The following is a 115343-nucleotide window of genomic DNA, read 5'->3' as shown; positions in this document are numbered from 1 at the left end:
GAGCAGCCATGGACACGCTTTCCGTCGCTGATGTTTTCTGCCGACAACACAACCTTGCGGTCGCCAGTTGGTGCGCGATGCTCCTTCTTGTAGAACGATGAGATATCGCGACCCACCATCATGGAGACCAGCCGCTCCGCCGACAACTCGTCACGGGTCAAAGTGCCGACGAAGGCACTGTCGCGCAACACGCTGACACGGTCGGAAAGCTGATAGATTTCTTCCATGCGGTGGCTGATATAGACGATGGCGATGCCTTGGGCCTTCAACGTCGCAATCACATCGAACAGCTTGTCCGTCTCGCGTGTGGTCAGCGATGTCGTAGGCTCGTCCATGACGATGATGCGGGCATTGGTGGTCATTGCGCGGGCAATTTCCACCATCTGCCGCTCGCCGAGTGACAGCGTGGCGACGGTTGTTGTCGCCGAGAACGGCACTCCCAGACGGTCGAGAATCGGCTGTGCCTTGCGCTCGTTGGCGCGACGATCCACGATGCCGAAGCGCGACGGTTCAGCACCCAGAAACATGTTTTGCGCGACCGTCAGGTTGGGCGCAAGCGCCAGTTCCTGATAGATGACAGCAATGCCGCTGGCCTTGGATTTGATCGGGTCGCCTGTGGGCATGGGCTTGCCGTCGATGAGGATTTCGCCGCCGGGATCGGCGGTGTAAGCACCTGACAGCACCTTCATCAGCGTGGATTTGCCGGCCCCGTTCTCGCCCATCAGAGCGTGAACTTCGCCGGGACGGACCTGAAAGGACACGCCGGACAGCGCCTTGGTAGACCCGAAAGTCTTGCTGATATTGCGCATTTCCAGCACGGGTGCCGTGTCTGGAGACAATGCGGTCGCCGCGTTCAAGCTCATGATGCGCTCCGTGCGATAGCCATTGGTGTTTCTGTTTCCTTTTGTCGCTCAACGTGCCGCGCAGCCTCTACTTGGGCGCGCCACTGGCGTCGATACGCGTCGAGCCCGGATATGGTGCTTGGGGCAACTGGTGCACAGGTATTTTTGAAAGGACGAAGGCCATATGCTTCAAATGCAAGTGCGGCTGCGCCCGATGCACTGCCCTCCACATTATCGCTGGTGAGGAACCTCTGACCGGGGCGAAGCTGTGCCAGCATTCCCGGATAAAGCCCGGCTTTGGCCAGCCCACCGTCGATAATCACATCATTGTCTGAGGCAATCAGGTCCAGTGACAGGTCCGTCATCAGCATCACGTAGAGCAGGGCTGCGGCTGCGCGCTCTTCGCCTTCGGGCATAGTCCCGACGAACCGCCCTTTCAGGTCCGGCACCGGGCCGCCCGCGGCGAAAGAAGGCAGGGCAAAGATGCTTTTGGCGATGACAGAGGCAATGGAATCAGCCGAAATCGGCGCATTCCAGCCGCCGCTTGCCACATCGAACTCGCGTCCGCCCATGAAGCGGATGGTCGCGGCAGGCTGGTGATCGACGGTGACATTGGCCAGCATGTCGCGTGTTTCATCCAGACGGTCGAGCGGGCAGGCGGAGTTGAAGATCACCACCCACGTGCCTGTGGAAATCAGCGTGAAATTGTCCAGACCGGCGGAGCGATAGAGATAGAGCGAGGCGTTGCTGTCGTGCACACCATTGTGGATCGCCACGGCTTTTTGCGAGCTGTCGTTCAACACAACCTCGTAAGATCCGGCGATGGCACCGGCGCGGGCCAGTTCCGGCATCTTGCTGCGCCAGCCCTCGGCGTCCACAAGTGAACTGAAATCGTCGTGCAGAGGCGCCCAGAGATAGGAGTGGCAGCCGAGATAGGACACCTCCGATAGCGCTTGGCGTGAAAACCGCCATGTCCAGTACTGGGAGTAGGACAGAATTGCATCGGCGCGCGCAAAGGCTTGGGGCTGGCGCTCCTGAACCCACAGCATATGGCGCGCTACGTTGAAGCCGAGCGGCAGCAACGGGGTAAAGGTCTCGGCAAAGGATGGCAGCTTGGGATCGATCCGCGCTGCGATCTCGCGGGGTACTTCTTGCTCGTAATCGAGAATCGGATGGGTCAGGCCATCGGCATTCACGAGCGCGAAGGTGCAGCCGTGACCGGAAAACATGACATGGCCCACGTCATGCGTTTGCACGGCCTGGCGCAGTGCGCCTTCCATCCACTGGAACAGCGTGGCCTCATCCAGCACACGCAAATCGCCATCCATCCTCCAGACAGGCTTCGTCCTGCTCTCATCGACGATGCGGCCATCGGCGGCGAAGACGAACAGCTTCGTGTTCGTCTTGCCAAAATCAAAGACAGCCAGTGCGTTGGATGGTTGCGTCAATTCAGTCCTCCCGAGACCGGTGCCGACGTTTGTGCAATGTGCAGTGCTATGCCCGCATCCTCCAGCATGCGTGCTGCGCCCTCCGATATTCCCTCATCGGTCACCAAGGCGTCAATCCTGCCCAAAGGTAGCACGACATTGCGCGGGCGGATGGAAAATTTTCGACTATCGGCCAGAACAATAATTTCGTTTGTGCATTCGGCCAGCTCTCTCACGGTCTTGCTCAGCAACGGGTGAGATTCCATGATACCACCGGGGCCAATGCCCTGCGCGCCGACAAAAAACTTCGAGGCCATAAAGGCGGGTGCTGTCCCACTCAAATCGTGAATAATGCCGGGCTCGCGGTGGAACTCACCACCCGATACCGTAACCTGACATGTGCCGTAATCGCCGAGATGGGCCGTCAGTGGAATGGAATTGGTGAAAATCGAAAGGCTTCGACTCGCCAGCCGGACACCGAGCTGAAAGCAGGTGCTGCCTGCATGGACAATGATGGCGTCGCCATCATGCACCAGTGTTTCCGCCTTGGCAGCAATGGCGCGCTTTGCATCGACGGCAATGCCACGATTCTCATTGAACGGACGCGCGGACGACTCATGGGCAATGCTTGCCTCGCTGACCGACACGCCGCCATAGACCTTGCGGGCCTCACCAGCCTCATGCAGGCGGTCGATATCGCGCCGCACCGTTGCCGCCGATACGCCCAGCATATCCTGCAATTCGCGCACAGACGCAAATGGGCGCTCTCGCAACAGATCGACGATAATTTTATGGCGATGCATATCGCTCATAAAGATGCTCCTCCCAAAGCTCCTCATGCTTTGATGATTGAAGCTAATCATATCTTATCGCAACTGGCAAGGAATATGATGAAAGATTGTCATTGTTGACGGAAATGTTTCAAAAGCCTAGTTTGTTGCGTGGGAGGTGCTGCATCGCAGCACGGATTTGTGGAGGACACGCACCAATGCCGCCGGTACAAAATGCACAATTTACAGAGCTTCTGACGCTGTCCGCAGCGCTTGGCAAAGACATGCGCCGCACGCAGGGGGCAGGCGGCAATACGTCAATCAAGATCGACGGTACTCTTTGGGTCAAGGCATCCGGCACATGGCTTGCCCACGCGCTGGACAAGGACATCATGGTTCCGGTGGAAATCACCCCGCTGGTCGCAGCCCTGCATGCGGGCGATCCACGGGCGGAAAAGGCCACGGATTTCGTGCTCAACGATTTGAATGCTAGTGGTCTGCGGCCCTCCATTGAAACCAGTGTCCACGCGGTCATTCCTCAGGCCGTTGTCGCCCATTTTCATTGCGTCAATACCATTGCTCTGTCCGTGCTCGAGCAAGGCGAAGCCATCATTGCCGAGCGCATGGCAAAGGATGCGCCGGGTTTGACCTGGGCGATGATACCCTATCGCCGCCCCGGTACGCCATTGGCCAACGCCATTGCCGAGGTTGTGGACAAAAGGCCGGATGTGTTGGTGCTGCGCAACCACGGCATCGTCATTATGGGCGATACCGTGAGCCAGGTTGCCGAGCGCATCGAAACCGTAACCGCCGCTCTGTCCCTGCCGCAGCGTGAGCCGATGCCGGTTGATGCCGCATGGCTGGAGACGGTGTCATCCGGCACTGCATTTGCCCCGGCGAAGGATCGGGAAACCCACGCGACCGCTTTGGATCGCGCCTCGCTCGGCATTGCCCTGTCCGGTTCGCTCTACCCTGACCATGTTATTTTTCTCGGCACGACCATCGGCCAGTTGAAAAACGATGATACCGTCGCGGGCTATCTCGCCGAAGCATCGATCAGCGGTCGCCCGGCGCCCAAAATGATCGTCGTTGCGGGCAAGGGCGTGCTCTTGTCGAGCGAATTGACGGCAGGGGGCGAGGCCATGGCACGCTGCTTGGCCGAAGTCGTGACCCGCGTACCCGAAGGCGAAGACATCGACTATCTCACCAGCGCGCAGGAGTATGAACTCAGCAATTGGGAAGCCGAACAGTACCGTCAGGCGCTGGACCGCAAGGGTACAGCCGGATAACCATTCTGCTCTTGACGAATGTAATAACATCACATAGATCAGAGGTCATGGACGACAATCCATGACCGGAGAGCCGATGACTGCTTGCCTTACCTTTCAGGATTTGACCCTTGGCTATAACGGTCATGCTGCTGTGCATCACCTGAATGGCACGGTGCCTGTCGGTTCGTTGACAGCGGTTGTCGGTGCCAACGGGTCCGGCAAATCCACCTTGATGAAGGGTATTTCCGGCCTGTTGAAGCCCATCAGCGGGCGTGTGACCGTCTCTGCCGATACGCGCATTGCCTATCTGCCGCAGATGTCGGAACTCGACCGCTCGTTTCCGGCTCGGGTGATCGATCTCGTGTCCCTTGGCCTTTGGCCCCGTCGGGGCTTGCTGGGGCGGCATACGGCGCAGGACCGCGATGTTCTGCTTCAGGCCCTGTCGGCGGTGGGGCTGGAAGGGTTTGAGAAGCGCGCCATCGATACGTTGTCTGGCGGGCAGTTGCAGCGGGCGCTGTTTGCCCGTGTGCTGGTGCAGGATGCCAATCTCATTCTTCTGGACGAGCCCTTCAACGCCGTCGATATGAAAACCGTCACCGATCTGGTCGCGCTGGTGAAACATTGGCAGGGCGAAAACCGCACCGTTCTGGCTGTCCTGCATGACTATGATCTGGTGCGGGCGCATTTTCCCACGGCGCTGTTGCTGGCGCGCGAGGCCATTGCGTGGGGCGATACGATGGACACGCTGAAGCCTGAAAATCTTCTGCGTGCCCGCCGTTTTCACGAGGGCTGGGATGAGGACGCGCCGTGGTGCGCGGCAAATTCAGCACCGGGCCACGACCATGCGCACAGCAAGGTGGCTTGATGTACGCGTTTTTTCTTGCTCCCTTTGTAGAGTTCAGCTTCATGCAGCGGGCTGCGCTGGGCGCAATCATGTTGTCGATCGGCGCATGTCCGGTCGGGGTGTTTCTGATGTTGCGCCGCATGAGCCTGACGGGCGATGCGATGGCGCACGCCATCCTGCCCGGTGCCGCCGTTGGCTTTCTGATCTACGGGCTGGAAATCGTGCCGATGACGATTGGCGGGCTGGTGATCGGTATGATCGTGGCGCTCGGCGCTGGCGCGGTCTCACGCTTTACGGTGCAGAAGGAGGATGCGTCGCTGGCAGCGTTCTACCTAATTTCGCTGGCCTTTGGTGTGCTGCTGGTGTCCTGGCGCGGTTCCAGCGTGGATCTTATGCATGTGCTGTTTGGCACGGTTCTGGCGCTCAACAATGATGCTTTGATCCTGATTGCGATGATCTTCGTCATCACGCTCGTGTCCATGGCTGTGTTCTGGCGCGCTCTGGTGGCCGAATGCCTGGATCCGCTATTCCTACGGTCCGTCAGCGGGCTTGGCTCGGTCGTGCATTTCGTGTTTCTGGGCCTGGTGGTGCTTAATCTCGTTGGTGGGTTTCAGGCGCTCGGCACTTTGTTGTCCGTCGGGCTGATGATGCTGCCCGCCGCCGCCGCCCGCTTCTGGTGTCATCGTGTCTGGCCGATGTGCTGTCTGGCTGTGGCCATTGGCATTGCGTCAAGCCTATCCGGGCTGCTGTTTTCCTATCACGCATCGCTGCCCTCCGGGCCTGCGATCATCCTGTCGGCCGGCGTCGCGTATCTCGTGTCGCTTGTGTTTGGAAGTCGCGGCATCATTGCCACGCAAATCTCGACCCGCCGCCACCGTGCGGCCTGAATCAAAATACTGGATTGGAGAGACCATGCTCAACGCATTCAAGAATGCAACCATTGCGGGTGCTATTCTACTTGCTCCCGCTTTGGCGAAGGCTGAGAACCTGAAAGTCGTCACCAGTTTTTCCATTATCGAAGATTTTGCCCGGCAGGTGGGCGGGGACCGGGTGGCCATCACCAATCTGGTGGGGCCGGACGGTGACGCCCACGTCTATGAGCCAAAGCCCGCCGATGCGAGCGCGCTGAAATCCGCCGATGTCATCCTCATCAACGGCTTGACGTTCGAAGGCTTCATGCCGCGTCTGGTCGAGGCCAGCGCCACGAAAGCACCGCTGATTGAGCTGACCAAAGGCGTAAGGCCGCTCAAATTTAGCGAGGAAGAAGCCGGTCATGGGCACGGTCATGGGCACGGGCACGCGGGTGAAAAAGAGGAAGCCAAGCATGACGAAGGCCATGATGACGGCCATGACGATGGGCACGCGCATGACCACGGCCCGCTTGACCCGCATGCATGGCAATCGGTGGACAATGCCAAGCTCTATGTTGCCAACATTGCCGATGCCTTTTGCCAGAGCGACGCCAGCGGATGCGACAGCTACAAAGCCAATGCCAAGGCCTACATTGACAAACTTGATGCCCTGAATGCGGACATCAAAACAGCAGTGGCGACAATCCCGGAGGAAAAGCGCGTGATTATCACGTCGCATGATGCATTCGGCTATTTCGAACACGCCTATGGCATCGAATTTCTGGCACCCGAAGGCGTGTCCACTGAAGCCGAGGCGTCCGCTGCCGATGTGGCGGCGCTGATCCGGCAGGTGCGTGAAGACAAGGCCTCTGCCATCTTCGTTGAAAACATCACCAACACACGGTTGATCGAGCAGATTGCCAGCGAAACAAACCTGAAAGTCGGCGGCACACTCTACTCGGACTCGCTCTCAAAGGCCGACGGTCCGGCAGCCACCTATATCGATATGATGCGAAACAACATCAAAACCATCAAGGATGCGGTTCTGGCAAACGGATAATGCCTTGTGCCGGAGGACTTCGGGCTTTATCAAGCCCGGAGTCTTTTCAATAAAGGTGGTATGATGCGGCTTGCAAACGGCACTGAAATCAAGGCAGGCGCGTTCCTGTTCGATATGGACGGAACGATTGTCGATTCCAGTGCCGTCGTTAATTATGTCTGGGGCAAATGGGCCGAACGCATGTCGCTGGACCCGGTAGAAGTGGTCCGCGCCGCGCAAGGCCGCCGCGCGCTGGATACAATCACGCTGTTCTGCCAGCCCGGATTTGATGTGCTGGAAGAAACCCGCATGGTGCAGCAGCAGGAAACCGATATGCTGGATGGTATCGTCGCCATTCCCGGCAGTATCGAGATGATCCGCGCTCTTCCGAGGGATCGCTGGGCGGTTGTGACCTCGGCGGAACGACCTTTGGCGCTGGCGCGCCTGAGCGCCGCCGGTCTTCCCATTCCGGATGTGCTGATCACCAGCGAAGATGTGGCGAAGGGCAAACCAGACCCTCAGGGGTATCTGATGGGCGCAAGCGCGCTCGGCATCGCGCCGGAGCGCTGCATCGTGTTTGAGGATGCACCGGCCGGGATCATGGCTGGCATCAACGCAAAATCACGCGTTGTCGCCATTGCCCATGATAAATATTCCGTTCTAGAAGACAATCAGGACTGGATCGACGACTACACCGATTACACGTTCGTCATCGACTGATGGTTAGAGCTTTCCCTGACGCTTCAACTGCTGTTCGCGGAAGAAGATGAACAGGCCGGAGGCGACGATGAAGACCGCGCCGATCAGCATGCTGGCGCGTGGCACGTCGCCAAAGGCAATCCAGCCAAACACAACCGCCCAGAACAGCAGCGTATATTGCAGCGGTGCAACGGCGGACGCATCGGCCAGTTTCAGGGCGCGGTTGATCAGCATATGTGCGCTCATGGAAACGACGCCCAGCAACCCCAGCAGGAGCAGATTTTCAAGGCTCACCGGCTTCCAGTCCATGGGGGACAACACCAGCGAAACCACACCCGCACCCATGATCTGCCAGAACACCAGCGTCTTGTCCGGTGTTCCCCGCAACATGCGTCCAAGCAGCATCATGAAGCCAAAGGCCATGCTGCCGATGATGGAGATAAGAGCCGGTATGGAAAAACTGGCCGAGGACGGTTCCAGCGCGATGATAACGCCAACAAAGCCGATGAAAATCGCCGTCCAGCGTCGCCAACCGACCGTTTCGCCCAACAGAAACGGCGAAATGGCAGCCACATAGATCGGCGCTGCCAACCAGTAGGTCATCACATCGGCCAGCGGCAGGTAGGATACGGCGATGTAGAACAGGAAAACCTCAAGCGTTGAAAACAGCACCCGCAACACCTGCAAACGCGGCTTTTCCACCTGCACCAGCGTCTTGGCCCCGGATTGCATCAAAAATGGCATGAGAACGAGCAGAGCCGCCAGACTGCGGATCAGCATGACCTGACCCACGGAATAGGTCGCCAGCATCCATTTTCCCAAGGTATCGTTGAGTGCAAACATCATCATGCCCAGCAGCATGAGACAGACGCCAAGGCGCGTGTTGGAACTTGTCTCGGTCTCTGACTGGGTTTTGGGCACGGATGAGGAGGCGGACATGGCGGGCTTTCGATTTGGCGGAAAATGCGTTAATTCTAACGCTTTTTGGGACATACTTGAACCTTTGCGCTCATAGCAGGTGGCATTGCCCCTGTCTATTTGTCGCAATCGAGCATTTGGCGGGCGTATGAGTGGTTGCGAAATTGCCCTTTCCCGGGCATCCTGTTGGCAGGGAGAGCGTTATGACAAGTGATATATTCATCGGCAAAAAGTCGACAGCCGCCGGCGGCTGGGGCGCACTGAAAAGCTGCGGCAAGAAGCTTCTGGAAAGCGGCGCGCCGCTGACCGGTGCCCGCGCCCTGCTGAAGGCCAACCAGCCCGACGGGTTCGATTGTCCCGGCTGCGCATGGGGTGATCCCGAACACGGGTCTTCCTTCGAGTTTTGCGAAAATGGTGTGAAGGCCGTGTCCTGGGAGGCAACTGACAAGCGCACCACGCCCGACTTCTTCCTGACGCATACGGTGAGCGAACTGCGCGGCTGGAGCGATTATGCGCTGGAACAGCAGGGCCGACTGACCACGCCGCTGCGCTATGATGCGGCCAGCGACCGGTATCTGGCAACCTCCTGGGATGAGGCTTTTACCGAAATCGCGGCCGTTCTGAACGCGCTCGACAGCCCCGACCGTGCGGAATTCTACACGTCGGGCCGCGCCAGCAACGAGGCGGCCTTTCTCTACCAGTTGTTTGTGCGGCTCTACGGAACCAATAATTTTCCCGATTGCTCCAACATGTGCCACGAGGCGAGCGGCGTGGCGCTGCGTCAGTCCATTGGCGTGGGCAAGGGCACGGTGCTTCTGGAGGATTTTGAAAAGGCCGATGCCATTTTCGTCATCGGTCAGAACCCCGGCACCAATCACCCACGCATGCTGGGTGATCTGCGCCGCGCGGCCCAGCGCGGGGCGGAGATCGTGGTGTTCAACCCTATCCGTGAAAAAGGGCTGGAGCGCTTCTCTGACCCGCAGGACAAGCTGGAAATGCTGCGCGGCGGGTCGACCGCGATAGCAACCCATTATTTTCAGCCACGCTTGGGCGGTGACATGGCCGCTGTGCGTGGCATGAGCAAAGCGGTGTTTGCCGCCGATGATGCCGCGCTGGCGGCAGGCTTGCCTTCGGTTCTGGATCGTCATTTTCTGGAGGCGCACACCACCGGCCACGCCGAATACAGAGCTGCGGTGGAGGCCACAAGCTGGGAGGAGATCACTGACCAGTCCGGCCTGTCACGCGGTGAGATCGAACATGCAGCTTCCATCTACCTTCGGTCGAAAAGCGTAATCTGCACATGGGCCATGGGCATTACGCAGCATCGCCATTCGGTTGATACCATCCGCGAAATCACCAATTTCATGCTGCTGCGCGGCAATATAGGGCGGCCCGGCGCGGGGCTTTGCCCGGTGCGTGGCCACTCCAACGTGCAAGGGGACCGCACCGTCGGCATCAACGAAAAGCCGCCCGTCGATCTGCTCGATGCGCTGGAGCGCGAATTCGGCTTTTCACCACCGCGCAAAAACGGCCACAACGTGCTGGCCGCCATTGGCGCCATGCTTGATGGATCGGCGCAGGCCTTCATTGCGCTTGGCGGCAATTTTGCCCGCGCAACGCCCGATAGCGCGCTGATTGCCAAGGCATTGTCCGGGCAACGCCTGACCGTGAATGTCGCCACCAAGCTCAATCATTCTCATCTTTTACCGGGGCAGACGAGTTTCATTCTGCCCTGCCTCGGTCGCACGGAAATCGACAGGAACTCCAAGGGAGTCTCCCAGATTGTCACCGTGGAGGACTCCATGAGCATGGTGCACGGGTCCGGCGGCATCAACAAGCCGGCCTCGCCGCTGTTGCGCTCGGAAGTGGCCATCGTCGCCGGTATTGCAGCCGCCACGGTCGGCTCGGCCAAGGTCAACTGGGCTGCCTTCTCCGATGATTACGACCTGATCCGCGATTGCATGGCGCGGGTGCTGCCGGGGTTTGAAGACTATAACACCCGCGTGCGTGTGCCGCGGGGGTTTCATCTGCGCAACACCGCTGCCCACCGTGAGTGGAACACGCCCGCCAAACGCGCTACATTTTCCGCCTGCAGTCTGCCTGATGCGACCGAGCACCAGCAGGCGCGCGGCATGGAGGGTGCTTTCGTCCTGCAAACCTTTCGCTCGCACGATCAGTACAACACGACAATCTACGGCATGGATGACCGGTATCGCGGCGTTTACGGAGAGCGGCAGGTCGTGTTTATCAACCCTGCCGATCTCACCGAGATGGGCCGCAAATCCGGCGACCGAGTCGATGTTATCGGCCTGTTTGGCGATGGCGTGGACCGGGTCGCGCGCGATTTCCGGCTCGTGCCGTATGACATTCCACGCGGCTGCGTTGCCGGCTACTATCCGGAACTGAACGTACTGGTGCCACTTGGCAGTGCGGGTGAGGGCAGTGATACCCCGACCTCGAAATCCGTGCTGGTCGCGTTTCGTTCATCAGGGCCATGACGATCGTCCCGGATACGCAACAGTTGATGCGGCTCGCAGAGCGTATGACGAGGAAAGGGCTTTCCGGCCTTGGTGCGGGTATTGTGGCGGCGGCGCATCTGGATATCGCCAGCGACAGCCGCAGTTTTTCGCGGTTGCTCGGCATTGCCCACGCGCTTGTTCTGCGGGAACTGACAGGCTTAAGTGCAGAGGACGGGCCACTCCTGATCACGGCGCGCGACGAACGGACTCAGCGCACCCGCTACGCACTGACTCCGGCGGGTGAGGAAATGGTTCGGTTTGCACGCGCTGAGCTTGACGGAACGCACGCCCAAGCATAGGTAAGGAATGCCTTCTTTGTTGGGGGCTAAACTATGGTGCCGGGCCCCTCTGGCGAGAGTTTTACGGCGCTCTCGCGATGTCGGTACCGCCAGCAAAACAGCCGGCGGATTGAATACGATGAAAATTGTTTATCCCGGAACGGAGTGGGCGACCGTGCCCACATCTTCAAAATCAACCTTCTGCTCCTTCCTGATGATGGGAGGTTGCGTCCATGAATAAGACAGGCGGCAAAACCACACTCAGCTACCTGACCTGGGCTATTGTTTCCACAGTCATCGGCCTTGCCCTTGGTGCGTGGCTTGGCTGGCAGTCCACCGGCACGATTTCCGGCATGGCGACTGTGTTCTTCATCTGCGCGGTGCTTGCGGTTCTGGAAATCTCGCTGTCCTTCGATAATGCCATCGTCAATGCCAACAAGCTGAAAGACATGACGCCGCTCTGGCAGAAGCGCTTTCTGACCTGGGGTATTCTGATTGCCGTGTTCGGCATGCGTATCATCTTCCCGCTGCTGATCGTTGTGATTGCTGCCAAGATCGGCCCGATTGAAGCGGTCAAGCTTGCTGCCAGCAACCCGGAAGAATATGCCCGCATCATGAACGATGCACATCTTCCTATCGCTGCTTTTGGCGGTACATTCCTGATGATGGTGGGTCTGACCTACTTCTTCAACGCTGAGAAGGATGTGCACTGGATCGCGTTTATCGAAAAGCGTCTGGCGCGGTTCGCCACGATCAAGGGTGTGGAAATTGCCTTCGTTCTGGCGTTGATCCTGCTGTTCTCCTCCTTCCTTGAAGGGGATGCGGCCACCCAGTTCGTGTATTCGGCAATCTACGGCTTGCTGACGTTCCTGGCTGTGGAAGTGGTCGGTGGTCTTCTGGATGCCTCGCAGAAAACCATGAGTGCGGCGGCCCAGGGCGGTCTTGGCGCGTTCATCTATCTGGAAGTGCTGGATGCCAGCTTCTCCTTCGATGGGGTGATCGGTGCTTTCGCATTGACACAGAACCTGTTCATCATCGCTATCGGCCTTGGTATCGGTGCCATGTATGTGCGCTCCATGACCATCATGCTGGTGGAGAAGGGCACACTTGCAGAATACCGCTATCTGGAACACGGTGCATTCTGGGCCATCCTGATCCTCTCGGTCATCATGTATGTGCAGACCCTGGCGCATATTCCGGAGGTTATCACCGGCCTTGGGGGCGCAACGCTGATCGGTATCTCCCTCTGGTCATCGATCCGCTACAATAGGGCAAACGCCCATCACCATCCGGCGGAATAGTGAATGATAAAGCGCTCCTTCGGGGGCGCTTTTTTTGGATCAGGCATGAGTTACAATTCGCGAACAATCTGTCGCCATTGTGCGCTATTGAGTGACCTAGGCTTTCTGATAGTAAAAAGCTCAGTTTCAACGCAACGGAGCAATCAATGTCATCGCAGCAGAGCACCATCGTCCTGATCGGGCGTGTCCTTCTTTCCATCATTTTCATTATCGCCGGCTTCGGCAAACTCACAGGTTTTGCTGGCACGGTCGCCTATTTCGGCAGCATCGGTCTGCCGGTTCCCACGCTGGTAGCGGCGCTGGTGGTTGTGGTTGAGCTTCTGGGAGGCATTGCCATTCTGGTGGGTGCTTTCACGCGTCCGGTTGCCTATGTTTTGGCTGCTTTCTGCATTGCAACAGCCTTCATTGCGCATTTCAATTTTGCCGATCAGGGCCAGATGAACAACTTTATGAAAAACTTTGCCATGGCCGGTGGCTTCCTCGTTCTGGCTGCTTTTGGCCCCGGCGCATTGTCGGTAGACGCACGCCGCCGCGTTTAAGCTGCCAAGACTTTGAGTTACAGAAAGCCCATCTGATTTCAGGTGGGCTTTCTGTTTTATCGGCATTGTTTTTGTCCTCGACTTGATGCTAGAGCACTTTCGGCGAACACGGGTTCGCCGAAATTGCTCTAGAGCTTTTATTCTGACGCATTGTCCAGACGTAAAAGTGTTTCCACTTTTACTGGAAATGCTCTAGGGAAGCGCGGTTTACAAAGTTTTCCGGAGTGCCGATCATGCAGGACATCACCATCCGCAGACCTGATGACTGGCACCTGCATTTGCGTGATGGCGATATGCTGAAAGGCGTGATTGGTGATACCAGCCGCCACTTCGCCCGCGCCATCGTCATGCCCAATCTCGTGCCACCCGTCGTTACCACGGCAGACGCGAAAGCTTACCGCGAGCGCATCCTCGCCGCCTTGCCGCAGGGGCACAGCTTCGAGCCTCTGATGACGCTGTATCTGACGGAAACAACGGACCCGGACGATGTGCAGCGCGGATTTGAGAGCGGCCTGATCCGCGCGGTCAAACTCTATCCCGCAGGCGCGACGACCAATTCGCAGAGCGGCGTGCGCAACTTTGAAAATGCCATGCCGGTGCTGGAACGTATGGCCGAGATCGGCATGACGCTATGTATGCACGGCGAGGTGACGGCATCCGATGTCGATATCTTCGACCGGGAGGCGGTCTTCATCGAAACCGTGCTCGACCCACTGCGCGCCCGCGTGCCGGAGCTGCGCATCACCATGGAACATGTGACCACAAGCGATGCGGTGGAGTATGTCAAGGCATCGACCAAAAACCTCGCGGCGTCGATCACCACCCATCACCTGATCATCAATCGCAACGCCATTCTGGTGGGCGGTGTGCGCCCGCACTATTACTGCCTTCCGGTTGCCAAGCGGGAAAAACACCGGCTGGCGCTGCGGGCGGCAGCAATCTCCGGCGATGGCCGCTTTTTTCTGGGCACCGACTCCGCGCCCCATGTGGATGCCGCCAAGGAGTGCGGCTGTGGATGCGCGGGCATTTACACCTCCATCAACACAATAAGTTGCCTCGCGCATGTGTTCGAGCAGGAGAACGCGCTGGACCGGCTGGAAGCGTTCACCTCGTTGAACGGCCCGGCCTGGTACGGCTTGCCAGCCAATGAGGCGCGTGTGACGCTGCGCAAGCATGCCGAGCCACTGGTCTTTCCAGCCAAAATTGAGACGGGAGCCGGCCCCGTGACTGTCTTCGATCCGATGTTCCCGCTGCACTGGGATGTCGTGGGCAGCATCGCATAATCACAGGAGAGAGACATGTTTGCCAATAGTTTTCCCGATCGCGCTGTGATGGCCGAACTGCTGGCCGGTATGCTGTGGGACATCAAGGCGGTGCATTTCCGCGCTGACGAGCCCTATCGGCTGGCTTCGGGACTGGCGAGCCCTGTTTATATCGATTGCCGCAAGCTCTTGTCCTATCCGCGCATTCGCTCCGGCGTCATCGACTTTGCCGCAGCAACGGTGTTGCGCAATGTCGGTTTTGAGTCCTTCGACGTCATTGCCGGGGGCGAGACGGCGGGCATTCCCTTTGCGGCCCTATTGGCGGATCGTCTGGGTTTGCCGATGATCTACGTGCGCAAAAAGCCCAAAGGTCACGGTCGCGGTGCGCAGATCGAGGGTGTTTTGCCGGAAGGCGCGCGGGTTCTGGTCATCGAGGACCTGACCACTGCGGGCGTCAGCATGTTCACCTTCATAGATGCGATCCGGGCTGCGGGTGGCGTTGTCGATCACGGCATGGCGCTGTTCTTCTACGATATCTTTCCGCAGGCCCGCGCCGATATGGCAGCACAGGGCATAACACTGCACAATATTGCAACCTGGCGGGACGCGCTGGCAGTGGCGCGAGAGCGCGCCTTGTTTGATCGCGATACACTCAGCGAAGTCGAGTCATTCCTCAACAATCCGCTGGAATGGTCGGCGAAACACGGCGGTGTCAGCGCGCTCGCGCCACGTTCATAAAATTCAACAGGTGGAGTTTGGATCGATGATTGTATGCTGCGGGGAAGCCCTGATTGACATGTTGCCGCGCCAGACTGCGGCAGGCGAAAGTGCCTTTGCCCCGCATGCCGGTGGCGCGATTTTCAACACCGCCATTGCGCTTGGGCGGCTTGGCATTTCCACCGGGTTTTTCACCGGGCTGTCCAGCGATATGTTCGGCGATATTCTGCGTGATACGTTGAAAGCCAGCAATGTGGATTTTGGCCCCTGCGCAACGCTGGACCGGCCCACCACGCTGGCCTTCGTGAAACTCGTCAATGGCCACGCGACCTATGCGTTCTTTGATGAAAATACGGCAGGCCGCATGCTAAACGAGGAGCATATGCCGGCTCTCGGAGATTTCTGCGAAGCGCTGCATTTCGGCGCCATCAGCCTGATCCCCGACCCGTGCGGCCATACCTACGAAACACTGATGACGCGGGAACATGAGACACGTGTGATTTCGTTTGATCCCAACATTCGCCCCGGCTTCATCACCGACAAAGACGCGCATCTTGGCCGCATGAACCGGATGGCAGCCATGTCCGATATCATCAAGTTTTCGGATGAGGATCTGGAATGGTTCGGCATGGACGGTTCGCATGACGATCTGGCTGCCGAATGGTTGAAGCGCGGCCCCAAGCTGGTGCTGATCACCAAGGGCGGCGACGGCGCCGTTGGCTACACCGCCAGCCATAAGGTGGACGTATCCAGCGAGCGCGTGGCCGTTGTCGATACGGTCGGCGCGGGCGATACGTTCGATGCGGGCGTTCTGGCATCTTTGAAAATGCAGGATTTGCTGACGAAGGCGCAAGTGGCAGACTTGAGCGAAGACGCTATCCGCAATGCGTTGACGCTCGGGGCGAAGGCTGCGGCGGTGACGGTATCGCGTGCCGGAGCAAACCCGCCTTGGAAAACGGAAATCGGCCTGTAAAAATTACTAGAGCATTTCTGGCGAACACGTGTTCGACAGAAATGCTCTAACCTTTTGTTTTAGCGCATTGTCCAGGCGTAAAAGCGATTCCGCTTTTACTGGAAATGCTCTATCAAAAAAGCGCCCCAGACATGAGGCGCTTTTTTGATGTTCCTGTGACCTGTTACTTCGCAGCGCTCAACAGAGCGGCGACGAGACCCTGGGTAGAGGAGTCGTGCCCCTCCGCCGATTCTTTGCCTTCAACCACGGGCAGCAGACCGGTGGCGAGTTCCTTGCCGAGTTCAACGCCCCACTGATCAAACGAGTTGATGTTGAACAGCACACCTTCGACAAACACACGGTGCTCGTAGAGCGCAATCAGACGACCCAGCGCAAACGGCGACATCTTGTCATAGACGAAGGTGATTGACGGGCGATTGCCGGTGAACACGCGGTGCGGTGCGATCTCGTTGGCCTTGGCTTCGTCCGTCCCCTTGGAGGTCAGCTGTGCCTTGGCTTCCTCCAATGTGCGGCCTTTCATCAAGGCTTCGGATTGGGCAAGGCAATTGGCGATCAGCAATTCATGCTGGTGGCGCAAGTCCGGCTCGTTGCCGTTGGCAGCAATCATGAACTCTGCCGGTATCACGTTCGTGCCCTGATGGATGAGCTGATAGAACGCATGCTGTCCGTTGGTGCCGGGCTCGCCCCACACGACCGGGCCGGAATTGTATTCCACCGGCGAACCATCAAGCTGCACACTCTTGCCGTTTGATTCCATATCAAGCTGCTGCAGATAGGCCGGGAAGCGCGACAGGCGCTGATCGTAGGGCAGAATGGCGCGGGTGCTGTAGCCAAGCACGTTGCGGTGGTAATAGCCGAGGAGCCCAAGAAGCAACGGAATATTTTTTTCTGTCGGTGCGGTGCGGAAATGCGTATCCATGGCATGGGCACCGTCGAGAAAAAGCCCGAAATTCTCCTTGCCGATGGCAATCATCAGGGGCAGGCCAATGGCCGACCAAATGGAGTAGCGGCCGCCGACCCAATCCCAGAAACCGAAAATCCGGTCGCTTTCAATGCCGAAAGCAGCAACCTTGTCCAGCGCGGTTGATACGGCGCAGAAGTGGTGCTTGACCGCATCTTCGCCCAAGGCATTGGCGATGAATGCGCGGGCAGTCTGCGCATTGGTCATCGTTTCAATCGTGGTGAACGTCTTGGAAGCAACGATAAACAGCGTGGTTTCTGCGTCCAACAATTTCAGCGTATCGGCAATATGCGCGCCGTCAATGTTGGATACGAAGTGCAGGCGGGGTCCATCATGCTCCGGCGCCAGCGCCAGGGTTGCCATGACGGGGCCAAGATCGGAGCCACCGATGCCGATATTGACGACATCGGTGATCTTCTTGCCCGTGGCACCGTTCAGCGTACCATAGCGAATACCATCGGAAAACGCGCCCATGGCCTCCAGCACGGCGTTGACGTCCGGCATCACATCCTTGCCGCCGACCAGAACCGGCGTGTTGGAGCGGTTGCGCAGCGCCGTATGCAGCACGGCACGACCTTCGGTGATGTTGATTTCAGCACCTGAAAACATCGCATCGCGCTTGCCCTCCACATCGCTGTCCGCGGCCAGTGCGAACAGGCCTTTCAGCACCGCGTCATTCACAGCGGTTTTGGAATAGTCGAACAAAAGGTCGTCGAATGTGACGCTGAAGCGCGAAAACCGCCCGCTATCGGCTGCAAACGCGGCACGAATATCGGTCGCGTTGGTGTCTTTGACGGTGGCTTTCAGCTGGTCGATATGGGCGCTCATTCCGGGCTCCTTAGAGAATTTAATCGATTTAGATATTTCTCAATATCCTCAGCAAATCAAGCCCACGCGCCTTTGAGCGACAGAAAACCTGTGATGTTCGATCAGGTTTCACGCAGGTCCTTGCGCAAGATTTTGCCGACATTGGATTTGGGCAGTTCGTCGCGAAATTCAATCAGGCGAGGCCGTTTATAATTGGTCAGGTGCTCGGCACAGTGCGCCCTGATGTCAGCTTCCGTCAGGTTGGGGTCCTTGCGCACCACAAACAATTTAACCAGTTCGCCGGACTGCTCGTTGCTTACCCCCACCGCCGCGCATTCCAGCACGCCGGGGTGGGACATGGCAACCTCTTCGATTTCATTGGGATACACGTTGAAGCCGGAGACGAGAATCATGTCCTTCTTGCGGTCAACGATTTTGATGTAACCCTTGGTATCCATGAAGCCGATATCGCCGGACCGGAAGAACCCATCCGCGGTCATGGCATTGGCGGTGTCCTCCGGCTTTTGCCAGTACCCGGCCATAACCTGCGGTCCTCGAATGCAAATTTCGCCGCTTTCACCTAGTCCCAGGCTGTTGCCAGCCTCGTCGCGAATATCAATATCGGTCGAGGGCAGCGGCAGACCGATGGTGCCGGTAAAGTCTTCCGAATCCACCCGGTTGGCGGTTGCCACGGGCGAGGTTTCCGACAAGCCATAGCCTTCGCAGATATTCGAGCCGGTGATCTGTTTCCAGCGGTCAGCCACCGGCTTTTGTACCGCCATGCCACCGCCAAGCGTCAGCAACAGCGTAGACAAATCAAGTTTTGCAAAGCCCGGATTGTTCATGAGCGCATTGAAAAGCGTATTGAGCCCGGGGAATATATGGGGCCTGATCTTCGAAAGCTCCTTGACGAAAGCGGGAATATCGCGCGGATTGGCAATGAGTATGTTGTGCCCCCCTGTCGATAACCCGATCATCGCGTTCACCGTCAGCGCGAAGATATGATACAGCGGCAGGGCGCAGATCAAAACCATCTGTTCCGGTCGTTGTTTTGTCAGGAAGGCGGCTTCCAGCCATTGTTCGATCTGCACCATATTGGCCAGCAGATTGGCGTGGGTCAGCACTGCGCCCTTGGAAATGCCAGTGGTGCCGCCGGTATATTGTAAAAAAGCCGTGTCTGCCGGGTTGACCGATGGCGGATTGAGCGTTTGTGAGGCTCCCTGTTTCAGCACCGTCAGAAACGGTACATGCCCCGGCAGCGACCATTGCGGCACCAGTTTTTTAACACGCCGCACCACCAGATTGACGACCACGCCCTTCAAACCAAGCATATCGCCCATGGCGGAAACGATGATGTGCTTGAGGCTGGTTCTGGGTGCCACCTGCTGCACCGTACGGGCAAAGTTCTCCAGCACGAAAATGGCTTTGGCACCGGAATCGTTTAACTGATGCTCCAGCTCACGCGGCGTGTAGAGCGGATTGACGTTGACGACGATCAGACCTGCACGAAGAATGGCGAAAATGGAAATTGGGTTTTGCAGAACGTTCGGCATCATCACGGCAACACGGTCGCCCTTGGTCAGCCCCTGGGCTTGCAGCCAGGCGGCAATATGCGCTGTGTGGCGCTCGATCTCGCCATATCCCAGCGTTTTGCCGAAGGATGTGTAGGCGGCACGCGTGGCAAAGCGCGCGCAGGACGCTTCGAACAATGCGCCGATGGATGAATAGGGTGATGCGGGAATGGTCGGCGAAATGCCCGGTGGATAGGACTGCAACCATGGCTTCGGATGTGCAACGGCATCGTGCAAGAATGGTTCTGGCATGGCCTCTCTCCCTATCGTCAATCGTACAACCAACAGCAGCGCAAGGCATAGGTCCGATTGCTAAATCAGCTATAGGCCAATTCAGCCGCCGGTGCAAAAGCACATCTCTCCTGTGTTTTGCGGCCTTAACGGCTTGTAGTTCTCCTCACTCATAGTGGTAGTCATGATTGACGTACACGTCAATCCAGCTCTCAACCGAAGCGCGGATCAGCCCATGAAAACGTCTCGGTCAATCACCGATTTTAAATGTTTGTCGCAATTTGTCTTGATATCTCCATACAGGTCGCGTTCAAGAGAGGCACGCTTGGCACCGGTGTTATCGGTCAAGGCAACCGGGAGAGGCATTTGAGTACGATTGAGAAGACCCCCGTGCCGCAGGAGCCGCGATTGTTCGGTCCTGCCACGTCATCCAAATCTGCGCTAGTGCTGCCTATTTCCGCCGCGCGTTGGCTTCTCGTGTTCATTCTTCTGGCCGGTGCCTACTTCTTCAAGGGCTTTCTCGTGCCCGTGCTGGCCGCATTGGTCATCGGCTTTGCCAGTTGGCCGCTTTACCGCCGCTTGCTGCGGCTGGTCGGCGGAAACCGCACCATAGGCGCGACCATCGCTCTTCTGCTCATTCTGTCGTTTCTGGTGGTGCCCATTTCCATTGCCGTGTCTTATGCCATCGATGAAAGCCGCAGCTGGCTTGCCTGGGCACTGGAAACCAATGCCAATGGTGCACCCGTGCCCCTGTGGGTTGCCGCACTTCCCGGTGTTGGGCAATGGATGTCCTTGCAGTGGACACGCTACATCGGCCACCCCGGCGCATTGGGGGAACTGGTGCAACTGGTCAGCGGGTCCAATATCGGCAGCATCTACCGGGGCGCGCTGGCGGCAGGAACGCAGGCTTTCTCCTTCTTTCTGACCATGCTGTTCATGATGATTTCGCTGTTCTTCGTCTATCGCGATGGCGAATCCTTTGCCGGACAGGTGGATAATCTCGGTGAGCGTATTCTGCCCATGCGGTGGGAGCGGGTGTCACGCATCGTTCCGCTGACTATCAGTTCCACCGTCACCGGCATGGGCCTGATCGCCATCGGCGAGGGCATCGTGCTTGGCATCGCTTACTGGCTGGCGGGGGTTCCATCGCCGGTCACGCTTGGCATTATCACCGGGTTCATGGCCCTGATCCCCGGCGGTGCACCGCTCTCCTTTACACTGGTGTCCATTTATCTGGCGGCCAGCGGCTCTGTATTTGCCGGTGTCGCACTGTTCCTTTGGGGCACGGTCGAGCTGTTTATCGTCGACAAGACCTTGAGGCCGCGCCTTGTGGGCGGGCCTATCAAGCTGCCGTTTCTACCCACGTTCTTCGGCCTGGTGGGCGGCGTCAAGACCATGGGCTTTCTGGGCCTGTTTGTCGGGCCGGTTCTGATGGCCCTGCTGGTGGCGATCTGGCGCGAATGGGTGCACGAAGTCCGCAACTGATGTCGCAACATCGGCAAACATTGCAGGATGTTAATTGGGCCTTGATGGCAAGCACGTGGTATAGGCCGGTTTCGTTCCAACATCGGTATGTTCTGCAATGGCCTCACACGACAATCAAACCCCATCGGATTCGTCTCGCGCATCCGATCTTGCGGCAATTCTGGGCGCGTCCGGTAAGGGTACGTCCCGTCGCCGCAAGGTTTTGCGGTGGGTTCTTGGCTGTCTGGTTGTTCTGTTGCTCGCCGGTTCGGGTGTCTGGATGTTCTCCGGCTCCAAGACCCAGGTGACGTATCGCAGCCAGACAATCGAACGCGGGGATTTGTCCGTGGTCGTCACCGCAACCGGCTCGGTGCAGCCGACGGAATCGGTGGATGTGTCCAGCGAATTGTCTGGTACCATCCGCAAGGTCAACATTGATTACAACAGCCCGGTCAAAAAGGGCGAGATTCTCGCCGAACTCGACAAGAATACGCTGGAAGCCAATCTGCAAAGCGCCGAAGCCAAGCTGACGGCGGCAGAAGCCAATGTTGCCAAGGCGCAATCGACAGCCGATTCCACCAATGCGATTTTCAAGCGTAAAACGGAACTGGTGGGGCGCAATATCTCCTCGACACAGGAACTGGACGACGCGCGGTTCAACTACCTGTCCGCCGTTGCGGCGCGCAAAAGCGCGCAAGCCGAGGTGCTGGTTGCCCAGGCGGATTTGCGTCAGGCGCAGGTCAATCTGTCCCGCGCCGATATCCTTTCCCCCATCGATGGTGTGGTGCTCACCCGCAGTGTGGACCCCGGTGCAACCGTGGCCGCCTCGCTTTCCGCACCTGTGCTGTTCACGCTGGCGGGCGACCTGAAGCGAATGGAGTTGCAGGTGGATGTGGATGAGGCGGATGTGGGACAGGTGGCTGTCGGACAAATGGCGTCTTTTACGGTCGATGCCTATCCCGGACAGACCTTTCCAGCCGTCATCCAGAGCATTCGCTTTGCCTCCGAGACCGTGCTGAATGTCGTGACCTACAAGGCCGTGCTGTCGGTGGATAACGACAAGGGCCTGCTGCGCCCCGGCATGACCGCGACCGCCGATATTACCGTGCAGGCGATTAAAGATGCGCTTTTGATACCCAATGCCGCGCTGCGGTTTACCCCGCCTGACACGGCTCAGCAAAGCCGCAGTCTGCTGTCGCTGTTTCGTCCGCCGCGCATGGGGCCGCGCAACCGGCCAGCCAAGGATAAGGCTGCCGGCGCCGCCATATGGCTGCTTCGCAACGGCACACCTGTTCAGGTCACGATGCAGCCGGGCGCATCCGATGGTCAGTTTACCGCTGTCACCTCTGGAGACGTGAAGGAGGGCGACGACGTGATTACCGATGCGACGGCGCGCGCAAGGTAGCCTGACATGGAAACACCCATACTGGAGTTTCGCAACGTTCAGAAGGTTTACGGGCAGGGTGAAGCCGCGATCCATGCGCTGGCAGGCGTCAGCCTGTCGATAGCGCCTCGGGAGTTCGTGGCGATCATGGGGCCATCCGGCTCGGGCAAATCGACGGCCATGAACATCATCGGTTGCCTCGATGTGCCCACCGATGGCGACTATCTGTTTGATGGTTTGTCGACCACCGGATTCAACCGCACACAACATACATTGCTGCGTCGGCATATGCTGGGCTTCGTGTTTCAAGGTTTCAACCTTCTGGCCCGCACCTCGGCGGTGGAAAATGTGGAGCTTCCGCTGGTCTATCGCGGTATGGATGGCGCAGAGCGACGGCGGCGCGCCATGCACGCACTGGCGCGTGTGGGGTTGCGCGGGCGCGAACATCACTCGTCCGCAGAACTGTCCGGCGGGCAGCAGCAGCGCGTGGCCATTGCCCGCGCCATCGTCACCGATCCCGCCGTTCTGCTGGCCGATGAGCCGACCGGCAATCTCGACACCAAAACCTCCTACGAAATCATGGACCTGATGACGGCGCTGAACCGGGATCAGGGTATCACGATCATCATGGTGACGCATGAGCCGGATATTGCCCGCTATGCGAGGCGTACGATCCGGTTTCTGGATGGGCATATCGAATCGGATGGTGCGGGAGACGCACATGCTGTTTGAGGCGATCAAGCTTGCCCTGCGCGCCGTGCGGCGCAACGCACTTCGCTCTTTCCTCACCGTCCTTGGTGTGGTGATTGGCGTGGCAGCGGTCATCGGCATGGTAACCATTGGCAATGGCACCACCGCGCAGGTCTCGGCGGACCTGTCGAAGCTTGGCGCCAATATTCTGTTCGTTCGGCCCGGCCAGTTCGGGCCGGGACGGGCGAGTTCGGAGGCGCGGACGTTCACGACCCGCGATCTGGAGGCCATTCGCGGTCAGGTCTCCGATATTCGCGCCGTTTCGCCGGAAAACCGTGGTTCGGCCACCGTGATCTATGGTGGGCAAAACCATGCGACCAGCGTGGTGGGCACCGATAACGGCTTTTTCACCGTGCGCGACTGGGATTTGTCGAGCGGGCGGATGTTTCTACCGTCCGAGGAGCGCGGCGGCCGTACGGCCTGTATTCTGGGCGAGACGGTACGTCAAAAACTGTTCGGCGCCGCAGCACCCGAAGGCTTGCAGATGCGCGTGGGCAAAATTTCCTGCATGGTTGTGGGCGTGCTGGAAAAAAAGGGACAGACCGGCATGGGCAACGATCAGGACGATACAATTATCGTGCCGCTTCGTGTTTTCCAGCGCCGTATCGGTGGCAGTACAGGCATTTCCAACATTGTATTGTCCGGTGAGGAGGGTGCGTTTACGGCCAAGATCCAATCGGATATCGAAGGGTTGATGCGCGAGCGCCGCAAGATAGCACCGGGGCGTGACGATGATTTTTCCGTCAACGATATGACGCAGATGGCTGCCGCCATGACCGGCACCACAAACCTTTTGACCGGGCTTCTGGGTTCGGTCGCCGCTGTCAGCCTGCTGGTCGGCGGCATCGGCATTATGAACATCATGCTGGTGTCTGTGACCGAGCGCACCCGAGAGATCGGCATTCGTCTGTCCATCGGCGCGCTCGAAAATCAGGTGCTCATGCAGTTTCTGGTGGAGGCGGTGACGCTGTCCATTCTCGGTGGTGTTATCGGCATTCTGCTGGGCTTAAGCATCGCCTTTGGCGCGGTAACGGTGCTGGGCGTTCCCTTCGTGCCGAGCCTTGGGTTAATTCTCGTGGCCTTCGTTTTTTCGGCGATGATCGGGGTGGTCTTCGGATACTTCCCGGCGCGCCGGGCGGCTCACCTCAACCCGATCGAGGCACTGCGACACGAGTGATACCTAATTAATTTGACTGGATCTCTCAAGTTTCCTATCAGCATTCGGATTGAACATTTCCGGATTTGAAACATGTCGATATTGTTGTGCCAGTCTGTTCTGGTCCTGCCCACATTGGAGAACTACCTGCCTGCCCTTGTTGACCGGCTGGAAAGCTTTCATACCAAAGGCTTGCCCGAAGGGCAGGATCTGGTCTTCACCTTTCCCTTTGGTCGCGCCATCGTGCGGCCTGACCCGGAGCGGTTTGTGATGCGGGCAGAAGCAGCTGATGCTGAACGCTTGCGCCGGATCAAGGAAATTCTGGCCGTTGCGGTGCAGCTTTATGCGCGGGCAGACAAGCCGGATATCACCTGGGCAGGCGACCTCGCAGACGATACGACCTTATCCAACTTCCGTCTCATGCATGTGGATTATGCACAGCAAATAACCCCGCATATGCGTCGGGTGCGGCTTGTGGGTGCCGATCTCAAGCGGTTCGGTGAGTTCGGCGGCCTGCACATCCGCATGTTTTTCCCGACGGTGGCCGTGCGAGAGCCGGTGTGGCCGATTGCGGGTGCAAACGGACTGCCGTTCTGGCCGGACGAGGCGCGAAAGCCACCGGCGCGGGTGTATACCATTCGCCAGTTGGACGCTGGGGCCGGGACCATGGATGTGGATTTCGTGGTTCACGGGCCAAGCGGCGGCGAAGACGCGCCGGATCAGTGCATCGGTTCCAACTGGGCACTTTCTGCACAGCAGGGTGACGCCGTCGGCATTCTGGGGCCGCTCGGGCGTCCCATTGCCAATGCCAAAACATATATCATGGGCTGCGACGAGACCGGCTTGCCGGCCTTGAGCCGCATACTGGAACGTCTTCCTACGGACGCTGTGGGCACGGCGACGATAGAGGTGGCGGAGCGCAGCGACGAACAGGTTCTGGTGGCCCCCAAAGGAATTGCGGTCAACTGGATACACCGCAATGGCGTGGCGGCGGGGGATCACGCTGCTCTGGCCGAAACGCTGTGTGCAACACCATGGCCGAGTGGCGGGGAATGCTATGGCTGGTTTGCGGCTGAGGCAGAAGCCGCAAAACGTGTGCGAGATCATTGGCGCGGCACGCTCCAACTGGGGCGCGATGAGACGCTTGCCGCAGGATACTGGAAGCGCGGCAGTGCCGCGACGATGGCTGCCTAGAGCATTTCCAGTGAAAACGGAGTCGTTTTCACGTCTGGACAATGCGAGAATATAAATGGTCTAGGACAAAAGGTGAGGCCCGCTTTCGCGGGCCTCAATCGTCTTACTCGGCTGGCTGTAGAGCCGGTTCCGGCAACAGGGGCTGGGCATTGCCAGCCATGGCATCGGCCAGCTTTTCCGTATCCAGCTCGTTTTCCCAGCGGGCAACGACGATGGTTGCGACGGCATTGCCAACAAGGTTGGTGAGTGCACGGCACTCGGACATGAACCGGTCAATACCGAGAATGAGCGCCATGCCTGCAACGGGAACGGCTGGAACAACCGAAAGCGTCGCTGCCAGCGTAATGAAGCCAGCACCGGTGATACCAGCCGCACCCTTGGAACTCAGCATCGCCACCAGCAGCAACAGAACCTGATCCCACAGCGACAGGTCAATGCCGGTCGCCTGCGCGATGAACAGGGCCGCGAGCGTCATGTAGATATTGGTGCCGTCAAGGTTGAAGGAATAGCCCGTTGGGATCACCAGACCGACCACCGATTTGCGGCAACCGGCGCGTTCCATCTTTTCCATCAGGGTTGGCAAAGCCGCTTCTGACGAGGATGTGCCGAGCACCAGAAGAAGCTCTTCCTTGATGTAGCGCAGCAGGGCGAAGATGGAAAAGCCGTTATAGCGGGCAACGGCACCAAGGATAACGATCACAAAAAGCAGAGACGTAACGTAGAACGTACCGATGAGCATCGCCAGATTGGCAACCGACGAAATGCCGTATTTGCCGATGGTAAACGCCATTGCGCCAAACGCGCCGATGGGTGCAGCCTTCATCAGCAATGCCACCAATTTAAAGATCGGGGCCGAGAGCGCCATCAGGAAATTGGTGACAGGCGCGGCTTTTTCACCAACCATTGCTAGTGACAGGCCGAACAGAACGGAGAAGAACAGCACCTGAAGAATGTCGCCGGAAGCAAAAGCGCCGACAATGGTCACAGGAATAATATTGGTAAGAAATCCGGTAATGGATTGCTCATGGGCCTTCTGCGTATAGTTTGCAACGGCAGCAGGGTCGAGCGAGGCGGGATCGATATTCATGCCCGCGCCCGGTTGTACGACATTGGCGACAATCAGCCCCACAATGAGAGCCAATGTCGAGAAGGTCAGGAAGTAGAGCATCGCCTTACCGGCGACACGCCCGACTTTCTTCATATCGCTCATGCCAGCAATGCCGGTTGCGACAGTGAGAAAAATGACAGGCGCAATGATCATCTTGACGAGGCGAATGAAAGCATCGCCAAGCGGCTTCATCTGCTCGCCCAATTGTGGGTAGAAATGCCCCAGCAAAATACCCAGCGTAATCGCAGCGAGAACCTGCACATAGAGATGCTGGTAAAATTTCGTCTTGCCCTGCCGTTCGACAGGGTGGTGTGTTGGTACAGAGATCATGTTTCCTCCTCTGCGACCCCTCCGGAAAACCGGGCTCCTGGGCCGTGGTCTTTAACTGATCCATAATTTGCAAACGCTGTGCCAAACTTTGGTCTAAATCTAAATAGTTGAAATAAATAATAAATTTCTCCGAGTGCGGAGAACCGGATGATTTTCGTGCGGAATTTCGCACGGGCCTCTTGCGTTGCGTGCGGAAAATTGCACATCTTCCCAAATGGCTTCGATGGATTCTGATACTCTGGTACAACGACAGCGGCAGGACCGCTTGGTCTGGATCGCGTTCGCGTTGTTGTGCGTTGTGGTGCTGGCACTGGGGCTGGTATTTGCAGATCGGCATGGCCGAACCAGCGCTTATGGTACGTTGGTGAGCGATGCACGGGCACAGGCGGAGCGCAATGCCGTGCTGCTTCGCTCTGTGCTGGAAAAACAACGCGCCGTGCCATTTGTTCTGTCACAGGACAGCGAAGTGCGGCTGGCGCTGGAAAACCCGAATGCCGAGACGCTCAAGCCACTCAATCAAAAACTGGAGGAACTCGCGGTCGGTACGCGGGCTTCGGTCATTTATCTCGTAGATATCAAAGGGCTTGCAATTGCCGCCAGCAACTGGCGGGACGACAAAAGCTTTGTTGGCAATGTCTACAGTTTTCGCGAATACTTCACCGGCGCGCTCGCGCGCGGCTCGGCGGAGCACTATGCGCTCGGCACGGTCAGCCTCAGGCCCGGCCTGTACATGTCGCGCCGTATCGATGGTCGCCATGGGCCGCTGGGCGTTGTCGTTGTCAAGGTTGAGTTCGAGGACGTGGAGCAGGATTGGGCGCGCACCGGCAACCAGACCTATGCTATCGACCAGCGCGGCATTTTGCTGGTCACCAGCCTGCCGGAGTGGCGGTTCTGGTCAACACGGGCCTTGCCGGACACGGAAGCGCAGACCATTCGGGAAAGCCTGCAATTTGGCGACGCTCCGCTGAAAGAGCTGCCGGTTACGACCGTAGAGGAACTGACGCCGCAGGCGTCCATCGTGTCGGCCACGCTTCCGAACGAAACAAAGCCTGCCCGGTTCATGCGCTTCGAAGTTCCGGTTGAGAGCGTAACATGGACATTGCATGCTATGGTGCCGCTCACGCCCGCTGTGCAGGCAGCCATACAGGAAAGCCGTATGCGCACGCTGATCGTTTCGGTGCCGCTCCTGTCATTGCTAGCCTTGTTTCTGCGCCGTCGCCAGCGGGCTGCCATGCGTATCGCGGCCAATGAAGCCGCGCGCCGGGAACTGGAAAGCCGCGTGGAACTGCGCACACAGGACCTGAGCCGCGCGCGTGATCGGCTGGAAGAGGAAATCAAGGAGCATCACAACACCGCACAGAACCTGCAAAGTGTGCAACATGAGCTGGTGCAGGCCAACCGACTGGCAATTCTAGGCCAAGTCGCCGCAGGCGTTGCCCATGAAATCAACCAGCCGGTCGCAACGATCCGTGCTTATGCGGACAACGCCCGCACCTTTCTGGAGCGTGGGCAGGCGGAGCGGGCCGTGGATAACCTCAGCTTCATCGCCGGGTTGACGGAGCGTATTGGCGGCATCACTGATGAGTTGCGAACATTTTCACGCAAGGGCAGGGGCGTGGCGGAACCGACCGCCTTGCGCGATGTGATCGAAGGAGCGCTGCTGCTGCTGGCCAGCCGCCTGCGCTATGGGCGTGAGCAACTGCGCATCGCCATGCCGCCGGACCGGCTGATGGTGCATGGCAACCGGGTGCGATTGGAACAGGTTCTGATCAACCTGTTGCAAAACGCTCTGGAAGCCGTGGAAGGGACTGCCGACGGCCGTGTGCGCGTGGACTGGGCAGAAACGGCTAATACCGTCACGCTGACGGTGTCCGACACTGGCCCAGGCATTCGCCCGGATATTCGCGCTGCGCTGTTCACGCCCTTCAACACATCGAAAGAGGGTGGCCTGGGCTTGGGATTGATTATTTCCAAGGACATCGTGGCCGATTACGGCGGCCGTCTCGATGTCGACAGTGACAGCGGCGGTACACGCTTCACCATTGAATTGAAAAAGGGCTGATCCATGGATAGCACGCATCTGGTCGCGTTGATCGACGATGATCGCGATATGCGCATGGCAACCCGGCAGACGCTGGAACTGGCAGGCTTTACGGTGCAGGCCTATGAGGGTGCGGAAGCTGCGCTTGATGATCTCGATGACAGATTCGAAGGCATTGTCGTGACCGATATCCGCATGCCGCATATCGATGGCATTCAATTGTTTCATATGCTGCGCGAGCGCGATGCGGATTTACCAGTTATTCTGATCACTGGCCATGGTGATATTGCGATGGCTGTGCAGGCGATGCAGGACGGTGCCTATGACTTTATTGCAAAGCCTTTTGCCGCCGACCGCTTGGTGATGAGTGTGCGCCGTGCAGGCGAAAAGCGCAGGCTCGTGCTGGAAAACCGCGCCTTGCGGCGCGCGGGTGCAAATGCCGAGGATGACCTGCCGCTCATTGGCCAGACGCCGGCGATGGACTATCTCCGCCGCACACTGCGCCAGATTGCCGATGCTGACGTCGACGTGTTGGTTGCGGGCGAAACCGGCAGCGGCAAGGAGGTTGTGGCCAGCCTTCTGCATCAGTGGAGCCGTCGCAAAACTGGCCAGTTTGTGGCATTGAACTGCGGTGCATTGCCGGAAAGCGTGATCGAGAGTGAGTTGTTCGGGCATGAGCCGGGTGCCTTCACCGGCGCTCAGAGGAAGCGGATCGGGCGTATTGAATATTCCAGCGGTGGTACGCTGTTTCTGGATGAAATCGAAAGCATGCCGCTCGCAGCACAAGCCAAATTGCTGCGTGTTCTGGAGATGCGGGAAATCACGCCGCTGGGCTCCAACGATGTGCGCCCGCTGGACCTGCGCGTTGTCGCGGCGGCCAAAGTGGATCTTGGCGACCCACGCCAGCGGGGCGATTTCCGCGAGGACCTCTACTATCGTCTGAATGTGATTACGGTCAGCATCCCACCGCTGCGCGATCGGCGCGATGACATACCATTGTTGTTTTCACATTTTCTAACTCGCGCTGCATCCCGGTTTCGCCGCGATGTACCGACGCTGACCGCGTCGATCCGCCATCATCTGATGCAGCATGATTGGCCGGGAAATGTGCGCGAACTCGCGCATTTTGCCGAGCGGGTTGCCTTGGGATTGGCACCTGACGAAACGACAAAGCCGCTTCAAAACATGGCTGCGCGGGGCACGCTGCCCGAAAAGATCGAGCGCTATGAGCGGGACCTGATCCGCGAAACCCTTGCAGCCCATGACGGTGATGTGCGGCAGACAATCGATGCGCTGGGCATACCCCGCAAGACGTTCTACGACAAACTGCAGCGGCACGGCATTAACCGCACTGATTATGTCGTGGAGAAGACTTTGGATTAGCCTTGCATTTTACGCATTGCTGCAATGCGATAATATGCCTTTTTTTTGAGCGGCGTTCCTGTAAAACACAATCATCGAAACGACGCACTCCTCCTCCCAGCGTCGTTAGATGTCGATCAGCAGCACTCCTCCTCCCAGTTGCTGATCAAGTTTGAAAGCCCGACGCACCTCCTCCCGCGTCGGGCTTTTGCTTTTCCGGCTCCTGTTCATAGTAGCTATGCGTTTTTGCATGCCTAAGGTGCTGGCCGTTCAGTCAAATCTACCCGCTCATTTGAGTCCAAGTGCCAGCGTTGAGGTAAATTCAACGCTTCGTGAGAAGGTCTGCGGTTGTTGTCTGGAGGGCTTCGGCAAATTTGGCAACGACAGTTATCGTGGGATTTCTAACGCGTCTCTCAATACCGGAGACATATGTCCGATCAATTTCGGCGCGCGCAGCAAGCTCTTCTTGAGAGAGATGCATCCTCTTACGAGCTTCCTTCAAATTGTAAGCCAGTATCTCTAAAACATTTTCCATACCTCGATAAACAAAAATTGTGGATGATAGTTCCACGGACTATGAGTCTCATTTCCTGTTTTTAAAATGATTTGTAGATTATATGCTACAATTTTTGTGAGGAGATATTGAGGTGTGGGATACCGTTTATAGGGTCGTTCTAGGAGTTGTGTTTGTGTATGTCTTCATCCAACTCCTTTGTTTTATCGGGCTGGTAGTTTTCGGCGTATGGAATGGCATGGTCGAACCACGACTCATATCAGACGAGCACATCAACGCCGTTGGTGCCGAACTCATCAGACTCTATCCTGATCCCAACTTGGAAGCGTTTGCCCGTCAGGAGAAGGCTTGGTATAACGGCGACGGTGCCGAACAAGGCTATTGGTATCGTGTTCGCAAGGCGGTTTGGGTGTTAACGTGAAATTGAATGGTGCCGCTTAGAGGACTCGAACCTCTGACCCCATCATTACGAATGATGTGCTCTACCACCTGAGCTAAAGCGGCACGTTGTGCTTACGGCCTGCGCAAGCAACGTGAAGGGGCTGATAACCCTAACTGTCGCGTATTTCAAGCCGTGTCTTGCGCCTCCTATGAAAAAATCATGGGTCTAGATCACTTCCGGCGAACACGTGTTCGCCGGAAGTGATCTAACATTTTGTTTTGTCGCATTGTCCGGACGCGAAAGTGATTCCACTTTCGCTGGAAATGCTCTAAAGCGAAGCCAGTTTCGTTTTTGCTGCAAGAAATTCGCTTTCAAGCCGTGCAACCAGCGTCTCAACCGATGCCACATCCTTGATCGCGCCAATGCCTTGACCGCTACCCCAAAGATCTTTCCACGCCTTGGCGCCGGTTGTAAGCGCGCTGAAATCCATCTTTGTCGGGGTGGGCAGGTTGGTAAGGTCCAGCCCGGCGGCGGTAAGGGAGGGCGCGAGGTAGTTTCCCGGTATTCCTGTCACGCTATCGGTGTAGACGATATCGGCGGCGGTGCTGCCCACAATCATCTCTTTGTAAGCGTCACTGGCGCGCGCCTCGTGAGTCGCGATGAAGGGAGAGCCGATATAGGCCATGTCTGCGCCCATCGCTTGCGCTGCAAGAATAGCCTTGCCGGTGGCGATCGCGCCGGACAATAGCAGAGGACCATCAAACCATTCGCGAATCTCCTGCACCAGTGCAAAGGGCGATAGCGTGCCTGCGTGTCCGCCCGCGCCAGCTGCAACGGCAATCAGCCCGTCAGCACCCTTGTTGATGGCGGAATGGGCGTGGCGATTGTTGATGACATCGTGAAGGACGATGCCACCATAGGAATGCACCGCGTCATTGACCTCCGGCACTGCGCCAAGCGAGGAGATGACAATGGGTACCCTGTACTTAACGCAGAGTCGCAAATCGTGCTCAAGCCGCCGGTTGGATGTGTGCACGATCTGATTGACGGCGAAAGGAGCGGCCGGCCGCTCAGGATTTGCGGCGGTGTGGGCCGCAAGCCCTTCGGTCAGTTCAGCCAGCCATTCGTCCAGTTGTGCTTCCGGCCGGGCGTTCAGGGCAGGGAAGGAACCGATAATACCGGTTTTGCACTGCGCCATCACCAGTTCGGGATGAGAGATGATGAAGAGAGGGGCTGCAACCACCGGCAGCCGCAGTGTATGGGTCAGAATGGCTGGCAGCGTCATGATTCCTCCTCAGACTGACGTGTGCGTAAACGTCAATATATCGAAGTCTTGCTGTTTGGGAAGCCGCGTCTCTTCTGGCTTATCCCTGTGCTTTTTCGGTCACCCGCTTGCAGATTTTGCGTTCAACAGTTACCGAATTGTTAACTGTTGAACTGCGGCCTCTATGTCTCCTGGTGGGCACCAAGAGAAACGCCCGCCTGAAGGGGACTGACAGACGTGAGCGGACTGGAAACGGCAATCAGAAACGCGCTTGATAAATCCGAGCGCAGCAATCCCGAAACCCGGGCCCGCATCTATCAGTCGGCGCGCAGCGCGCTGGAGGCGGGTCTACGCAAACAGAACATTACCGATCAACGCGTCATTACCGAACAGCGCCATCGGCTGGAATCAACCATCCGCGATATCGAGGAGCAGGAACGCGCAGCTCTGGGTGTCATAGATCCGGAAATCCGCCTGACGGACGAGGACGACCAAAGCGTCGACGGTGGTCTGGACAGTGTCGTGGCCGAGCGTGCCGACGAACCGGCTGCCTACGCAGCGCCAGCGGCGGAGACCCGCGGTAACGTGCACACTGTGGAAGCAGTGCGGGCGGTCAAGCCTGCGCGCAAAAAGCGCCGTCCGTTCTTTTCCTTGCTTCTGGTGGTTGCAACGCTGCTTGCGGCCTTCGGCGCGGCGGCATGGTGGGTGCAGTCCAGCGGACTGCTGAAATCGGCTGCCGAGCGCGATACGGGCGTTGCCAACCCGCCGACCCAATTGCAGCCCGACAGTTTCGATGGGAATGCCGGTCCCAAACCCTTGGCCGGGCAGGCTGGATTTACCGGGGATTGGGTGCCCGCCTATACGCCCGGCGATGCAGGCAGCGTGGAAACACGCGGCGGCGCACGGGTGGAAATGGTCAATGACGATACGGGCCAGGCAGCCCGCATCACGTCCACCACAGCCGACCAGAATGGCGAGGTGCAGATTCCGATTCCAGCGGCTGTTCTGGGCCAGATGGCAGGCAAGACCTCAACCCTTGCGTTGACGGTCAAATCCGCCAACGGAAAGCCGACCCAGTTCTACGTCGAGTGTGAGTTTTCCACGCTCGGAAGCTGCGAGCGGCACCGCTTCAACGCCGCCGATGAGCGGGTCGATATGCTGTTTCAGGTGAGTTTCAGCGAAACAACCGCACCCACGACGCCGGGACATCTGGTGATCAACAGTGATGTCTCCGGCAGCGGCAATGCGCTGGATCTGTTCAGCGTTCGAGTTCTGCCCGGCTCCTGATTATCGTTGGTCTCAGTCTTCGCTTTTGCGCAAAAAGTGAGGACCGAAACCGAGAATCGTGTGGTCGATGTCGCCGATCGCACCCTTGTCCTTGTTGTCATAATCCATGCTGTGCAGCATATGCCGGATAAGATTAAGCCGGGCGCGGCGTTTGTCATTGGCGCGCACCACTGTCCAGGGCGCAAACTCCGTGTGGGTTTCCTTCAGCATACGGTCGCGCTTGGCGGAGTAGTCGTCCCACTTTGACAGGCTGGCAATGTCCATGGGCGACAGTTTCCAGATTTTCAGCGGATCGTGTCGGCGGTCGTGGAAACGCTTCAACTGCATTTCCTGACCGATGTTCAGCCAGAATTTGAAGAAGATAATGCCATCGTCCGCAATCAGATGCTCGAATCGTGGTGTCTGCTTCAAAAACAGCTCATACTGCTCCGGCGTGCAAAACCCCATGACCGGCTCGACGCCTGCCCGATTGTACCATGAACGATCAAACAGAATGAACTCGCCCGCCGAGGGAAACTCTGCAATGTAACGCTGATAGTACCACTGGCCTGCTTCGGTCTCTGTCGGCTTTGTCAACGCAACGATGCGCGCCATGCGCGGGTTGATCGCGTTGGTGATGGCATTGATAGCACCACCCTTGCCAGCAGCATCTCGTCCTTCAAACAGCGCAATGATGCGTTTGCCGGTGGCCTGCAACCAGAACTGCACCTTGATCAGTTCGATCTGCAACTTCTCGAGCGATTCGGAATAGGATTCGCTGCTTAGCTTTTTCTTGTGGGGAAAATCATCGCTGGCAAAGGCGGAGTCGGAAATCCAGGATGGCAGAACGGGATCATCAATATCGAAGATGCGTTTCTTTCCATCGATGACGAGCGAAACGGCCCGGCTATCAGTCTTTTTTGCCACGGAATCTACTCCAGCCTCGGTGTCTATCTGCAAGACATTTAGCGCAGGCAAGCATTAAGAATAGCTAGCAAACATGTCACATGGTGATGATATACAATTCTTTTCAAAGGGAGCGAGGATTGACGGACTGGAGCGGAACGGACTGGTTGAGGCATAGCGCCACGCGGCTTTGGCGCGAAAAAATTGTACTGATGATCGCGCTTCTGGTTGCGGCGCTGGCCCTATGGAACGGCGTGCAGCCAACGGCTGTAGTTTTCGGCTGGCTTGCAATAGCGCTTGCAGTGTTGTTTGGTTCGACGGAACCTCTGGATGACCGGGTAGTTGTCCGGAGCAGCCCTCCCATCAGTCTTCCGGTGCTACCGGCCCGTCCATCACTCGATGCGGCTCTCGCCATCCTCAATGCCATGGATATGCCAGTGCTAATTGTCGGAGCCGATGAAACGCTTCGGCTACAGAATCTCGCTGCTGAAAAACTGTTCGGTCATATGGCGGTTGGCACCTACCTGTCCACCCGCGTGCGTGACCCCGATGTGCTGGACATGGTGCGTGGCGCTATGGCCGAGGGGGCTGTTGGACAGATGGAGCATGTCTCGGTTTCGCCGCTCGATTCGGTGCATATCGTGCGTATTGCGCCTGTGATTTGCATCCTCAGCGATGGTAGCCGCGAGCGACTGTTCGCACTGTCCTACCGTGATGTGTCGCAGGCACGTCGGATGGAAAAGATGCGGTCGGATTTTGTTGCCAATGCCAGCCACGAGTTGCGCACGCCTCTGGCGTCCCTTCGTGGCTTTATTGAAACCTTGCAGGGCCCCGCGCGCAACGATCCCAAGGCGCGTGACCGATTCCTGTCCATCATGCATGAGCAGGCAACACGGATGAGCCGCCTTGTGGATGATCTTCTGTCACTCTCCCGGCTGGAATTAAAAGCGCATATTCCGCCGGACGAGGATATTGATCTGGCCCCGCTGATTGCGTCTGTTCGGGATGCCCTGACGCCGTTGGCCGAGGAGGTCAATGTATCCATAGACCTGCATCTGCCAGACCAGCCGCTGATTGTGCGCGGGGATCGCGATGAACTGACACAGGTGTTCGAAAACCTCATCGAAAACGCCTGCAAATACGGACAGGAAGGTGGAAAAGTTGACGTGATCCTGTCCACGAGCGGGCCCGGCCATGGAGATGTTCTGGTGCGCGATTACGGGCCCGGCATACCCCAGGAATACGTGCCGCGTATCACGGAGCGGTTCTATCGGGTGAATGTCGAAGCCAGCCGCTCCAAGAAGGGAACGGGGTTGGGTCTGGCCATCGTCAAGCATATTCTGACCCGCCACCGCGCACGGCTCGTCGTTCAGTCCGATACGGGAAAAGGGGCAAGCTTCACCGTCCGTTTTTGACAGGAAATGCAGCCGATTCCAGCGTTAATCTGATTAATCTAACAATTTCAATCGCTTAGTCTGTCATAAAAGTTTTGTCAAAATGACATAAAACCACGGTGGATCAGGCGCTAAGTGAGTGCCAAGCCACCATTCGGGCGGCTCTGACGGGAGACTATGATGAACGCTGTAAAATTGACTGTTGCTGCCTTGTGTGTATCGGCTGCCTTCGCTGGCTCGGCCATCGCACGTGATCAAATTCAGATTGCTGGATCCTCCACGGTTCTGCCCTACGCAAAGATTGTTGCCGAAACTTTTGGCGAAACCTACCCAGACTTCAAGACGCCGATCGTTGAATCCGGCGGCTCATCCGGTGGTTTGAAAGAATTCTGCCGTGGCGTTGGCCCAACGACAATCGATATTGCGAATTCCTCGCGTCCCATCAAGTCCAGCGAAGTTGAAGCCTGCAAGGGCGCTGGCGTCACCGACATTCAGGAAATCAAGATTGGTTATGACGGCATCGTGTTTGCAACCGATGCAAGCAATGCTGATCTGGCCCTGACCCCGAAGGACCTCTACCTCGCTCTGGCTGCTGAAGTCGTTGTCGATGGCAAGCTCGTTGCCAACCCCAACACGAAGTGGTCGCAGGTCAACCCAAATCTGCCAGACGCTGAAATCGCCGCTTACATCCCCGGCGAAAAGCACGGCACACGCGAAGTGTTTGAAGAAAAAATGCTGGCCCACGGTTGTGAAGAAGCGGGTGCGGCTGAGGCCATCAAGGGTCTGATCAGCGATAAGAAGGAAGCGGCTTCCAAGTGCATTGCTGTGCGCAAGGATGGCAAGGCTGTCGATATCGATGGCGATTACACCGAAACTCTCGCCCGCATCGCATCCAACAAGACTGGCGTTGGCGTATTCGGCCTGTCCTTCTTTGAAAACAATGCCGACAAGCTGAAAGTTGCAACCGTTAACGGTATCGTTCCTTCTGCCGAAACGATTGCTTCCGGAGAATACCCGGTATCGCGTCCGCTGTTCTTCTACGTGAAGAAGGCTCACCTCGGCGTTATCCCCGGCCTGAAGGAATATGTCGAGTTCTTCACCAGCGACCAGATGGTTGGTCAGGACTCACCGCTGGCCGACTACGGTCTGGTTGCAGCCCCTGATGCTGAACGTGAAAAGACCCGCGCTGACTTCGAAGCTGGCAAGACTCTCTAACTGCAAATCAGAAGCGTGGCACGGACAGTGCCACGCTTCTCCTTCTGGAATATCCGCGTCTTGGCATGTCTGGTGGGGCGCATAGAGCATTTCCAGTAAGAGCTGAATGGCTTTTACGTCTGGATAATGCGCCAAGACTTAGACAAACAAGACCTCAAGGGCCCCCGTTCGGGGGGAGGGACCATGACCACATCCGCCATCATTATGATCATCATCGGGCTGGGTATCGTAACCTACCTTGTTGGTCGCGCGCGCGCAGTGACGTTGTCGCAAGGCAAGCTCTCCAACATGCATTCGCGTCCGGTCTATTACGGTGCTTACGCGGCCATCTGTGCCATGCTGCCAGCCTTGGCGGTTCTTGTCGTCTGGTTGATTGCAGCGCCAATCGTCGTTGAGAAGGCTGTCAAAACCTCGTTGTCTGAAACGACGCAGGAAATCAGCGTTGCCACTGGCAACCTGACATTTGGCACCGTGCGCGCGATTGCCGGTGGATTGACCAAACTAACACCGGAAGAACTTGCCCGTGCGAAAGCCGGTGAGATCAATCTGCGCGAAATTCTTGGCGCACGCGGCGTTCCGCTTGCCAGTGAAACCGACCCGGCGATGGTTGCCGCTGCGGAAGATTACAATGCCTTGAACGCCACGAGCCGTATGGCGATGACCGGTGTGGTCCTCCTCGTCGGCCTTCTTGGAGCTGCTTTTGGGCTGCGGCGCATCGCGGCACGGTTTCGCGCGCGCAATGGTGTGGAGCGGGTTATTCTGGTGGCGCTGATTGCTGCCTCCTGTATCGCAATCTTGACGACGGTCGGGATCGTCGGCTCCATGTTGTCGGAAACGCTAAGGTTCTTTGCGTCCGTTTCGCCATCCGAGTTCTTCTTCGGCACGGTCTGGGATCCACGCTTCTCGGCGGCAGGCAATGCCAATTCCGCAGGGCAGTTCGGACTTCTGCCGCTGCTCGCCGGAACGCTCTATATCGCCTTTGTCGCCATGCTGTTTGCGGTACCCATCGGTCTGTTCGCAGCCATCTACATGGCGGAATACGCAAGCCCGATGCTGCGCTCCACGGCAAAGCCGCTGCTGGAGGTGCTGGCAGGCATTCCGTCCATCGTCTACGGCTTCTTCGCGCTGATCACCGTCGGGCCGTTTCTGCGCGATCTGTCGGCAAACCTCAACGGGCTGGTAACGGGCAATTATCAAAGCTTCATTCAGGCGCAAAGCGTGCTGACCGCCGGTCTGGTCATGGGCATCATGCTCATCCCGTTCGTATCGTCGCTATCGGATGATATCATTACGCAGGTGCCGCGCGCGATGCGGGATGGCTCACTGGGCCTCGGTGCCACGCGCTCTGAAACGATCAAGCGTGTCATCCTGCCGGCCGCCTTGCCGGGTATCGTTGGTGCGCTGCTGCTGACGGCCTCGCGGGCCGTGGGTGAAACCATGATTGTGGTGCTGGCAGCAGGTGTTGCCGCGCGCATGCAGCTCAACCCGTTTGAGCCGATGACCACGGTCACTGTGAAAATCGTCAACCAGTTGACCGGCGACCTTGAGTTTACATCCCCTCAAACGCTGGTTGCCTTTGCTCTTGGCATCACCCTGTTTGTCATCACGCTTTGCCTTAACATCTACGCGCTGTATATTGTGCGCAAATACCGGGAACAATACGAATGACCGTCCTGGACACTCCATCCGTTGCCCGCTCATCGGTCACCCCGCGTCGCGATATCGGTATCAAGCGCCGTTACGCTGCAGAACGCCGGTTCCGCCTCTACGGAATGCTGGCCATTGCGCTCGGCATCATCTTCCTTGCGCTGTTGCTCTGGTCCGTCTTTTCTAAAGGCTACACAGCCTTTCAGCAGACAACCATCACCATTCCGGTGACGTTCAGTGCTGAAATTATCGATCCTCGTAACCAGCGTGAGACCGATCCTAAAATATTGCAGGCGGCCAATTATCCGCTTCTGGCGCGTGATGCTCTGGTCAAAGCCCTCGGCGTCAATCCATCGGACCGCGTGGCCGTGCGCAGTGTGAGCGCCCTTGTTTCCGCCAGCGCCCGCACGCAGTTGCGTGATCTTGTCATGGCGGATCCCACGATCATCGGCACGACACAGACGGTTACGCTTCTGGCGGACGCAAATATCGACTCGGCGAACAAAGGTCAGATCGACCTTTCCGTGGCGGAAACGAGCCGCAAGGTAAACGACCGTCAGTTGGGATGGATGAAGCAGCTTTCCGAAGCCGGTGTTCTACAAAAGTCGTTCAATACAGGCTTGTTTACCTCCGGTGCATCCAGCCGTCCGGAGGCTGCAGGCATTGGTGTTGCCTTTGTCGGCTCGCTTTACATGATGTTGATCGTCCTTGTGCTGGCGCTGCCGATTGGCGTGGCGGCCTCCATTTACCTGGAAGAGTTCGCGCCGAAAAACCGCCTGACCGACCTGATCGAGGTCAATATCAACAATCTGGCCGCAGTCCCCTCCATTGTCTACGGTCTGCTGGGCCTGTCGATCTTCATCAACTTTGCGGGAATGCCGCGGTCCGCCGCACTGGTGGGCGCCCTCGTGCTCACGCTGATGACGCTGCCAACCATCATCATCGCCACACGGGCGGCGTTGAAGGCGGTGCCGCCGTCCATCCGCGCCGCAGCGCTCGGTCTTGGCGCGTCCAAGATGCAGACGATCTTTCATCACGTCCTGCCGCTCGCCGCGCCCGGCATTTTGACCGGCACCATCATCGGTCTGGCCCACGCACTGGGCGAAACAGCGCCACTGTTGTTGATCGGCATGGTGGCCTTCGTCGTCGATTATCCGGGCTCGCCTATGGAACCATCGACTGCATTACCGGTACAAATCTACATGTGGGCCAATGAGGCGGAGCGCGCGTTTGTCGAGCGGACCTCGGGTGCCATCATTGTTCTTCTGCTGTTTCTGGTGGTGATGAATATGGGTGCAATTCTTCTTCGCCGTCGTTTCGAGCGCCGCTGGTAGGAGTGAAACACAATGAATATTATAACCGACACTGCACTGGAAAAGGCGCTGGACGCAAAAATGAATACCACCCCGTTGAAGATGATCGGCAAGGATGTATCCGTCTATTACGGCGACAAGCGCGCCTTGTTCGACGTCAACCTGAACGTCCGTCAAAACACCGTAACGGCGCTGATCGGCCCGTCCGGCTGTGGTAAATCCACGTTTTTGCGGTGTCTGAACCGCATGAACGATACCATCGATCATTGCCGCGTGACCGGCCTGATCACGCTGGACGAGCAGAACATCTACGACAGCGCTATTGATGTGGTGGAACTGCGGGCCAGGGTCGGCATGGTTTTCCAGAAGCCCAATCCATTTCCGAAAAGCATCTATGAGAACGTCGCCTACGGCCCGCGTATCCACGGCCTTGCCCGTACAAAATCGGAAATGGACCAGATCGTGGAGTCGAGCCTGCAAAAGGCGGGTCTGTTCAATGAGGTCAAGGATCGCTTGAACGAGCCGGGAACGGGCCTGTCCGGTGGCCAGCAGCAGCGCCTGTGCATCGCCCGTGCGGTGGCGGTCAGCCCGGAAGTCATCTTGATGGACGAGCCCTGTTCGGCGTTGGACCCGATTGCGACAGCGCGCGTGGAAGAGCTGATCCACGAGCTGCGCGCCAACTATACGATTGTGATCGTGACCCACTCCATGCAGCAGGCAGCGCGCGTATCGCAGCGCACGGCCATGTTCCACATGGGCAATCTGGTCGAGGAAAACGACACGGACAAGATGTTCACCAATCCTGACGATCAGCGCACGCAGGACTACATTATGGGCCGGTTCGGCTGACGCACCTCGGATCGCCATCCGCCCCCTGTTTGAAGGAAAACGAAATGTCATCAAGTCACATTGTTTCGGCCTATGACGAGGAACTGAAATACCTGTCCCGCCGCATTTCCGAAATGGGCGGAGTGGCTGAGCGGATGGCGGCGGACGCCGTGCGGGCGCTGGTCAACTCCGACACGGTGCTTGCCCAGAAGGTTATCTCCGACGATCCGATACTGGATGAAGCCGAGCGCCAGATCGGCGAGAAAGCCATCGTAACGATTGCCAAGCGCCAGCCAATGGCGGCCGATCTCCGCGAGATTATCGGGTCGATCCGCATTGCCGCCGATCTGGAGCGTGTCGGCGACCTCGGCAAGAACACGGCAAAGCGCGTGCTGGCGGTGTCCGACTCGACGCTGCCCCGCACATTGACCCGCGGGCTGGAGCATCTGTCGGAACTGGCATCGGCCCAGTTGAAGGAAGTGCTGGATGTCTACGCTTCGCGCTCGCCGGAAAAAGCCAATGGCATTCGCGAGCGCGATGAGGAGATCGACGCAGTCTATACGGCGCTGTTCCGCGAGCTTCTGACCTACATGATGGAAGATCCGCGCAACATCACGCCCTGCACGCACCTGCTGTTCTGCGCCAAGAACATCGAGCGCATTGGCGACCATGCGACCAATATTGCCGAAACCATTTTCTATATGGCGACCGGCGCGCAGCCTGTTGGCGAACGTCCGAAGGACGACACGACGACATCACTCAACACCATGCCCACTTAGAGCATTTCCAGCCAGAGCGTGATTGCTTCGGCGTCGGACAATGCGGTGAAACAAAGAATCAGGGCGTTGAAGGTGCATATGTGTTCACCGCGAATGCTCTGATATTCAGGATAGAGACAGAGTATGTTGCCGAGAATTGCGGTTGTTGAAGACGAAGAGGCGCTGAGCGTCCTGCTTCGATATAACCTGGAGGCGGAAGGCTACGACGTCGACACCATTTTGCGTGGAGACGAGGCGGAGGTTCGCTTTCGCGAGCGCGTTCCTGATCTGGCGATTCTGGACTGGATGCTGCCCGGCGTGTCCGGCATCGAGCTGTGCCGCCGCTTGCGCCAGCGGGAAGATACGCAGCGCTTGCCCATCATCATGCTGACGGCACGCGGTGAGGAAAGCGAGCGTGTGCGGGGGCTTGCAACCGGCGCCGACGACTACGTGGTAAAACCTTTTTCCACGCCGGAACTGATGGCGCGGGTCAAGGCGATGCTGCGCCGCGCCAAGCCGGAAATGCTGTCCACCATGCTGCGATGCGGGGATGTAGAACTGGATCGTGAAACGCATCGTGTTCACCGCAAAAGTCGGGAAGTGCGGTTGGGTCCAACGGAGTTTCGTCTGCTGGAGTTTCTGATGGCATCACCCGGTCGTGTGTTTTCACGGTCGCAATTGCTGGATGGCGTGTGGGGCCATGATATCTATGTGGATGAACGTACCGTTGATGTGCATGTCGGGCGGCTGCGCAAAGCCCTGAATTTTTCAACCATGCCGGACGTAATCCGCACTGTGCGCGGAGCTGGGTACTCGCTGGAAGGCTGATTTGCCGTTTCATTAAAAAAGCCGCCGTTGAGTGCATCAACGGCGGCTTTTTGGCGAACTGGTATGCTCTAATCTTTTGTTTCAAGCATTGTCCAAGCAAGAAAGCGGTCCCGCTTTTACTGGAAATGCTTTAGCGCGAGCGGCGGCGCTCGGAAGAAGGCTGATAAGCCAGGCGGGCATGGTAGCTGCAATAGGGGGATGCTTCCGGCGCGTCGTTTCCGCAGAAATGAAATTCTTCTTTCAGCGGGTCACCAATCGGCCACTTGCAGGTGCGGTCCGTCAATTCGGTCAGTTCAAGGCAGCGCGCCGCCGGAACGGCGCCGGTGACAACCGGTACAGCAACCTCTTCAACGATTTGCTCAATGATGTCGTCCTGCACGTCCGCTGTGGCAGTGGTGCGTGGGGGAACATTTGCATTGGCGGCAACGGTTGCGGGGCGGGCTGTAAATGTCTGTGGCCGTGGGGTGGCGGGGCGTTTTGCGGCCGGTGTGCCGCCACCGGATTTTGCGCGGCCCGGCAGGCAGAGGCGGTGAACCTTGCCGATAACGGCGTTGCGGCTGACGCCACCGAGCTGGGCTGCGATCTGGCTTGCACTCAACCCTTCAGCCCAAAGCTTCTTGAGTTTTTCCACCCGTTCATCAGTCCAGTTCATATCGTATCTCCGCTCCGGCTTTCATAGCCTGTTCCTGCCCGGTAACCACCGTCAGAAACCTGTGTTGCGCGCCTTTAAGCGCGCGACCCGCACATTGGATGTGCGGGTTAACCTACGGCGGAATCCTCCATCGTCGCCTGAAAGACTTCAGGTTGAAGGGAGGCTAGATGAGTGAGATCGTGTCCGCCGCTTAACTCTCGAGCCGTTAACCTAATCGGCGCGGGACTCCGTGACAAGAGTCCCGCGAATCCTCACGAATCGATTTTTCTCTTTTCCCCAACTTGGTTCCCCAGTGTGACTCTTTTGCAATTCACGCATATGCCTGTGGAATCCGTGATTTGTTGACAGGGCCAGCGGAATTCGCAATAGTACCAACACCGCCGCTCAGGCGGTTTTTTTGGTTCTTTGCGATCGCTTTGTCGCAGTCACATCGCCCGGTTTTCCGTATTCCGGGGTGCTCAGGGAGAGTTTTGTGCCATGGCCGAAGCCACGCCGCTTTACGATACATATGCCCGCGCCACATTGCGGTTCGAGCGCGGGGAGGGCGTGTGGCTGATCACGGAAACCGGCGAGCGCTATCTCGACTTCGGTGCCGGTGTTGCGGTCAATTCGCTTGGTCATGGTCATCCCCATCTCGTGGAGGCGTTGAAGACACAGGCCGATAAGGTCTGGCACGTTTCCAACATTTACGAGGTGCCGGGGCAGGAAACATTCGCCAGCCGGCTGGCGGAAGCGACCTTCGCGGACAAGGTGTTTTTCACCAACTCTGGTGCGGAAGCGCTGGAATGCGCCATCAAAACCGCACGGCGCTATCATTTTCACAATGGCCATCCGGAAAAATTTCATATCATTACTTTTGCCGGGGCCTTCCACGGGCGCACGCTCGGCACTATCGCCGCAGGCGGGCAGGCCAAATATCTGGAGGGGTTCGGGCCCAAGGCTCCGGGCTTCTATCAGGTGCCGTTCGGCGACATGGCTGCGCTGAAAGATGCGATTACGGAGGAAACAGCCGCCATCCTGATCGAACCCATTCAGGGCGAAAGCGGCATTCGGGTTGTGCCCAAGGAGTTTCTGCAGGAACTGCGCGCGCTGTGCGATGAGCTTGGTCTGCTGCTGATCCTGGATGAAGTGCAGTCCGGCGTTGGCAGAACCGGAAAACTTTTTGCCCATGAGTGGTCGGGGATCGAGCCCGATATCATGGCGGTCGCCAAGGGCATCGGCGGTGGTTTCCCGATTGGCGCTTGCCTCGCTACTGCGGCCGCTGCCGCTGGCATGGTCGCTGGCACACACGGGTCCACCTATGGCGGCAATCCGCTGGGCATGGCGGTCGGCAATGCCGTGCTGGATGTCGTGCTGGGCGAGGGGTTCCTCACCCATGTTCAGGATGTTTCGCTGGTTTTCCGGCAGGGTCTTGCCTCGCTACAGGATCGTTTCCCCGATATTATTGAGGAAATTCGCGGTGAAGGGCTGATGCTTGGGGTCAAGGCAGTTGTGCCCGCAGCCGATTTGCTGAAGGCCATTCGCGGCCAGCATCTACTGGCGATCCCCGCTGGCGATAATGTCATCCGCCTCGTGCCTCCGCTAACGATAACGGCGGAAGAGGCGCGTGAAGGGTTGGCGCGACTGGAGCGCGCTGCCCAAACGGTGCGTGCATCGCAAGCTGCCGCCTGATCATTTTTCATACAGGATTCATTCATGGCTTCGCCTCGGCATTTTCTCGATCTTTCCGCAATGACCGCGCAGGACCTGCGCAGCATCATGGAGGACGCGAAAGTGCGAAAAGCACAGACCAAAGCCGGTACGGCCGATAAGCCGCTCGCGGGCAAGATGCTGGCCATGATTTTCGAAAAGCCGTCCACCCGCACCCGCGTATCGTTTGATGTCGGCATGCGCCAGCTTGGCGGGGAAACGCTGTTTTTATCAGGTATTGAAATGCAGTTGGGCCGGGCCGAAACCATTGGTGATACGGCCAAGGTACTCTCGCGCTATGTCGATGCAATCATGATCCGCACCACCGATCACAGCCGGTTGCTGGAACTGGCCGACCATGCCACCGTGCCGGTGATCAATGCGCTGACGGACGCCACACATCCCTGTCAGATCATGGCGGATATCATGACCTTCGAGGAGCATCGCGGATCCATCGAAGGCAAGACCGTGGCGTGGACAGGCGATGGTAACAATGTGCTGCATTCGTTGATCGAGGGCAGTGCCCGCTTCGGCTATCGCATGAACATGGCGGTTCCGCTTGGCTCGGAGCCTGATGACAAATACTTGAAATGGGCGCGCAACAATGGCGGCAACGTCATGCTGTGTCACGATGCTGAGCAAGCCGTTGCCGGGGCCGATTGCGTGGTAACGGACACGTGGGTCTCCATGAATCAGGAGCACCGGGCACGCGGCCATAACGTCTTCCAGCCGTTTCAGGTCAATTCCGAACTGATGGCGAAGGCCAGTAGCGATGCGCTGTTCATGCACTGCCTGCCCGCCCATCGCGGCGAAGAGGTTACGGATGAGGTCATCGACGGCCCGCAGTCCGTTGTCTTCGATGAGGCAGAAAACCGGCTTCATGCGCAGAAATCCGTTCTGGCGTGGTGCCTGGGGGCGCTGTAAGCCCATTGAAATTTTGCCGTTCAGACCCGATTTGAGGGCGTGATAGCACGCAAAGCAAACACAATGCAGCCGGTTAAACGGCGATGAATCTGTTTCCAATTCGCTTGGTGGCGTATTTGGAAACGGAAGGAGAGACAATGAGCGACGTCATGACCGAAGGGCTCGGTACCTTCAATTTTGCCGGGGACGATCACGTTCTGCCGTTTCAGGTTGAAGGGCTGGATGTGCGCGGCCGTGCGGTGCAGCTGGGACCGCTGCTCGATACAATTCTGGCGCGCCATGCTTATCCTGAACCCGTTGCGCGGCTGGTTGCCGAAACCATTGTGCTGACGGTGCTGCTGGGGACTTCGCTGAAGTTTGAAGGCAAGCTGATCGTACAGACACAGGGCGATGGACCGGTCGATCTGTTGGTTTGCGATTATACCTCGCCGGAAAGTGTGCGGGCTTATGCCCGTTTCAATGCGGAAGCAGTTGAACAAGCACAAGCAGGTGGGCGTATCCAGCCCCATGAACTGCTGGGGCGCGGAACGCTTGCCTTTACCATTGATCAGGGCTCGCACATGCAGCGCTATCAGGGCATCGTGCCGCTTGACGGTTCGACACTGGAAGAGATTGCTGAAACCTACTTTCGTCAATCCGAGCAGATTCCGACCAAGTTGCGGCTGGGCGTGGCAGAACTGATCGATCGCGATGAAAACGGCAAGCCACGGCATCGCTGGCGCGCTGGCGGCATGGTGGCCCAGTTTCTGCCGGAAGCGCCAGAGCGCATGCGACAGGCCGATCTTCCCGGTGGCGATGGCGATGACAGCATGCCGCCCGAGGAGGACGATCTCTGGTCGGAAGCCAAGGTCATGGTGGAAACCGTGGATACGGACGAACTGACAGACCCGATGGTGGGCGCGGAACGGCTGCTGTTCCGCCTGTTTCACGAGCGCGGTGTGCGGGTCTATCCACCGCAACCCGTCTATGACCGCTGCACCTGCTCTCGCGAACGATTGCAGGGCGTACTGGCAGCGCTATCGCCCGACGAGATCGAGCATACGCTCGTTGATGGCAAGGTGAGCGTAACCTGTGAGTTTTGCTCGACCACGTACACATTCACGGCAGAGGAAATTCTGCCGGCGTGAAACACAGAAGGCATCGGCGTAATCCGGTGCCTTTTTAGTTCAGGGTTCGGTTCAAGCCCGGTGAATCCAGCGAAAATGCGGGTATATCGACCTCGAAGCTCGCCCCATCCTCGGTTTGCATCTGGTACCGGCCAAACATAAAGCCGGAGGGCGTATCCAGTGGGCAGCCGGACGAGTATTCGTAGGTATCGCCGGGGTTCAGCAGAGGCTGCTCGCCCACCACGCCCGGCCCGGTGACTTCATCGACCTGCCCGTTTTGATCGGTAATATGCCAGTAACGCGACACCAGCTTGACCGTGACATCCGATAAATTGGAAATAACGATGGTATAGCCCCAGACGAAACGGCTGTCGTCGGGATCGGATTGATCCGCCAGATAAAACGGGCTGACGGTGACCTCAATATCGTGGGTCCGCGCACGGTACATGGGCGATACCTCTTTCATTTTTCGTGAGCGTGGTATCCATCAGGAATGACCGTGCGTCAAGACCAACCGGACGGACAAGCGTCTGCCCGGCTGTGTCATGCTAGGACTGAACGGATTTTAGCGCGCGTGCAAAATCGTCGATCAGATCCGCTGTGTCTTCAATGCCAGCCGAGAAGCGGATCGTTCCGGGCGAGATGCCCAGTTCCACGCGGGCTTCTTCAGCCAGGTTCTTATGTGTCGTGGTTGCGGGATGCGTAATCAGGCTCTTGGAATCACCGAGGTTGTTGGAAATGCGAACAACATTCAACGCGTTTTGCAAGGCAAAGGCCGCCGCCTTGCCGCCCTTCATTTCAAACGCAACCAGCGTTGAACCGCCCATCATCTGGCGTGCAATAATATCGGCCTGCGGGTGATCCTTCCGGCCAGGGTAGATAACCCGCGCCACCTGCGGCTGTTCGGCCAGAAAATCAGCAACGGCGGACGCATTTTCGCTCTGTGCCTTCACACGCAGAGGCAATGTCTCAATGCCTTTCAACAATGTCCACGCATTGAAAGGCGACAGCGCCGGGCCGGTGTGGCGGAAGTAATCCTGAAGCTGCTCTTCAATCCATTCTTTATCCGACAGCACAACCCCGCCGAGGCAGCGACCCTGACCATCGATATGTTTGGTTGCCGAGTAGACGACGATATGCGCGCCGAGTTCCAGCGGCTTTTGCAGCAGCGGGGTGGCAAACACATTGTCCACAATCAGCTTCGCGCCGATGGCATTGGCAATCTTGGCAACGCCCGCAATATCCACGATTTCCAGTGTGGGGTTCGTGGGACTTTCCAGAAAGAACACCTTGGTGTTGGGCTGAACGGCCTTTTCCCAGTTTTCCAGAAACCGGCCATCGACCAGCGTGCATTCAATACCGTATTTCGGTGCGAGCGTTTCCACAACCCAGCGGCAGGAGCCAAACAGTGCGCGCGCGGCAACGATATGGTCGCCTGCCTTCAACTGGCACATGATGGCAGCGGTGACTGCGGCCATGCCGGAGGCTGTTGCCCGAGCTTCTTCCGCGCCTTCCAGCAGGCACATGCGCTTTTCGAACATGTCGTTGGTGGGGCTGCCATAGCGGGCGTAGATGAACCCGTCCGTCTCACCCTTGAAGCGCGCTTCCGCGGCTTCCGAGGAGTCGTAGACAAAGCCTTGGGTCAGGAAGAGGGCTTCGGAGGTTTCGCCATGTTCTGTGCGGGTTGTGCCGCCATGAACCAGTTTTGTTGCGGGACGCCACGTCTTACTTGTGCCAGTGTTGCTCATGCCAATTATGCTTTCCAACAAAAAACCGGCCGCAAAAGCAGGCCGGTTCAAAGGTCAAAAAGCCAAGACCTTGCAACGCGGCCTTTTTAGCTGCTTATTTAACGTGGCCGCAAGCCGACCGGCCAAATCACCACGGGATAACCATGTTTAGAGCGCTCAAGCGCTTGCGTCAATTGGGGAACGCTGGTTTTGTCGTGCGCGGACAACGGGAAAAGAACATGGTTCGCATGACGGGTATTCTGGCAGACCGGGCAATTTCTGAGCTCTTTACCAGCGGCAGGCTGAAGAGCGAGAGCGCACTCGACGCTGACCAGATTCAGCCGGCCAGTCTGGACTTGCGATTGGGCTCGCACGCCTACCGGGTGCGGGCGAGCTTCATGCCGGGGCCATCGCACTTGGTGTCTGACAAGCTGGATCGTCTGAAACTTCACGTCGTCGATCTGTCACACGGGGCAGTGCTGGAAACAGGCTGTGTCTATATTGTGCCTCTGATGGAGAGCCTCGACTTGCCGGAGGGCATGTCCGCCTCCGCCAACCCGAAGAGCAGCACCGGACGCCTTGATATTTTCACCCGTGTGATCACCGATCATGCGCAGGAGTTTGATAAAATTCCCGCTGGCTACAGCGGCCCGCTCTATCTCGAGATCAGCCCCCGCACCTTTCCCATCGTGGTGCGGCGCGGGTCGCGTCTGTCGCAAATCCGTTTTCGCACCGGGCAGGCTCTGTTGAGCGAAGCGGAACTGTTGACAGTGCATGAAAACGACGTTCTAGTTGCCAGCGAAACCCCGAATATCTCCGGCGGCGGTATTGCCTTGTCGATTGATCTTAAGGGAACAGGCCCGGATGGGCTGCTGGGTTACCGTGGCAAACACCACACGGCTGTGGTCGATGTCGATAAAAAGGCCGAGCACAGCATCTTTGACTTCTGGGAGCCGCTGTTCAGCCGGGGCAGCGATGAATTAATTCTCGATCCCGACGAATTCTACATTCTGGTATCACGCGAAGCTGTGCATGTGCCGCCAATGTACGCAGCAGAAATGACGCCGTTCGACCCGCTGGTTGGCGAGTTTCGCGTGCACTATGCCGGTTTTTTTGATCCGGGCTTTGGCCATGCCATGGCTGGCGGCACCGGTAGCCGTGCCGTTCTGGAGGTCCGCAGCCACGAAGTTCCGTTCATTCTGGAGCACGGGCAGATCGTCGGTCGCCTCATTTACGAACATATGCAGGAGAAGCCTCAGTCCCTGTATGGAATGGATTTGAAATCCAATTATCAGGCGCAGGGGCTGAAACTCTCCAAACATTTTCGCAGCAACTAGACACGTCGCTTCTTGACAGACGCGGGCGACTAATGGATGTGTGGGCGAGCTGATGTCACATCAGTCTGCGGGCGTAGTTCAGTGGTAGAACGCAAGCTTCCCAAGCTTGATGTCGTCGGTTCAATCCCGATCGCCCGCTCCAGTCATTTCAGGAGTTCTGCACGCGCAGGAGCACCGATTGGCTCTTGCAATGGGGTAAAATTTCGATAGAACACGATCACTCACCACGGACCCGGTGAAATTCCGGGTGGCTCTTCTGGCCGCCGATCCGCCAGACCACGCAAGACCAGCATGTCATCTTCATCGTACCGCTGCAACACGCGCGTCCGTCATGCTTTGCGAGACCTTATCATATGAACTTTTCTACATTCCGTCGGGATTGGTCCGCTAATCCTATGCGTGAAATGCTCGCTGGAGCGGTCGCGACATTCGCGCTGATCCCCGAGGTTATCGCCTTTTCCTTTGTGGCAGGCGTCGATCCCCAGGTCGGTTTGTTCGCTTCATTCGTCATTGGCATTGTCATTGCCTTTACCGGCGGGCGTCCCGCTATGATTTCGGCGGCTGCCGGATCGGTGGCGCTCGTTGCCGCCCCTTTGGTTCATGCTCATGGACTCGCCTATCTCTTTGCCGCCGGACTGCTGGCCGGGGCAATACAGATCGTTTTCGGTCTTCTCCGCCTCGGGGTTCTGATGCGATTTGTCTCGAACTCCGTACGAACAGGTTTCGTCAACGCACTGGCGATCCTGATTTTCGCGGCTCAGCTTCCACACATTATCGGCGGAGACTGGCTTGCTTACGGTATGCTGGCGGCGGGACTGGCGATCATTTATCTCGTGCCGAAACTCACCAAGGCCATTCCATCCCCGCTGATTTGCATTCTGGTCCTGACCGTCGCCTCGATCACCCTGAAGCTTCCAGTGATGACGGTTGCCGATCTGGGCAAGCTTCCCGATTCTTTGCCGATCTTTGGCTGGCCCGCCGTACCGATGACGCTGGAAACTCTGGCGATTATTGGCGGACCGGCGCTGGCGATTGCCATGGTCGGCCTGCTGGAATCGATGATGACGGCGAGCGTGGTCGATGATCTCACCGGCACCCCCAGCTCCAAAAACCGCGAATGCACCGGTCTCGGCCTCGCAAACACCGCCGCCAGCCTGTTCGGGGGAATCGCCGGCTGCGGTATGATCGGTCAGACTGTCAGCAACGTGAAGTATGGGGGCCGAGGTCGCCTGTCCACATTGTTCGCCGGTGCGTTCCTTCTGGTTCTGATGGTCCTGCTCAAGCCATGGGTGTCACAGGTCCCGGTCGCAGCCCTTGTTGCCATCATGGTGATGGTGTCTATCGACACCTTCGACTGGTCGTCGCTAAAGGCGGTGATTGTTCACCCGAAAATGTCCAGTGCTGTCATGGTCGTGACCGTCCTTGTTACGGTTTTCAGTTCCAATCTTGCTCTTGGTGTTACCGTCGGCGTTCTGTTGAGCGGCGTGTTCTTCACGTTCAAGGTTGCTCGTCTTTTGAAGGTGGAAGCAAAGGTTGACGCGGGCCGCCGTCAAGTGACGTATCGGGTCTCGGGGCAGGTGTTCTTTGCGTCCGCCGACGTTTTTATTGAAGCGTTTGACATTGAAACGGCCATCGGCAGTACCGTTCTCATCGATGTTTCACAGGCGCATTTCTGGGATATTACGGCGGTTGCCGCACTTGAGCGGGTCGTTGAGCGGTTCAAAAGCCATCAAATTCAAACCAGTGTCGTTGGGTTGAATGAGGCCAGCGCAACTTTGCTTGGACGTCTGGACGGCTCAGCAAGGGTCAACGACGTTTGATAGGTTTCATAGCGTCGTTCTGATTGAATCAGAACGGCGCTTAACTTTTTATTCTGAATACATATCTTCTCGGCCCTCGCTTCGCGCCGGTCGGATTATGCTGTAAACGCGTTCCTACAACTGCGTCGACTTGATCGTATCCACGCCCACCTCGCCGGATATCACGCCACGCTGCAGATCATGCCGGCCATGCTCGACCTCAATCACCGTATAAAGCTTGTCACTCCTGAAGGCGCTTGCATCGGTGGTGCTGACGCCAGATGCGGGGGCTACGTCCACGTCCATGAAATCGAGCTCACGTCCCGCTGCCACAATGCGCGCATCACCGGATGTCCGTGCGGCAACAAGAACCTCGCCCTGATAAGGTGATAACTCCCATCGCGGGTCATCGGCTTCGGCAATCGCGGTCAAGCGATAAATGTTCAGCTTTTCCCCGGCTTCCGTCTCTGTTGCGATGACCTCAGCATCGTGCATCTGGGCCTGACTTTCGACCGATTTACCAAACGACGTATCGCTGGTTCCGTTAAAAGCCTCGTTGCCATTGCTTTGAACGCCATTTGCCATCGAGATCATCCTTTTCATTGATAGCGAATAACGTCCCTTATCTCGGTAGGTTCCAGCCGGAGCAATTCCAGTAAAAGCGGAACCGCTTTTGCGTCCGGTTAATGCGTCAAAACAATAGGGAGAACATTGCCGGCGAACACGTGTTCGCCGGCAATGTTCTCGGCTCTCGGCTTGGCCTTCAGGAAAAATCTTTGGATCTGGTGGGCTGATGGGCCGTCTTGTTCCATGCAAAGGGTTTTGAGAACAGCTCAATCAGAGCTTTCCATGCCGCATAGGACATCAGCATCCAGTAGGGCCCCACCAAAAGCCAGCGCCTCCCGACCGCTCTTCGTTCGGGCGGGCTCATTTTGTCCAGTCCTAAAATGGTGAAGACGAGATAGCTTCCAAAAATATTGAGCGTATCAATGCTGAAAAGCGTGGCAGCCATGGGCGTCAGTGGAAGTGCTCCGGTCAAGGTCAGCCAGACGGCAAAGCCGATAAAGACAATCAGCAATGGATGCGATAATGCCGAGAGCAGCATGCCGCCGATCAGAACCTGAAAGATCAGCGTGTTCATCACGCCCATGTCCCTATACAGAACCTTGGGTTCGCGTGTGGTGACAAGCCATGTTTGCAGCCAACCTTTGAACCATCGGGAGCGCTGATTAACCCAGGCGCGTGCATCTGTGGGAGCATCTTCATAGGTGGGAAGCCGGATGACTTTTGAACGATAACCGTAGCGGAACAGACGGATGCCGAGATCGGCATCCTCGGTCACATTATAGGGATCCCATCCGCCGACCTCTTTCAAAACCTTTGTGCGGAAATGATTGGACGTGCCACCAAGCGGCAGGGGGCGCTCCGTGGCAGACAGCAACGGCAAGAGGCCTCGAAACAGACCGGAATATTCAATAGCAAACAACGCACTGATCCATGATGCTCGCGCGTTGGTAATCACAAGCGGCGCTTGCAGGCAGGCGATCCGAACGGGTGATGTGCGAAAATGCTGAAATGCCTCACGCAACTGGTCGGGATGCGGGCGGTCCTCTGCATCGTAAACCGTGATAAAGTCTCCCCGTGCTCCGGCAAGGGCATAGCTGAGCGCCTTCGGCTTGGTTCGTGGCAGGGAAAACGGAACTTCGACAATTTCAAACTGACTGCCAAGCGTCATGGAACGGAAAGCCTGCAGCGTCTCGGTATCGTCAGCCTCACAAATCAGTTTGATATCCAAACAGGATTTCGGCCAGTTCAATGCGTTCAGGCTGGTGACAAGTTGCTCGACAACAGGCGCTTCCCGGTAGAGCGCCACAAGCACCGTATAGGTGGGAAATGGGCCGTCCCAAGGCTCAAGATCGACATTCAGACCGTGTGTCTTGCCCGATCGGCGCATCGCCGACAGACGCAGACAGAAGCCTGCTAAAAAGAAATTGGTCAAAACAATGTGAATCAGCATCAGCGTCAAGATGGGAGCCGTAAATATGCCCAGCAGCAAAACACCAAGCGAAAGCCCAGCGTAAAATCCTTGCCTGCCCCAAAAGACAATACGGCTGCTGAGTTTAGGTTTACTCTCAAACAATTGCTTGGTTGCCTGTCGTGCGCGCCGCTCAGAACCCGCGGCCCACGTGGCAGCCCGGATGGCCGATGGTGTGGTAATCGCCATAGACTTCCGGAGCACCGGCGCTTCCTTCAGCCGATTGGACAGTGCGGTGAAACGGCTGATATCCAGCGCGACCAATGCGAGCGGCGCTCGCGATGAAAATTGCATTCGCAAAGCCTGAGGTGCTGCCAATTGCGTGTCCAGCCCAGGCAGATCCTGTACGCAGGCCGGATCCGGGTTGGGTATGAAGGGAAGACCGAGTTTGCGGGCAACCTCTGCATGGAACCGGGTTTCGTCCAGATACTCACCGGCTATCAATTCCGCGTAGAGGCTGGTGCCATTGGCAGCGGCAGCGTGTTGACAGAGCGCAATCGTATAAAGATCGATACCGAGATCTTGCAGCAGCAAAAGCTCGCTTTCGAGCAGCGGGGCCAATTTCTTCATACTTTTCGGTTTAAAGATGGTACTCAAGATATTCATACCGCTGCCCCCCAAGAATATCCGCGTTTGCGCTACACAATGGTATTCATGAAGACGACATATTTTTCATCCCTAAAATACTGGGGGTTGGCGCTTCTCATGCCGGTGGCGGTTCTCTTGTCCACTGTTGAATTACACGCGGAGGATGCGGCTTTTCCCGCACTGTTTGATCAGCGTGAGCGGATAGCCCAGCCGGACCTTTCAGGCGTCGTGCGCCTGCGCTTTCTGACAACGGTTGATTTTCCGCCCTTCAACTTCATCGACAGTCAGGGCAAGCTTACGGGCTTTCATATCGATTTGATCCGGGCTGTTTGTGCCGAGTTGAAAATTGAAGCAAAGTGTCAGGTGCAAGCTATTGCCTATAATCAGCTGCAGGAAGCGCTTGCCAGCGGGCAGGGGGAAGCCGTAATTGCCGGTGTTGCCGTTACGCCCGAGTTGCGACGAACATTCACGTTTTCGCGTCCCATTCTTCAGTTGCCAGCGCGATTTGCAACGCGAACCGATGGTCCGCAATCGCTGGCGCAACTGGTGGATAAGCCGGTGGGGGTCATCAAGGGGTCGGCCCATGAGGCCATGTTCGGGGCATTTTTCCCGCAAATCACCGCCAAACCCTTCGACAACCGAATGGATATGCTGGAGGGGCTGAAAAGCGGTGCCGTCAATGCTGTGTTTTCAGACGCCTTGCAACTGTCGTTCTGGCTCGCAAGCCGCGAGGCGGATGGTTGCTGCCGGTTCACCGATGGACCATATTTTTCCGAGCGTTTTCTCGGTGAAGGCCTATCCGTCATGGTCAAGAATGACGACGCGCTTCTGGCGCAAGCCATTGATCATGCGCTTACGGTGCTGTCGCGCGATGGTCGTCTTCAAGACATTTACCGTCGCTATTTTCCGATAGGACTCTACTGAGCCGAGATCGGCGTTGTTTCCAGATCCATGGTTGGTATCTCTAGCTCTGGTGGCGGTACACTCGGAAGCGGACGCAGACGCGGATCACCGCCAAAAATGCCAAGGCCAGCCTTTTGTGCGGTGTCGCGGCCAGCTTCAAACGATGAGCCCGCGGGCACATCCACCAGCCCGCTATCCACCAGCCAACGGGCAAGATCGTGCCCACCAAGGCTGCACTGCGCCGTGACGATCCCGTCCCACGCCTTGTCGGGCACAGTACAGGCCACGGTCTTCATGCGCAGATAGTTGCGCAGCGCTGTCCGCGCTACCATTCCGCAAGGCCAGTTTGCGCCCCCGGTAGAGGTGCATGTTTTGTCCGCAGGCGTGGGAATGATCCCGGCCAGTTCCACGATGCCCGCTCCAAAGCGCAAGGTTCCAGCGGATTCGACAATCGGCTGGTTCAGCGGGATAGGCGAATGCTCACCCGTTTTTGGTTCGGTTGGGGAGGGCGGCGCAAGCGCCTGTCCGGACTGGACACCGTCATCAAACGGTTCGGCGGTCGCAGGCACGTCCTGTTGCGGTGTCGCCGGATCGGGTGTTTCCGCACCTCCCGGAACCATGTCCATATCAGGCGTTTCCAGCGTGAATGTTGGACCCGCTGCCTCGTTTTTGCGAATCTGGTTTGCGCCCAACAGAACAAATGCCATTACCATCACAACGGAGGCCAGACACCAGAGGGTCTCGCGGACGGGATTTAATGCGACATTGGGCATAGGCTAGGTGTCCTAGGGGGGCTAAGGTTCCTACTGGCTGGCCCAGACGATGCGGGCGATCCATTCCACATCCTTCATGTCGAAAGCGCGGTTGGGATGCTCGGGATTGAGGGATAGCAGTTCGATGGAGCGCGAATTGTGCCGCTGCAAGATCTTCGCCATGACCTCGCCCTCCTTCGTCTTGACGACGACGCGGTCTCCACGTCGAATCTGCGCACCGGGCTCAACGATCAGCACGTCCCCGTTGCGGTAGAGCGGCATCATGCTTTCGCCCTGGATTTCCAGAGCGTAGACACCGGCCTTCTGCTGGGGGGAGGCGGGAAAATCCACCACATCCCATCCTTGGCCAGCGGGAAAGCCGCCATCGTCGAAAAACCCGCCAGCCCCGGCCTGCGCAAATCCCAACAGGGGAATCGGCCCGCTTTGCGGTGGAAAGGCACCCTCGGGAAGGCCGCTATTGCTCGTTGACGGGTTGGAGCGCTTGTGCTCCGGCTGCATCAGATCGGTAAACTCGTCAAGCGACGCCCCGGTGGCAGCCAGAACCTTGGCGATGGATTCGGTCGAAGGCCAGCGCGTGCGTCCGTCGGCAGACTTTCGCTTGGATTTGTTGAACGATGTGGGGTCCAGTCCAGCGCGGCGTGCAAGGCCGGAGGGCGAAAGTTGATAGCTTTCGGCAAGTGCGTCCAAGGCACTCCAAATACGCTCATGTGATAACATCGTGTCTATCCTGCAAGCATGGAGGCGTCGACCATCCTCCCGTCCAGCGGGTACTCTAGCCAAAACAGGGATTCAAGTAAAGTCAGCGGAGGAAAATAGTCCTCCGCTTTTCCGGCTTTATGCCACCTCTTTGACCCCAGGATAGGGGTTGTACCGCGCGTAGAATGTGTCGTTGCTGTCGGCCATCGTGCTCAGGAGAGCGGTGGGGCGGAAGTGCTCCCCATGACGCTCTGCCAGCCGGTTGCACAGCGCCACAAAGGCAGGCACCCCCATGCCATCGATGTAGCTGATGGCGCCGCCGGTAAAGGGCGCGAAGCCGAAGCCTAGAATAGAGCCGACGTCGGCCTCGCGCGGATCGGTCACAATGCCTTCTTCCATCGTGCGCGCCGCCTCCAGCGCTATGGTCACGAGGAAACGCTGCTGCAGTTCCTCGACATCGATCTCGTCAGGGTTCTGCTGCGGATATAGGGATTTCAGCTCGGGCCACAGGTGCTTTTTCGCCGGTTTGGCAGGGTAGTCGTAAAAGCCTTTTGCCCCTTTTCGCCCCGTACGGCCATGGGTTTCCACCATGGTTTCGATCAGGGTCATATGGGCGGGATCGACGGCCTTTTCGCCGAGATCGGCAATGGCGGCTTTCAGAATCTTGTGCGACAGGTCAAGCGCCACTTCATCATTCAGAGCCAGCGGCCCCACCGGCATACCGGCCATGCGTGCGGCGTTTTCGATCATCGCAGGCGGTACGCCCTCGATCAGCATGTCATAGGCTTGGCTCATGTAGCGCAGAACGCAACGGTTGACGAAAAAGCCGCGTGTGTCGTTGACCACAATGGGCGTTTTGCGGATAGCGGCAACGAAATCCAGTGCGCAAGCCAGCGCAGCATCTCCCGTTTTGTCACCCAGAATGACTTCCGTCAGCATCATTTTCTCAACCGGCGAGAAGAAGTGCAGGCCGATAAAATTAGCAGGTCGCGTTGCCGCGTCCGCCAGGCTGGTGATAGGCAGCGTCGAAGTGTTGGAGGCAAGCACAGCCCCCGGTGAAAGAACAGCCTCAACCTTCTCGATAACAGCGCGCTTGATGGCGCGGTCTTCAAACACCGCCTCGATAACAAGTTCCGCACCGGCAAGGTCTTCATAGGCTGCCGAAGGCGTGATGCGGGACAGCAGCGCCTGTGCATCCTCCGGCGTCGCCTTGCCTTTTTGCAGCGCAGTTTTCAGCAGCGCTTCCACCTGCGCTTTACCGTTGTTGGCGGCGTCCAGATCGCGGTCGATCAGAACGACGGGAATCCCCGCAAACGCTGTGACATAGGCGATGGATGCGCCCATGAAGCCCGCGCCGACAATGCCGACTTTGGTAAATTTCGTTTTCGCCACACCCGTTGGCCGACGTGCGCCCTTGCCCAGTTCCTGCATGGAAATGAACAGCGAGCGGATCATGGAGAACGCTTCTGTGCTCTGCAAAATTTGCGTGAAATAGCGCTGCTCGATTTTCAGGCCGGTATCGAAGGGAACCTGCAAGCCCTCATAAACGCATTTGAGGATTGCCACCGCGCCGGGATAATTGCCATAGGTTTCCCGCCGCAAAATGCCGGATGCCGCGGGCCAGAGCTGCGCGCCAGCAGGGGTCCAGACCGCACCACCAGGCAGTTTGAAGCCCTTCTCATCCCATGGCTGAACCGGTTTCAAGCCGTTGCGGATCATGGTTTTGGCCGTTTCGATCAGCGCGTCTGGCTCGCACACGTCGTGGATCAGGCCCATGGCTTTTGCGCGTGATGGGGTAAGGGACTGTCCCGTCGTCATCATCTGCAAGGCGTCTTGCGCGTTGGTCAGGCGCGGTACGCGCTGCGTGCCACCGGCCCCTGGGAAAATGCCGACTTTGACCTCCGGCAGCGCCAGTTTCACCGCTTTGGCATTCGACGCAACGCGTCCGTGGCAGGCCAGAGACAGCTCGAACGCGCCGCCCATGCAGGTGCCATTGATTGCTGATACCCACGGCTTTCCGCAGGTTTCCAGCTTGCGGAAAAGCTGGCTCATACGGCCCGAAACCTCAAATAGCTTTTGTACCGCCGCTTCCGGGTCTTTGGCCTTTTCTTCCGCCTGGCTGGTAAACATTGCCTTGATCATGGCGAGGTCAGCACCGCCGGAAAAGGTTGCCTTGCCGGAGGTGAACACAACCCCCTTGATTGCGGTATCGCCCGCCACCTGATCGATCAACGCATCGAGTTCGCGCAGCACATCGGCTGTAAACACGTTCATCGATTTATCGGGCATGTCCCAAGTGACAAGCGCAATGCCCTCAGCATCCGTCTCGATCTGGAAGTTCGTGGTGGTCATGATCGTCTCCTCACACCCGCTCAATAATAGTAGCCGTGCCCATGCCCGCGCCAATGCACAGCGTCACGAGTGCGGTTTGCAGGCCGCGTCGTTCCAGTTCATCCAGTGCGGTGCCGAGGATCATGGCGCCGGTCGCGCCGAGCGGATGGCCCATGGCGATAGCGCCCCCGTTCACGTTGATCGTATCGGGTGAAAGGTCGAAGGCCTGCATGTAGCGCAGCACCACGGCGGCAAAGGCTTCGTTGAGTTCAAAGAGGTCGATGTCGTCAAGGCTCATGCCGGCGCGCGCCAGCAGCTTGTTCGTTACGTCGATCGGGCCGGTCAGCATCAGCGCCGGGTCGGAGCCGATATTGGCGAAGGCCCGAATGCGCGCGCGGGGTTTCAGCCCCATCGTCTCGCCGCCAGCTTTCGAGCCGATCAGCACCGCCGCTGCGCCATCGACAATGCCGGAGGAATTGCCCGCATGGTGAACGTGGTTGACGGCCTCCACATCGGGATGGGCCTGTATGGCAACGGCATCAAATCCGCCCATTTCACCGGCCATGACAAAGGCTGGATTGAGCGCGGCCAGTGCCTGCATGTCCGTGCCAGGGCGCATGTGCTCGTCATGCGCCAGAATAACCAGACCGTTCTGGTCGCGCACCGGAACCACGGAACCGTTAAAGTAGCCCGCATTCCACGCCGCCGCTGCGCGGCTTTGACTTTCCACCGCGTAGGCGTCCACATCGTCGCGCGAGAAGCCGTATTTGGTCGCAATCAGATCGGCGGACACGCCCTGCGGCATGAAGTAGGCGGGAAGACTGACCGAAGGGTCCATGAACCACGCGCCACCAGACATGCCGATGCCCACGCGCGACATGCTTTCCACGCCCCCGGCAATAACAATATCATCCGCCCCTTGTGCGACCTTGGCCGCCGCAAGGTTGACCGAATCCAGCCCGGACGCGCAGAAGCGGTTGATCTGCATACCCGGCGCACGCGCCGCATAACCCGCCTCGAAGGCTGCTGCCTTGGGAATAACGCCGCCCGCTTCCATTACCGGATCGACACAGCCGAAAATGATGTCATCCACCGTCTGCGTGTCCAGTCCGTTGCGGTCGCGCACGGCTTCCAGCATCCGCGCTGCCAGCCGCACGGATGGCACCTCATGCAGCGCACCATCCTTTTTACCGCGCCCGCGTGGCGTGCGCACATGGTCGTAAATAAAAGCGTCGGACATGCGTGTCTCCTAAAAATATCGAGGTTCGGTAGCTCTACCTTAACGTCCACGTGCCGCGAATATCATCGTCTGCAGAGACCATTTTACCCTCACGTCGAAGTGCGGTTGCAGCCCATCTCATGTCGTATTGCCAAGTATAGAACAGGTCACCGCTTGCCTCTAATTCGGCTTTATGGTGTTGCACATATGTGCTTCGCGACGAACAATAAGGAGCCAGTTCCTCCATTCGACAACAAGGCTTCATGCACCCAATCAACCATCTGACTACGCATTGTAACTCCTGAAATCTAAAAAGCCTCAGCGGCAAGCGCCATGGTGCTGTCTGCTCCGGCCTCAATCCGCGCCCGGCGCAATGCCGTTTCCGGCAGCAGACGCTCCATGAAGAAAGTGGCGGTTTTCAGCTTGTTGGCAAGCATGACGCTGTCGTCGGTATCGGTTTTTTCAACGGCGACCTTGGCAATTTTCGCCCACATATAGCCGATCATTACCAGCCCGAAGAGATGCATGTAGTCGGTGGAGCCTGCCCCGGCATTGTCTGGTTTTGCCATGGCATTGCCCATGAACCACATGGTGGACGCCTGCAAATCTCCCAAAGCCTTTTTCAGGGCTTTGGTATAGGGCGTCAGGGCCTCGTGGTTGCGGTTTTCCTCGCAGAAATCACCAATTTCCTTAAACACCGCCATCACGGCACGGCCGCCATTGGCACCCAGTTTGCGCCCGACAAGATCCAGCGCCTGAATGCCATTGGCCCCCTCATAGATCATGGCAATGCGTGCATCGCGCACATATTGGCTCATGCCATATTCCTCGATATAGCCATGCCCGCCAAACACCTGTTGCGCCATCACGGCGTGATCAAAACCCTTGTCCGTCATCACGCCTTTCAGAATCGGCGTCATCAAGCCCAACAGATCGGCTGCCGTCTGTGCCTGGGCTGCATCTTCGCTGCGATGCGCGATATCGGATTGCAGTGCGGTCCAAAGTGTAAACGCACGACCCCCTTCGTTGAAGGCCCGAATGGTCATCAGCACGCGGCGCACATCCGGGTGCACGATGATAGGATCGGCCTTTTTGTCCGGCTCCTTGGCACCCGACAGGGCGCGCCCTTGCAACCGGTCCTGCGCATAGCTGGCCGCATTCTGATAGGCAATTTCAGACACTGCCAGCCCTTGCAGGCCAACACCCAGCCGCGCCTCGTTCATCATCACGAACATGGCTTTCAGGCCCTGATGTTCGCCTCCGATCAGGGTGCCGACAGCCTCGTCATAGTTCAAAACGCAAGTTGCATTGCCGTGAATGCCCATTTTCTCTTCAATGGAACCGCAGGTCACACCATTGGCTTCACCCAGTGTCCCGTCCGCATGGATCAACCGCTTTGGCACAATGAAGAGCGAGATACCCTTGGTGCCCTCCGGGGCACCATCAATACGCGCCAGCACCAGATGAATGATGTTGTCGGCCATGTTATGCTCACCGGCGGAGATGAAAATCTTCTGGCCGGAAATGCGGTAGGACCCATCCGGCTGCGGTGTAGCACGGGTGCGTAACAGGCCAAGATCGGTGCCGCAATGGGGCTCCGTCAGGTTCATGGTTCCTGTCCAGAGTCCCTGCACCATATTGGGCAGGTACTGCGCTTTCTGCGCCTCGCTGCCATGCTCCAGAATAGCGGCAATCGCGCCCTGTGTCAGGCCGGGATACATAGTCAGTGCCATGTTGGCGGAGGAGAAATACTCTCCCACTGCCGTGTGCAGGGTATAGGGTAGGCCTTGCCCGCCAAATTCTTCCGGCACAGGAAGGCCAATCCAGCCGCCCTGGCAGTAGAGGTCAAACGCCTGCTTGAACCCCGTGGGTACGCTGACCGCGCCGCTGTCGCTGCGGGTGCATCCCTCACGGTCCCCGCTGAGGTTCAGAGGAAAAAGCGCATCCTCGGCAAGCTTTGCGGCTTCGACGGCAATGGCTTCCAGCATATCCGGCGTCGCATCGGCAAAGCCGGGCAGGTTGCCATAGCGGCTGATATCCAGCACATCGTTCAATAGAAAAAGCGTATCGCTGACAGGTGCCTTGTAGACCGGCATTCACATGCTCCTCACCGTAACTCAACCTCAAATCGAGTCTACAAAAAATTGACGTGCGCGTAAACGTCAAAATGCAGGGGATTTTGGCGATCGCTAAAAATAACCGAAAACCATGGCAGTTTAAGGAAGAGGTTAACGGCTTATTTACCACGTTTGCCGAAAAGTGGCGGTGAAACGTGGGATTCGCTTTTCCTGTCATCGGTTCGGCTGCGGGTGGTCAGTCTGGCGGAAGATAGCGCAGGTAAGTGCGATCCACGATACCTTTAGACGGGGCTTCAGTACGATGAACGGATCGAGATCATATATGCGCCACGACGAACGGCCCTCGCTCGATGCTTTGAATCGCACCATCGAGGGGCTGGAAGCCCGCATTGAAGGCCTGATGGCCAATGTTTCCAAAGACCCGCGCCAGCCCCGCGAGCGCGAGGCATTTCTACGCTCGCAGCGCGTTGCCGATCTGATCGAGCGCCAGCGCGTAACGGAGGCCCCCGCCGTACCACCGCGAGCGGCTGCTCCAAACCGACCCGTTCCACACGTAGCACCGGCCCCGCAGGCAGCAGCATTCCCGCAGGCAGCAGCATTCCCGCAGGCAGCACCCGTACGCGCGCTGGAAACACCGGATTTCGCCAGAAAGGACATTGCCCGTGCGCTGGTTGGCCTTCGTCAGGAACTGAAAGTGGATATGGCGGAAAGCCTGACCCGCGAAATGAGCGGCCTTCGTGCCGAAATTCGCAACATCAAGCCGGAAACCGCCAACCCCGCCTTTGCACAGGACATGCGCGACGATGTGCAGCGCCTGTCGGACCGGATCAACGATCTTGGCCGCCACGTCAGCCCCGCGCAGGCGGATGCGCTGCAAGCCGAATTCAACGCTCTTCGCTCCATGATCGACGGTCTGGCGCGCGAAGATTCCGTGCGCCGCATGGAGGACCGGTGGACGGGCGTGGAGCAGCGCCTGAACATTTTTGACGCCAACCGGGATGATGAATTGCTGGCGCTGGCGCACCGGCTGGATGAGATCAAGACGCAGATATCGTCAATCGGTACGGCATCGCCCTCGCTGCGCGGCATGGAAGACCGGCTGCTTGCGGTTGCCAAGGCTGTCGAAGCGCTGGGCCGTCAGATGCGCCAGGATGACGGCGCGTTCGGCGAGGAATTTTCCACGCTCAATACGCGGCTGGATGAAATCAGCCGTGCCGTGGCCGTCAACGGTCGCCCTGCCATGGATGCCGCTTTTGCGAGCCGTCTGGAAGATCGTATCGCCAATCTTTCGTCGCAGATGGACCGGCTGGCTGAGCCCAACCACGATATGACCGCACGTCTGGAAACCCTTATTGCCCGGATGGACGACCTCGCCGGCGCTGACGCTGCGTACCGTCTGGAGGAACGTCTTGAGCAGTTGTCGCTGATGATGCTGCGTGCGCAGGAGGTTTCGCAGCCGGATCTCACCGGCTATCTCATTGACATTTCGCAGCGTATCGATGGTTTAAGCGATGGCAGTGTCAATGATGCGCTCTTGTCGCGACTGGATGATCTGGCGCGCCGGATCGATCAGCTTGGTGACTTGCGGCAGGATGACACCCCGTTTCACCGCATAGAAGACCGGCTGGCGAGCATTGCCGCCAAGCTGGATGAGACGCAGGCCAAGCCGTTCGATCCCGCTCAGCCTTTGCCCGGACTGGAATCGCTGGAAGCGCAGATCACGCATCTGTCGGACCTGATCAGCGACACTCATGCCCGTGAGCCGGTGCTGTCACCGGAGGTGGAAACCCGCCTTGGCGCTATGGAACAATATCTGACCACCACGGACGAATATATTGTTGAGGCTGCCCGCCATGCCGCCGATGCCGTTCTGGAAGCTTACACCCGCAACAGCGCCGGGGGCGCATCTGCCGGGGACATGTCCGTCATTGCCGGGCTGGCCGAGGACTTGCGCACGCTCGAACGGCTCAGCCGGTCCAGTGATGAGCGCAGCACCCGCACATTCGAAGCGCTTCACAACACGCTGGTCCACATTGCTGAAAAGCTGGAGCGGTTGGATAGTCGCCCGGTCCAAGCATTGGCCATGACGCCGGACATGGCGGAAGCTGGCGAGGTGGATGCACGAGACAGCAGGGCCTCCGGTCTGGCCGGGCGGATCGGGAACGGGCGTCAGGAGCCGCGTGTTCACGTCGACCCGGTGCCGCAACTGGACGCCAGCGCGGAGATGATCGCGCCCGACGATATGAACCAGTTGCTGGAGCCGGGTTCCGGAGCGCCGGACGTGAAGAAAATTCTGGAGCGTCTGCGGGCCGATGAGCGGGCCTATGCCGGAACACAACGCCCCGTAGATGAAGGGCAAAAAGCCGATTTCATCGCAGCCGCCCGCCGCGCGGCGCAAGCTGCAGCCATTGAGAGCGATCAGGCCGAACGTGAGCTGAATGGCACGTCCGGATCGGTGCTCAAGCGCCACCGTCGCCCGATTGTCATGGCCATCGGCGCGGTTCTGCTTGCCATTGCATCTTATCCGCTGGCTATGACCTACTTTGCGTCAACAGGCGGCAATCAGACGGCAACCGTTGCAAAACCTGTGGCATCCCCGGCCAAGCCTGCTACGCCAACAGTGGCAAAGCCTGCACCGCAGGCTTCTGCACCTCTGTTCGTTCCCGCAGCGCCGCCTGCCGGTGAGGCGGCCAGCTTCAAGGCAAACGATCCGGCTACGACAGCCTTAATCAAGCCCGCAGTGGCTATCGATGTGCCAGCCGGGCTGACACCGGAGTCGCTTGCAAGCGCGGCGAAATCCGCCGATCCTTTGGCCTTGTTTGAAATAGGCACCCGCTACAGCGATGGCCGCGGCTTGCCCGTCGACATGAAGGAAGCGGCCCGATGGTACGGCCTGTCTGCCGATCAGGGGTTCGCTCCGGCACAGTATCGTCTCGCAAGCCTGTATGAAAAAGGCTCCGGCGTGGGTCGTGATGTCGTCAAGGCCAAGCAGCTTTACGGGCAGGCAGCAGAAAAGGGCAATGCCAGCGCCATGCACAATCTTGCGGTGCTGCTTGCCAGCGGCACCGATGGCACGCCCGATTACAAGGCTGCGGCCACGTGGTTTGAGAAGGCGGCGGAGCTTGGGGTGCGTGACAGCCAGTTCAACCTCGGCATTCTCTATGCACGCGGCAACGGCGTGGCTCTGGACCTGCAGAAATCCTACACATGGTTTGCGATTGCTGCCCGTCAGGGTGATACGGACGCCGCTGCGAAGCGCGATGACGTCGCCGCAGCGCTGAAGCCCGAGCAAATGGCCGCTGCCCGCGCGCAAGTGGAAGCATGGCAGGCCAAGCCCATGGATACAGCCTCCAACACGGCAGACCTGCCGGACGAGTGGGTGGGCGAGGCCACCAAGACCGCCTCTGTCGATATGACCAAGGCCGTGCGCAACATTCAGGCGATTCTTAACAACAACGGCTTTGACGCCGGTGAGCCTGATGGTCGTCTGGGTCTGCAAACCACCAAGGCCATAAAGGCCTTCCAGACCTCCATCGGCCAAACGCCCACCGGTGAAATCACCGATGAACTGGTGCGTGAACTGTTGAAGCGCAACAAGCAGCCGGGGTGAACGCGTTCAACCGGGCTGAATGATTTGAAGAGACGGCGGTCTCTTCACACTTTCCTCACCCCTGAGGTATAGAACATTCTCTCGACGGTTGACTCGCGGCGACCCCACGGGCATGACGAAGCAGTGGCCGGGGCAACAGGCTTTTCAGAGCAATCTGGTGCTGCCGTTCACGTATTTCCGTACTGCTTGGCTCCTGTGGCCTGTTGTTCGTTATCCGCGTAGCACGCGGCGTTTTGGCATATTGAGGTCCGGCCGTGACGGTGTACCTGCCCATTGCAGAATTGTCGGTGAACATCTTCGTCATCCTTGGTATGGGGGCGGCGGTGGGGTTTCTCTCCGGCATGTTCGGCGTCGGCGGCGGGTTTTTGATCACGCCGCTGTTGATCTTCTATAACATTCCTCCGGTCGTGGCCGTTGCCACCGGTGCCAATCAGGTGGTTGCGTCCTCCATTTCCGGTGCCATCAGTCACTTCCGGCGCGGGACGATCGATATCAAGCTGGGCTCGGTGCTGATGGGCGGGGGCCTTGTCGGCGCGACAATCGGCGTCTGGATTTTCGCGTGGCTGCGGCGTCTTGGACAGCTCGATCTGACGATTTCGCTGATGTACGTGCTGTTGCTGGGCATTGTCGGGACACTCATGTTGCTGGAAAGCATCCGCGCGCTACGACGCGCCGCCCGTAACGAAACGGTGACGCTACGCCGCCCCGGACAGCACAACTGGGTGCACCGGCTGCCCTGGAAAGTAAAGTTCAAGAAGTCGCGGATTTACCTCAGCGTCATTCCCGTCTTCGCGCTTGGCTTCGGCATCGGTATTCTCACCTCCATCATGGGTGTGGGTGGCGGGTTCATTATGGTGCCGGCGATGATTTATCTGCTGCGAATCCCCACCAGCGTCGTCGTCGGCACCTCGCTGTTTCAGATCATCTTCGTGTCTGCCTACACCACCATCGTACAGGCAACGGCCAATTACAGCGTCGATATCGTGCTGGCCTTCCTGCTGATGATTGCCGGGGTGATCGGCGCACAATACGGTGTGCGGGTCGGGCAGAAGTTGCGCGGCGAACAATTGCGCGCGCTGCTGGCGTTGCTGGTTCTAGCGGTAGGCTTACGCCTCGCCATTGCGCTTGTGGTGACACCCAGCAATGTTTACTCGGTGGTATCGGAAGGGATTGGCTTCTGATGCGCGCTCTTCTCTCCGCTTTGATACTGGTTATACTTGCTGCGGTCCCGGTTCTGGCGCAGCAGGGTGGCGCACCGGCGGCCTCGCCCAACTTCACGGAAAATCTGGATATTGGGATTTCAACCGACGAGATCGCGATAACCTCCGATTTCACCGGTGCCGACCTCACGATTTTCGGCGCCATCGATGGCGTGGATCAGGACATTTTGGCTGAGGGCAAATACAACATCGTCGTGGCGCTGGAAGGGCCGAAGGAAAATGCCACGGTGCGCAAGAAGGAACGTGTGTTTGGCATCTGGATCAACACGCAATCCATGACATTCGAGCTGGTGCCGGAATCCTACTCCCTGTCCAGCACCCGTGACGTGGAAACCATCGCGCCCACTGCCGAAATGAACACGATGGGCATCGGCATCAATCACCTGCGGCTGACACCCACCGGCTATATTGGCGATGGCAGCAATCTCACCGAATTTCGCGATGCGTTTCGACAGTTGAAGCAAGCCAGCGGCATTTACCAGCGCGACCCCGGCGGTGTGCAGTTCATCAGTTCCAGCCTGTTCAAGGCGACTGTGCGCCTGCCCGCCAATGTACCGAACGGCGTGCATATCGTGCGGGCCTACCTGTTTCGCGAGGGCCATTTCGTCAAGGCAAAGGCTTTACCGCTGCGGGTGGTAAAGACGGGGCTGGAGCAGGCGATTACCCGTGCGGCGTATGAAATGCCGTTTGTCTATGGCATTTTTGCTGTATTTCTGGCAGTCGTCACCGGTTGGCTCGCCAGCGTCATCTTCCGCCGTCGTGACTGAGGACAAGAAACATGAAACCAATCTTCGTTCAGCTTCAATGCGCTCCGGGCAAGACCTATGACGTGGCCGATGCCATCTACAAGACGGAGCTTGTGTCCGAGATGTATTCCACCAGCGGTGAATATGATCTGCTGCTGAAAGTCTATGTGCGCGATGAGCAGGAAATTGGCAAATTTATCAATGATAACATCGCCGCCATTCCCGGCATTGTACGTTCGCTGACAACGCTGACGTTCAACGCGTTTTGAACGAGCCTTTCGTCTAGAAGACGAAGCAGGGCGCCGTACTTTCCTCCCTCATTCCTGTGCTTGTCACAGGAATCCACCTACACGGGGACAAGTGCCGTGTGGAGACTATGGATTCCTGTGGACCAAGCACAGGAATGACGAGTGGTTGATATGGGTTCTTAGCCTCACGCCGTCAAATTGCCGAATCGCACCGAGTAAACGCGATCTCGTCCCAGCAGATGCGCCACCAGCCGCTCGTGGTCAAACAGGCCCTGCATGGCGCGGTGTTTCAAGTCCAGTCCGCCGGTCGTCACGCCAAAGGCGGGCATCACAAGGCGTTGCCCATCGGTTGCAAAGCAGGCGCGGCGGATGGATTTCTCCCGTCTCCGCACGGTCGCGGACGGGTGAAGGTGACCCGAAACCTCACCCAAAACCTCGCCAAGGCGGGCGCCAAGCGTCGGTTCATGGCGAAACAGCAGGCCGCCGAAATGCAACGTATCCAGCGATGTGCCGGGCAGGCCAAAGGCCCCGTCCGGGTCGTGGTTGCCGTTGATCCATACCCATTCCCGGCCCTTCGCCAGCGCCTGTATCATGGCGCGAAAAACCTCCGGCATGAGTTCGGCCCCGCGCCGGTCGTGGAAATTATCGCCAAGGCTGATCACGGTCCTGGGGTTGTGGCGGGCAATCACATGTTCCAGAATACGCAGCGTTGCCAAGGTATCGTAAGGCGGAAGCATCATGCCACGGCGGGCAAAGGCGGAGCCTTTTTCCAGGTGCAGGTCAGAGACAACAAGCGTTTCATGCGCAGGCATATACAGTGCGCCAAAAGGATCGCACACCACGCTTACACCATGCACCACGGTGCGGGCGGCATGGGTATCAGATGCTGGTATGGCCGAAGCGGCCAAGGCAAGTCGATTCATGATGCTATTAACCAGAAATGCTTTCGTTGTTGTCGCATGTCCGGACGTAAAACCGCTCATGCACTTTTACTGGACATGCTTTCGTTGAACAGGTCGTCCGCCGCTTCCGCCAACAGCACATCCTGCGCCTCGCCCGCAACCCGCTCCCGCCCGATTTCCATCATGACAGGCACTGCCAGAGGAGAAACGCGCGTCAACGGTTTGTGGGAAATATGTCCCTTGATTCGCGCCAGCATATCGCCAAGTCGGCGAATATCCAAAAGCCCCGTTGCCGCATCGTTGCGCGTGGCTTCCAGCAGAATGTGGTCCGGCTCATGCAGCCGCAGTACATCATAGATCAGATCGGCTGAAACCGTGACCTGTCGTCCGTTCTTTTCCTTGCCGGGATGGCGCAGGTCAATCAGCCCGGCAATGACAGCGCAATTGCGGAACGTGCGTTTCAAAAGATACGATTCGTCCAGCCACGCTTCCAGATCGTCGCCAAGCATGTCCTCGTCGAACAATTCCGACAATGACGGGTTCTCGGTCAAAAACGCCTCGCCCAGATCCTCCAGCGTCCAGATGGCGAGGGAATAATCGGTTGCCACAAAACCAAGGGGTTTCAGGCCCGCACGCTCCATGCGCCGCGTCAGCAACATGCCCAACGTCTGGTGCGCCAACCGCCCTTCAAAGGCATAGGCCACCATGAAAAAGCGGCTGCCATGCGGAAAGGTCTCGATCAGCAACTCGTCTTTGCTCGGCAACACAGAGACATCGCCCTGGATGGACAGCCATTCACGCACCTGATCGGGAAGAGCAGGCCAGTTTTCCGGGTCCGCCAGCATGGTGCGCACCTGATCGGCCAGATAGGTCGACAGCGGAAACTTGCCACCCGCGTAAGAGGGAATTTTCGGATCCAGATTATAGGCCTGCGTCACCAGACATTCATTCTCCCGAATGCCCTCAAACCGCAACACCTTGCCGGAAAACAGGAACGTGTCGCCAGAAGATAACCCTTCCAGAAACCACTCTTCCACCTTGCCCAGCGTCATGCCCCCGCGGCCCAGCGTACCTTTTGCGCCGCGCTTCACCATGCGCACATTCAGCGCCGGTGCCTCCACAATGGTGCCGACATTCAGCCGGTATTGCTGGGCAAGATAGGGATTGGAGACACGCCAGCGCCCGTCTTCCATTTTGCGAATGCGGGCATAGCGGTCATAGGTGCGCAGCGCATAGCCGCCAGTTGCCACAAAATCGATGATCCGCTCGAATGTTTCCCATGGCAGTTCTGCGTAAGGCGAGGCACTGGTGATTTCGTCATACAGCAACAGCGGATCGAACGGCGCGGCGCAGGCCATGCCCATCACGTGCTGGGCCAGCACATCCAGCGCGCCCGCGCCCACGGGCGGCGTATCCTGCGCGCCAACGTAGTTGGCATCCAGTGCCGCCTGACATTCCATCACCTCAAACCGGTTGGCAGGCACAAGAATGGCGCGGCTCGGTTCATCCATCCGGTGGTTGGAGCGGCCGATGCGCTGCGCCAGACGGCTTGCGCCCTTGGGTGCGCCCACATGCACCACCATGTCCACATCGCCCCAGTCGATGCCGAGATCGAGCGTGGAGGTAGCAACAACGGCACGCAGCTTGTTCTCGCTCATCGCAGCTTCCACGCGGCGGCGCTGCGTTGCATCCAGCGATCCGTGGTGGAGCGCTATCGGCAGATTATCATCATTGATGGTCCAGAGTTCCTGAAACAGCCGCTCCGCCTGATTGCGGGTGTTGACGAACAGCAGCGTCGTGCGATTGGCTTGGATGGCCTTGTAAACATCCGGCATGGCATAGGTGGCGCTATGGCCCGCCCATGGCACCCGTTCCTCGGTACGCAAAATGGTAATTTCGGGCTTGGCGCCACCGTCCACAGTGATCAGCCCTGCGTGGCGTGTTTGACCTTGCGTCTGTCCCACCAGCCAGCGCTGCAATTCCTCAGGCTCGGCAACGGTGGCTGAAAGACCGATGGTCTGCATGTCTGGACTAAGCGTGCGCAAACGTGCCAGCCCCAGGGAAAGCAGGTGGCCGCGTTTTGAGGTAACGAGCGAATGCAATTCGTCCAGCACGACGAATTTCAGGTCTTTGAAGAAACGCTCCGCCTGTCCATCGGAAATCAGCAAAGCCACCTGCTCCGGCGTGGTGAGCAGAATATCCGGCGGGTTGGTTTTCTGGCGCGCGCGTTTGGAGGCTGATGTATCGCCGGTGCGATTTTCCACCTTCACGGGCAAGCCCATTTCGCTAACGGGCTTCATCAGATTGCGCTCGATATCGACGGCTAGCGCTTTCAGCGGCGAGATATAGAGCGTGTGAATGCCTTGAAAGGCGCTGCCCGGTTTGCGCGTGTCGCCGCGCCGCGTCAGGTCGGTCAGCGATGGCAGAAAGCCAGCCAGCGTTTTACCGGCACCCGTGGGGGCAATCAGCAACATGCTTTCGCCGTCTTTTGCCCGTTCCAGCAGCGCCAATTGATGCGCGCGCGGCTGCCAGCCCTTGGCAGCAAACCAGGCGGGGAAGGGGGCGGGCAGATGGCTGATCGTCTGATGCTGTGTCACGCCCACAACATAGGCACTTGGCCGCTGAATGTAAGCGGCCAAGCGGCTGTCAGACAAATTTTACCGCTGCGCAATTGCGGGGCGAACATCGCTGAACCGGCGTGCCGCATTGCGGTCACGCGCAGCATTGGCGACTTCCTTCGTCACCACACGCCGCCCCACCGGCCACAGCGAAATGCCTGCCAGCTTGAACGCCTGCAAACCGAAGGGAATGCCGATGATGGTCAGGCAGGTCAGCACCCCCGCGATGAGATAGCCAAGGCACAGCGACCAGCCAAAGGTAAACAGCCAGATAATATTGGCAATAAATCCAATGGGCCCCGTAATGGCGGTGATCGGTGTCAGGCCTTTGCCATCCAGTTCACGCACATGCACCACATCCTTGCCGAAGGGGAAGGCGGACATCTTCGCCATTTCAAACGCGGCACGGCTGATCGGCAGGCCGATGATGCTGATCGCAAACAACACAGCCCCAATCAGCCACCACAACCCCAGCAATGCGCCACCAAAAACGAACCAGATTGTATTTCCGATGAAACGCATGGGTGCTCCTATCTGCGAACTGGGCAGGATGTGGGGTCGATGGGCGGCAATCAATAGATATCGAAGGGGAAATATTTGGCGACGATGGTCTTATAGGTGCCGTTTTTCACAATCGCCTCAATAGCCGTATTGAAACGCTCTTTCAGGACATTGTCACCCTTGCGAAGGCCGATCCCGACATCTGTGTCCGTGCCAGCGACGTCCCCCAGCAGTTTGCAGCAATCCTTGCCGGTCGTGTTCAGCCAGTCGGTGATCACGAACTTGTCGGACATCAGCGCATCGATACGCCCGTTCTCAAGGTCGGCAGCCGCTTCTTCCTGTGTGGGGTAGAGTTTGACCTCCACGCCCGCCTTGCCATAAATATCCTCGGCCGTATTGGCTTGAATGGTGGCAGCCTGCGCGCCAATCGTTTTTCCCTCAAGCTCTGCAACGGCGGTGCCCGTCGGTCCGCCTTCCTTCAGAACGGCAATGGCGAGCGGGGTCTTGTAATAGCGATTGGTAAAGTCGATCTTCTGTTTGCGCTCTTCTGTAATGCTCATGGAGGCAATAATCGCATCGAACTTGCCTGCTGTCAGCGCGGGTATCATGCCGTCCCAGTCCTGTGCAACGATGGCGCAATTGGCCTTCATTTCCGCGCACAGCGCCTTGGCAATATCCACGTCCAGCCCTTGCAGGGTGCCATCGGCAGCCATGAAATTGAACGGCGGGTAGGCTCCTTCGGTGGCAATGCGAATGGTCTTGCCGTCCTGCGCAAACACTGCCGATGCCGACAGCAAAGCCGCAAGTGTCACGCTTAACAACGTCCTCATGGTTTTCTCCCCAATTCTTACAGCGCGATATACCTGTCCGAACGATGATTAATCGCAAGAAAGAGATTTAGCACAAGCGCACCTACAACGGAACAGGCGACCACCAGTGGGCTAAGCAAGGCAAAGGATACGGCCAGAACCGACAGGTCAAACGCCAGTTGCACCAGTCCAGCGCGCCAACCGAACCGGTCCTGAAGGTAGATCGCCAGAATGCCGATACCGCCCAGACTGGCGCGGTGGCGATAGAGCGCCAGCAAGCCGAAGCCAATCATCAGCCCCCCGATCACAGCACTCCACAGCGGATTAACGGTGCCGATATCGATTGCCAGCGGCTGGATCTCGGTCAAAACGGACGTCAAAGCGATGGCGAGGAAGGTTTTGATGGAGAACGGCCAGCCCAGCCGCCGGAACGACAGCCAATAGAAAGGCAGATTCACCACAAAGAACATCAGGCCGAAGCTCCAGCCCGTGGCGTAATGCAGCAGAAAGGCGACGCCGGCCGTGCCGCCGGTCAACAGCCCCGCACTGGATAGAATAGCGATGCCCAGTGCCGACACGATGCAGCCGGCCAGAATGCCTTGCGTGTTTTCCAGTGGGGTGTGCCGCGTGGGAGTGGAGTTCCAGAGGCCGAAACGCTGTGTCTTGTCACCCGTCTTATCCCTCATGGGGCACCCCTGTGCTGCGTGTCAGTACGAGTGAGCCGGGAACCGGCAGCCCGGCATCCATACGGATTTCCGTGCGTAAAATGGTCAAGATTTCAAATCCATGGCGGTCACACTGGCTCTTGATATAGGCCGCAGTGTGCGCATAGCGCAGCGATTGCGCAAGGTGGAAACCCTCCTCACCATTCTTGCCTACGGGGGCATCCTCAACGGAAAAGGCAAAAAGAGCACCGGGGGCTGCCAGTGCAGCGGCAATCTCGAAAATGCTGGTGAGATCGCCGATATAGATCATGACGTCGGCAGCCACGATCAAATCGGCGCGGTGGTGAGGCAGGGTATCAAAGACACCGCTGCCTTCCACGGTCAGCGACAGGTCTGCCTTGCAAAGGTGGTCGTAAATACCCTTGGTGCCCGCTTTCGCCAACATATTGGCGGAGAGATCGAACCCTTCCAGCCATGCAGTGCGGGCCCGCAGCCGTTCACCCATCAGCCCCGTGCCGCAACCGAGATCGGTGACATAGGCAAATGGGTTTGAGGGCAGCATTTGGTTGAGTTTGTCTGGCAGGTCGTAGTTCAGTTGCACGACCAGCGAATGCTCAAAACGGTCGGCATAATCGTCAAATAGGCGCTCTACAAACACGCTGGGCGGGTGGTTCGGGGCGGACCCGTGAGAGATGACTGCACGCTTCAACCCGGCTCCGAAAAGATCGGTCGGGTCCAGCGCCAGCACTGTATCCAGTGCGGCGATGGCTGCCTCCGGGCAGCCTGATTTTTCCTCATACTGCGACAGCCGGAACCAGCCTGCCGCCCAGGCGGGCGCACGCTCCAGCGCCTGGCGCAAGAGATCGGCTGCGCCATTCCAGTCGCCTGCCTCAAACAGCAGACGGGCATAGTCGGCGCGGCGGTCGGCGATGTAATCGCCGGAGGAAAGCTGATGGGGAATCATCCGCTTTTTTCCGCGCAGCGCTGGCAAAACACAAGCGATTTTTGTTGGCTTTTGAGGACAAAAGAGTTGGCGCTTGCAGCAGACGCGTGTCGCGCTTATCTCTGGCTCAAACAGGAGAATCGCGCATGGCCGAAGGCACAAACAGATTTCTGGGGGATTCGCCCCTGCGTGTGCTGCTCAAGCTGGTGGTTGTATCGGTGATCGTGGGCTACGCCATGTCGTTCTTTGGCTGGTATCCCTATGATATTTTCCGCACCGTTCAGCGCTTCCTGCTGAACCTTTGGTATAATGGGTTCGACGCGCTGGGGCGTGTTGGGGATTATCTGCTGTTGGGCGGTGTCATCGTTATTCCGGCCTTTATTATCATCCGTCTGCTAAGCTACCGACGTTAGAGCGCTCTCCAATCTGATAAATCAGATCAGCGCTCTAAGTATTTTCATTTAAAGCATAATCTTGTCGATCCTCGTTTCACTCCGGTCGGATTATGCTCAAGGACGTCTCCCATGAATCGTCGTCGTTTTCTATGTCAAACCGGTGCGCTCGGCACCCTGATGCTTCTCGCCGGGTGCAACACGGTTGCACCGCCGGCAGCGCCCGGGACGGGCAGTGACAAAACTGCTGAAACGCTGCCGTTGATCAACGCTCTGCGTGCCAAGCGCGGTCTGCCACCTCTCGTGGCCGATGCTGCGGCGGGCAAAGCCGCGCAAGATCAGGCGGCGCTGATGGCCCGTGTGGGACGGATGGAACACAATATTGGCCTTGGCGCAAATTTTCATGACCGTATGAAGGCGCACGATGTGGCGCTGCCTGCGGGCGAAAATATTGCGGCAGGACAGGCGACGACCGAGCGCGCATTTCTGGCCTGGGTCAACTCGCCCAAGCATCTCGTCAACATGCTCGGCAAATCCTACCGAGGCCTTGGCGTAGCCATGGTCACCAACCCTGCATCTGACAACAAGCCCTATTGGGCGATGGTTTTGAGTGCGTAGTACCTAGAGCATTTCCGGTGAACACGGGTTCACCGGAAATGCTCCAGTTCCTTTATTTGTCGCATTGTCCAGACGTGAAAACCACTCCGTTTTCACTGGAAATGCTCTAGCCGCGCTTATAGTGTTCGCGTAGCCCATTCCTCAGTGTTGCACCCGCGTATCTCACTGAGGGCGTTCAGTTTCTCCCGGTTGCAAATCGTTGAGAGCCCGCGCACGATGTCGGCTGCCAAACCCGGACCGCCATACACCATGCCGGAATATAGCTGAACCAGATGTGCGCCCGCGCGGATTTTTTCCGCTGCGGTATCTGCCGAGTGCACCCCGCCAACGCCGATCAGCGGCAGGTCCGGCCCCAGCCGCTGGCGCATCTTTGCCAGCACGATGGTTGATTTTTCAAACAACGGTTTGCCGGACATGCCACCCGTCTCACTCGCCTGCCGGTGGTCCGTCAGCCCCACACGAGACAGGGTGGTGTTGGACACAATCAACCCGTCCAATCTGTGGGCGAGCACTTCGGCGGCGATATCGTCTAGGCCGTCTTCGGTCAGATCAGGTGCGATTTTTAAAAACACAGGAACCATGCGCCCGCTTGATGCAACCTCTTCATCGCGTGCGGCCAGCACCGCTGACAATAGTGACGAAAGGCTCTCGCGTGCTTGCAGATCGCGCAGACCCGGCGTGTTTGGCGAGGAGATATTGGCCGTGAAATACCGGGCAACGCCATAGAAATTGCGAATGCCTGCGACATAGTCGGCAATGCGATCCTCGCTGTCTTTGTTGGCACCGATATTGACGCCGATCAGCGCCGCGGGATCGCAGGCTTTCAGCCGTGCCAATGCCGCCCAATGGCCTTCATTGTTGAAGCCAAGCCGGTTGATGACAGCTTCATCCTGTATCAGCCGAAAGACGCGCGGCTTCGGGTTTCCATCCTGCGGCTTTGGCGTCACGGTGCCGATTTCAGTAAAGCCGAAGCCGAGGCGCAAGACCGCCTCCGGCACCTCGGCATTCTTGTCATATCCGGCTGCAAGCCCCAGCGGGTTTGGAAATGTGAGGCCAGCGACCGTTTGCGCCAGCCGTTCATCCGGCTCATATTTCTTTGGGCGCACCATTCCGGTTTTCAGCGCCCGAAGGGACGCGCCATGCGCCTTTTCGGGGTCCAGCAGATAGAGACTGCGCAACGCTGCGGAAACGACTTTGCTCATGCGTTCAACTCCGGAAACTGGTGCGTCCCATCGGCATTCAGGGATAGCGGCTTTTCCCAGAGAACGGCGTCGACGCTCAAGGGTTCGTAGAGATGCGGAAACAGGGCAGCGCCACGCGATGGCTCATACACCAGCGCTTCACCCAGACGGCTTTCATCAATGGCAACCAGCACGAGATTGCTTTCGCCCCGGAAATGCTTTGCGGCCGTTTCGCGCACCTGCGCGGCGGTGGAAAAATGAATGTATCCATCAGCAAGGTCCACGGCCGAGCCTTTAAACAGGCCGGTCCGACGAGCTTCAGCCCACTGATCGGCGGTCACAATTTTGTAGATGACAGTCTGCATTGGCATCCCCCTGGCGACTTTGGTTTTCTGTTCCATAGCATGGCTATGCGCCCCGCCAAGCCTCTCTTGCAACAGGTGGTAAATTTGTTCATGGTGCACAAGCGAGCTGTTAATTTCAGGAGAGCCGGATGCTGAATGATTTCAAGGCATTTATTGCACGGGGCAATGTCATCGATCTTGCAGTTGCTGTGATCGTGGGGGCCTCTTTCAACAATATTGTGACTTCGCTGGTGAATGACATGATCATGCCGGTTGTCGGCGCTTTGCTCGGCAAACTTGATTTCTCCAACTTTTTCCTGCCACTTTCGCCAGCTGTTACCGCCACCTCACTGGCTGCGGCGCGGGAGCAGGGTGCAGTGCTTGCCTATGGCAGCTTTCTCACCGCGGTCATCAACTTTCTCATTCTGGCATGGATCATTTTCCTGCTGGTCAAGGGCATCAATAAGCTGCGTGCCTCGGTTGAGCGCAACAAGCAGGAAGCCCCAGCGGCACCCCCGCCGGAAGATATCCAGTTGCTGAGCGAAATCCGCGATCTGCTTCGGGCCAATCCCATCACAAAAAGCGATTGATGGTTCAGAGATTGTCGCGTGTATCGTCGGCCAAAGTCCATTAGACATGGTTGATCATAGAGCATTTACGGCGAACACGGGTTCACCGTAAATGCTCTATGATCCTTTATTTGTCGCATTGTCCAGACGTGAAAACGGAGCCGTTTTCACTGGAAATGCTCATAATGGATAGCCAAGCATGTTATTTCTGAACAGTCTCAGTCCGCGCGCGATTCATGCGCCGCCCAGTGGTATAGTGGAACTGGTGGACTATGCCCGAGGTCGTGATGGCCTGATTCCGCTCTGGGTGGGCGAGGGCGATCTGCCAACCCCGGATTTCGTGTCGAAGGCAGCCAGCGATGCCTTGCTGGCCGGGGAAACCTTCTACACCTGGCAGGCTGGCATTCCTACCCTTCGCGAGGCGATTGCGCGCTACTACGCGCGTCACTTCAATGCGTCGCTCAAGCCAGACAACTGCTTCGTTACGGGCTCCGGTATGCAGGCCATTCAGCTTGCGATTCAAGCCGTTTCCTCGCCCGGCGATGAGATGGTTTATCTCAGTCCCGCATGGCCGAACTTTGCAGCGGCTGCAGAGATTGCCGGGGTGCGGCCTGTTGGCGTGGAACTGTCTTTCGAGCAGGGCGAATGGTTCTGCGATCTCGGGCGTGTGGAAGCGGCGATTACGCCAGCAACGCGCAGCCTGTTCATCAACTCCCCATCCAACCCGACCGGATGGACCGCCAGTCCTGACGATCTGCGTGCGCTTCTGGAACTGGCGCGTCGCCACGGTCTCTGGATCGTCGCGGATGAGATCTACGCCCGCTATTATTATGCGGGCCAGCGAGCCCCCTCGTTTCTGGATGTAATGGAGGCGGATGATCGTATCCTGTTCGTCAATTCCTTCTCCAAAAACTGGTCCATGACTGGCTGGCGTGTGGGCTGGATCGTCGCTCCGGCGGAACTTGGCACCGTCTTTGAAAACCTGATCCAGTATTCCACATCCGGCGTCCCCCAGTTTCTGCAGCAGGGTGCGGTCGTGGCGCTGGATGCAGGCGACGATTTTGTTCAGGCAAATGTTGATAAAGCCACCCGGAACCGTGATCTGTTCTGCGATGCCCTTCTGGCAACCAACCGTGTTGAAACGTTGAAGCCGGCAGGTGCTATCTACGCCTTTCTCAAAATCGACAGCATACCGGATTCCCGTGCTGCGGCGTTTGATATTGTGGACCAGACCGGCGTGGGGCTTGCCCCCGGTACGGCTTTTGGAGGTGGTGGCACGCCCTTCTTGCGGGCTTGTTTCCTGCGCGATCCAGGTCATGTTGCTCAAGCGGCGGAGCGGCTGGCGCAATACATCGCGCGCCGCTGACCGATTTACAATCGCCACCGTGTTCGATACCGGTAGCAAGTGTTATCGAGGAAAAAGCATGGCGGTATTGGTTACGGGGGGTGCCGGTTACATCGGCAGCCATATGGTATGGGCGCTGCTGGATGCGGGGGAAGACGTCGTCGTCATTGATCGCTTGTCCACCGGCTTTCAGTGGGCGGTTGCGCCTGAGGCACGGTTTTATCAGGGCGATGTCGCCGATGCCCCGTTGTTGGCTCGCATCTTTGCTGAGAACAGCATAGACGCAGTTATCCACTTTGCCGGGTCCATCGTCGTGCCGGACTCCATGTCCGATCCGCTGGGCTATTACGAAAACAATACCGTCAAGACCCGCAGTCTAATTGCCAGCACCATTGCCGCCGGTGTTCCGCATTTTGTATTTTCATCAACGGCTGCGGTTTATGGCACGCCGGATTCTCTGCAGCCGGTTCTGGAAACCGCGCTGCTGCGCCCGGAATCCCCCTATGGCTCATCCAAGCTGATGAGCGAAATCATGCTGCGGGATGCCGCCAGTGCCCATGATTTTCGCTATACGGCCTTGCGCTACTTCAATGTTGCGGGCGCAGACCCACGCGGGCGCACCGGCCAGTCCTCAGCGGGCGCGACGCATCTGATCAAGGTGGCCTGTGCAACTGCGCTGGGTCGCAGGCAGGAAATGTCCATTTACGGGACGGATTATCCGACACCGGATGGCACCTGCATCCGCGACTATATTCACGTGACGGACCTTGCAGCAGCTCATCTCAAGGCTCTGGAGCGTATGCGTGCCGGTGGCGGCTCGCTGACAGCCAATTGCGGCTACGGTCGCGGTTTTTCCGTTCGCGATGTTCTGGATGCGGTAAAAACCGTCCACGGGTCCGCGTTTGCAATCCGTGTCGAGGGGCGCCGTGCCGGCGACCCCGCGTCAATCGTAGCTGATGCGACATTGGCCCGCACCGAACTGGGCTGGGTGCCAAAACATGATGACCTCGGTGGCATCATCCGCAGTGCACTGGATTGGGAAGCGCATCTGATGCGCAAGAACAGTTACTGATCTTTCAATCAGGTTTTTCTTAGACCACAGACACCTCGGCAAACGCAAAGAAGGCCGGTATCTTGTTCAGATACCGGCCTTCTCTGTAAATAATAGCTTGAACGATTAGAACTGCTTGCGCAGACCGAACATCACAGCGTGGCTTTCGAAATCTGTCTTGGAAACAGTGCCATCACGCGATGTCAGACGGAAGTCGTCAGCAGCTGTGTAACGGTAGCCAACGTCGAGCGTTGTGTTTTCAAACAGTGTGGATGCTGGGAAAACACCTGTTTTGTCGAGGCTGATACCGACGCCGGCATCCAGGTGGTAAGCAAAACGTGTATCGTCATCATCCATGACAACGCCCTGCGAGGACACGCCCTGACGACGCAGTTCCAGGTTCATCGCACCGATACCACCACCGACGTAAGGTGTGAGTGCCGAGAAGAAACCTGTCTGGCCAACCATGACCGGAATATCGAGGTAACCGTTCAGGTAACCCTGAATGGTACGGGCATCACCAAAGGAGTCGATATCAGCAACAACCGGGCCACCGTTGATCTGGTGATCGACAGAGGAATTGCCGAAGCCGACTTCAAGTTCGATACGTGGCATGACGTAGGAATATGCACCGAAGTTGTAACCCAGACGGGCCGCGGTGTAGTAGCCTGTTTCGTAGTCCTGGCTGATCGGGATGTTGCGAGGTGTACCAACGCGCGACTGATAGTTGAAATCAGTGTTGTCGAAGAACGTTACACCATTGAACGAGCCGAGGTAGAAGCCAGATGTGTTTTCAACAACAGCCTGTTCAGCGACGGGCTCAGCAACAACAACATCAGCAGCCGATGCAACGGATGCGCAGGAAGCAAGAAGCAGGGCAGCCAGGCTAAGTTTTACAGAAATCGCCATATCTAATATCCGTTCATCTAAAGAAGGACCACCGCACATCTTGTTGCAGCAGCGTTGAAATGAAAGATAATCCTTCCTCCGCGAAAAACTACATGAAACGATGTTTTTTAGGAGAGAATGGCTCAAAGAGTGAAAGGGGTGTTGCAGGATGGCCACGATTCACGCGAAGTGTTAACGAAGAACAACCAGTGCGCGAAATCACGTCGTTTGCACCGCACCATTGTTAACCAGTTTTGCCCAATGTCTCTTCCTCATGCGCTATGGAGTGTCGGATAAGGCGCTCCCAGAGGTCCTCGTAGAAAACAGGGTCCAGACCATGGGCCAGTGCATTGGCTCGAGCATTGTCACGCACTTGCCGGACCCGAGACGGCACGTCCGCCGGGATGCCGAGACCGCTTTTGATTTCGGCAGCGCGTGAAATATAGGTCCAGCGTTCCTGAAACAACGCCATCAGCGCCTGATCGAGCCGATCAATCTCGGTGCGGATGTCTTCCATTGATGTGCATTCAGCCGCTGTTTTGGCCATTCCGGTCTCCTTTCACGCTGGAGCGGTTGGTGGCACGATCCGGGGCCAAAGAAAAGATGAAAATATCACGCGCCCAGGGCCAGCTTGATGATCAGGCCCACCACCGTTACGCAGGCAACGCCTGCCAGCCATAGCGCGGCAAACCACAGCAGTTTGCGCGCGGTTGTTCCGGGACGCATCAATGGTAGCCCTCGTCCGGGTTCATTTTACCGCGAAAGACCCAGTAGGCGTAGCCCGTATAGATCAGGATGGTCGGAACCAGAATGACCGCTCCAACCAGCAGAAACACCATGCTGTCATAGGGTGCTGCGGCGTCCCAGATGGTGACGGAGGGCGGTACGATAAACGGGTAAAAGCTGATGCCAATACCGGCAAAGCCCAGAACGAAAAGGCCGAGTGCCGCGACAAACGGCAGTGAGTCGCGGTTCGAGCGAATGCCGTAGATCAGCAGGGCGATGCAGCCAGCCACCAGAACCGGGACAATGACGCTGAATGCGGCCGTAGGCCAACTGAACCAGCGTTGCAGGTAGCTCGGTGCCAGAAACGGTGTCCAGATGCTGACGGCTGCCATACCGACAACGGTGCCGATTGCGGCCTTGGTCGCTATCGAATGTGCTTTTTCACGCAGGTCGCCACCAGTGCGCATCACAAGCCATGTGGCACCCAAAAGAGCATAGCCAACCAGAACGGCAAGTCCGGTCAAAACCGTAAACGGTGAAAACCAGTCCCACCAGTGGCCTGCGTAGGCGCGGTTGACCACGGATATGCCCTGCACAAGGGCACCAAGCGCCATGCCTTGGGAGAACGCTGCAATCATGGAGCCACCGGCAAATGCCCAGTTCCACAGAAACTGAGCACGCGTCGTGCGCCAACGATACTCAAAGGCAACACCGCGAAAGATAAGGCCAAGAAGCATGGCGATGATCGGCACGTAAAGGGCTGGAAGAATGGTGGCATAGGCCAGCGGAAATACGGCCATGAGGCCACCGCCGCCCAGCACCAGCCAGGTTTCGTTACCGTCCCAGACGGGTGCGACGGTGTTCATCATCACGTCGCGGTCGTGCCGCTCGGGAAAGAAGGGAAACAGGATGCCTACGCCGAGGTCAAAACCATCGAGAATGACATAGGCCAGAACGGCAAAGGCAATGATGCCCGCCCAGATGAACGCGATATCAAACGGCATCGTCATAGCCTCCATTATCATCCACGCGGCCCTTGGCGTTCATGGCCGGGGCAGGGGTCACGCCCGCCGTGCGCAGCGGACCATCGTTGAGGGCGGGTTGTGGATTGCGCGGCAGGCGGGCCATCAGCCGCAGAATGTAAAACGTACCGGCGCCGAACACGAAGAAGTAGACGACGATGAAGGCAATGAGCGATGTGGCCACCGCTGGCGCATCAACCGGGGAGATGGACTCCACCGTTCGCAGATATCCGTAAACGGTGTAGGGCTGACGGCCCACTTCGGTCGTGATCCACCCGGCCAGCACCGCAATGAAACCGGCTGGACCCATCAGCACAGCCGCCCGGTGCAGCCAGACATTGCTGTCGAGTGTCTTTCTCCACCGACAATACAGGCTCCACAATCCAAGCCCCAACATCGCAAATCCAATGGCGATCATGACCCGGAACGACCAGAAGACCACCGCCACCGGCGGTTCACGGTCATCCGGAATGGTATCGAGACCTGCCAAAGGCGCATTCAGATCGTGTTTCAGGATCAGGCTGGACAGTTTCGGAATTTCCACCGCGTAGTCGATCCGCTTTTCAGCCGGATTGGGAATACCAAAAAGAATAAGAGGTGCGCCATTAGGATGGCTTTCATAATGGCCTTCCATTGCCATGACCTTGGCCGGTTGATGTTCCAGCGTGTTCAGGCCCTGGGCATCGCCGGCCAGAATTTGCAAGGGGGCGACAATCGCGGCCATCCACATGGCCATGGAAAACATGGTGTGGGCGCGGTCATGGGCCGTCTTTTTCAACAGGTGCCACGCCCCTGTTGCACCCACCACAAGGGCGGTGGTGAGATAAGCGGCCAGAACCATATGCGTAAAGCGGTAGGGAAAGGAGGGGTTGAAGATAATCTTGAACCAGCTCACGGGCACGAACTGCCCATCCGCATTCATGGCAAAGCCCTGCGGCGTGTGCATCCACGAATTGGCGGAGAGAATCCATGTGGCGGAAATCAGGGTTCCAAGCGCAACCATACCGGTGGCGAAGAAATGCAGCTTCGGTCCGACACGATTGAGCCCGAAAAGCATAATGCCCAGAAACCCGGCTTCCAGAAAGAAAGCGGTCAGAACCTCATAGCCCATCAAGGGGCCCATGACCGGACCGGCCTTGTCGGAAAAGACAGCCCAGTTGGTGCCGAACTGGTAGGACATGACGATGCCGGACACCACGCCCATGCCAAACGCGACGGCAAATATGGTTTTCCAGAAGTTGAAAAGGTCAAAATAGACCTTCTCCTTTTTCCACAACCAAAGCCCGTTCAAAACGAACAGGTAGCTGGCAAGCCCGATAGAAAATGCGGGAAAGATGATGTGAAACGAGACGGTAAACGCGAATTGCATTCGCGCCAGCAGAAGAGCATCAAAACCTTCGAACATGATGGCACCTATTGCCAGTTCATGTCTGCCGCAAACGGCGATCATGGCAACTGGCGGTCTTGTTCATCCCGTTCCGCGCGGATAACCGCCGATGCGATCTCCTGGAACTGTTCTAAACATTGTGCACCAACAGGCAAAGGTCAACAAAGGTCTGGCTGGCATAGTGTCACACTGCGACATTGTGTATGTGCGTATGGCAGGTCTGGGCGTTCGGACGGCCCCAATGATGACAATCAAGGGGCCGTCAGGGCTGATCGGGTCAGCGGTGGTCAGTAAAGTTTAATTGCGTGCCAGCTTAAGTTGCGTGCCAGCTTAGTTGCCGGGTTGAGCATCGCCGTAGCGGTTTGCAGAAGGATCAACGTAACGCTGTGTGCCACGGACAGTGTCTGTAGAACGGTCACGCGTGATGGACTGCGTGGTGGAACGGTCGATCTGCGAGGCAGAGCGGTTCTGCTGAAGTTCAGCAGGAATGCTGTTGTTTGGGTTTTCAGCGAATGCGCTACCGGCTGTCAGAGCAAGGGCGGCGACTGCGAATGCGAACTTTTTCATAATAGTTTTCCTTTGAATGAATGTAGTCGAAACAGGCTGCGCAAACAGTTGCGCGCCGGTTTAGTTGCGGGCCAGCTTAATTGCGGGGTTGCGCATCGCCATAACGGTTGGCAGCAGGGTTGACGTGGTGAGCGGCACCGTTGTGCGCCTGACCATTGTTGACCGAAGCTGTTGTCGAACGGTCAATTGGCTGTGCTGCCGACGAGTTCTGCTGCAGTTCGGCAGGAATGCCAAAATTTGGGTTTTCAGCGAATGCCGAACCAGCTGTAATGGCGAGGGCGGCGAATGCGAGTGCGATCTTCTTCATGGTCGTTTTCCTTTGAATAAATAGGGTGATACCGGTAGCGCAATTAGTTGCGCGGCTGGGCATCGCCATAACGGTTGGCAGCAGGGTTGACGTGGTAAGCGGCACCGTTGTGCGCCTGACCATTGTTGACCGAAGCTGTGGTCGAACGGTCAATCGGCTGTGCTGCCGAAGAATTCTGCTGGAGTTCGGCGGGAATGCCGTAGTTTGGGTTTTCAGCAAATGCGCTGCCTGCTGTCAGAGCGATGGCGGCTGCAATCAATGTCATCTTAGTCATTGTCTTCGTCTTTCTGTGTATCTTGTCACAAACTCTTTCGTTCGTGTGGTGATGATATGCGCCCTCAATATGCGGGATGGAAGGACTCTAAATGTGAAAGTGTTGTCAACGTCACGTTGACAATGAAGGGGCCGCTTTTTTGATGCAACCGTCGGCGTCAGCTTTGGCTGAAGACAGCAACTGTGAAGGCAGATTTGCCCAGGAAGAGATTGACACAGAACTGTCATAAACCGTTGAAAACAGGGGGAATTCGTGAGCAGTTGTGCTCAACCCAATAGGCGTGATTCCGCTAAGGTTGCATATGTTCGCGAGCGCCGTTAAGAATTAAGGCGTAAACTCGATTGTGCACAATTCAAGAGGTTCACGAAGGTGTGAACGGCTGTGGAAAAGGCATTTAGCGGAATTTTTTTGCAGCTTCTGCCTCAAAATTACGCTGGGAATCGCTTTGAGAAGACGTTTGTTAGAATGACTCAAAGTTGACGCCGGCATCAATCGCTCCGACGCGTGTCTTACAAATAGGTTGCAGCCAATGACACCCATCGCTACCAGTGGCGCCTTCTCTCTATAGGAATGGCTCCATGCGTTACGCTTCGATTACCAACCGCCTTGCCAATCTCGGCTCGGGAAAATGGGCGCTGCACCACCGCGCGCGCAAGCTGAAAAGCGAAGGCGTGGACATTATCGAGCTGACAATCGGCGAGCCGGATTTTCCGCCTGATCCTGCTTTGCTGGAAGAGTGCATGCGGTCCATGACATCAGGGCGTCACCGATATTCCAACGGACGCGGTGAGCCTGCCGTGTTGAACGCCATTGCCGACCGCTACGCCAAGCGTCGCCCGGATGTGACGACGGCCAATGTCATGTGCTTTCCCGGTACGCAGACGGCCCTGTTTGCTGTCATGCTGGGACTGACAGAACCCGGCGACGGTGTGCTGGTGGGTGATCCGTTGTATGCGACTTATGACGGCGTTATCCAGTCGACTGGGGCGCACCGCGTGACCGTGCCGCTGGATGCTGCCAATGGTTTTCATATGCGCGCTCAAGACCTTGAAGCCGCCATTACGCCGGAATGCCGGGTGCTGCTGCTCAACACGCCGCATAACCCGACAGGCGCGGTCTTGACGGCGCAGGAGATTGCAGAGATCGGGGCCGTGGCCCGCAAGCATGATCTTTGGATCGTCTGTGATGAGGTGTACGAGCAGTTGGTGTTCGATGCTGTCTTTGCCTCTCCCTTCGATAACCCGGATCTGGCAGACCGCACGATTGTCGTCTCGTCCATATCCAAATCCCACGCGGCACCGGGGTTTCGCAGCGGTTGGGCCGTCGGCCCGGCGGAGTTCACCAATCAGCTGCTGCCGGTATCGGAAACCATGCTGTTTGGCGTCCAGCCATTCATTGCCGATATGACGGCCTATGCGTTGACGCATCCGCTGGACACAGCCACCGTCATGACCCGTACGTATAAGGCACGCGCCAGTGCATTGATTGCAGCGCTGGAAGGAGCGGAAGGTTTGAAGCCTTTGCCGCCACAGGCGGGCATGTTCACGCTCGTGGACGTGTCCGGCACGGGTCTCACCGGCGAGGAATTTGCCTGGAAGCTGCTGGAAGAAGAGCGTGTCGCCGTCATGCCCGGCGCGTCGTTCGGCGAGTATGCCCGCAACTTTGTGCGCATCAGCCTGACGGTGCCGGATGATGCTATCGCGCAGGCTTGCAGACATATGCGGGCACTTGCCCAGCGACTATGCACGCCAAATCATTGAGATCGTGACATACTCATTGACTCATCATACCAGTTAGGTTTACCTGCCGCTCAGAGCATGTCCTGCCGAAGCGGTATCGCGTCGGCGTTGGACAATGCGGCAAAACAAAACGCTGGAGCATTTTGGGAAAAGGCTCCAGCAAATTGCTTGAGGAGATGCATATGACGACGATCGCGCTTTTTGGTGCTGGTGGTAAGATGGGTTGCCGGCTGGCAAAGAACCTCAAAGGTTCGCGCTTTCAGGTGTCGCACGTTGAAGTGAGCGATGCCGGCAAAGCGCGTCTTTCCAGCGAGCTGGGCATTGAGACAGTGTCTGCCGATGACGCATTGGCAACTGCAGAGGTTGTTATTCTGGCGGTGCCGGATACGGCTATTGGTAAGGTTGCCGCAGGCATTGAATCGAAGTTGAAGCCCGGCACGATGGTCATCGTTCTGGATGCGGCTGCTCCCTTTGCCGGTCACCTGCCAGAGCGTGCGGACCTCACCTATTTCGTCACGCATCCCTGCCACCCGCCTATCTTCAATGATGAGACGGAACTGGCTGCCAAGCGCGACTATTTTGGTGGCGTTGCCGCCAAGCAGCATATCGTTTCGGCATTGATGCAGGGCCCGGAAGAGGCCTATGCCATTGGTGAGGAAATCGCCAAGGTGATCTGGGCGCCCGTTATGCGCTCGCACCGGGTGACTGTCGATCAGATGGCACTGCTGGAGCCCGGGCTTTCGGAAACCGTGTGCGCTTCTCTGCTGGTCGTTATGCGCGAAGCCATGGACGAGTGCGTTGCCCGCGGCGTTCCCAAGGAAGCTGCCCGTGACTTCCTGCTTGGCCATATGAATGTTCTGGGCGCGGTTATCTTTGAAGAAACTCCCGGCGTATTTTCGGATGCCTGCAACAAAGCCATCGAATTCGGCAAGCCTATGCTGATGCGCGATGACTGGAAAAAGGTGTTCGAGCCACAGGAAATTGCCGACAGCATTCGTCGCATTACCTGATAGTGTTGGAAAGGCTGGGCATTGTGCCCGGCCTTTCTTTTTTGCGGGCCATCGGGAACTGGCCTTTGTTTTTCACGAGGAGGAAATACTATGTTGAAATTGACCCGTCGGGCGACTGTTGCCCTGTTTGCTGCCGTTATGGCCGCCAGCGTCGCCATTCCGGCCTATGCTGCCGATCTTATCGTCATCATCACACCATCGCATGACAACCCGTTCTACAAGGCTGAAGCCGTGGGCGCGGAAGCCAAGGCCAAGGAACTGGGTTACGAGACCCTCATTCTCCAGCACGACGATGACGCGACCAAGCAGTCGCAACTGGTCGACACGGCCATTGGTCGCGGTGCGAAAGCCATCATTCTCGACAATGCCGGTTCTGAGGCGTCCATCGCTGCCGTGCAGAAGGCCAAGGACGCCAAAATCCCGTCCTTCCTGATCGACCGTGAAATCAACGCGTCGGGCGTTGCCGTATCGCAGCTCGTCTCCAACAACTATCAGGGTGCACAGCTTGGCGCGGAAGAGTTCGTCAAGCTGATGGGCGAAAAGGGCAATTACGTCGAGCTTCTGGGCCGCGAATCCGACCTGAATGCAGGCATTCGCTCCAAGGGCTACCATGACATCATGGACGACTATCCTGACCTGAAAATGGTGGTTCAGCAGACCGCCAACTGGAGCCAGACGGAAGCCTATTCCAAGATGGAAACCATTCTTCAGGCCAACCCCGATATTAAGGGCGTTATTTCCGGCAATGACACGATGGCGCTTGGCGCGTACGCAGCACTTGTTGCTGCCGGCCGCAAGGACGTGATCGTCGTCGGTTTTGATGGCTCCAACGATGTGCGCGACTCGATCAAGTCGGGCGGCATCAAGGCAACCGTTTTGCAGCCAGCTTACGCGCAGGCGCAGCAGGCGGTTGTGCAGGCTGATGAATTCATCCGCACTGGCAAAGCCCCTTCGGAAGAAAAGCAGCTGATGGATTGCGTTCTGATCAATCCCGGTAACGCAGACAAGCTGGAAACATTCCAGCTTAGCAACTGATGCGTTGAGGGTGCTGGGCGCGCGTAAACCGCCCCGCACCCTCCTTTTTGCAGACATAAATGGACATGGGAGCTGAACGAATGCCCCGTTCCAGAGCATTTCCAGTGAAAGCGGAATCGCTTTCACGCCCGGACAATGCGACAAAACAAGAGGTTGGAACATGTCCGGCGAACATAGGTTTGCCGGACATGTTCCAGATGTGACGGGGTCTACCATGCCGATTTTTCGTGCTGTCGCGACGATGTTTCTCCTGTCTACGCTGAGCCTTGCCGGTTGCAAGATCATCAAGACACCAACGGCGGAAGAGGCCAGCGCCGCTGCGGCCACCGCGACCAACAATCCCGATCGCATGGTTGCAGACCTGTGGGACACGAAGGTTATTCCCTATCTCGACGCCCGCGCCGGTGCGTTCAACGATGTGCTGGCGTTAAGTGTCAGTGACGTGGAAGCCGCAGGGGCGAAATACGGCCACCGCGAAAAACAGGGCAACCCGCCATGGACGCTGGCGGCCAAGGTGGACGGCAAGGTGCTGGCGGCAGAAACCGCATCGCGCGCAGGCAGCGTGGATATCGATACCAACGGCGATGGCAAGGCGGACGTGCGTGTGCAGATCGGTGCGGCCGTCAAGGGCAATGCCATTCGCGACAGTCTGGATTTTGTCGGCTTCAACCAGTTCAAAAACCAGATTGAGTGGGCGCAATTCGGCAAGTCCTTCAATGCCCATCTCAACAGCGTGGTTCTTGCCAAGCTGCCGCGCGACAAGCTTGTCGGCAGCCGCATTCAGGCGCTGGGTGTGTTTCCAGTCGGTGCGGCTCAACAGCTTCCGCTGTTGACGCCGGTGCGCATTATCGTGGAGCCCGGCACATGAACACCGTCGACAGGGTTACACCGCCGGACGATTGCGTCCTCGAACTGGAAGATGTGACCAAGGTCTATTCCGGCATTGTTGCGGTGAAAAAGGCCAATCTCCGGCTGCGCCGTGGCGCCGTCAATGTGCTGGTGGGCGAAAACGGCGCGGGCAAATCCACGCTGATGCGCATTATCGCAGGCGTGGAACGGCCAACACTCGGGCGCATCATTCTGGATGGAAAACCGGTGCAGTTCGATTCACCCGCTGATGCGGTCGCCAACGGCATCGGCATGGTGTTTCAGGAGCTGAACCTGTTTTCCAACATGTCGGTGGCCGAAAACATCTTTGCCACACGCGAACTGACGCGGGGCTTGCGCGGTATCGACCATCAGGCGCAGGTGGATAAAGCGAACGAATTTTTGAACCGGCTGGAAGCGGGCATCAATGCGGATACGCTGGTGGAAGATTTGCCCATCGGCCAACAGCAGATGGTGGAAATCGCCAAGGCCGTATCTCTCAAGGCCCGTATCCTGATCATGGATGAACCGACTTCGGCGCTGAGTGCGGCCGAAGTGGATATCCTGTTCAAGGTCATCGCGGAGTTAAAGGCGCAAGGCGTCGCCATCGTCTACATTTCACATCGGCTGGAAGAACTCATGCGCATCGGCGATTACATTACCGTTCTGCGTGATGGCCAGATCACCGGTCAGGCACAGGTGAAAGACATCGATACCCAATGGATCGTCCGGTCCATGATCGGCTCTGATGCCAAGGATTTTGCCAAGTCCGTATCGCACACGATTGGCAGCGAAGCCATTCGGGTCGAAGATGTCTGTCTGCCGCGCGTCCAGGGCGGCTTTGCTGTCGATCACGTCAGCCTGTCGGTACGCGCCGGTGAAATTCTCGGCATTTACGGATTGATGGGTGCCGGACGCAGCGAACTGTTCGAGTGCATCATGGGCCGCCATACCCATTCCACCGGCAAGGTGTTCATCGAGGGCAAGGATATCAGTGCGGGGGATACCACCCGCCGCATTCGTCAGGGCCTTGCTTTGATCCCGGAAGACCGGCAGCGTGAAGGGCTGGTGCAAATCCTGTCCATTGCCAACAATCTGACGCTGGCAAGTCTGAACCGGCTGGTGCGCTGGGGTTTCCATATCGGTGGCGTCAAGGAGAAATCGGCCATTCGTGAAGCGATTGCCGATCTCGCCATCAAGGCCCCCAATCCGGATTTTGAGGTTACCTCCATGTCCGGCGGCAACCAGCAGAAGGTCGTCATTGGCAAGGCGTTGATGACGGGCCCAAAGGTCTTGCTGATGGATGAGCCGAGCCGGGGCATTGACGTCGGCGCGAAGGCCGATGTGTTTCGCACCATGCGCAGGCTGGCGGGCGAGGGGCTTGCCATCCTGTTTTCCACGTCAGACCTCGAAGAGGTCATGGCCCTGTCAGACCGCGTGGCGGTGATGAGCAACGGGCGGCTGATCACCGTGCTGGATCGCGAACACGCGACCGAAGCCGCCGTGATCGCCGCTTCTGCCGAGGGGCACAAAGCATTTTCCCGCGAAGTGGGCACCGGTTCGCGTCAAGAAAATGCGTAGGACAGAAACAATAAGGACGAATGCGTCATGACCAGCGCAACCACCGTAGCCGTTCCGGCCAAGCCCACCAGTGGCTCCATTCTGCTGACATTGATGAAGCTGCGCACTTTCATTGCGCTGTTTGCAGTGTTTGCCTTCTTCGCAATTTTCGCGCCCAACTTTCTCTCCACCGCCAATCTCATTCTCATGTCGAAGCATGTGGCGTTGAACGCGTTCCTTGCCATGGGCATGACCTTCGTAATTGTCACCGGCGGTATCGATCTGTCGGTCGGCTCCATCGTCGGGTTGTGCGGCATGGTGGCGGGCGGGTTGATCCTTTACGGGGTCGATCTACAGTTTGGTTATACAATTTACTTCAACATCGTCGAAGTCGCGCTGATCACGCTGGTCGTGGGCATTATTATCGGGCTCATCAACGGCCTGTTGATTACCAAGCTGAATGTCGCGCCGTTCATCGCCACCCTCGGCACCCTCTATATGGCCCGTGGTTTTGCGCTTCTGTCATCGGACGGGCAGACCTTTCCAAACCTCGTCGGCAAGCCTGAACTGGGCAATACCGGCTTTGCGTTTCTGGGCTCCGGGCGTCTAATCGGCTTGCCGGTATCCATCTGGATGCTGATCGTGGTGGCGCTCGCCGCTGCCTATGTGGCGCGCTATACGCCGATTGGGCGGCATATCTTCGCAGTTGGCGGCAATGAGCGGGCAGCCCGTATGTCCGGTATCCGCGTGGACCGGGTGAAGATTGCGGTCTATATGTTTTCAGGCTTCTGCGCGGCAATCGTCGGCCTCGTCACCTCGTCCGAACTGATGGCTTCGCACCCAGCGACCGGCAATTCCTACGAACTGAACGCCATTGCGGCGGCGGTTCTGGGGGGTACGTCTATGTCGGGCGGGCGCGGCACCATCGGCGGCACCATTGTCGGCGCGTTCGTCATCGGTATTCTGTCGGATGGGCTGGTGATGATGGGTGTCAGTTCCTTCTGGCAAATGGTCATCAAGGGCCTCGTGATCGTGGTGGCCGTGGTGGTGGATCAGGCACAGCGCCGCTTGCAGCAGCGCGTGACCCTGATGCAACTGGCGAAAAACGGGTGAGATCATGAGTGATTTGAAAGGTGCCTTGATCGGCTGCGGCTTCTTCGCCGTCAACCAGATGCACGGCTGGCAGGATGCCAGAGGGGCGGACATTGTCGCCATTTGTGACCGGGACCCCGGGCGGCTGAAAGCCGTGGGCGATGCCTTTGGCATTGCGCGGCGCTACGCCTCCGCCGATGATCTGTTTGCCGATGGCGGCTTTGATTTTGTCGATATCGCCACCACCGTTCCCAGCCACCGGCCTCTGGTGGAATTGGCGGCCAGAAACCGTATTCCAGTGATTTGCCAAAAGCCGTTTGCCGCCTCCATGGCCGACGCAAAGGCCATGGTTGCCGCGTGCGACGCGGCTGGCGTGCCTTTGATGATCCATGAAAACTTCCGTTGGCAGACACCGATACAGGCCGCACGCGCGGTGATTGACCGTGGCGATATCGGCACGCCGTTCTGGGGACGGGTGTCGTTCCGCTCCGGCTTCGATGTGTTTTCCGGCCAGCCCTATCTCGCCAAGGGCAAGCGCTTCATCATCGAGGATCTCGGTATTCATTCGCTTGATATTGCCCGTTTCCTGTTCGGGGATGCAACGGCGATTACGGCCCGTACATCCCGCGTCAATCCCGCCATTGCCGGGGAAGATGTCGCAACGATGTTGCTCGCCCATGCCGATGGCATGACCTCCATCGTCGATTGCAGTTATGCGACGAAACTGCCTGTCGAGCCGTTTCCAGAAACGCTGCTGGAAGTGGATGGTACGCTCGGCACGCTGCGGCTGGGCAAGGATTACCGGCTGACGGTACACGGACCGTCCGGCACCACCGTATCCGACGTGCCGCCCACTCTGTTGCCATGGGCCTCGCGCCCCTGGCACAATATTCAGGAAAGCGTGGCCGCTATTCAGCAGCATTGGGTCAATGCACTTTCCAGCAACCGTCCGCCCGATACGTCCGGCCATGACAATCTCAAAACCTTCGCCCTGGTGGAAGCCGCCTATGCCAGTGCCGAACGTGGGCAGACGGTTGAGCTTCAGGAATTCCTGTAATGGACCCTGTTCTGAGCGAGCCGTTCTTTTTGACCGGAACACGCGAATGTGAGCCGGAAACACAAATTCTGAAAGCTGGTGCGCTGACCGCCGAACTGATCGGCGGCAATCTGCGCTGCATCGCCTTCGGCGGCGTTGAGGTGCTGCGCGGCCTGTCCTTTCTGGTGCGGGATCGGGATTGGGGTACGTGCGAAGCAGAGGTTTCGGCTTTGCAGGTTGTCGAGCGGGACGAAGGCTTTCGTGTCACCTACCGGGCGATGTTTACCGCACCGGATGGTGCGCGCCTTACCTGCGATGCAGATATCAGCGCGAATGCTCATCGGCTGACATTTACTGCGGCCTTTACCCCGGACAAGGATTTTGAGACCGCGCGTGCCGGGTTTTGTGTGCTTCATCCCATTGTCGGGCTTGCCGGTTCGCCGGTTACAGTAGAGCATACCGATGGCTCCATCGAGCAGGCGACATTCCCTGATTTGATCGAGCCGTGGCAGCCGTTTCAGGACATGCGATCCATTACCCATACGGTCACCGATGGCGTGACGGCGACCTGCCGGATGGACGGCGACGTTTTTGAAATGGAGGACCAGAGGCAATGGACCGACGGCTCCTTCAAGACCTATGTGCGCCCTCTGGCGCTGCCATGGCCCTATAGTTTACAAGCGGGCGAGACGCTGCACCAGTCCGTGACGCTGGACACTGAGGGGCAAGGGCCAGTCGGTGAAACCCGCAACGAACCGGTTCATGTGTCCATTGGAGACGTCACGGGCCGAATGCCGGAACTGGGACTCGGTCTGCGCCCGGAAGATGCGTTAGCCGAGCAACAGGCCATCAAACTGGCGCTTGAATCCGCCGCGCAGCATCTGATTTGCCATTTTGACCCAACCGCCGGTCATGGCGTGGACGCGCTCAGAGGCTTTGCCCTTATAGCAGCGGCAACCGGACTGCGCGTGACACTGGAATGTGTTGTCCCTTGTATCGAACCTTTGAATACGGAATTTAGCCGGGTAAAAATGCAGGTCGTTGAGGCCGGTCTGGTGCTGGATACGCTTGCCGTGTCGCCCTCGGTGGATCGTCAATCGACACCACCCGGCAGTGTCTGGCCGGCTTGCCCGCCATTGGAGGATGTGTACGCAGCAGCGCGCAGCGCATTTCCTGATGTGCGTCTGGCCGGCGGCATGTTCAGCTATTTTCCCGAATTGAATCGCAAGCGCGTTCCCGGCGCGCCCATCGACATCGTGACCCACTGCACCAACCCCATCGTCCACGCAGCGGATGATGTGAGCGTGATGCAAACCATGGAAGCGCTGGCCTTTGTGGTGCGTTCGGTGCGTGCGATCTATGGGGACAAGCCCTATCATATTGGACCGTCCACCATTGCCATGCGCCAGAACCCCTATGGCAGCGCGACCAAGGACAATCCCGGACTGAAGCGAATTGCGATGGCAAACGTTGACCCCCGTCACAACGGGCTGTTCGGTGCGGCCTGGACCATCGCCTATATGGCGACGGTGGCACCTGCGGGGCTGGATGTGCTGACGGTGTCCACACTCGCAGGTCCGTTTGGCCTTATCGCCGGTCAGGGTGAACCGGTTGAGGAGGGTAAGCCCCGTCCGCTGTTTGAAGCCGTCAAGGCCATTGGAGCGCTTGCCGGTGCCGCTTGCCACCGGGTGACGTCCAACGACGAGACACGTATTCGCGGGTTTGCTGCTGAGGTGGATGGTGGGACGCCGGTGCTTTGGCTCGCCAACATCACTCCACGCCCGCAGACGGTTCGGCTTGAGAATAGCTGGAACGCGATTTCCGTCATGGATGCGGACAGTCTTGCGAATGGTCAGAGGCTTGTGGACGCGCCGGTCACGGATAGCGAAGTTTCGTTGCCGCCCTACGCCATTGCGAGAATGTCCTAATCGCCGCGAGGTTTCAGAATGTACAGTGCGCGGGAGCGTTCCAGATGTTTCACCATGGCATCCTCGGCGGCGTCCGGATCATGCCGCTCAATGCACTCAATGATTTCCTGATGCTCCAGAAGGGTCATGTTTTCCTTGCCGGTCCAGATCAGCACTTCCGTATGGTACTGGCGCAGCCAGCCGAGCATGGCTGTGCTGACTCCGGCGAAAATCGGGTTGCCCGAAATCTCCGCAATCTGCATGTGGAAATCCATGTCGGCTGAGATAAAGGCCTCGGGGTCACCCAGTTGGCGTGTTTGCGAGTCCAGCGTCTCTTTAAGGCGCGCAATCTGCGCCTCACTTGCCTTGCTTGCCGCTTCTCGAACCATGCCACGCTCAAAAAACTGGCGAGCGTTTTTAAGGTGCTCCAACGTATCGGACGAGCCGGACAGCATGATTTTCGCCGCCACATCCACCTGCCGGAAAATGGACTGTGCGGTAAGTTGCAGCACCTTGGCGCGCTCCCCGTGGGAAATTTCCACCAGACCGTTGTTGGCCAGCGCCTGCATGGCTTCACGAATGGCCGGACGTCCCACGCCAAACCGCTCCATCAGGGTGCGCTCGGAGGGCATTTCGTCGCCCGGTTTCAACTCACCGTCTTCAATCAGCCGTTTCAGGCGGTCGAATACCTCGTCAGCCAGTTTTCTACGAATGATCGGTTCAGCGCGGTCCATTATAAATTCCTCATCTGATCATCAGATAACAGGGTCGTTAAAACTGGTCCAGAGGACCCGCGCGGACAGATGGTACTTGCGTAGCTGTCATACTCATTATACCAGTTTACCACATTATAAGCGTTTCAGACACCGGAGAAATTGCGTGATCCGACTGACTTACAGGATTGAGACCCCCGGCAGCGTGGAAGCGCTGGCGGCCAAGATTGCCAGCGATCAATCCACCGGCACATTTGTGGCCGTACCGGGCGAGACCGAGGAGCTGAAGGCGCGCGTAGCAGCGCGCGTAACCGCCATCCGCCCGCTGGAATCCCATGACAAGGCGTCTTTTCCCGATGAGGGCGGCGATCACACCGTGTTCAACCGCGCTGATGTCGATATCGATTTTCCGCTGGATGCTGTGGGCACCGATCTATCGGCGTTGATGACCATCTGTATCGGTGGTGCCTATTCGATCAAGGGCATGACCGGCATCCGTATTGTCGATATGCATTTGCCCCCGGAGTTCGGGCACGCGCATCTCGGGCCACAATTCGGCATTCCCGGCAGCCGTAAACTCACTGGGGTTTATGATCGTCCGATCATCGGGACCATCGTCAAGCCTGCCTTGGGCCTTAGGCCGCATGAGACAGCCGAACTGGTGGGCGATCTCGTGCAGTCCGGCGTGGATTTCATCAAGGACGATGAAAAGCTGATGAGCCCGGCCTATTCGCCGCTGGAGCAGCGCGTCAAAGCCATCATGCCCAAAATTCTGGACCATGAACAAAAGACCGGCAAAAAGGTCATGTATGCTTTCGGCATCTCCCACGCCGACCCGGATGAGATGATGCTCAACCATGATATCGTCGTCAATGCAGGTGGCAATTGCGCCGTCGTCAACATCAATTCCGTCGGTTTCGGCGGGATGGCCTTTTTGCGCAAACGCTCCAACCTGGTGATCCACGCCCACCGCAATGGCTGGGATGTGCTGACGCGCCACGCCGGTATCGGCATGGAATTCACCGTCTGGCAGCAGTTCTGGCGGTTGCTGGGTGTTGACCAGTTTCAGATCAACGGTATCCGCGTCAAATACTGGGAGCCGGACGAAAGCTTCGTCACATCCTTCAAGGCCGTCAGTACACCCATGTTTTCTGCCGCAGATTGCCCCTTGCCCGTGGCCGGTTCCGGCCAATGGGGCGGGCAGGCCCCGGAAACCTATGAGCGCACCGGCCGCTCTACCGATCTTCTGTATCTCTGCGGCGGCGGCATTGTCAGCCATCCCGGCGGCGCGGGGGCAGGCGTGCGCGCCGTACAGCAGGCCTGGGCCGCGGCCGTGGCAGGCATTCCGCTGCAAACCTATGCTAGGGACCATATCGAGTTGCAGCAGTCGCTCGACAAGTTCGGCGATGGCACGGCAGCGTAAGGTTAGACCATGAGCACACAGCCTCTTCTCAGCTATTACGGCGACGATCTGACCGGCTCCACCGATGTCATGGAGGCCTTGGCCTCGCAGGGCGTGGAAACGGTGCTGTTTCTCCGGGTGCCGGACGCGGACCTTTTGGCCCGGTTTTCTACAGCAAAGGCCTTTGGCCTTGCGGGAACCAGCCGCAGCGAAACGCCGGAGTGGATGGAGACCCATCTTCGCGAAGCCTTCGTCTGGCTGAAAAGCCTGAGCGCCGATCTCTGCCATTACAAGGTTTGTTCAACCTTCGATTCGAGCCCGGCCATAGGTAATATTGGCCGCGCCATCGAAATCGGGCGGGACGTGTTTGGTGAGCAGGTCGTGCCATTGATTGTCGGCGCACCGCAAATTCGCCGTTACACCGCTTTCGGTCATCTGTTTGCTGCCTATCGGGGTGAAAATTTCCGCATTGACCGCCACCCGGTCATGAGCCGGCATCCGGTCACACCAATGGATGAAGCAGATCTGGCAATTCACCTCTCCCGCCAGACCGCGTTGACGACAGCTCTTGTCGATATCGCAGCGCTGCGCAATGATGCAGATGCAGCAACGGACGCTGCTTACGACTCCGGCAAGGCCATCGTCCTGTTCGATGTCGATGCACCGGACACACAAAAGCAAGCGGGCCATCAGCTCTGGCGCAAACGTTTGCACGGCGGACAGTTCGTTTGCGGCTCGTCCGGGGTTGAATATGCGCTGGTGCCGGAGTGGAGTATCCAAGGGCTGACCGGTGGACAGCAAAGCTTTGCCGCCCCCGGTCCGGTTGATCGGCTGGCGGTCGTGTCCGGCAGCGTTTCTCCCACGACCGAGCGCCAGATTCGTCACGCCATCGACAACGGGTTTGATGGGGTGCAGATTGATCCACTTGTCTTGTCGTCAACCGATGCGGAAGCAGAAATCGCCCGTGGCGTAGCAGCGGGTCTCAAAAGTCTGGCTGCGGGGCGCAGCGTGGTTCTGTATACGGCGCTCGGCTCGCAAACGGATCGGGGTGCCGCCATTGGCTTTGAGGATGGCTCCCGCCACCGGCTCGGCCAGAATCTGGGCCGCATTCTCTATCAACTCGTGACCGGTGCGGGGCTATCCCGCGCGGTGATTGCGGGCGGAGATACGTCCAGTCATGCGTTGGGTCAATTGAATGTGCAGGCTTTGACCCTGCGTCTGCCACTGCCACAAACGCCGGGCTCTCCGCTTTGCGTCGCCCATTCCGCCGATCCACAGATCGACGGCATGGAGGTGGCGTTGAAGGGAGGGCAGGTTGGCAACGACGATTACTTCAGCATGATCCGCGCTGGCAATCCGGCTTGAACGCTCTTGTCACTGGCGGCATTGCTTTGTAAGCCTTGAACCCAAGTGTAAATGCTTGGGGAGGGCATATGATTCGACATTGCGTTTTCATCCGGTTCAAGACCGATACCTCCTCCGTTGAGAAAAACGCCATCTATGCCGATATCGCTGCGTTGAAGGCCCATATTCCGGGCCTTCTGGCCGTGCATGCCGGGGCCAATGTCAGCCCGGAAACCGGAATGGACAAAGGGTATGGTGATGGCTTCATCGTCGATTTTGCCAATGCTCACGCCAGGGACGCCTATCTGGACGATGCCGAGCATGCCAAGGTCGGGGCGCGCATCATCGCGGCCAGCATCGGAGGGGCGAATGGCATCTTCGTGTTCGATATCGAAGCCGCCGACATCATTGATGCTTGATATTAGGGGCGTAGGCGGTAGCTTTGCCCATAAGACATGTTGCGCAAAGGGCAGGGGTTTTGCGGTAACGGCATGTTCGCATCAATGATCTGAAGCCCGCGCATTTGAGGATTTGCAGCGGCTTTGACTGACAGGAGAGGCCGTGCTGTCGATCTTCAAGCTGGAATACCGTCTTATCATCGCGCTGGCGATTGCTGCGCTTGCGTTTTTGTCGGAGCATACGGTGCTGGCACAGGGTCAGCTTGTATCGCTGGCCGTTGCGGTGCTGTTGATTGCGACCATCGTGCAGTGCTCCGTGCGGGTGGCGCACCACGCCGAAGTCTTGGCTGCCAAGGTCGGTGAACCCTACGGCACGATGATCCTCACCCTGTCTGCGGTGCTGGTGGAGGTCATCATTCTCGCCATCATGATGACCAAGGACGTGTCACCCACGCTGGTGCGTGATACGATTTATTCAGCAGTCATGCTGGATATCAACGGTATTCTGGGCCTTGCCGCATTGTTGGGCGGCCTGAAGCATGGCGAACAGCCCTATAACGACGACAGCAGCAAGACCTATGTGGTCATGATCATGACGGCCATGGGCATATCCATGATCGTGCCGGAATTCATACCCGATGCCAAGTGGCACATCTATTCCGCGTTCACGATCGTCGCGATGGTAGTGCTGTATGCGGTGTTCCTGCGCATGCAGGTTGGCGCGCACAGCTACTTCTTCAGCTACAGCTACCCCAAGGCCAAACGGTCCGCCAAGGCGATTGCGCCAGATCAAACCTCCGATTTGGCGCATGAGGATAGCGAAGAGGTAGAATCGGTGTCCGTCTCCGTCGGCGTCCTCATTGCGGGAATTGTGCTGATCGGCTTTTTGGCGGAAATCATGTCCGTCCTCCTGGATGCCGGGCTGGAAGGCACCGGCGCGCCACCTGCGCTGATGGCGGTGGTGGTGGCAGGCATTTCTGCTGCACCGGAAATCCTCACCGCCTTGCGGGCGGCACTGGCCAACCGAATGCAATCGGTCGTTAATATTGCGATGGGAGCCTCGCTTTCCACGGTCATTCTGACGGTACCGGTCATGGAAGGGATTGCGCTCTACACCGGCCAGCCGTTCATCATGGCGATGACACCGCTGCAGACGGTGATGGTGGCAATCACGCTGATCGTGGCCGCCATCAACCTCAACGATGGCGAAACCAATGCCATTGAAGGCATGACGCATTTCGTGCTGTTTGCGACCTTCGTGATGCTGACGCTGATTGGCTTATGACCCTTCATCGGGGATGTTGAGCACATGGCCGCAGGCCTTGCAGTGCACCGCATCGGCATCATGGCGCGAAAGGCCGCATTCGGGGCAGGGGAAGGTGACCTTGTAAGGCCGCACAATAGCCTGCGCGAGCCGCACGAACAGCGAAATGCCGATGATCATGGTGGCGATGGACGTTATCTTGCCGAGCGTGCCGGGCAGGGTGATATCACCAAACCCGGTGGTGGTCACGGTGGCGACGGTAAAGTACAGCGCATCGACAAAGCCGTTAATGCCCGCGACCCGGTAGAAGAACGTGCTGTAAACAAAGCCTGTGACCAGAAACAGGAAGATGAGAAAGTTAACGCAGGCCTGAACCACATCCTGCCATTCGCCATAACCGGTGCGACGCAACAGCAGTTTCAGCAATTTGCTGCGGGTCAGTGTCAGGATACGCAAGGCGCGTAGAAATGCGAAGTTGGACAACAGATCGGGCAGCAACAGGGTGGCAAGGATAATAAAATCCACCCAGGTCATGGGGCGGGTAATCCAGTTGCGCAGATTGGGCGCAATCAGCGCCCGTGCCACCAGTTCTCCTGCGATAAACACGGCAATGCCATAGTCAATGAGCAGATAGGATGTGCCTTCCCGCAAATATGGCCCGGCAAGAAAAAAGCCGAGAATAGCCAGATCCAAAAAGGCCATGACAATCTGAAACTGGACGGCACGGGGATGATTGCCATAATAAAGCGACCGAAGGCCGCGCTGAACATCGCTGATTTTCAAGTCTAACGCCCGCGCCATTGTTCGATCTTTTCTGCTAGAGCATTTCCCGTGAAAACGGAGTGGGTTCTCACGTCCGGACAATGCGACAAAACAAGTTTATTTACGTGGTCCGGGCGTTAAAGCACGTTTCGGAAGGTCAGCGAAATTCTGCGGTCTCTTGGAACGCGTATCCCGTCTATCCTATCTGACTTACGCGCTGGAATTTCATGAGTCCAGTTATACCGCCCCGCGCCTTTGAGGACGATTGCCGAGCGCGGGTGAATGATCGTGGATATGACCTGACCATCGCGTTGTTGACGAAATAACATTTCGCACGGCGACAGCAGGCTGATGGATACCACCGTGTCGCCGAAGCATGGAACGCAGTCAACGTGCGCGCTGATGCCTTGTCCCGGCCAATATTCGTTGGCGATGACCTGATCCGGCAGAGTGGCGAAACATCCCGATTCCACCAGCCGGGTTGCCAGGAAACCAAGCCATCGAGGCAATTCACCCATAAAATCAGCCGAGGTAACGGTGCGTGCCTTGTAGTTGTATCGATATCCAAAATGCTGGACACGGCGCTTCATCTCCGCACTCCACGCCGACCTGTCGAGTTGCGCGACAATCTCACCCTCTTCGGCGGGTGAGATAACCTCGGAAATATAAGCTACGCCTTCCGGCAGCGTTGGTGGCATAGGGTCTCGCAAGATTCGTCGCTGCCGATGAGATGGGTGTGCACTGATGAAACCAAAGATGATTCCGTCATTGCACGAGCTTGCCTGTACACTCAATAGAACTGTGGAATTGTCGGCTTCATCATGGAGCCTTAATGGTGCTGCTAGAGAGATTTGAACTCTCGGCCTCTCCCTTACCAAGGGAGTGCTCTACCCCTGAGCTATAGCAGCATCCGGTTCGCAAATGCCTTTGATAAAGCAGCGCTGAACGAGGGGCCTATTGCCATAGGTTTACCGTCAGCGCAAGCTGCAAATGGCAAGATGCCAGCGACATTGTGGAATTTTCATCAGCACTTTTGAAATATGCATTTTTGCGCTATCAATCACCCCATGCAAAATCCTGAGGATACATCCCCGCAAGCGCCCTCCCCAAAAGGGCAGGCGTTTACAGTCAAGCCCGATGTGCAGGCCCGCGCCGATGAGCGAAAGGCCCGTGCAGCCCAGACCCTGCGCGAAAATCTGATGCGGCGCAAGCAGCAGGGACGTGCCCGCCGTGCCGGTGCAGCCGATGAAACCAATGGACTGCCTGCCGCAAAATTGGACGAATCACAGGATTGAACCTTTTAAACGCCAAGCCCGATGTTTTTATGGGCGATATTTTTCACAGGTGATTTGCACGCCCGCAAAGCCGCGTTAAAGAGACATGGAAAACAGCGGCAGCGACAGGCGTCGGTCTTCTGCTCATATCTTTGTTGCGCATGTCCGGGCGCGAAAGCGATTCCGCTTTGCTGGAAATGCAAGAGTTTAGGAAAGGCGGGCGCGGCCCGTAGGAGTTCATGGATCGTATTCGCATAACCGGCGGCAATGAGCTGAACGGCATTATTCCCATTTCCGGCGCCAAGAACGCAGCTCTTCCGCTGATGATCGCCTCGCTGTTGACCGATGATACGCTGACGCTGGAAAATGTGCCGCATCTGGCCGATGTGGAACAGCTTATCCGCATTCTCGGCAACCATGGCGTCGATATTTCGGTCAATGGCCGTCGCGAACGTCAGGGAGAAGGCTATTCCCGTACGGTCCATTTCACCTGCCGCAACATCGTTGATACCACCGCACCCTATGAACTCGTATCCAAGATGCGCGCAAGTTTCTGGGTCATCGGCCCGCTTCTGGCGCGTGCGGGACAGGCACGCGTGTCACTGCCCGGTGGCTGCGCCATCGGTACACGCCCCGTCGATCTGTTCATCGAGGCGCTGAAAGCCCTTGGCGCGACGATTGAAATCGACAGCGGCTACATCAACGCGACCGCGCCCAAGGGCGGCCTTGTGGGCGCGCGTTATGTGTTTCCCAAGGTGTCCGTCGGCGCAACGCATGTCATGCTGATGGCCGCAACGCTGGCCCGGGGCACCACGATCATCGGCAATGCAGCACGCGAGCCGGAAGTGGTCGATCTTGCCAACTGCCTGATTGCCATGGGCGCGAAAATCACCGGTGCCGGCACAAGCGAAATTACCATTGAAGGCGTTGATTCGCTGTCGGGCGCGCGCCATCGGGTCCTCCCGGACCGGATTGAAACAGGCACCTATGCCATGGCGGTCGCCATGACCGGGGGCGATGTGGTTCTGGAGGGCACGAGCGCCCGTCTTCTGGAAACAGCGCTGGAAGCCATCCGCCGCGCCGGTGCCGAAATCACTGAAACGGAAACAGGCTTGCGCGTTGTGCGCAAGGGCGGCGAAATCCGGCCTGTGGATGTCGTCACCGACCCGTTCCCGGGCTTTCCTACGGATTTGCAGGCCCAGTTCATGGGGTTGATGACGCGCTCGTCCGGCGTGTCGCACATCACGGAAACGATCTTCGAAAACCGCTTCATGCATGTGCAGGAACTGGCGCGTCTTGGCGCCAAAATCTCACTGTCCGGCCAGACTGCCAAGATCGAAGGCGTGCCCCGTCTGCGCGGCGCGCCAGTTATGGCTACCGATCTGCGTGCTTCCGTGTCGCTCGTTATTGCCGGTCTGGTGGCGGAAGGGGAGACGACCGTATCTCGCGTCTACCATCTGGATCGCGGTTTTGAGCGACTGGAGGAAAAATTGACGCGCTGCGGCGCCCTTGTCGAACGCGTCAGCGACTGATCGTGAATCTGGTTGCCGTTCAGCACGCGGCTTCCTATCTCGTGTAAGTTGTGAACTGCGAGGGACGGACATGGATAGTTTGAAATTGATGGCGCTGGATGCGGAAGATCTTGGTATCGTGTCTGCACATGTGCAGGATGCGGTCTTCAAGGTGGGGGATGCCAGCTTTTCTACCAGAAGCGGGCAGTTTGTCGTCTCTGTGAACCGGTTCGTGTGGGAGACGGCCGATGATAAGGCCAAATCGTTCGAGCGCCGGCGCTCTGCCATTGCATTCAAGCGGGTCAAGGCTGCGCGCTCTATCGGCATCAATCTGCAGGATCGCGAAGCCGTTTTATCCCTTCTGGCATTGAACTTCGAGCCGAACGGCGAGGGACCGGATGGTTCGATTGCTCTGGTGCTGGCAGGCGGCGCGGAAATCGTTCTGGATGTGGAGTGCATAGAAGCACAACTTGCGGATTTGGGCGGTGCGTGGGAAACGACGCTGAAGCCCAGGCACAGTGCCGCCTAAAGCAGCCAGTGAAAACGGAGTCGTCTTCACGTCCAGACAACGCGGCCAATACGGAATGAGAGCATTTCCGGCAAAGCGCGAAGCAATGCTTGCATGGACATGCCTAAAATGAAATGTTTGATCAGGACTGATAAAGGGGATATTCTTGGCAATCTGGCTGGATCAACGCGCGGGTGATTTTGATGCGCGCTTTGCTGCTTTCCTCACCACAAAACGGGAAAGCTCGCAGGATGTTCACGCGGTGGTGCGGAGCATTATCGATGACGTGCGGATGCTGGGTGATGAAGCGCTGATCGAGTATTCCCAGAAATATGACGGCATTGATTTCCGCGTCACGCCTATGGCCGTATTGCCGGAAGAGGTTGACCGGGCAATCGAGGCGGTGCCGGACGAAGTTCTGGGCGCGCTCAAGGTTGCTGCCGTGCGCATTGAGGCCCACCACAGCCGCCAGCTTCCCAAGGACGATATTTACGAGGATTCCATGGGGGTGGTTCTCGGTTCCCGCTGGACACCGATCGATGCTGTCGGCCTGTATGTTCCGGGCGGCACGGCCAGCTATCCAAGCTCCGTGTTGATGAACGCACTGCCCGCCAAAGTAGCAGGCGTGGAGCGTGTCGTGATGGTGGTTCCAGCCAAGGAGGGCACAATCAACCCGGCGGTGCTGGCCGCAGCCCGCATGGCAGGCGTTGAGGAAATCTACCGGATTGGCGGTGCACAGGCGATTGCAGCCCTGGCCTACGGCACGGAAACGATTGCACCTGTGGCGAAAATCGTCGGCCCCGGCAATGCCTATGTCGCCGCGGCCAAGCGTGATGTGTTCGGCGTGGTGGGTATCGATATGATTGCCGGTCCATCCGAAGTGTTGATCATTGCCGACAAGAACAACGATCCGGACTGGCTTGCCGCCGATCTTCTGGCGCAGGCAGAGCACGACCCCGGTGCGCAATCGATTCTGATCTGTGATGACGTGGAATTTGCAGGTTCCGTACAGGCCGCAGTCGAGCGGCAGCTCAAAACGCTCTCACGCAGTGAGACGGCGGCAGCAAGCTGGCGGGATTTCGGTGCTATCATCATCGTTGATGATCTGGGCGCCGCCCCTGCGCTGGCAAACCGCATCGCTGCTGAGCATCTGGAACTTGCGATAGATGATCCTGATGCCATGATCCCGAAAATCCGCAATGCGGGAGCCATTTTCGTCGGTCGCCATACCCCGGAAGTCATCGGCGATTATGTCGGCGGCTCAAACCACGTTCTACCCACGGCGCGGTCTGCACGGTTCTCATCAGGGCTTTCCGTGCTGGACTACATGAAGCGCACGTCAATCCTGAAACTGGGTGCCGAGCAGTTGCGGGATCTGGGGCCTGCGGCAATAGCATTGGCGCGGTGCGAGGGGCTGGACGCGCACGCCCGCTCGGTATCCATCCGGCTGAACCTTGGCGATTGATCATGGTGGCACATCGGTCATGGTAGTCAAAAGCAATTTCCGACTGTGCGACGTGATACTGGATGAAAGCATCGGGCGGTCCACGCCCGATGTGGAGCATGAACGGGCGGTGGCGATCTTCGATCTGATCGAGGACAACATGTTTCAGCCCGTGGAGCATGATGGCGGGCCGTACCGGCTTAAACTGTCGTTGGCTGATAAGCGGCTGGTGCTGACGATTGTGACCGAAGACGGCGGTGACGTCGCCACCCACATCCTGTCGCTCACGCCGTTCCGCCGCATCGTCAAAGATTACTTTCTGATGTGTGAGAGCTATTACGAGGCCATTCGCGCGGCAACACCGCGCCAGATCGAGGCCATCGACATGGGGCGGCGTGGCCTGCACAATGAGGGTTCCCAAATTCTGATCGATCGCCTTTCCGGCAAGATCACTATGGATTTCAGCACGGCACGTCGGCTGTTTACGCTGGTGTGTGTGCTGTACTGGCGGGGTTAGCAGCATGATTGCTTTGCCAGACTCCCGGCCAGTTGCCAGCGCGCCACGCTCCATCCTGTTTATGTGCCGCATGAATTCCATTCGCTCACCCATGGCAGAAGCGCTGGCCAAGGCGTTGTTGCCGGCGGGAACCTATGTTGCGTCCGCAGGCGTCATGTCCGGTCAGATCGATCCGTTTGTCGAGGTGGTGTTGCAGGAGGTGGGACTGACGGGCGGGCGGCACCAGCCGCATACGCTGGAAGATCTCGAAGACGATTATTTTGATATGATCGTTACACTTGCCCCTGAGGCGCACCATATAGCTTTGGAACTGACGCGCGCGAGTGCGGTGGATGTCATCTATTGGCCGACACCGGACCCGACCGTGGCGGAAGGCTCTCGCGACCATGTTGTGGCAGCGTATCGCGAGGTTCGAAACCATCTGGCAGCGTTGATTGAGCAGCGCCTTGGCGCCGCAGCATCGGCCAGACAATCGGAATCGATTTTCGGCAAGCCTGATGCGTAAAAATAAAAGTTAGAGCGACCTTTTGTGGGCCTAGATGGGCGCACGGCGCTCCAAGCGCAAGAATAAAGCTGCCTATACGCTGAAATACCGGAAAGCACACGTCTCGGGAGTTCACAAATCCCTGTCGATTGTGTAGTTTCCGGCAAATTTTGACGGACGCATCCTGCGTCTCGCCCATCTAACACAGGAAGTTACCCACTACATGGCGAAAGAAGAAGTTCTTGAATTCCCCGGTGTCGTCAGTGAATTGCTGCCGAACGCGACGTTTCGCGTGAAGCTTGAGAATGAACATGAGATTATCGCGCACACGGCTGGCCGTATGCGTAAAAACCGTATCCGCGTTCTGGCGGGCGACAAGGTTCTGGTTGAAATGACCCCTTACGACCTGACCAAAGGCCGTATCACCTATCGCTTCAAGTAAAACGCGATTTTCGTGTATGCCTGTCGGTACCGGTTTTTGGAGACAGCGTGCACTTTCACTGAGCAACAGGACATCCGACTGCAATGGCGCTGAATCATAAGCTGATCCTGGCATCCGGATCTCCTCGCCGTGTCGAGCTTCTGGCGCAAGCGGGCATTGAGCCTGCGCGCCTGATGCCCATGGACATTGATGAAGGGGCCCGAAAAACAGAGCATCCGCGCTCTTTGGCGCGCCGCCTGTCTGCCGAAAAAGCCGGCGCTGCGTTGCAGGCTCTTGACCGCGATGCCGAATGGAAGGGTAGCTTTATTCTTGCGGCGGATACGGTCGTATCTGTCGGACGCCGTATCCTGCCCAAGACAGAGACAACCGATGAGGTGCTGGCGGCGCTCAACCTGCTGTCGGGCCGCAACCACCGGGTCTATACGGGTATCTGCCTTGCCACGCCATCGGGCAAGCTGCGGCAGAAGGTTATCGATACGAAAGTTCGCTTCAAGCGCCTTTCCGCAAAAGAGATCGATTCCTATATTGCGTCCGGCCAGTGGCGCGGCAAAGCGGGCGGCTATGCCATTCAGGGCATTGCTGGCAGCTTTGTTGTCAAGCTGGTTGGATCGTACACAAATGTGGTCGGCCTGCCGCTGTATGAAACCACGAGCCTTCTGGCTGGTGAAGGTTTCAATGTACAGCAGGGCTGGCTTGAGGGTTAAGACATGTCTGGCGTCAACCAGAAAGTGGAGCCGTTGCGCAAAGCGCGCCCGTGCCCTGAATGCTCGCGTCCTTCGACGCGTGAAAACTACCCATTCTGCTCGGACCGCTGTCGCAACATTGATCTGAACCGCTGGCTGTCGGGTTCCTATGCCATTCCGGTGGCCGATGACGAGTCGAAAGCGGACGAAGACAAGTAAGAAATTTGGAGTGTTCGCGGGTTTTCATTCTGCGAAAATTTCTTTGCAAAATCAGCGTTTGGTGCTGGACAGAAAAAAACGAACTGGTATAACGCCGCTCACCCGAGGGGGACACCAACCCCTTCACATGATGGCTTCGGCTTCATGATCTGCCCGGATAGCTCAGTTGGTAGAGCAGCGGATTGAAAATCCGCGTGTCGGTGGTTCAAATCCGCCTCCGGGCACCATTTTTACCTTCTAGTTCGTTTAGACTTCAGGATATAGGGCGCCAATTGCACAAAGCCGTTCTGTAACCGCTTAGGCACAGAGGTGAGACTGAAACTTGTTTACCAACGCGGCTGTTGCTTCGCATTCTGAAATATTCAAGGACTTAGAGCTTTTAACCACAGGCTGCCGAATTAGCACCACGCTCGAAGCAGAATCTTGGAACGGCAAGTGTTGGCTGGGGAACCTGGATTCTCACATGAATTCAAAGACTTAGTGGAAAGCCTTGAAATTCCCTCTGTTTTCCTATCGCGAGCGACCGTGGATGCCACCTTTGTGCCCTGGCTTTGGGCATCAGTCAACTAGGCGAGTCTACCGGCAATAATTTCCGCTTCCCGCACCATGCCGCCGTCCGGACAATAGGATTGAGAGCCACCATGCACTCCCCAATGTCGGTCGGATAGGTCTGCTCGTATATGCAGTGAAAGCAGGACATTTAACGTAACTGCCTGAGCTCAAGATCCTAGGCTGAAAATGCGGGAACGGTCGGAGGCTGCATGCGTCAATCAGTCGGCCGTTTCGAGCGTTACGGTGACAGATCCCGGTCGGTCGAAGATCGAAACATCACCCGTCACCTGGCCGAGGATGATGATGCCGGGGGAGGGGACGCGGCCGCTCCGATAGTAGATCACAAAATCACCGACACTCCATAGTCCGAGCGTACCGACCGAGAAGTCCCGCTGCCGCGGGAGGTCAGGAAGGGCGGAGGGTAGGTTTCCCGTCTTTTCCTGGCGCATATGGTCGGACATCTCGATCGTCAGTGGCAGCATCTGCGCCACGGATTTGGCGGCTTCGTTGTCGGCGAGGGTGGCGGTGACTTCGCCCCATTCGGAAGACAATCGGATCGTTTCTTGGGCCATGGCAGGTCCGGTCACTCCTATTGCGAAAAAAGCAGAGGCCAACATTGTCTTGATCACGTGTTCGTCTCCAGTTCGTTTTAGATCTGTGGGTGGACGTGGACCCGCGCCCACCGGTCTCGGTCCTACTCTCCAAGGCCCTTGCCGTAATCCTCGTCGGACACCTTCTCCATCCAGGTAACGGAGCTTCCGTCGAGCGCCTCGGCCACGGCAAAATGGCTCATGGGCTCACTACTTGAGGCGCCATGCCAATGCCGGATCAGCGGCGGGATCCAGACCACGTCTCCTGGACCGACGTGTTGAACTGGCTCCCCTTCCTTCTGGACCCAGCCGCGTCCGCTCACGATGAACAGCGTTTGTCCGAGAGGATGTGTGTGCCAGGCCGTCCGAGCACCGGCCGAGAAGGAAACTGTGGCCCCGCCAATACGGGCAGGAGTTTCAGACTGATAGCGGCCCGAAATCTGGACACTGCCTGTGAAGTACGCGTCCGGAGCTGAAGCAGCATCGGATCCTGCGGGAGTGATCGTGATGTTTGCCTGAGGAGCGCTCACCTGAATTCCTTTCCTGTTTTCAAAAACCTGCTTGAGGATGGGCACGGCAGACATGGCTCTGGGCCAGCCGGCGTAGAATGCGACATGTGTGAGTACTTCCGAAGCTTCTGACGGCGTCAAGCCATTGTCCATCGCGCGGTTAGCATGGAACGGCAATTGCTCCGGCTGACCAACCGCGATCAGGGCGGCCATCGTCACGAGGCTCCGGTCTCGCGCTGAAAGATCCGGTCGTTGCCACAGATCCCCGAACAGCACGCGGTTGGTCAGGTTGGCCAGTGCCGACGCTGTCGGCGCAACTGAAGCATCGACCGTCGCCCTTCGAGCGGCCTCGGCTGCTTCTTCCAATTCGACGCGTGTCGCTTCGCTGTTGTTCAAAGGTGCGATCTGGCGCTCGTCGAAGACCTTCTTTGTCTCTGTGACGGCAGAGATTGCGTTCGGCCAGCCCGAGTAGAAAGCGAGATGCGTTATGAGTTCACCGATCTCGCCGGGCTTCACATCATTGTCCAGGGCGCGGCTCACATGCGCAGCTATCTGCGCGGTTTTTCCAGTGGACACGATCGCCGAGAGGGTGACCAGGCTGCGACCGCGAGGCGCAAGTTCGGTTCGTTCCCACACTTCACCGAACAGGACGTCATCGGTGAAGTGGCCAAGCCCGGGTGCGACGGCGTAGACGGCTGGTGGAGCAACCCTGCGGCGCTCATCCTGCGCCTCCACACCTGTCGCGGCGAGAGCAGAGATCGCAATGCTGGCGGCAATGTTCTTCATGATCGTTTCTCCTACGCCAGATGCTGTCCGAAGAATTCGGCGATCCGGTCGAACGGGACCTTATCCATACGGTCGTAGAGATCGGTGTGGCTGGCGTTCGGGATGATCATCAGCTCCTTCGGCTCCGCTGCTGCGGCAAAAGCCGTTTCGCTGAAGTATCGCGAATGGGCGTTCTCGCCGTGCACGAGCAGAAGCGGGCGTGGGGAGATTTCCGCGATGTAGGTCAGGATCGGCATGTTCATGAACGACAGCGGCGTGGTTTGCGTCCAGGCATTGCCCGAGTTGACCGCGCGCGGATGATAGCCGCGGGGCGTCATGTAGTAGTCGTGGTAATCGACGAGAAACTGAGCCTCGCCACCCTTGAGCACAATGTAGGCTGGCTGGTACGCTGGTGTCTTCTTTTCCGCATCCGCCCAGCGCTGTCGGCTCATCTGTTCGAGCGCCTGCGTCCGCTGCTCCAGAGTTACGCTGTCGTTGTAGCCCTTCGACATCACGCGGGCCATGTCATACATCGTGGTCGCAACAACAGCCTTGACGCGCTTGTCCACGGCGACGGCATTCAGAGCCATGCCGCCCCAGCCGCAAATGCCGATCACGCCGATCCGTTCGCGGTCGATGAAGGGCTGCAGTCCAAGATAGTCGACTGCGGCACTGAAATCTTCCGTGTTGATATCCGGAGACGCCACATTGCGGGGTTCGCCGCCACTCTCACCTGTGAAGGAAGGGTCAAAGGCCAGTGCCGCAAATCCGCGCTCGGCCATGGTCTGAGCGTACAATCCTGATGATTGCTCCTTCACGGCACCGAAAGGTCCGCCGATGGCAAGAGCTGGCAATGGCTGACTGCCGCGGTTCTTCGGCAAGTAGAGGTCACCGGACAGTGCTATGCCGTAGCGGTTTTTGAACGACACTTTCTGGTGATCGACATTGTCGCTCTTTGGAAACACCTTGTCCCAGGCTGCGGTCTGCGCAAGGGCCTCTGTTGCCGTCGCAACCGGGATCATGCTCATCGCCACGACGGCGAGGCCCGTTCCCTTCATCAGGCTGCGCCTGCTGGCGTTGACGGTGTTGTCCTGATCGATGTGCCTGTTCATGGTAGCGTCCTTTTGGAGTTGAGGTTTGGTATCGTGGTTGCCGGCCGAAGCCGAAGCCGAAGACTGCGGAGGAGGGGCGCCGGAGAGCGTCCCCGCAAGTTCAATTGGAGATCGACTTGCCCTCTCATGATGCTCTCCTAGCCGCACGCCATGCGGCGAGGGACACCAGGGAAGAACCGCAGAGAAGGGCGGCGCTGAGCGCAAAGGTTGTCTGCCAACCTGCAGCGTCGAAGAGAAGGCCGCCGAGAGAGGCTCCGGCCGTGATGGCGAGTTGGATCACCGCGACCTGAAGACCGCCTCCTGCCTCCGTGTCGTCGGCAAGAACACGGGTGAGCCATGTACCCCAGCCCACTGGCGCTGCGGTGCCGAGAAAGCCCCAGCCGACAAGTGACAGGACGACGGGGACCTGCATGTCGCCCAGCGCAATCATCGCCAAGGCGAGGCAGGCCATGAGGAACGGGATGGCGATCAGAATGCTGAACAGGCGGTGGTTCAGCAGGTGGCTGACGACCCACGTTCCCGCGGCTCCCGCCAATCCCATCAGGAGAAGGGTGAGAGACAGGGTTTCGATGCCAAGATGAGTCACCTGCTCCAGGAACGGTCGCAGATAGGTGAAGAGCGCGAACTGGCCCATGAACAGCAGCAGGATCGCGGCCATGCCCAGTGCCACAGGCGGAAGCTTCAGCAATCGGAAGACGTTCGAGCTTGCGCGATCGCGGCGGGGTGGAAGCGCGGGCAGGCTGATCCACTGCCACACAAGCGCGAGCAGTCCGACAGGGACGACAAGGAAGAAGGCGCCGCGCCACCCGATATAGGATCCCAGCAGACTGCCTAGGGGTGCGGAGATGGTGGCCGCGATCGCATTGCCGGCATTGAGCAGGGCGAGCGCCTTCGGGATCTGATCGTTGGAGACGAGGCGCATCACGATCGAGGTGGACATCGACCAGAAGCCGCCGATGGAAATCCCGAGCAGTGCACGTCCCAGCATCAGCACGGGATAGGACGGCGCAAACGTGACGACGACCCCCGACAGCATCAGCAATATCGTCAAGGCGAGCACGACCACGCGCCGATCCAGCCGCCGGGTGAGACCCGCGATGAAGAGGCTGGTGATCACCGCGAAGATGCCGGAGATCGAGATGGCCTGCCCCGTATTGCCTTCCGACACGTCGAGATCGGCTGCGATCGGCGTCAGCAGGCTGACAGGCATGAATTCCGAGGCGATCAGCACGAACACGCACAGGGTCATAGAGAACACGGCGCCCCAGGCCGAGCGCCTGCTGTGGATGGTCTCGTTGTAGGTCAGCGTCATGGTCCCGATCCCGATGGATATTTCGGTTTTGCGTCTGGGAACAAGGTAGTGCGAACAGACTTTGCGGACTATCCATGCTAATCCACATGGACCTATCGGATTTTGATATGAATGAGGGAGTGCGTGATGCTGCGCGAGGATATGAAGGACCTGCTCTGGTTCCTGGAGGTGGCGAAGGAGAAGAGTTTCACCAAGGCCGCAGCAGCGCTTGGGACGTCGCAACCGACGCTCAGTCACACGATTAGGCAGTTGGAGGCCCGCCTCGGCGTCCGGCTCCTCACACGAACAACACGGAGCGTGGCGACGACGGAAGCAGGAGAGCGCCTGCTCCAGTCCCTCGCACCTCGATTCGAGGAGATCGAGGCCGATCTGGCCGCCCTTGTTGCCTTCCGGGAGAAGCCGTCCGGCACCGTTCGACTGACGTTGTCAGACCATGCCCTGCAGACGACGGTATGGCCAAAGCTCGCCCAAGTGTTGGCGGACTACCCCGATATCCGGGTGGAACTCTACAGCGACAACGGCATGCGCAACATCGTCGAAGAGCGTTTCGACGCAGGCGTGCGGCTTGGCGAGAGCGTCGACAAGGACATGATCGCTGTGCGAATCGGGCCGGATTGGCGGCTCCGCGCGGTGGCCTCGCCGGAATACTTCGCCAAACACGACATTCCGATCATGCCGCAGGACCTGGTTCGACACGTCTGCATCAACATGCGCCAGGCGACCTGGGGCGGGTTCTACTCTTGGGAATTCGAGAAAGACGACCGAGAACTGCGGGTCAGGGTCGACGGGCAGCTCAGCTTCAATTCGTCGATTGCCCAGATCGATGCGGCCCTGCAGGGATACGGGATCGCTTACGTGCCGGAGGATCTTGTCGACGAACACCTGGCGGCAGGGAGACTGCAGGCTGTTTTGGACGACTGGAGCCAGCCTTTTACCGGCTACCACCTGTACTATCCAAGTAGACGCCAGATGTCTCCGGCCATGACCGTGATTGTCGACGCGCTGCGGCATCGGAACAAGCTGTGAACACAGCGTATTGAGCCGGGAGGGGACTCCTGTGGATTGATCACCAATCTTGCTGCGCTTTGGGATGATCGAACGGCAATAATTTCCGCTTTCGGACATCGTGTTTGCGGAAAGGCGGCCATAAGGCCCCCGGCAGCTTTGCCTTCCGTCCCGACCATAGCTGATCCCCTATCGGAACTCCGATAGCAGGGCATGCTGATCGGGCGCGACAGCGTGTTGCGCCCTGAAAGGGAGACGTTCAGGCGTCCTTAAACATCTCTTTTCTGAGACTTCGCAAAAGACGGAAAGCAAGTCTCGCCTTAATCGGGGCTTGGGAAAACAGTATCCCTAAAAAGTGTGCGGATTTTCCGACATGCTCTTCTATTGACAATCTGTGAGTTAGCTGGTTCTTCGTCGTGATGGTTCCGAGCACCTGCCGCCTGCAGACGTAAGTCACGGTGAAGCTCGGTAATCAAGATCGTCCTCACCCTCGAAGCATTTCGTCGGTGGCAATGCAGGCTCCCATCCCACATGAAATGCCTCTTTGGAGGAGTGAGTGATGTCTTTGCGACC

At 57.9% G+C, this 115343-nt stretch carries 108 protein-coding genes, 4 tRNA genes, 1 riboswitch and 1 other annotated feature (2 of these 114 only partly in view); of the genes, 68 read left to right on the top strand and 44 right to left on the bottom strand.

Going from position 1 to position 115343, the window contains the following annotated elements:
- The 3 genes in view from IFT84_RS03760 to IFT84_RS03750 are tightly spaced (each overlapping or abutting the next) and all read right to left on the bottom strand, a layout consistent with a single transcriptional unit that may run on beyond the window.
- Nucleotides 1–863, bottom strand: the 5' portion of a protein-coding gene (locus IFT84_RS03760; protein ID WP_192117268.1) for a sugar ABC transporter ATP-binding protein. Its footprint begins 730 nt before the window's first position; the window shows 863 of its 1593 coding nt (coding positions 1–863); the start codon lies at nt 861–863; its stop codon lies beyond the left edge, outside the window.
- A complete protein-coding gene (locus IFT84_RS03755) occupies nt 860–2290 on the bottom strand; it encodes an FGGY-family carbohydrate kinase (RefSeq protein WP_244651061.1) in 1431 nt (476 codons plus the stop codon). The genes IFT84_RS03760 and IFT84_RS03755 overlap by 4 nt, the downstream gene beginning before the upstream one ends.
- Nucleotides 2287–3081, bottom strand: coding sequence for a DeoR/GlpR family DNA-binding transcription regulator (locus IFT84_RS03750; protein WP_192117267.1), 795 nt, complete (start codon nt 3079–3081; stop codon nt 2287–2289). The genes IFT84_RS03755 and IFT84_RS03750 overlap by 4 nt, the downstream gene beginning before the upstream one ends.
- Nucleotides 3082–3257: 176 nt before the next feature.
- Here IFT84_RS03750 and IFT84_RS03745 point away from each other — a divergent pair, with 176 nt between their 5' ends.
- The 5 genes from IFT84_RS03745 (at nt 3258) to IFT84_RS03725 (ending at nt 7764) form a co-directional block, all read left to right on the top strand.
- Nucleotides 3258–4328 carry a class II aldolase/adducin family protein gene (locus IFT84_RS03745; RefSeq protein ID WP_192117266.1) on the top strand — a complete coding sequence of 357 codons (1071 nt, stop codon included), beginning with the start codon at nt 3258–3260 and terminating at the stop codon, nt 4326–4328.
- 76 nt (nt 4329–4404) lie between these two features.
- A complete protein-coding gene (gene aztA, locus IFT84_RS03740; protein WP_192117265.1) occupies nt 4405–5175 on the top strand; it encodes a zinc ABC transporter ATP-binding protein AztA in 771 nt (256 codons plus the stop codon).
- Nucleotides 5175–6041, top strand: a complete 867-nt coding sequence (aztB, locus tag IFT84_RS03735) for a zinc ABC transporter permease AztB (protein WP_192117264.1) — start codon at nt 5175–5177, stop codon at nt 6039–6041. Before aztA ends, aztB begins: the two co-directional genes overlap by 1 nt.
- Before the next feature lie 25 nt (nt 6042–6066).
- Nucleotides 6067–7065 carry a zinc ABC transporter substrate-binding protein AztC gene (gene aztC / locus IFT84_RS03730; protein WP_192117263.1) on the top strand — a complete coding sequence of 333 codons (999 nt, stop codon included), beginning with the start codon at nt 6067–6069 and terminating at the stop codon, nt 7063–7065.
- Between the two features lie 63 nt (nt 7066–7128).
- Complete coding sequence (locus IFT84_RS03725; RefSeq protein WP_192117262.1) at nt 7129–7764, top strand: HAD-IA family hydrolase; 636 nt, start codon at nt 7129–7131, stop codon at nt 7762–7764.
- A 3-nt stretch (nt 7765–7767) separates the two neighbouring features.
- On the opposite strand, the gene IFT84_RS03720 is transcribed toward IFT84_RS03725, so the two are convergent.
- Entirely contained in the window at nt 7768–8682 is a 915-nt protein-coding gene (locus IFT84_RS03720) for a DMT family transporter (RefSeq protein ID WP_197975421.1), read from the bottom strand.
- Between the two features lie 182 nt (nt 8683–8864).
- Here IFT84_RS03720 and IFT84_RS03715 point away from each other — a divergent pair, with 182 nt between their 5' ends.
- The 7 genes from IFT84_RS03715 to IFT84_RS03685 all read left to right on the top strand — a co-directional run bounded on the left by IFT84_RS03715 (nt 8865) and on the right by IFT84_RS03685 (nt 16250).
- Nucleotides 8865–11159: an FdhF/YdeP family oxidoreductase gene (locus IFT84_RS03715; protein WP_192117261.1), complete on the top strand. Its 2295-nt coding sequence runs from the start codon at nt 8865–8867 to the stop codon at nt 11157–11159.
- Entirely contained in the window at nt 11156–11479 is a 324-nt protein-coding gene (locus IFT84_RS03710) for a hypothetical protein (protein WP_446737561.1), read from the top strand. Before IFT84_RS03715 ends, IFT84_RS03710 begins: the two co-directional genes overlap by 4 nt.
- 212 nt (nt 11480–11691) lie before the next feature.
- Nucleotides 11692–12759, top strand: coding sequence for a DUF475 domain-containing protein (locus IFT84_RS03705; RefSeq protein WP_192117260.1), 1068 nt, complete (start codon nt 11692–11694; stop codon nt 12757–12759).
- 146 nt (nt 12760–12905) lie between these two features.
- Nucleotides 12906–13298 (top strand): DoxX family protein, encoded by a 393-nt coding sequence (locus tag IFT84_RS03700; protein WP_192117259.1) that lies wholly within the window; start codon nt 12906–12908, stop codon nt 13296–13298.
- 233 nt (nt 13299–13531) lie between these two features.
- Nucleotides 13532–14581, top strand: coding sequence for a dihydroorotase (gene pyrC / locus IFT84_RS03695; RefSeq protein ID WP_192117258.1), 1050 nt, complete (start codon nt 13532–13534; stop codon nt 14579–14581).
- A 15-nt stretch (nt 14582–14596) separates the two neighbouring features.
- Nucleotides 14597–15298, top strand: a complete 702-nt coding sequence (locus IFT84_RS03690) for an orotate phosphoribosyltransferase (RefSeq protein WP_192117257.1) — start codon at nt 14597–14599, stop codon at nt 15296–15298.
- Between the two features lie 25 nt (nt 15299–15323).
- On the top strand, nt 15324–16250 hold the full coding sequence (locus IFT84_RS03685; RefSeq protein WP_192117256.1) for a carbohydrate kinase family protein: 927 nt from the start codon (nt 15324–15326) through the stop codon (nt 16248–16250).
- Nucleotides 16251–16413: 163 nt separating this feature from the next.
- Here IFT84_RS03685 and pgi read toward each other — a convergent pair whose 3' ends face one another.
- Together pgi and IFT84_RS03675 are read right to left on the bottom strand one after the other, a co-directional pair.
- Nucleotides 16414–18039, bottom strand: a complete 1626-nt coding sequence (gene pgi / locus IFT84_RS03680) for a glucose-6-phosphate isomerase (RefSeq protein ID WP_192117255.1) — start codon at nt 18037–18039, stop codon at nt 16414–16416.
- A gap of 101 nt (nt 18040–18140) precedes the next feature.
- Nucleotides 18141–19841: a long-chain-fatty-acid--CoA ligase gene (locus tag IFT84_RS03675; protein ID WP_192117254.1), complete on the bottom strand. Its 1701-nt coding sequence runs from the start codon at nt 19839–19841 to the stop codon at nt 18141–18143.
- Between the two features lie 318 nt (nt 19842–20159).
- Here IFT84_RS03675 and IFT84_RS03670 point away from each other — a divergent pair, with 318 nt between their 5' ends.
- The 5 genes from IFT84_RS03670 to IFT84_RS03650 all read left to right on the top strand — a co-directional run bounded on the left by IFT84_RS03670 (nt 20160) and on the right by IFT84_RS03650 (nt 25768).
- Nucleotides 20160–21305: an AI-2E family transporter gene (locus IFT84_RS03670; protein ID WP_446737574.1), complete on the top strand. Its 1146-nt coding sequence runs from the start codon at nt 20160–20162 to the stop codon at nt 21303–21305.
- 97 nt (nt 21306–21402) lie between these two features.
- Nucleotides 21403–22689, top strand: a complete 1287-nt coding sequence (locus tag IFT84_RS03665) for an efflux RND transporter periplasmic adaptor subunit (protein ID WP_192117252.1) — start codon at nt 21403–21405, stop codon at nt 22687–22689.
- 6 nt (nt 22690–22695) lie between these two features.
- Nucleotides 22696–23400, top strand: coding sequence for an ABC transporter ATP-binding protein (locus IFT84_RS03660; protein ID WP_192117251.1), 705 nt, complete (start codon nt 22696–22698; stop codon nt 23398–23400).
- A complete protein-coding gene (locus tag IFT84_RS03655) occupies nt 23390–24595 on the top strand; it encodes an ABC transporter permease (protein WP_192117250.1) in 1206 nt (401 codons plus the stop codon). Before IFT84_RS03660 ends, IFT84_RS03655 begins: the two co-directional genes overlap by 11 nt.
- 72 nt (nt 24596–24667) lie before the next feature.
- The gene (locus IFT84_RS03650) at nt 24668–25768 is read left to right on the top strand and encodes a siderophore-interacting protein (RefSeq protein WP_192117249.1); all 1101 of its coding nucleotides are present in this window, start codon (nt 24668–24670) and stop codon (nt 25766–25768) included.
- A gap of 103 nt (nt 25769–25871) precedes the next feature.
- Here the strand turns inward: IFT84_RS03650 and IFT84_RS03645 are convergent, their stop codons facing one another.
- The gene (locus IFT84_RS03645; RefSeq protein ID WP_192117248.1) at nt 25872–27206 is read right to left on the bottom strand and encodes a dicarboxylate/amino acid:cation symporter; all 1335 of its coding nucleotides are present in this window, start codon (nt 27204–27206) and stop codon (nt 25872–25874) included.
- Between the two features lie 214 nt (nt 27207–27420).
- On the opposite strand from IFT84_RS03645, the gene IFT84_RS03640 reads away from it, so the two are divergent.
- Both IFT84_RS03640 and IFT84_RS03635 read left to right on the top strand, forming a co-directional pair.
- Nucleotides 27421–29268, top strand: a complete 1848-nt coding sequence (locus IFT84_RS03640) for an ATP-binding protein (protein WP_192117247.1) — start codon at nt 27421–27423, stop codon at nt 29266–29268.
- Between the two features lie 3 nt (nt 29269–29271).
- Nucleotides 29272–30630: a sigma-54-dependent transcriptional regulator gene (locus tag IFT84_RS03635; protein WP_192117246.1), complete on the top strand. Its 1359-nt coding sequence runs from the start codon at nt 29272–29274 to the stop codon at nt 30628–30630.
- 301 nt (nt 30631–30931) lie between these two features.
- Here the strand turns inward: IFT84_RS03635 and IFT84_RS03630 are convergent, their stop codons facing one another.
- Nucleotides 30932–31144, bottom strand: a complete 213-nt coding sequence (locus IFT84_RS03630) for a helix-turn-helix domain-containing protein (protein ID WP_192117586.1) — start codon at nt 31142–31144, stop codon at nt 30932–30934.
- 154 nt (nt 31145–31298) lie between these two features.
- On the opposite strand from IFT84_RS03630, the gene IFT84_RS03625 reads away from it, so the two are divergent.
- A complete protein-coding gene (locus IFT84_RS03625; protein ID WP_197975420.1) occupies nt 31299–31544 on the top strand; it encodes a hypothetical protein in 246 nt (81 codons plus the stop codon).
- 7 nt (nt 31545–31551) lie between these two features.
- On the opposite strand, the gene IFT84_RS03620 is transcribed toward IFT84_RS03625, so the two are convergent.
- Both IFT84_RS03620 and IFT84_RS03615 read right to left on the bottom strand, forming a co-directional pair.
- A tRNA-Thr gene (locus IFT84_RS03620) sits at nt 31552–31627 on the bottom strand.
- 206 nt (nt 31628–31833) lie between these two features.
- The gene (locus tag IFT84_RS03615) at nt 31834–32790 is read right to left on the bottom strand and encodes an NAD(P)H-dependent flavin oxidoreductase (protein ID WP_192117244.1); all 957 of its coding nucleotides are present in this window, start codon (nt 32788–32790) and stop codon (nt 31834–31836) included.
- Nucleotides 32791–33006: 216 nt separating this feature from the next.
- Here IFT84_RS03615 and IFT84_RS03610 point away from each other — a divergent pair, with 216 nt between their 5' ends.
- Nucleotides 33007–34056, top strand: a complete 1050-nt coding sequence (locus tag IFT84_RS03610) for a biotin transporter BioY (protein WP_192117243.1) — start codon at nt 33007–33009, stop codon at nt 34054–34056.
- A 12-nt stretch (nt 34057–34068) separates the two neighbouring features.
- Here the strand turns inward: IFT84_RS03610 and ppk2 are convergent, their stop codons facing one another.
- Complete coding sequence (ppk2, locus tag IFT84_RS03605) at nt 34069–34962, bottom strand: polyphosphate kinase 2 (RefSeq protein WP_192117242.1); 894 nt, start codon at nt 34960–34962, stop codon at nt 34069–34071.
- Between the two features lie 119 nt (nt 34963–35081).
- Here ppk2 and phoR point away from each other — a divergent pair, with 119 nt between their 5' ends.
- The 7 genes from phoR (at nt 35082) to phoB (ending at nt 42924) form a co-directional block, all read left to right on the top strand.
- Nucleotides 35082–36356 (top strand): phosphate regulon sensor histidine kinase PhoR, encoded by a 1275-nt coding sequence (phoR, locus tag IFT84_RS03600; protein ID WP_446737560.1) that lies wholly within the window; start codon nt 35082–35084, stop codon nt 36354–36356.
- A gap of 159 nt (nt 36357–36515) precedes the next feature.
- Nucleotides 36516–37550 carry a substrate-binding domain-containing protein gene (locus IFT84_RS03595; RefSeq protein WP_192117240.1) on the top strand — a complete coding sequence of 345 codons (1035 nt, stop codon included), beginning with the start codon at nt 36516–36518 and terminating at the stop codon, nt 37548–37550.
- A gap of 183 nt (nt 37551–37733) precedes the next feature.
- A complete protein-coding gene (pstC, locus tag IFT84_RS03590; RefSeq protein WP_192117239.1) occupies nt 37734–39218 on the top strand; it encodes a phosphate ABC transporter permease subunit PstC in 1485 nt (494 codons plus the stop codon).
- Nucleotides 39215–40531 (top strand): phosphate ABC transporter permease PstA, encoded by a 1317-nt coding sequence (gene pstA, locus IFT84_RS03585; protein ID WP_192117238.1) that lies wholly within the window; start codon nt 39215–39217, stop codon nt 40529–40531. Before pstC ends, pstA begins: the two co-directional genes overlap by 4 nt.
- 12 nt (nt 40532–40543) lie before the next feature.
- Nucleotides 40544–41359, top strand: a complete 816-nt coding sequence (gene pstB / locus IFT84_RS03580; RefSeq protein WP_192117237.1) for a phosphate ABC transporter ATP-binding protein PstB — start codon at nt 40544–40546, stop codon at nt 41357–41359.
- A gap of 44 nt (nt 41360–41403) precedes the next feature.
- The gene (gene phoU / locus IFT84_RS03575; RefSeq protein ID WP_192117236.1) at nt 41404–42117 is read left to right on the top strand and encodes a phosphate signaling complex protein PhoU; all 714 of its coding nucleotides are present in this window, start codon (nt 41404–41406) and stop codon (nt 42115–42117) included.
- A 123-nt stretch (nt 42118–42240) separates the two neighbouring features.
- The gene (gene phoB, locus IFT84_RS03570; RefSeq protein ID WP_192117235.1) at nt 42241–42924 is read left to right on the top strand and encodes a phosphate regulon transcriptional regulator PhoB; all 684 of its coding nucleotides are present in this window, start codon (nt 42241–42243) and stop codon (nt 42922–42924) included.
- Between the two features lie 130 nt (nt 42925–43054).
- On the opposite strand, the gene IFT84_RS03565 is transcribed toward phoB, so the two are convergent.
- Nucleotides 43055–43576, bottom strand: a complete 522-nt coding sequence (locus IFT84_RS03565) for a GcrA family cell cycle regulator (RefSeq protein WP_192117234.1) — start codon at nt 43574–43576, stop codon at nt 43055–43057.
- A 477-nt stretch (nt 43577–44053) separates the two neighbouring features.
- On the opposite strand from IFT84_RS03565, the gene IFT84_RS03560 reads away from it, so the two are divergent.
- The 3 genes from IFT84_RS03560 to IFT84_RS03550 all read left to right on the top strand — a co-directional run bounded on the left by IFT84_RS03560 (nt 44054) and on the right by IFT84_RS03550 (nt 47316).
- Nucleotides 44054–45247 carry an aspartate aminotransferase family protein gene (locus IFT84_RS03560; RefSeq protein ID WP_192117233.1) on the top strand — a complete coding sequence of 398 codons (1194 nt, stop codon included), beginning with the start codon at nt 44054–44056 and terminating at the stop codon, nt 45245–45247.
- 24 nt (nt 45248–45271) lie between these two features.
- The gene (gene argF, locus IFT84_RS03555) at nt 45272–46189 is read left to right on the top strand and encodes an ornithine carbamoyltransferase (protein ID WP_192117232.1); all 918 of its coding nucleotides are present in this window, start codon (nt 45272–45274) and stop codon (nt 46187–46189) included.
- 149 nt (nt 46190–46338) lie between these two features.
- On the top strand, nt 46339–47316 hold the full coding sequence (locus IFT84_RS03550) for an Hsp33 family molecular chaperone (protein ID WP_192117585.1): 978 nt from the start codon (nt 46339–46341) through the stop codon (nt 47314–47316).
- A gap of 34 nt (nt 47317–47350) precedes the next feature.
- Here IFT84_RS03550 and apaG read toward each other — a convergent pair whose 3' ends face one another.
- Nucleotides 47351–47743, bottom strand: a complete 393-nt coding sequence (apaG, locus tag IFT84_RS03545; protein ID WP_192117231.1) for a Co2+/Mg2+ efflux protein ApaG — start codon at nt 47741–47743, stop codon at nt 47351–47353.
- Between the two features lie 100 nt (nt 47744–47843).
- Complete coding sequence (locus IFT84_RS03540; RefSeq protein WP_192117230.1) at nt 47844–49043, bottom strand: O-succinylhomoserine sulfhydrylase; 1200 nt, start codon at nt 49041–49043, stop codon at nt 47844–47846.
- Between the two features lie 65 nt (nt 49044–49108).
- A riboswitch (SAM riboswitch) is annotated at nt 49109–49187 on the bottom strand.
- Nucleotides 49188–49261: 74 nt separating this feature from the next.
- Between IFT84_RS03540 and IFT84_RS03535 the strand changes: the two genes are divergently transcribed.
- The 3 genes from IFT84_RS03535 (at nt 49262) to IFT84_RS03525 (ending at nt 52179) form a co-directional block, all read left to right on the top strand.
- Nucleotides 49262–50359, top strand: a complete 1098-nt coding sequence (locus IFT84_RS03535; protein ID WP_192117229.1) for a 2'-deoxycytidine 5'-triphosphate deaminase — start codon at nt 49262–49264, stop codon at nt 50357–50359.
- 67 nt (nt 50360–50426) lie between these two features.
- Nucleotides 50427–50501, top strand: a tRNA-Gly gene (locus IFT84_RS03530).
- Nucleotides 50502–50584: 83 nt separating this feature from the next.
- Nucleotides 50585–50640 (top strand) — a sequence feature (sul1 is cis-regulatory element that is thought to sense ions involved in sulfur or methionine metabolism; They are found in Alphaproteobacteria).
- 72 nt (nt 50641–50712) lie between these two features.
- Complete coding sequence (locus IFT84_RS03525; RefSeq protein WP_192117228.1) at nt 50713–52179, top strand: SulP family inorganic anion transporter; 1467 nt, start codon at nt 50713–50715, stop codon at nt 52177–52179.
- Nucleotides 52180–52293: 114 nt separating this feature from the next.
- Here IFT84_RS03525 and IFT84_RS03520 read toward each other — a convergent pair whose 3' ends face one another.
- Nucleotides 52294–52743, bottom strand: a complete 450-nt coding sequence (locus IFT84_RS03520) for a hypothetical protein (RefSeq protein ID WP_192117227.1) — start codon at nt 52741–52743, stop codon at nt 52294–52296.
- A 178-nt stretch (nt 52744–52921) separates the two neighbouring features.
- Nucleotides 52922–54799, bottom strand: a complete 1878-nt coding sequence (locus tag IFT84_RS03515) for a glycosyltransferase family 2 protein (protein ID WP_244651058.1) — start codon at nt 54797–54799, stop codon at nt 52922–52924.
- A 99-nt stretch (nt 54800–54898) separates the two neighbouring features.
- On the opposite strand from IFT84_RS03515, the gene IFT84_RS03510 reads away from it, so the two are divergent.
- Nucleotides 54899–55705, top strand: a complete 807-nt coding sequence (locus IFT84_RS03510) for a transporter substrate-binding domain-containing protein (RefSeq protein ID WP_192117584.1) — start codon at nt 54899–54901, stop codon at nt 55703–55705.
- On the opposite strand, the gene IFT84_RS03505 is transcribed toward IFT84_RS03510, so the two are convergent.
- The 5 genes from IFT84_RS03505 to IFT84_RS03485 all read right to left on the bottom strand — a co-directional run bounded on the left by IFT84_RS03505 (nt 55699) and on the right by IFT84_RS03485 (nt 62799).
- Complete coding sequence (locus IFT84_RS03505; protein ID WP_192117225.1) at nt 55699–56457, bottom strand: thermonuclease family protein; 759 nt, start codon at nt 56455–56457, stop codon at nt 55699–55701. The genes IFT84_RS03510 and IFT84_RS03505 overlap by 7 nt on opposite strands.
- Before the next feature lie 30 nt (nt 56458–56487).
- Nucleotides 56488–57174 (bottom strand): S24 family peptidase, encoded by a 687-nt coding sequence (locus IFT84_RS03500; RefSeq protein WP_192117224.1) that lies wholly within the window; start codon nt 57172–57174, stop codon nt 56488–56490.
- A gap of 117 nt (nt 57175–57291) precedes the next feature.
- Nucleotides 57292–59505 carry a 3-hydroxyacyl-CoA dehydrogenase NAD-binding domain-containing protein gene (locus tag IFT84_RS03495; RefSeq protein WP_192117223.1) on the bottom strand — a complete coding sequence of 738 codons (2214 nt, stop codon included), beginning with the start codon at nt 59503–59505 and terminating at the stop codon, nt 57292–57294.
- A gap of 10 nt (nt 59506–59515) precedes the next feature.
- Nucleotides 59516–60724 (bottom strand): acetyl-CoA C-acetyltransferase, encoded by a 1209-nt coding sequence (locus IFT84_RS03490; RefSeq protein WP_192117222.1) that lies wholly within the window; start codon nt 60722–60724, stop codon nt 59516–59518.
- A gap of 287 nt (nt 60725–61011) precedes the next feature.
- Nucleotides 61012–62799 carry an acyl-CoA dehydrogenase gene (locus tag IFT84_RS03485; RefSeq protein ID WP_192117221.1) on the bottom strand — a complete coding sequence of 596 codons (1788 nt, stop codon included), beginning with the start codon at nt 62797–62799 and terminating at the stop codon, nt 61012–61014.
- 283 nt (nt 62800–63082) lie between these two features.
- Here IFT84_RS03485 and IFT84_RS03480 point away from each other — a divergent pair, with 283 nt between their 5' ends.
- The 4 genes from IFT84_RS03480 (at nt 63083) to IFT84_RS03465 (ending at nt 68626) form a co-directional block, all read left to right on the top strand.
- Nucleotides 63083–66391 (top strand): SEL1-like repeat protein, encoded by a 3309-nt coding sequence (locus tag IFT84_RS03480; protein WP_192117220.1) that lies wholly within the window; start codon nt 63083–63085, stop codon nt 66389–66391.
- 254 nt (nt 66392–66645) lie between these two features.
- On the top strand, nt 66646–67572 hold the full coding sequence (locus tag IFT84_RS03475) for a TSUP family transporter (RefSeq protein WP_192117219.1): 927 nt from the start codon (nt 66646–66648) through the stop codon (nt 67570–67572).
- Nucleotides 67572–68378, top strand: a complete 807-nt coding sequence (locus tag IFT84_RS03470; RefSeq protein WP_192117218.1) for a TIGR02186 family protein — start codon at nt 67572–67574, stop codon at nt 68376–68378. Before IFT84_RS03475 ends, IFT84_RS03470 begins: the two co-directional genes overlap by 1 nt.
- Nucleotides 68379–68389: 11 nt before the next feature.
- Nucleotides 68390–68626 (top strand): Lrp/AsnC ligand binding domain-containing protein, encoded by a 237-nt coding sequence (locus tag IFT84_RS03465; protein WP_192117217.1) that lies wholly within the window; start codon nt 68390–68392, stop codon nt 68624–68626.
- 164 nt (nt 68627–68790) lie between these two features.
- Here IFT84_RS03465 and pdeM read toward each other — a convergent pair whose 3' ends face one another.
- The 6 genes from pdeM to IFT84_RS03435 are packed head-to-tail and all read right to left on the bottom strand — an operon-like array spanning nt 68791 to nt 75064.
- Nucleotides 68791–69528 (bottom strand): ligase-associated DNA damage response endonuclease PdeM, encoded by a 738-nt coding sequence (pdeM, locus tag IFT84_RS03460; protein WP_192117216.1) that lies wholly within the window; start codon nt 69526–69528, stop codon nt 68791–68793.
- 56 nt (nt 69529–69584) lie between these two features.
- Complete coding sequence (locus IFT84_RS03455) at nt 69585–72110, bottom strand: ligase-associated DNA damage response DEXH box helicase (protein ID WP_192117583.1); 2526 nt, start codon at nt 72108–72110, stop codon at nt 69585–69587.
- A 54-nt stretch (nt 72111–72164) separates the two neighbouring features.
- Nucleotides 72165–72647, bottom strand: coding sequence for a YccF family protein (locus IFT84_RS03450; RefSeq protein ID WP_192117215.1), 483 nt, complete (start codon nt 72645–72647; stop codon nt 72165–72167).
- A gap of 50 nt (nt 72648–72697) precedes the next feature.
- Nucleotides 72698–73456 carry an ABC transporter substrate-binding protein gene (locus tag IFT84_RS03445; protein WP_192117214.1) on the bottom strand — a complete coding sequence of 253 codons (759 nt, stop codon included), beginning with the start codon at nt 73454–73456 and terminating at the stop codon, nt 72698–72700.
- 17 nt (nt 73457–73473) lie between these two features.
- Complete coding sequence (locus tag IFT84_RS03440; RefSeq protein WP_192117213.1) at nt 73474–74121, bottom strand: YitT family protein; 648 nt, start codon at nt 74119–74121, stop codon at nt 73474–73476.
- A complete protein-coding gene (locus IFT84_RS03435) occupies nt 74111–75064 on the bottom strand; it encodes a methyltransferase domain-containing protein (RefSeq protein ID WP_192117212.1) in 954 nt (317 codons plus the stop codon). Before IFT84_RS03435 ends, IFT84_RS03440 begins: the two co-directional genes overlap by 11 nt.
- 125 nt (nt 75065–75189) lie before the next feature.
- On the opposite strand from IFT84_RS03435, the gene IFT84_RS03430 reads away from it, so the two are divergent.
- Together IFT84_RS03430 and IFT84_RS03425 are read left to right on the top strand one after the other, a co-directional pair.
- On the top strand, nt 75190–75456 hold the full coding sequence (locus IFT84_RS03430) for a DUF6460 domain-containing protein (RefSeq protein ID WP_192117211.1): 267 nt from the start codon (nt 75190–75192) through the stop codon (nt 75454–75456).
- Between the two features lie 111 nt (nt 75457–75567).
- On the top strand, nt 75568–76053 hold the full coding sequence (locus tag IFT84_RS03425; RefSeq protein ID WP_192117210.1) for a CAP domain-containing protein: 486 nt from the start codon (nt 75568–75570) through the stop codon (nt 76051–76053).
- 116 nt (nt 76054–76169) lie between these two features.
- On the opposite strand, the gene IFT84_RS03420 is transcribed toward IFT84_RS03425, so the two are convergent.
- Together IFT84_RS03420 and IFT84_RS03415 are read right to left on the bottom strand one after the other, a co-directional pair.
- Nucleotides 76170–77255 (bottom strand): quinone-dependent dihydroorotate dehydrogenase, encoded by a 1086-nt coding sequence (locus tag IFT84_RS03420; protein WP_192117209.1) that lies wholly within the window; start codon nt 77253–77255, stop codon nt 76170–76172.
- Nucleotides 77252–77599: a DUF952 domain-containing protein gene (locus IFT84_RS03415; protein ID WP_192117208.1), complete on the bottom strand. Its 348-nt coding sequence runs from the start codon at nt 77597–77599 to the stop codon at nt 77252–77254. The genes IFT84_RS03420 and IFT84_RS03415 overlap by 4 nt, the downstream gene beginning before the upstream one ends.
- 128 nt (nt 77600–77727) lie before the next feature.
- Between IFT84_RS03415 and mscL the strand changes: the two genes are divergently transcribed.
- The 3 genes from mscL to galE all read left to right on the top strand — a co-directional run bounded on the left by mscL (nt 77728) and on the right by galE (nt 80564).
- Nucleotides 77728–78168 carry a large conductance mechanosensitive channel protein MscL gene (mscL, locus tag IFT84_RS03410; protein ID WP_192117207.1) on the top strand — a complete coding sequence of 147 codons (441 nt, stop codon included), beginning with the start codon at nt 77728–77730 and terminating at the stop codon, nt 78166–78168.
- Nucleotides 78169–78346: 178 nt separating this feature from the next.
- Complete coding sequence (locus tag IFT84_RS03405; protein ID WP_192117206.1) at nt 78347–79513, top strand: pyridoxal phosphate-dependent aminotransferase; 1167 nt, start codon at nt 78347–78349, stop codon at nt 79511–79513.
- Nucleotides 79514–79571: 58 nt separating this feature from the next.
- On the top strand, nt 79572–80564 hold the full coding sequence (gene galE / locus IFT84_RS03400) for a UDP-glucose 4-epimerase GalE (RefSeq protein ID WP_192117205.1): 993 nt from the start codon (nt 79572–79574) through the stop codon (nt 80562–80564).
- 105 nt (nt 80565–80669) lie between these two features.
- Here the strand turns inward: galE and IFT84_RS03395 are convergent, their stop codons facing one another.
- The 7 genes from IFT84_RS03395 to IFT84_RS03365 form a co-directional block, all read right to left on the bottom strand.
- On the bottom strand, nt 80670–81452 hold the full coding sequence (locus IFT84_RS03395) for an outer membrane protein (RefSeq protein ID WP_192117204.1): 783 nt from the start codon (nt 81450–81452) through the stop codon (nt 80670–80672).
- A gap of 223 nt (nt 81453–81675) precedes the next feature.
- Nucleotides 81676–81978: a chorismate mutase family protein gene (locus IFT84_RS03390; protein ID WP_192117203.1), complete on the bottom strand. Its 303-nt coding sequence runs from the start codon at nt 81976–81978 to the stop codon at nt 81676–81678.
- Between the two features lie 178 nt (nt 81979–82156).
- Nucleotides 82157–83161, bottom strand: a complete 1005-nt coding sequence (gene cydB / locus IFT84_RS03385; RefSeq protein WP_192117202.1) for a cytochrome d ubiquinol oxidase subunit II — start codon at nt 83159–83161, stop codon at nt 82157–82159.
- The gene (locus IFT84_RS03380; RefSeq protein ID WP_192117201.1) at nt 83151–84584 is read right to left on the bottom strand and encodes a cytochrome ubiquinol oxidase subunit I; all 1434 of its coding nucleotides are present in this window, start codon (nt 84582–84584) and stop codon (nt 83151–83153) included. The genes cydB and IFT84_RS03380 overlap by 11 nt, the downstream gene beginning before the upstream one ends.
- A gap of 312 nt (nt 84585–84896) precedes the next feature.
- Nucleotides 84897–85133, bottom strand: coding sequence for a hypothetical protein (locus IFT84_RS03375; RefSeq protein ID WP_192117200.1), 237 nt, complete (start codon nt 85131–85133; stop codon nt 84897–84899).
- Between the two features lie 76 nt (nt 85134–85209).
- Nucleotides 85210–85440, bottom strand: a complete 231-nt coding sequence (locus IFT84_RS03370; RefSeq protein ID WP_192117199.1) for a hypothetical protein — start codon at nt 85438–85440, stop codon at nt 85210–85212.
- A gap of 43 nt (nt 85441–85483) precedes the next feature.
- Nucleotides 85484–85714 carry a hypothetical protein gene (locus tag IFT84_RS03365; RefSeq protein ID WP_192117198.1) on the bottom strand — a complete coding sequence of 77 codons (231 nt, stop codon included), beginning with the start codon at nt 85712–85714 and terminating at the stop codon, nt 85484–85486.
- Nucleotides 85715–86292: 578 nt separating this feature from the next.
- On the opposite strand from IFT84_RS03365, the gene IFT84_RS03360 reads away from it, so the two are divergent.
- The 8 genes from IFT84_RS03360 (at nt 86293) to apnL (ending at nt 95981) form a co-directional block, all read left to right on the top strand.
- Nucleotides 86293–87474 carry a pyridoxal phosphate-dependent aminotransferase gene (locus IFT84_RS03360; protein WP_192117197.1) on the top strand — a complete coding sequence of 394 codons (1182 nt, stop codon included), beginning with the start codon at nt 86293–86295 and terminating at the stop codon, nt 87472–87474.
- Nucleotides 87475–87635: 161 nt separating this feature from the next.
- Nucleotides 87636–88463 carry a phosphogluconate dehydrogenase C-terminal domain-containing protein gene (locus IFT84_RS03355; protein WP_192117196.1) on the top strand — a complete coding sequence of 276 codons (828 nt, stop codon included), beginning with the start codon at nt 87636–87638 and terminating at the stop codon, nt 88461–88463.
- A gap of 93 nt (nt 88464–88556) precedes the next feature.
- A complete protein-coding gene (locus IFT84_RS03350; protein ID WP_192117582.1) occupies nt 88557–89498 on the top strand; it encodes a D-ribose ABC transporter substrate-binding protein in 942 nt (313 codons plus the stop codon).
- Between the two features lie 214 nt (nt 89499–89712).
- On the top strand, nt 89713–90366 hold the full coding sequence (locus IFT84_RS03345) for a DUF2291 family protein (protein ID WP_192117581.1): 654 nt from the start codon (nt 89713–89715) through the stop codon (nt 90364–90366).
- Nucleotides 90363–91946 (top strand): sugar ABC transporter ATP-binding protein, encoded by a 1584-nt coding sequence (locus IFT84_RS03340; protein ID WP_192117195.1) that lies wholly within the window; start codon nt 90363–90365, stop codon nt 91944–91946. Before IFT84_RS03345 ends, IFT84_RS03340 begins: the two co-directional genes overlap by 4 nt.
- Nucleotides 91947–91973: 27 nt before the next feature.
- The gene (locus IFT84_RS03335; protein WP_192117194.1) at nt 91974–93038 is read left to right on the top strand and encodes an ABC transporter permease; all 1065 of its coding nucleotides are present in this window, start codon (nt 91974–91976) and stop codon (nt 93036–93038) included.
- Between the two features lie 4 nt (nt 93039–93042).
- Nucleotides 93043–94074, top strand: a complete 1032-nt coding sequence (locus tag IFT84_RS03330; protein WP_192117193.1) for a Gfo/Idh/MocA family protein — start codon at nt 93043–93045, stop codon at nt 94072–94074.
- On the top strand, nt 94074–95981 hold the full coding sequence (gene apnL, locus IFT84_RS03325) for a D-apionate lactonase (RefSeq protein WP_192117192.1): 1908 nt from the start codon (nt 94074–94076) through the stop codon (nt 95979–95981). The genes IFT84_RS03330 and apnL overlap by 1 nt, the downstream gene beginning before the upstream one ends.
- Here the strand turns inward: apnL and IFT84_RS03320 are convergent.
- Nucleotides 95978–96694, bottom strand: a complete 717-nt coding sequence (locus IFT84_RS03320) for a transcriptional regulator NanR (protein WP_197975417.1) — start codon at nt 96692–96694, stop codon at nt 95978–95980. The two genes, apnL and IFT84_RS03320, sit on opposite strands and share 4 nt — an antisense overlap.
- A 145-nt stretch (nt 96695–96839) precedes the next feature.
- On the opposite strand from IFT84_RS03320, the gene oiaX reads away from it, so the two are divergent.
- The 4 genes from oiaX (at nt 96840) to IFT84_RS03300 (ending at nt 101102) form a co-directional block, all read left to right on the top strand.
- Nucleotides 96840–98096: a 3-oxo-isoapionate-4-phosphate decarboxylase OiaX gene (oiaX, locus tag IFT84_RS03315; RefSeq protein ID WP_192117191.1), complete on the top strand. Its 1257-nt coding sequence runs from the start codon at nt 96840–96842 to the stop codon at nt 98094–98096.
- 9 nt (nt 98097–98105) lie between these two features.
- Nucleotides 98106–99440 (top strand): four-carbon acid sugar kinase family protein, encoded by a 1335-nt coding sequence (locus IFT84_RS03310; RefSeq protein WP_192117190.1) that lies wholly within the window; start codon nt 98106–98108, stop codon nt 99438–99440.
- A 68-nt stretch (nt 99441–99508) separates the two neighbouring features.
- Entirely contained in the window at nt 99509–99838 is a 330-nt protein-coding gene (locus IFT84_RS03305) for a Dabb family protein (protein WP_192117189.1), read from the top strand.
- Between the two features lie 208 nt (nt 99839–100046).
- Entirely contained in the window at nt 100047–101102 is a 1056-nt protein-coding gene (locus tag IFT84_RS03300; RefSeq protein WP_446737573.1) for a calcium:proton antiporter, read from the top strand.
- Here the strand turns inward: IFT84_RS03300 and IFT84_RS03295 are convergent.
- The 3 genes from IFT84_RS03295 to IFT84_RS03285 all read right to left on the bottom strand — a co-directional run bounded on the left by IFT84_RS03295 (nt 101097) and on the right by IFT84_RS03285 (nt 102751).
- Nucleotides 101097–101882, bottom strand: a complete 786-nt coding sequence (locus IFT84_RS03295; RefSeq protein ID WP_192117187.1) for an ion channel — start codon at nt 101880–101882, stop codon at nt 101097–101099. The genes IFT84_RS03300 and IFT84_RS03295 overlap by 6 nt on opposite strands.
- A gap of 98 nt (nt 101883–101980) precedes the next feature.
- Nucleotides 101981–102433, bottom strand: coding sequence for an alpha-ketoglutarate-dependent dioxygenase AlkB (locus IFT84_RS03290; protein ID WP_244651057.1), 453 nt, complete (start codon nt 102431–102433; stop codon nt 101981–101983).
- A gap of 243 nt (nt 102434–102676) precedes the next feature.
- Nucleotides 102677–102751, bottom strand: a tRNA-Thr gene (locus IFT84_RS03285).
- A 159-nt stretch (nt 102752–102910) separates the two neighbouring features.
- On the opposite strand from IFT84_RS03285, the gene IFT84_RS03280 reads away from it, so the two are divergent.
- The 10 genes from IFT84_RS03280 to IFT84_RS03235 all read left to right on the top strand — a co-directional run bounded on the left by IFT84_RS03280 (nt 102911) and on the right by IFT84_RS03235 (nt 109152).
- Nucleotides 102911–103138: a hypothetical protein gene (locus IFT84_RS03280; protein WP_192117618.1), complete on the top strand. Its 228-nt coding sequence runs from the start codon at nt 102911–102913 to the stop codon at nt 103136–103138.
- Between the two features lie 218 nt (nt 103139–103356).
- Nucleotides 103357–104649, top strand: coding sequence for a UDP-N-acetylglucosamine 1-carboxyvinyltransferase (gene murA / locus IFT84_RS03275; protein WP_192117185.1), 1293 nt, complete (start codon nt 103357–103359; stop codon nt 104647–104649).
- A 70-nt stretch (nt 104650–104719) separates the two neighbouring features.
- The gene (locus IFT84_RS03270; RefSeq protein ID WP_192117184.1) at nt 104720–105157 is read left to right on the top strand and encodes a DUF2948 family protein; all 438 of its coding nucleotides are present in this window, start codon (nt 104720–104722) and stop codon (nt 105155–105157) included.
- Nucleotides 105158–105302: 145 nt separating this feature from the next.
- Entirely contained in the window at nt 105303–106601 is a 1299-nt protein-coding gene (hisD, locus tag IFT84_RS03265; protein ID WP_192117183.1) for a histidinol dehydrogenase, read from the top strand.
- A gap of 19 nt (nt 106602–106620) precedes the next feature.
- On the top strand, nt 106621–107097 hold the full coding sequence (locus IFT84_RS03260) for a UPF0262 family protein (RefSeq protein ID WP_192117579.1): 477 nt from the start codon (nt 106621–106623) through the stop codon (nt 107095–107097).
- A 4-nt stretch (nt 107098–107101) separates the two neighbouring features.
- Nucleotides 107102–107602 carry an arsenate-mycothiol transferase ArsC gene (locus IFT84_RS03255; RefSeq protein WP_192117182.1) on the top strand — a complete coding sequence of 167 codons (501 nt, stop codon included), beginning with the start codon at nt 107102–107104 and terminating at the stop codon, nt 107600–107602.
- A 202-nt stretch (nt 107603–107804) separates the two neighbouring features.
- Nucleotides 107805–108023: a translation initiation factor IF-1 gene (infA, locus tag IFT84_RS03250; protein ID WP_192117181.1), complete on the top strand. Its 219-nt coding sequence runs from the start codon at nt 107805–107807 to the stop codon at nt 108021–108023.
- An 83-nt stretch (nt 108024–108106) separates the two neighbouring features.
- Nucleotides 108107–108727 (top strand): Maf-like protein, encoded by a 621-nt coding sequence (locus tag IFT84_RS03245; protein ID WP_192117180.1) that lies wholly within the window; start codon nt 108107–108109, stop codon nt 108725–108727.
- Nucleotides 108728–108730: 3 nt separating this feature from the next.
- On the top strand, nt 108731–108925 hold the full coding sequence (yacG, locus tag IFT84_RS03240; protein ID WP_192117179.1) for a DNA gyrase inhibitor YacG: 195 nt from the start codon (nt 108731–108733) through the stop codon (nt 108923–108925).
- Nucleotides 108926–109076: 151 nt separating this feature from the next.
- Nucleotides 109077–109152, top strand: a tRNA-Phe gene (locus IFT84_RS03235).
- 543 nt (nt 109153–109695) lie between these two features.
- Here IFT84_RS03235 and IFT84_RS03230 read toward each other — a convergent pair.
- The 4 genes from IFT84_RS03230 to IFT84_RS03215 form a co-directional block, all read right to left on the bottom strand.
- Nucleotides 109696–110049 (bottom strand): cyclophilin-like fold protein, encoded by a 354-nt coding sequence (locus IFT84_RS03230; RefSeq protein ID WP_197975449.1) that lies wholly within the window; start codon nt 110047–110049, stop codon nt 109696–109698.
- A gap of 122 nt (nt 110050–110171) precedes the next feature.
- On the bottom strand, nt 110172–111362 hold the full coding sequence (locus IFT84_RS03225; RefSeq protein WP_192117177.1) for a (R)-mandelonitrile lyase: 1191 nt from the start codon (nt 111360–111362) through the stop codon (nt 110172–110174).
- 11 nt (nt 111363–111373) lie between these two features.
- Nucleotides 111374–112453, bottom strand: a complete 1080-nt coding sequence (locus IFT84_RS03220; protein WP_192117176.1) for an alpha/beta hydrolase — start codon at nt 112451–112453, stop codon at nt 111374–111376.
- 124 nt (nt 112454–112577) lie between these two features.
- Nucleotides 112578–113765, bottom strand: coding sequence for an MFS transporter (locus IFT84_RS03215; protein ID WP_192117175.1), 1188 nt, complete (start codon nt 113763–113765; stop codon nt 112578–112580).
- Nucleotides 113766–113891: 126 nt separating this feature from the next.
- On the opposite strand from IFT84_RS03215, the gene IFT84_RS03210 reads away from it, so the two are divergent.
- Nucleotides 113892–114791, top strand: coding sequence for a LysR family transcriptional regulator (locus IFT84_RS03210; RefSeq protein WP_192117174.1), 900 nt, complete (start codon nt 113892–113894; stop codon nt 114789–114791).
- Nucleotides 114792–115329: 538 nt separating this feature from the next.
- Nucleotides 115330–115343: the beginning of an MATE family efflux transporter gene (locus IFT84_RS03205; protein WP_192117173.1), read on the top strand. The gene runs 1381 nt beyond the window's last position; 14 of the gene's 1395 nt are visible here — the first part of the coding sequence; the start codon lies at nt 115330–115332; its stop codon lies off the right edge, out of view.

It is taken from the genome of Rhizobium sp. CFBP 8762 (genome assembly GCF_014841565.1).
In the GTDB taxonomy this organism is placed as follows: domain Bacteria; phylum Pseudomonadota; class Alphaproteobacteria; order Rhizobiales; family Rhizobiaceae; genus CFBP-8762.
Note: the sequence above shows the minus strand (reverse complement) of the source record. Positions and strands in the feature narration are given on the sequence as shown.

Coding starts and splice junctions, on each gene's coding strand:
- IFT84_RS03335 (WP_192117194.1), top strand. CDS start 91,974: ATGACCAGCGCAACCACCGTAGCCGTTCCGGCCAAGCCCACCAGTGGC.
- IFT84_RS03330 (WP_192117193.1), top strand. CDS start 93,043: ATGAGTGATTTGAAAGGTGCCTTGATCGGCTGCGGCTTCTTCGCCGTC.
- IFT84_RS03220 (WP_192117176.1), bottom strand. CDS start 112,453: ATGAACAGGCACATCGATCAGGACAACACCGTCAACGCCAGCAGGCGC.
- IFT84_RS03440 (WP_192117213.1), bottom strand. CDS start 74,121: ATGAGGGATAAGACGGGTGACAAGACACAGCGTTTCGGCCTCTGGAAC.
- IFT84_RS03270 (WP_192117184.1), top strand. CDS start 104,720: ATGGATAGTTTGAAATTGATGGCGCTGGATGCGGAAGATCTTGGTATC.
- IFT84_RS03560 (WP_192117233.1), top strand. CDS start 44,054: ATGGCCGAAGCCACGCCGCTTTACGATACATATGCCCGCGCCACATTG.
- IFT84_RS03495 (WP_192117223.1), bottom strand. CDS start 59,505: ATGACCACCACGAACTTCCAGATCGAGACGGATGCTGAGGGCATTGCG.
- pstA (WP_192117238.1), top strand. CDS start 39,215: ATGACCGTCCTGGACACTCCATCCGTTGCCCGCTCATCGGTCACCCCG.
- IFT84_RS03420 (WP_192117209.1), bottom strand. CDS start 77,255: ATGAGCAAAGTCGTTTCCGCAGCGTTGCGCAGTCTCTATCTGCTGGAC.
- aztA (WP_192117265.1), top strand. CDS start 4,405: ATGACTGCTTGCCTTACCTTTCAGGATTTGACCCTTGGCTATAACGGT.
- IFT84_RS03255 (WP_192117182.1), top strand. CDS start 107,102: ATGATTGCTTTGCCAGACTCCCGGCCAGTTGCCAGCGCGCCACGCTCC.
- IFT84_RS03245 (WP_192117180.1), top strand. CDS start 108,107: ATGGCGCTGAATCATAAGCTGATCCTGGCATCCGGATCTCCTCGCCGT.
- IFT84_RS03415 (WP_192117208.1), bottom strand. CDS start 77,599: ATGCAGACTGTCATCTACAAAATTGTGACCGCCGATCAGTGGGCTGAA.
- IFT84_RS03305 (WP_192117189.1), top strand. CDS start 99,509: ATGATTCGACATTGCGTTTTCATCCGGTTCAAGACCGATACCTCCTCC.
- IFT84_RS03505 (WP_192117225.1), bottom strand. CDS start 56,457: ATGCCCAATGTCGCATTAAATCCCGTCCGCGAGACCCTCTGGTGTCTG.
- IFT84_RS03635 (WP_192117246.1), top strand. CDS start 29,272: ATGGATAGCACGCATCTGGTCGCGTTGATCGACGATGATCGCGATATG.
- IFT84_RS03615 (WP_192117244.1), bottom strand. CDS start 32,790: ATGACGCTGCCAGCCATTCTGACCCATACACTGCGGCTGCCGGTGGTT.
- IFT84_RS03745 (WP_192117266.1), top strand. CDS start 3,258: ATGCCGCCGGTACAAAATGCACAATTTACAGAGCTTCTGACGCTGTCC.
- IFT84_RS03225 (WP_192117177.1), bottom strand. CDS start 111,362: ATGAAGAACATTGCCGCCAGCATTGCGATCTCTGCTCTCGCCGCGACA.
- IFT84_RS03500 (WP_192117224.1), bottom strand. CDS start 57,174: ATGTTATCACATGAGCGTATTTGGAGTGCCTTGGACGCACTTGCCGAA.
- pstB (WP_192117237.1), top strand. CDS start 40,544: ATGAATATTATAACCGACACTGCACTGGAAAAGGCGCTGGACGCAAAA.
- IFT84_RS03390 (WP_192117203.1), bottom strand. CDS start 81,978: ATGGCCAAAACAGCGGCTGAATGCACATCAATGGAAGACATCCGCACC.
- IFT84_RS03430 (WP_192117211.1), top strand. CDS start 75,190: ATGGCCGAAGGCACAAACAGATTTCTGGGGGATTCGCCCCTGCGTGTG.
- yacG (WP_192117179.1), top strand. CDS start 108,731: ATGTCTGGCGTCAACCAGAAAGTGGAGCCGTTGCGCAAAGCGCGCCCG.
- IFT84_RS03510 (WP_192117584.1), top strand. CDS start 54,899: ATGCCGGTGGCGGTTCTCTTGTCCACTGTTGAATTACACGCGGAGGAT.
- IFT84_RS03525 (WP_192117228.1), top strand. CDS start 50,713: ATGAACTTTTCTACATTCCGTCGGGATTGGTCCGCTAATCCTATGCGT.
- IFT84_RS03650 (WP_192117249.1), top strand. CDS start 24,668: ATGTCGATATTGTTGTGCCAGTCTGTTCTGGTCCTGCCCACATTGGAG.
- apnL (WP_192117192.1), top strand. CDS start 94,074: ATGGACCCTGTTCTGAGCGAGCCGTTCTTTTTGACCGGAACACGCGAA.
- apaG (WP_192117231.1), bottom strand. CDS start 47,743: ATGTACCGTGCGCGGACCCACGATATTGAGGTCACCGTCAGCCCGTTT.
- phoU (WP_192117236.1), top strand. CDS start 41,404: ATGTCATCAAGTCACATTGTTTCGGCCTATGACGAGGAACTGAAATAC.
- pdeM (WP_192117216.1), bottom strand. CDS start 69,528: ATGAATCGACTTGCCTTGGCCGCTTCGGCCATACCAGCATCTGATACC.
- IFT84_RS03425 (WP_192117210.1), top strand. CDS start 75,568: ATGAATCGTCGTCGTTTTCTATGTCAAACCGGTGCGCTCGGCACCCTG.
- IFT84_RS03450 (WP_192117215.1), bottom strand. CDS start 72,647: ATGCGTTTCATCGGAAATACAATCTGGTTCGTTTTTGGTGGCGCATTG.
- IFT84_RS03565 (WP_192117234.1), bottom strand. CDS start 43,576: ATGAACTGGACTGATGAACGGGTGGAAAAACTCAAGAAGCTTTGGGCT.
- IFT84_RS03690 (WP_192117257.1), top strand. CDS start 14,597: ATGTTTGCCAATAGTTTTCCCGATCGCGCTGTGATGGCCGAACTGCTG.
- IFT84_RS03290 (WP_244651057.1), bottom strand. CDS start 102,433: ATGAAGCGCCGTGTCCAGCATTTTGGATATCGATACAACTACAAGGCA.
- IFT84_RS03535 (WP_192117229.1), top strand. CDS start 49,262: ATGGTTCGCATGACGGGTATTCTGGCAGACCGGGCAATTTCTGAGCTC.
- IFT84_RS03655 (WP_192117250.1), top strand. CDS start 23,390: ATGCTGTTTGAGGCGATCAAGCTTGCCCTGCGCGCCGTGCGGCGCAAC.
- IFT84_RS03380 (WP_192117201.1), bottom strand. CDS start 84,584: ATGTTCGAAGGTTTTGATGCTCTTCTGCTGGCGCGAATGCAATTCGCG.
- IFT84_RS03405 (WP_192117206.1), top strand. CDS start 78,347: ATGTTATTTCTGAACAGTCTCAGTCCGCGCGCGATTCATGCGCCGCCC.
- IFT84_RS03595 (WP_192117240.1), top strand. CDS start 36,516: ATGAACGCTGTAAAATTGACTGTTGCTGCCTTGTGTGTATCGGCTGCC.
- IFT84_RS03660 (WP_192117251.1), top strand. CDS start 22,696: ATGGAAACACCCATACTGGAGTTTCGCAACGTTCAGAAGGTTTACGGG.
- phoB (WP_192117235.1), top strand. CDS start 42,241: ATGTTGCCGAGAATTGCGGTTGTTGAAGACGAAGAGGCGCTGAGCGTC.
- IFT84_RS03550 (WP_192117585.1), top strand. CDS start 46,339: ATGACCGAAGGGCTCGGTACCTTCAATTTTGCCGGGGACGATCACGTT.
- IFT84_RS03465 (WP_192117217.1), top strand. CDS start 68,390: ATGAAACCAATCTTCGTTCAGCTTCAATGCGCTCCGGGCAAGACCTAT.
- IFT84_RS03675 (WP_192117254.1), bottom strand. CDS start 19,841: ATGCCAGAACCATTCTTGCACGATGCCGTTGCACATCCGAAGCCATGG.
- IFT84_RS03480 (WP_192117220.1), top strand. CDS start 63,083: ATGAACGGATCGAGATCATATATGCGCCACGACGAACGGCCCTCGCTC.
- IFT84_RS03295 (WP_192117187.1), bottom strand. CDS start 101,882: ATGGCGCGGGCGTTAGACTTGAAAATCAGCGATGTTCAGCGCGGCCTT.
- argF (WP_192117232.1), top strand. CDS start 45,272: ATGGCTTCGCCTCGGCATTTTCTCGATCTTTCCGCAATGACCGCGCAG.
- IFT84_RS03725 (WP_192117262.1), top strand. CDS start 7,129: ATGCGGCTTGCAAACGGCACTGAAATCAAGGCAGGCGCGTTCCTGTTC.
- IFT84_RS03355 (WP_192117196.1), top strand. CDS start 87,636: ATGACGACGATCGCGCTTTTTGGTGCTGGTGGTAAGATGGGTTGCCGG.
- pyrC (WP_192117258.1), top strand. CDS start 13,532: ATGCAGGACATCACCATCCGCAGACCTGATGACTGGCACCTGCATTTG.
- IFT84_RS03365 (WP_192117198.1), bottom strand. CDS start 85,714: ATGACTAAGATGACATTGATTGCAGCCGCCATCGCTCTGACAGCAGGC.
- cydB (WP_192117202.1), bottom strand. CDS start 83,161: ATGCCGTTTGATATCGCGTTCATCTGGGCGGGCATCATTGCCTTTGCC.
- IFT84_RS03485 (WP_192117221.1), bottom strand. CDS start 62,799: ATGCCGGTCTACAAGGCACCTGTCAGCGATACGCTTTTTCTATTGAAC.
- IFT84_RS03360 (WP_192117197.1), top strand. CDS start 86,293: ATGCGTTACGCTTCGATTACCAACCGCCTTGCCAATCTCGGCTCGGGA.
- IFT84_RS03715 (WP_192117261.1), top strand. CDS start 8,865: ATGACAAGTGATATATTCATCGGCAAAAAGTCGACAGCCGCCGGCGGC.
- IFT84_RS03685 (WP_192117256.1), top strand. CDS start 15,324: ATGATTGTATGCTGCGGGGAAGCCCTGATTGACATGTTGCCGCGCCAG.
- IFT84_RS03540 (WP_192117230.1), bottom strand. CDS start 49,043: ATGAGCAACACTGGCACAAGTAAGACGTGGCGTCCCGCAACAAAACTG.
- IFT84_RS03630 (WP_192117586.1), bottom strand. CDS start 31,144: ATGGAAAATGTTTTAGAGATACTGGCTTACAATTTGAAGGAAGCTCGT.
- IFT84_RS03520 (WP_192117227.1), bottom strand. CDS start 52,743: ATGGCAAATGGCGTTCAAAGCAATGGCAACGAGGCTTTTAACGGAACC.
- IFT84_RS03750 (WP_192117267.1), bottom strand. CDS start 3,081: ATGAGCGATATGCATCGCCATAAAATTATCGTCGATCTGTTGCGAGAG.
- IFT84_RS03280 (WP_192117618.1), top strand. CDS start 102,911: ATGCAAAATCCTGAGGATACATCCCCGCAAGCGCCCTCCCCAAAAGGG.
- IFT84_RS03710 (WP_446737561.1), top strand. CDS start 11,156: ATGACGATCGTCCCGGATACGCAACAGTTGATGCGGCTCGCAGAGCGT.
- IFT84_RS03215 (WP_192117175.1), bottom strand. CDS start 113,765: ATGACGCTGACCTACAACGAGACCATCCACAGCAGGCGCTCGGCCTGG.
- mscL (WP_192117207.1), top strand. CDS start 77,728: ATGCTGAATGATTTCAAGGCATTTATTGCACGGGGCAATGTCATCGAT.
- pstC (WP_192117239.1), top strand. CDS start 37,734: ATGACCACATCCGCCATCATTATGATCATCATCGGGCTGGGTATCGTA.
- IFT84_RS03395 (WP_192117204.1), bottom strand. CDS start 81,452: ATGGCGATTTCTGTAAAACTTAGCCTGGCTGCCCTGCTTCTTGCTTCC.
- IFT84_RS03445 (WP_192117214.1), bottom strand. CDS start 73,456: ATGAGGACGTTGTTAAGCGTGACACTTGCGGCTTTGCTGTCGGCATCG.
- murA (WP_192117185.1), top strand. CDS start 103,357: ATGGATCGTATTCGCATAACCGGCGGCAATGAGCTGAACGGCATTATT.
- IFT84_RS03375 (WP_192117200.1), bottom strand. CDS start 85,133: ATGAAAAAGTTCGCATTCGCAGTCGCCGCCCTTGCTCTGACAGCCGGT.
- IFT84_RS03260 (WP_192117579.1), top strand. CDS start 106,621: ATGGTAGTCAAAAGCAATTTCCGACTGTGCGACGTGATACTGGATGAA.
- IFT84_RS03700 (WP_192117259.1), top strand. CDS start 12,906: ATGTCATCGCAGCAGAGCACCATCGTCCTGATCGGGCGTGTCCTTCTT.
- IFT84_RS03720 (WP_197975421.1), bottom strand. CDS start 8,682: ATGTCCGCCTCCTCATCCGTGCCCAAAACCCAGTCAGAGACCGAGACA.
- IFT84_RS03640 (WP_192117247.1), top strand. CDS start 27,421: ATGGCTTCGATGGATTCTGATACTCTGGTACAACGACAGCGGCAGGAC.
- aztC (WP_192117263.1), top strand. CDS start 6,067: ATGCTCAACGCATTCAAGAATGCAACCATTGCGGGTGCTATTCTACTT.
- IFT84_RS03490 (WP_192117222.1), bottom strand. CDS start 60,724: ATGTCCGACGCTTTTATTTACGACCATGTGCGCACGCCACGCGGGCGC.
- IFT84_RS03345 (WP_192117581.1), top strand. CDS start 89,713: ATGCCGATTTTTCGTGCTGTCGCGACGATGTTTCTCCTGTCTACGCTG.
- aztB (WP_192117264.1), top strand. CDS start 5,175: ATGTACGCGTTTTTTCTTGCTCCCTTTGTAGAGTTCAGCTTCATGCAG.
- IFT84_RS03370 (WP_192117199.1), bottom strand. CDS start 85,440: ATGAAGAAGATCGCACTCGCATTCGCCGCCCTCGCCATTACAGCTGGT.
- IFT84_RS03210 (WP_192117174.1), top strand. CDS start 113,892: ATGCTGCGCGAGGATATGAAGGACCTGCTCTGGTTCCTGGAGGTGGCG.
- IFT84_RS03320 (WP_197975417.1), bottom strand. CDS start 96,694: ATGGACCGCGCTGAACCGATCATTCGTAGAAAACTGGCTGACGAGGTA.
- IFT84_RS03340 (WP_192117195.1), top strand. CDS start 90,363: ATGAACACCGTCGACAGGGTTACACCGCCGGACGATTGCGTCCTCGAA.
- IFT84_RS03705 (WP_192117260.1), top strand. CDS start 11,692: ATGAATAAGACAGGCGGCAAAACCACACTCAGCTACCTGACCTGGGCT.
- IFT84_RS03665 (WP_192117252.1), top strand. CDS start 21,403: ATGGCCTCACACGACAATCAAACCCCATCGGATTCGTCTCGCGCATCC.
- IFT84_RS03310 (WP_192117190.1), top strand. CDS start 98,106: ATGAGCACACAGCCTCTTCTCAGCTATTACGGCGACGATCTGACCGGC.
- IFT84_RS03515 (WP_244651058.1), bottom strand. CDS start 54,799: ATGAATATCTTGAGTACCATCTTTAAACCGAAAAGTATGAAGAAATTG.
- galE (WP_192117205.1), top strand. CDS start 79,572: ATGGCGGTATTGGTTACGGGGGGTGCCGGTTACATCGGCAGCCATATG.
- IFT84_RS03470 (WP_192117218.1), top strand. CDS start 67,572: ATGCGCGCTCTTCTCTCCGCTTTGATACTGGTTATACTTGCTGCGGTC.
- IFT84_RS03230 (WP_197975449.1), bottom strand. CDS start 110,049: ATGGCCCAAGAAACGATCCGATTGTCTTCCGAATGGGGCGAAGTCACC.
- IFT84_RS03645 (WP_192117248.1), bottom strand. CDS start 27,206: ATGATCTCTGTACCAACACACCACCCTGTCGAACGGCAGGGCAAGACG.
- infA (WP_192117181.1), top strand. CDS start 107,805: ATGGCGAAAGAAGAAGTTCTTGAATTCCCCGGTGTCGTCAGTGAATTG.
- pgi (WP_192117255.1), bottom strand. CDS start 18,039: ATGAGCGCCCATATCGACCAGCTGAAAGCCACCGTCAAAGACACCAAC.
- IFT84_RS03435 (WP_192117212.1), bottom strand. CDS start 75,064: ATGATTCCCCATCAGCTTTCCTCCGGCGATTACATCGCCGACCGCCGC.